Raw genomic sequence first — 115,343 nt, forward strand, 5'->3', positions numbered from 1 at the left:
AAATATATATAATCGTACTACATGTTATAAATAATCCTATTGCAATCCCCATCGGTTCTATGGAATTTCTAAAAACAGATAAAATAGGTATTAAAAAATAGAAAGGAAACATCTTCTTCTGTAAGAAAAACTCCTTCAAAATCAACTGTTGCATATGAATTCCCCTCTCTATAAATCACGTGCTTCATAAATTTTAATTGTAAGAAACATAGAAACGATATAAATACTAACTAATGTAATGAATCCAACTATAAATACACCAATATGCATAGGATTCATAATCCACTCAATGAATGAAGGTGTTGTTTCATTCAGCCCATCACTAATAAACATCCAAAAAATTACACCGACTCCCATTGACGCTGCTGATACTATACTTCTTACTACCTTCGATTTTGTACCGTAATAACTAGGGAAAAGTATCACAACAAAAAATACGGCGTAAACAGCTCCATTTATTACTTCATACCATGGAATTTCAATGTATAGATTAGGATGATAGGCACCGATATCACCAATGACCACAATACCTCTTACAAGAAAAACAACTAACATCGTAGAGAGTATGCCACCAACAATAAATAGTGCACTGGAAACATATCTAGCAATTATGATATCCTTTCGGCTTACCGGTAAACTATTTATAATAATGTCACTGTTATTCCTTTCATCCATAAAAATTAACGTCATAACGGAGGAAAGGGTTATAAATAGACAACTCATCGGAAATAAAAATTCACCACTTGGCTCTAACATAAAAAACAAAAGGGGCATAACAAAATTTACTAACCACATCACCCGAAAAAAGAACAAATCCTTATAAATGAGCTGACGCATAGGCACCTCTCCCTTTCGCAGTGTAAACGATAATATCATCTAATGTAGGCTTTTCTAGTACAACCTCATTTCCAAACCAATCGATAATTGCTTGTTTATCTTTTGCTAAACCTTCGAAACCAAATTTATTTTTTCGTAATCCAACAAATTGTTCTTTTCCTTCTCGATCTAATAAATCATTACTTCCTTTTACGATTACGTAGTTCTCCATTAATTCATCTTTCTCACCAGTAAATATAATTTCTCCATCATTGATGAACGTAATATAATCTGCGATGCGCTCTAAATCTGTTGTAATGTGCGTTGAGAATAATACGGATACTTCATCTTCCATTACAATTTCTTGCAACATATCAAGTAATTCACTTCGAACAACTGGATCTAACCCTGCTGTCGGTTCATCCATAATGATAAACTCTGCGTGATGTGAAAGTGCGATAGCAATCGCAAATTTCATTTTCATCCCTTTTGATAATTCTTTAATTTTTTTATACTTCGGAACTTGCAATCGATGCATATACGATTGATACTGCTCTTCGTCCCACTTTTTATATAGCGGTGCAATAATACGTTTCATTTGTTCACACGTTAAATCTTCGTAGTAATGATTTTCATCATATACAAAACCGATATTTTGTTTTATTTCCTTCTCGGCTTTTTTATTGTCCTTGCCAAAAATTTTTATATCACCGCTATCTTTTCTAATTAAATTCATAATCATTTTGATCGTCGTACTTTTCCCTGCTCCATTCGGTCCGACAAATCCCATAATATATCCGCATGGTAACGTAAAACTTATATTTTTCACTGCAAAATCTTGATAACTTTTACAAACGTTTTTTAGCTCTAACATCTCTTATTCCCCCTCATATAAACACGCAATCATCTGCTGTAAATCTTCAAGTGAAAGCTGCAACGCTTTACTTTCATTTACAACCTCTTCCGCTTTACTTTCCAATAGACGTAGCCGCTGTTCTTTTAGTAGTTCATTATTTTTACGTGAAACATAAGTCCCCTTCCCAGCAACAGTTTCTATATATCCTTCTTTTTCAAGCTCCTCGTACGCACGCTTCGTTGTAATTACACTAACTTGTAATTCCTTCGCTAAGCTACGAATAGACGGTAATTGGTCTCCACCCTTTAAACCACCATTTAAAATAAGCTGGCTTAATTGTTTTCTTATTTGCACATAAATAGGGTCTTGGGAAGAATTCGAAATAATAATATTCATGTTTTCCTCCAGTGTTTGTATATACTGTATATACCTTATATATACAGTATATACACACCATCCTATTTTTGGCAAGAAAAAAAGACCAACATTTTCCTGTTGGTCTTTCGTATATGTATCACTTTTCAAAGCGATCTAACATCTCATCTCTCATTCCAAAACTCACTACCGCAATTCCTACATACATAAACAGAAGGAACGCCGGATGAACTGTATTGTACCAAGTGCTATCAACAATTAAATAAATCGTTAATGCTACAACAAGAACAAACGCTAAGATAAACATATAAAAGTGTCTTGTACTACCCATAATAAACTCCTCTCTTCTCTCGTCACCATTCAACAGTATATTGTATCGAATAATTCGATATGACTCAAGGTTAACTTTCTGTTATGTAATCAAGTTCCACCTTTACAATGTCCTCACATGCTATTGAAATGATTGTTCCTTGCTTATCAATTGCCGTCACTTCTCTATTATCCATTACACGATGTGCTACTCTTTCTAGTACTTTTCCTTGATCTCGATAACAAAATTCTTTTACATCTTTAATCGTTTTTCCGTTTTCTAAATGGTATATCATTCTATAACACCGATATCCCACATTTTCACCCCCAGCTTGCTCGTTTTTTCACATATACATAAAAATGAGTCATTCCTATCTCATTACATCTTCTTAATTTCAATAAAATTCTAACAAAAATAAATACTTTTATCAAACTGACTTTTTCAACAAAATCACCTATAAAACTGCTTCTTTACACCATTATGAAACAAAAAATATAAACTTTTAACATTTTCTTCACTAATTCTGCACAAATTCTCCATACAAAAAAAAGAACCCGCATATAGCGAGTTCTTCCTTTGTTATGCTAATCAAACTTGTACAGGAGCTAACTTTTCATAACGTAAAACTGGTTTACGAGCAGCCAATGTTTCATCCAAACGTTTAATTACCGTTGTATGTGGCGCTTCTTGTACAACTTCTGGATTTTCTTCTACTTCTTTAGCAATTTGAATCATCTTATCAATAAAACCGTCTAATGTTTCTTTTGATTCTGTTTCTGTCGGCTCAATCATAATACATTCTTCCACATTTAATGGGAAGTAAATTGTTGGTGGATGGTAACCGAAATCAAGCAGGCGTTTTGCGATATCTAATGTACGTACACCAAGTTTCTTTTGACGACGACCTGATAATACAAACTCATGCTTACAATGTCTATCGAACGGAAGATCATAGAATGGTGCTAATCTTCTCATCATATAGTTCGCATTTAATACCGCATACTCCGTTACTGTACGTAGTCCATCTGGACCCATAGAACGAATGTATGTGTATGCACGAACGTTAATTCCGAAGTTACCATAGAATGGTTTTACGCGCCCAATTGCTTCTGGACGATCATAGTTAAAGTGATAGCCATTTTCTGTTTTCTCTAAAATTGGTTTTGGTAAGTACGGAATTAAATCTGCTTTCACACCTACTGGACCAGAACCTGGGCCACCGCCGCCGTGAGGCCCTGTAAATGTTTTATGAAGGTTTAAATGCACAACGTCAAATCCCATATCTCCTGGGCGTGCTTGGCTTAATACCGCATTTAAGTTTGCACCATCATAGTATAATTTACCGCCTGCGTTATGGACGATTTCTGCCATTTCTAAAATATTTTCTTCGAATAGACCTAATGTATTAGGATTTGTTAACATAAGTGCTGCTGTTTCTTCGTTTACAACACGTTTTAAATCTTCTAAGTCAACAAGACCATGTTCATTTGATTTTACTGTAATTGTTTCAAAACCAGCTACAGTTGCAGATGCTGGATTCGTGCCGTGAGCAGAGTCAGGAACAATTACTTTCGTACGGTTAAAGTCACCATTTGCTTCATGGTATGCACGAATTAACATTAAGCCTGTCCATTCTCCGTGTGCACCAGCTGCTGGTTGTAATGTAACAGTATCCATACCTGTAATTTCAATTAAATGCTCTTGTAAGTCGTACATTAATTCCATTGCACCTTGTACTGTCTTTTCATCTTGTAATGGATGAATATTTGCAAATCCTGCGAAACGAGCTACATTCTCATTAATTTTCGGATTATATTTCATCGTACAAGATCCAAGTGGATAGAATCCAGAATCTACACCGTGGTTACGGTTTGAAAGTGCTGTATAGTGGCGCATAATGTCAAGTTCAGATACTTCTGGTAGCTCAGCATCTTCTACTCGAATATAATCGCTCTCAAACACATCTTCTAGTTTCACTTCTTCTACATCTAATTTTGGTAGGCTATATCCTATGCGTCCTTCTTTACTCACTTCAAAGATAAGTGCTTGGTCTTGGTTCTTCATTGGATAGCCCCCATTTCGTTTACAAGTGTGTCAATTTCCTCTTTTGTACGAAGCTCAGTTACTGCTACAAGCATATGGTTTTCATGCTCTTTATAATCACGGCCTAGATCGTAACCGCCGATAATATTCTTTTGTAATAATGCATCGTTTACTTCTTTCACTGGACGCTTGCAATCTACAACAAACTCATTGAAGAATGGTCCAGCAAATGTAACTGTGAAGCCTTGCGCTTCAAATTGACGTTTTGCATATTGTGCTTTAGAAATATTTTGACGTGCCATTTCTTTCACACCTTGTTTACCAAGTGCCGTCATTGCAACTGATGCTGCTAATGCATTTAACGCTTGATTTGAACAAATGTTAGACGTCGCTTTGTCACGGCGAATATGCTGTTCACGTGCTTGTAACGTTAATACAAACCCACGTTTACCATCTGAATCTACAGTTTGTCCAACAAGACGTCCTGGAATTTTACGCATAAATGCTTTCGTTGTTGCAAAGTAACCACAGTGTGGTCCACCAAACTGCGTTGGAATACCAAATGGTTGTGCATCACCGATTACAATATCAGCACCAAATTTTCCTGGTGGTGTTAATGCGCCTAATGATAATGGATTTGAAGAAACGATAAATAATGATTTTTGTTGATGAACGATTTTTTCAATATCAGCTAATTTTTCAACTTGTCCGAAGAAGTTTGGATATTGAACGATTACACAAGCAACTGTATCATCTACTTCACTTTGTAATACGTCTAAATCTGTTACACCATCTTTATGATTAATTTCAACAACTTCAAGATGTTGACCTTTTGCATACGTTTCAAGTACTGCTCTTGATTCTGGATGAACTGCGCTAGATACAAGAATTTTCTTTTTACGAGTATGGCCAGCTGCTAGCATTGCCGCTTCAGCTAAAGCTGTACCTCCGTCGTACATAGAAGAGTTTGCTACATCCATTCCTGTTAATTCACAAATCATTGTTTGGAATTCAAAGATTGCTTGTAATTCCCCTTGTGAAATTTCTGGTTGGTATGGCGTGTAAGCTGTATAAAATTCTGAGCGAGAGATAACGTGATCTACAATTACTGGAGCGTAATGATCATATACGCCTGCTCCTAAGAAAGAAGCGTACTCTTTTAAGTTAGCATTTTTACTAGCCATTTGAGTCAACTCTTTTAACAGCTCTGGCTCTGATTTTGCTTCTTTAATTTTTAAATCCCCTTTAAAACGAACACTCTCTGGAATATCAGAGAATAACTCATCGATCGTTTGAACGCCGATCGTTTGTAACATTTCTTTTTTGTCTTCTTCTGTCATTGGAAGATAACGATGCAACATGAAATCTACCCCTCTCCCCGTTACTTTGAACGTTTATAAAATGGTGTTGGAACAACTACTGCTTTGACGCGTTTATTACGAATTTCAATTTCTACTTCTGTATCAACTGCTGCGTATTTTACATCAATTAGTGCTAAACCAATGCTTTTCTTTAACGTTGGAGATTGTGTACCACTCGTTACTTCCCCGATTTTTTCTTCTCCAATAAATACAGGGTAATGTGTACGAGGAATTCCACGTTCGATTACTTCGATGCCGACTAACTTACGAGGCGCACCGTTTTCTTTTTGCTCTTTTAACGTTTCTTTTCCAAAGAAGTCTGCTTCTTTATTTGGTTTTACCGCAAAGCCAATGCCAGCTTCAATCGGTGTAATATCTTTTGATAATTCTTGACCATAAAGTGGTAATGTTGCTTCGAAGCGAAGTGTATCACGAGCACCTAAACCACATGCTTTTAAGCCTTCTTCTGCTCCAACTTCAAGAAGTTTCTCCCAAAGTTTTGCAGCATCTTCACTCTTACAGTAAATTTCAAATCCATCTTCACCTGTGTAACCTGTACGAGATACAAGTGCTGGAATTCCATCTACAAGAATATCGTTTTTAAATTTAAAGAACTTAATTTCTTTCAAATCTTCTGACACAACTTTTTGTAAAATGCCTTCTGCTTTTGGACCTTGAATTGCAAGCTGTGCAACTTCACTAGAAACATTGACTACTGTCGCATCGCCAATTACATGGCTAGCTAACCATTCGTAATCTTTCTCGATATTTGATGCATTGATTACTAATAAATAGTCTTCTTCACCACGTTTGTAGATTAATAAATCATCTACTGTACCACCATTTTCGTAGCACATAGCTGTATATTGTGCGCCTCCTACCTTTAAAGTAGAAACGTCATTTGTAACAACACGTTGTAAAAATGCTAAACTATCTACACCTTTTACCTCAACTTCTCCCATATGAGACACATCGAACAAACCTGCAGCCGTACGTACAGCTTCATGTTCTTCTTTAATGCTTGAAAATTGAACTGGTAATTCCCAACCACCGAAGTCGATTGTTTTTCCACCATACTTCGCGTATACATCAAATAACGGTGTACGTTGTAATGTAATCATGCTCTCTCCCCCTTATGCTTTGACAAATCAATAAAAGTTGCTCGCCATATCTAAACATTTTCACTCTGAAAAGATAGGATATACGGAATCTCATTATATTTTTTTATGAAAGCGTAAATAAAAAATCACTTTCTTGGATAAAATACGAAAGATTCCACACATTTCACACCATTATCCTAACATTATTCGCTATATTTCATCAATATTCTAGCATAAAAAATAATTTAGAATTTTTCATTCTTAATCTTATTAAATACAACTTTCAAAATTCAGCCCTTTATCTTTGCCTATTCTTTAACTTTCAGTATGTGTAATAGCTCCTTATTACAAGGCTTATATAATAAAGATTTTTTTAATAATTACTTTAGTTTATAAAAGGTGGGAGAGTCGTAATGAATGTCGATATTTCCGTAGATCGAACGTGGCAAAACAATTTTTTAAATAGAATTAATGAAGATGGTCCTTGGACAAATTGGGATTTATATCATTTAGCTTATAAAACAGAAAAATCGTTACTTGTTCCTACTTTCGATGGATTACAAGCACCGAAACATTTATCTCATTTCACACCACTTCCTCATCAATTAGAAGTCGCTCAAAATGTCATTGAACAAATGAATGGTAAAGCGATACTAGCAGATGAAGTGGGACTTGGGAAAACGATTGAAGCTGGGCTTATTTTAAAAGAATATATGGTCCGCGGCCTTGTGAAAAAAGTACTTATACTCGTCCCTGCCTCTCTCGTATCACAATGGGCATACGAATTAAATACAAAGTTTTTTATTCCAGCTGTAGCCCAAAAGAAAAGCTACTCGTGGGAACAAGCCGATGTGATTGTATCATCAATTGATACTGCAAAACGTTCACCGCATCGCGATATCGTTTTGAACCTAGAATATGACCTTATTATTATCGATGAAGCACATAAACTTAAAAATAATAAAACAAAAAACTATGAATTTGCACAACGATTAAAAAAGAAATTTTGTTTATTATTAACCGCTACGCCTGTTCAAAATAAGATTGATGAAATTTTCAACCTCGTTTCTTTATTAAAGCCAGGACATTTAGGCAATCAATCCAACTTTGAAGAATATTACGCTTCAAAAAATCGTTCCGCCGAATCTGATGAAGATTTAAAAGCTCTTATTAACAAAGTGATGGTCCGAAATCGACGTCATAATACCGGAATTGATTGGCCAAAGAGACATGTACGTACAATTTTTGTTGAGTTTAATGAAGAAGAGCAAGCTTTGTATAATGGTATTGAAAATTGGCGAGGACAAGATGCCTTCACATCTGCTTTCTCATCGTTAACTTTAAAACGGGAAGCGTGTAGTAGTCGTGAAGCTGTTTACTACTCATTAAAAAAACATGTGGAAAAAAGGCAGAAAGAAAATGAGCATTACATAAAGGACCCACATATTGATGTGCTAATGGACAAAATTAATCATATTCCTTTCAACTCAAAAGCGAATAAAGCTCTTGAGCTTATAAAAGAAATTGACGATAAAGTCATTATCTTCACTGAATATAGAGCTTCACAAATGTATTTACAATGGTTTTTACAACAACACGGTATTTCTTCCGTTCCATTCCGCGGCGGGTTTAAACGCGGGAAGAAAGATTGGATGAAGGAGCTTTTCCAAAACCACGCACAAGTATTAATTGCAACGGAAGCTGGTGGCGAAGGGATTAACTTACAGTTTTGTAGCCATATGATCAATTATGACTTGCCATGGAATCCAATGCGTCTTGAACAAAGAATCGGACGTATTCACCGTCTTGGTCAAAAGAATGATGTTCATATTTATAACTTAGCTACAAAACATACTGTTGAAGAACATATTTTGAAACTGTTATATGAAAAAATCAATTTATTTGAGCGTGTTATCGGCGAGCTTGATGAAATTTTAACGAGAATTAATATGAAAAACATCGACGCGCATATTCAAGAAATCTTTGCGCAGTCAAAAAGCGAAGGAGAAATCCGAATTAAGATGGAAAACTTAACATCTATTATCGACTTCGCGAAACGAAATGAAGCTGAGGTGCAAGGCTATGCAGCAACATGAAATTCATAATTACTTATACAATTTTTTTGAGGCGAATAACTGCGAAATTTTAAAGCGCTCCCCTCATCTATTAGATGTGCAGTTAACAATTGAGATGGATAAATTATTAATGAACCGTCCTTTTTATTGGCACTATCTTGAGAAAACAGGAGGCGTACCGAATCCGATGCGCCTTACTCTTCTTACAAATCCAGAAAGTGAAGAAAACGATGGTGAGCTTATTCACTACGGTTCACCACGTCTTCATCAAATTTTCCAAACGACAAAAGAATTAGGCTCTTACATACGTTTATATGAGGAAGTACGGCATAGCGGGGCAACGCATACACCGCTCCATCCTTGGCTCGGTGTAAATATAAAGGTTTCCTATCAATGTGATCGAAAAAAAGACATCCTTCACTCCATTGGGATTCATCTCATTTCTGGCACAATGATTGCAAACTTTCATGAAACATTAGCTAAAATTAAACTTACACCGAAAATACCTGACTTTTGTTTTACGCTCTCGCCTATCATTAAACCGCAAAGCGGTTTACAACGTATAGAGGATGCTTTAAAGAATATTATTGCAGAAGATGACCATACGTGGGCGAAAGAAGCAAGAGTGCGCTGGAATCACGATTTAGACCTTTTAAATCGTTTTTATGAAGAGAGTGATGAACTTCCCGAAAGCTATGAAATTGAAAAGCAAGCCTTGCAAGAACAATATGAACCCCGCATTACAGTGCAAATTATTAACGGCGGACTCTTTTATGTTACTGCGAATCATTTTCTTTCTTAAAAAGCCCCTTCTGTTTTAGAAGGAGCTTTTTTTGAGTTATCCTCTATCGCCATTACGCTCTTGTTGTTTTTGCTTTGCCATACGTTTTTGATGCGCACGATCTTTTGCGCTCACATGATTAGCATCAGTTGGAAGATTTTCTTTTGAACGACCAATTCCATTGCTCATCTTTATCACTCCTTTTTATATCTTTCAAAATACATCCTTATTTTCAGCTAGAGATACAATCCTTATACAAAAAAATAAGAGCAGCCATTGGCTACTCTTACTCACTCACGTATTTTTGAAACATATCATGGATGCCTTTATTTACTAGGTTCGAGATCTGCTCGTCAGATTTATTCGGATAACGATCACGCAATCTGATAGATGCCTTCACCATTAAATTTTCTAATACAGAACGGCCACCTTCTCCATAAATAATTTCAGCATACTTAACAAGCCTTCCATCCTCTACTGTTGCTGGATTATGATTGAAGAAAAATTTACTCATTGTCTCCACCTCTCTATTTTGATAACGTTTACATTTATATAGATTATTTATGTTATTTATTTCACAATATTGTATGCATGTATATTTAATTAGTTTCATTATAAAGCAACATATCGATAGTAAATATGTGATTTTCCGTCCATTTTGTGAACAAACCAAAAAATGAAAGCGTTTCCTTTATTATATACTAAAAAAACTTACTACGCTAGGGGCAATTTTTTTAATCTACTAATCCCTCAAAAATTAATATATTTTTTCTTTTCCCATTAAACCTTATACAATTTTCAGAAATTATATTATAAAATATATGTATGACTTAAGGAGGATTTATATGAATCAAAATAAAAAAGCTATATTAGATCTTGTCTTTTATCTCGTAATCCCATTCCTCATTTGGAAATTTGCAAAACCTTATATCGATCCTTATTACGCGATGTTACTTTCCTCTGTTCCAGGGATTATTTATACACTGTATACCTTTAAAAAAGAAAAACAGTTTAACGTGACAGGGTTCTTTATTTTAATTACACTCATTTCTAATACAACAGTAGACCTATTATCTGGATCAGCTGAACGAATGTTGTGGAACGATGCGTATTATCACATCGTACTCGGTATTATCGTCATATGTACAATTTTTATAAAAAAACCACTTATGTTATATTTCGCAGCAGATATTGCCGCATTGCAAGGCCATGACCGTGATAAAAGTCGTGAACTGTATCGTGATAGTCGTATCTATCCAGCACTACAATATTTAACGCTATTTTTCGGGCTACAATTTATATTAAAAAGCTTCTTAAAAATTTATTTCATCTCTGTTTTCGGTGTAGATGGCTATGGTGAAATGAGAGCGATTATGACTGCTGTTGGGTGGGGCATTTCCATTTGTATCGGAATTGGATTTGTTTGGGTAAACAATAAAATACATGCTGTTACAGAAGAAAAAGAATCTGTACAGTAAATGAAAATCCCCTAGTAGCATCATACTACTAGGGGATTTTCATTTTGCTACACATATTACGAAATCGTTAACTTGATTTTTTTCTTTTATCTTTTACGTTTCGATAAAACAAAGCAGCACTTAGCGGCATAACACCAAACCACTTATTCATAAATGGCTCTTTTTCAGCACGGCGTTGTTCTTTCTTTTGTTTACGATCTTCCTTTGGAGCATCCATGTACGAGACAAACTGCTGTGTCACAAAGCGAACATAATCATTAGTAGACATATTATCATCACCTCTACTTGATTAGTATGTCCACTTTTTTATTCATTAATCTTTTCTTTTAATTCATTCATAATTTGCTTTACAGACTTATTCGTCGTATCGATATGAATATGAGCCTCTTCATAATAAGCTCGGCGCGATTCAAATTTTGCCACAAATGCCTCTATATCTTTCTTCTGAAATAGTGGACGCGTCGTATCTTCACGGAGTCTTTCTGCAATTACATGTGGATCACAATATAAATACACGACAGTTCCATTTTCCTTCATCCACTTTCGGTTTTCCTCTCGCTCGATGATTCCACCACCAGTTGTAATAATTACATTACAACTGGGTAGTGAACGTAACATTTCACTTTCATATTCCCGAAAAGCGATTTCGCCTTCTTCGGCAAAAATATCACGAATTGCCTTCTCCTGATTCTCTTCAATTTTTTGGTCTGTATCGACAACATCCATATGAAGTTCTTTACTTAACGCTTTTCCAATTGTTGTTTTCCCAGCTCCCATATAACCGGTTATGTATATAGATTTCATGTTCGTTCCTCTCAATCATCCGTTATTATTTTTTATTATAACGAAAGATTTCATTATTTAATAAAAAAACGTTTTGTTCTCCTTATACAATGAAGAACAAAACGTTATATACACGCTTTTACTTATAAGCGCCTCTTCTCACCCACTGTGTTGCAATCCATTTCTCACCTTTCGTTACAGGTGCCCCTCCATGTAACGTAAGCTCATTTAATGATTGGTCTTGATAAAAATACTCAAAGTATACTGCCATTCCCTTTCTAGGGTGCACAGAAAGATTTAATTTCGGAAAGAACGTTTCTCCGCCTTCTTCTACATCATTTAAGTACATGACAAGCGTACTAATACGATTATTAGCAGCTGATCTACTATGTTCCGCAAAATAATCATAGTGCGCTTTATATTGTTGATCCACTTCATAATTTAAAATGTGTAATCCTTCTCCATGCGACACAGGAACATTCATGATAGATGAAATTCGTTTTTCAATCTTCGCAGTAAGTTCATTATCGTCCAAAAATGCACCACTACTCGTTCGAATATCATTTACATCACGTGATGAACCAACTTTAGAACGCTTCATTTTACTTTTAGACAATTCAATCAATTCATCACATTCTTCATCACTTAATACATTTCCTAACACGACAATAAGAGGTTCTTCGAATTTTGAAATAATGTGTATTTCCCTATCTTCCGTCATAATTGCATTTCCTTTATGATCAAAAATAGTTTGTTCCTTATTTTCGCCTATTTGATTGTTATTTGTCATTTCCCTATTCTCCCTAAAAAAATATGTTTGGATAGCATGAATATATCATATTCTTTCTACCTTTCTCTTTTTTGAGAAAATTTAAACTTTAAATTGTTTTATTTATCCATTTTCCACAAAAAAATAACCTATTTTAAAATAAGACATTATGATTTTCATCCGTATATTTTACATACTATCCTTCTATCCAATCGAATATTTTCTCATCCTTTTTTCTATACCGAAAGCTTACTTTATAGAAAACTTCTTGTTTTATTTTGCACTGCAACGAAACGAGAATATCAGCGTTTTCAAAGACGTAATTTCCACTTGCTTCGCCCTTTTCATATTGAAAGAAAAAAGTATCTTCCTTTTCTTTTTGCTGTAAGTCTTTTTTTATATTTGTAATTGATCGATTTAGTAGTTCTTCCAGTACAAACTTTTGCTCTATTTCAATATAAAATTTTTTATCTATAAGCAACATATTCGTTTCGTATACAAAGAACGAAGTTAATAATACAAGAAAAATGATTGTTCCTGGCATCGTAAATCCATCTTGTTTTCTCATATATTTATTTCCATTTCGCTATATCTGACAGCTACACCTTCATATATTTTCCCACTCATATCTTTCACATTTATAAAGAGCAAATGAGGTGTTACTTCATACGAAACCATTTCAACATTTTGTAATATAACTTCTCTTCCGCGCATATTCACTTTTCTTATAAGATGATTATTCAATTTTTCATACGTCACTTCATCTCCAGTGCGAAGACGGAAGCGCAAAAGATTATCTTTATTTTCAGGGACTATTTTTTCTACAAAAGATACTTCACGAAACTCTAACTGTACTTGTCCTATAAACACATCCCATTCCCAATTATTTAATCCTTTTGATTGGTTGTTTTCTATTCCAATAAAATTCAAACGTGGTAAGAGTAAAAAGAACAGTGATAACAGAAAAAAACATACGATCATTTCTATTAATGTAAACCCAACTTCTAATTTATTTTTTCTCCTGCATAAAAGCATTGTTCCATCATTCTTCCTTTCACATCTTTCCACATAGCACAAACTTCATTTCCTCCCCAATATGTGTAATATACATTTCCGTTTACGACTTTTTCTTGCGGTCGTTTCGCCCCATTCTCATACATATATAAAGCTGCTTCCCTTTTTAATAATACAAATGCTTTATAACGAATTTGTATGTTTTTTCGTTCTTGCATAACCAATACTGTTTGCGGAAGTAGTAAAGATACTGTCATCATTACTATACTTAATGCTACAAGCATCTCAGCCATCACTGACCCTTTTTGACATTTCACGATACGTAAATCTTCCTCTCCCAAGCTGAAATACAATCTCATATTTATAACTTCGATACGAAAGTAAAATAGTGCCACCTCTATTAATATTTCCACTCGGATTATATGTCATCGGATTTGGAAAAGTATTCAAATCAATTTGTATATCGCTATCATATTCTCTTTTAATGATAGTAAGATTCTCACTTAGCTCCCCTATATAATACGTATGTCTATCTTTATACCATCGTAATGTATAGTGTTTTTGACGGTTTATCGCTAATTGTTGCATATACAAAATATCGTTTGAAAACTGTCTTAAAAATTGTTCCACTTTTTGTTTTTCATGTAATGAATGTACGTTAAAATACGTGACCATACTTAGTACAGAAATTGCAAATAGAACGAGTAGCATTTCTAAAAGAGTAAAACCTTTTTGTTTCACAGTTTCCCAGTTGTTACTGTGCCATCATTTGAAATATGAATGGATTCACCATTCGGACACTCATCAGCTGTAATATATTTTTCATCCCTTAGCTCTTTTAGCGAAGGAATTTTATTATGTTGTAAATGGTATGCTTGTATTTGAGCTTCTATAGATTTCACATAGGCTTTACATCCTTTTCCTTCGACGGATGAACGCTGTGTAACTACATTCGGAATAATTAATAGTAATAATACAGTTATGACGACCATAACTAATAACATTTCTAAAAGGGTAAACCCTTCTTCATTCTGCATGTAAATACCTCCTAAATAGAATTCATCATTTGAAACATTGGCATAATCATTGCTAAATACATAAGAACGACTATTCCTCCAATACACGTAAATAAAATTGGTTGAATGATCACTAACATACGTTTAACTTTTTGCTCCATTTTTTCCATAATAAGATCGCTATAGTCACCTAATTCAATCGCCAAATTACCGTTTGCTTGTCCATGCGTAATAATATAAGAAAGTTCTTCCTCATAATATCCGCTTTTAGCAATAATAGATTGCAACGGTTCTCCCGCAATTAATTGACGTTCAATTCGGCCCGCTTCATATTGAAAAAACGGATGATAATGTTGCTCCATCATTATTGTTAGAGCCTCAAGTACTGATAGTCCGCCGTGTAATAAACCGCTCAATTGAGTGGCGAAATAATGTGAATGCTTTAAAACAAGAAATTTTTTTACGAGGGGGATACAAAGCTTAATTTTTACCTGCTTCATATGCGGGAGTTTTTGAAAGTAAAATATATATACACTACAGCCAATCATAACGATAAAAATAGTGCTAAAAATAAGATAGGGTAGTAGCTTAATTGCACTTAATATTTGTTCTGTAAATAACGGTGCTGTGGAACCAAACGAACTATATACCATGTCAACCTGTGGTAATAAAATGCGATTAAAAATCAAAATCATGATTAGTAAAAAGAGCGCCAAAAACATAGGATACTGCATTATTTTCATCATATCTTTCCTATACTTATCCTTTTTATAAAGAAGTGCGCTCCCTTGTTGCAATGCAAAAGAAATATCACCATGTTTCTCGGCATAAAATAAATAACTTAACATCTCCTGATGAAACTTTAATTGATGAAAAGAATCGTGTAGACTTTTTCCATCTTTTAATCCATCAATCATGCGCTGCAATTGTACTTTCTTTTCTAAAGGTAATTGAAACCGTAAAAATTCTAATGCCTGCAAAAGGGAGTATCCTTTTTCTAATAGTTCTCCCAATCGTTTCAGCAATACGACTTGATCACTTAAACTCCATATCTCCTTAAACATAAACATCCTCTTCTAAAAATCCTAAAGCGTATCCTTTTCGTATCAAAGATTCTAATGTTTCATGCTTGTATGTGACACATTCCCCGTTTGCTTCTTTAATCGCTTGTTTTAACTCATATCCATATAACAACTCATAAATACTCGCTTGTCTTACCTCCCTCATTGATTTACATAAAATTGAGCACTTTCTTTGGCAAAACGGACACTTCAATTCGACAAGTCGCTGTGCAGCTATAGCCAATAAAGATTGTTCAATCTCTTGCCTCGTTATACCGAAATCCATAAATCGGAGTATCGCCCCTTTCGCATCACTAGTATGCAGTGTCGTCATTACTAAATGTCCAGTCAAACTTGCTCTTATAGCGATTTTCGCTGTTTCTTCATCACGAATTTCACCGACTAAAATAATATCTGGATCATGACGTAAAATGGCCTTTAGTCCCGCCTCATATGTGATACCTGCTTTTTCATTTATTTGAATTTGTAATACATCGTCATTTCTTTTTTCAACTGGATCTTCAAGTGTAACGATGCGACGTGTTTTCTTTTTTTTAATTACCTCTAATAATGCATACATTGTTGTTGTCTTCCCCGAACCAGTCGGTCCAGTAAATACGAGTAATCCATGTGAATAGTGTAAAAAAGAGAGTAGTTTTTTCGCTGTACTTGGAAATAACGAAAGATGAGATAACGGCTGAATAGATGCTTGTAAATGAAGACGAATAACGAGACTTTCTTGGTATACGGTTGGAAGCGTGGAAAGGCGTAAATACACTTCTTGTCCATCCATTTGTAAATACAGTGAACCATTTTGTGGCTTCCGTCTCTCCCCTATATCCATGGATGCTAAAAATTTAAAGTGTGAAACAAGCTTTTCTCCAAATTCCTTTTCGATACAGTGTTTCGTCATTAAATCTTTTCCTATACGCAGTTGAACCGCTACATCCTTCTTCCGGGGCACAATATGTAAATCCGAAGCTTGTACCCTGCACGCCTCTTTCAAAATCGTATTCGCAAAAATTTCAATTCCATTCATCATTTTTTCCCTCCCCACTATGTATATAGCATGAAAAAACAGATAAGAAAAATCGACATTTTTGTATTTTCACCAGAGGAAAAAGGGAAAATATGTTTGTGAAATTATGAACAATTTCCGAATTATTGTCTGAAATTACCTATATGGAAGTTTATCTGTATTATAATGTTATTATCTTGGATAAAGTGATAAAGGTGGAGATCCTCATGGAACAAGCTTTAAAAATTACAGGCGTATTATCTGACCCAACTCGTTATTACATTTATAAATATATTTCTCAAAAACATAGTTACGTAACTGTACAAGAAATTGCAGATGAGTTTGACATTCATCCAAACGTAGCACGTTTACATTTATCTAAATTAGAAGATGTTCATATGCTGAAATCGGAAACGAAAAAAACTGGAAAAGGCGGAAGACCAAGCAGATTATATGTATTATCTGAAGATGTGATTCAATTACAATTTCCATTCCGCGATTATCAATTGTTAGCAAGAATAGCATTTAATTCTTTACTTAGCCTTGGCGCCGCTGGTGAAAAAGCGCTATACGAAACAGGAAAACAATTCGGGGCCGAGTTAATGCAACAACATATGCAGCGTTTACATGTGAATGAAGATGCTTTAACAGTAGAGCAAAAAGTCCAAATTGCAAAAGAAGCTTTCTCAACAGCTGGTTTATCACCTGCATTTGAATTAAGTGCAGATGGAACGAAAATTTTCTACGATGTACACAATTGTCCATTTAAAGAGGTTGCTGTTCATCACCCAACTGAAATTTGTAATATGCACGGAGATATGATGAAAGGGATTTTTGAAATCCTATTCCCTAACACGGAATTAACACGAAATGATAGTCTACTAGATGGATGTAAATCTTGTAATTACAAACTAACAATTTAATTTTCTCATATAAAAAGAAGCCAATTATAATTGGCTTCTTTTTATATGAACGAATATTTACAATAGTAAGAAAAATAAACTATAATGAAGTGAGGTTTACTTTTTTTAGAAAAGGAGGGAGATGGCATGGAGCGCATGTTTCGCGTTCTCGGCTTTTGGACTGGAATTTTCTCGGTTATGTTTTACGTAGGGGATATGCATTCGACCGCACTACTATTTTTAGGACAAACAGGTTTCTTCGTAGTTTTAAGCTATTTAAATTTAACAGAGCGTATGTATATATACGTATTCGGGGCATATTTAACTGTTTTCTTCATAGGATTTACATACTACACGACGTTTTTACTTGTCCCTGGAGCTGGACATTAAAGATGGCATTTTGCCATCTTTTTTTTAATTCCGCAATTTCCTAGTTGACTTATAGGTTTTATTACCTTATATTCTATATAACAGATTGGAATTAGGGGGAATCAACATGAATACACTGCTTGTCGGAATTAACGTTGCAGTCATGCTCATCTTAGTTGGCGTATTATATTATATGCAACGTAAGCATGTATCTTTTAATAAACGTGTATTTACTGCTTTAGGAGTCGGAATTATATTCGGTCTTATATTACAATTTATTTATGAGCCAACTTCTAAAGTAATTATTGAATCAAATACTTGGTTTAGCTTGATCGGTAACGGTTATGTGAAATTACTTCAAATGATCGTTATGCCACTTATTTTAGTATCTATTATTTCCGCATTTACAAAATTACAGTTAACGAAAAACCTTGGTAAAATTAGTGGTCTTATTATCGGAATTTTAATTCTTACTACAGGAATCGCTGCAGCTGTCGGTATTGCTGCAAGTGCAGGATTTGATGTATCAGCAACAGGCTTACAACAAGGTGATGCAGAATCCGCTCGTCTGAAGTTAGTTGAAGAAAGATTTACTTCTATTGAAAAAACAACAATTCCAGATAAATTATTAGAGCTGTTGCCTACAAATCCGTTTCTTGATTTAACAGGTGCTCGTCCAACATCAACAATTTCTGTTGTAATATTTGCAGCCTTTATCGGTATCGCCTTTATAGGGGTAAAACGAAAATATCCAGAACAAGCAGAACTATTTAAGAAAATGCTTGATGCTGTATATGCAATCGTAATGCGTATGGTAACATTAATTTTACGTCTTACTCCATACGGCGTATTAGCTCTTATGGCAAAAACAGTTGCTGGTAGCGACATTAATGCTATTTTAAAACTTGGTAACTTCGTGTTAGCGTCTTACGTGGCACTTATCTTAATGTTCGTTATCCACTTATTATTAATTGCTCTATCTGGTTTAAATCCAATTCAATATTTAAAAAAGGTGTTCCCTGTATTAACATTTGCATTCACATCTCGCTCTAGTGCTGGTGCAATGCCATTAAATATTGAAGCGCAAAAAGAAAAGCTTGGTATTTCCGAAGGGATTGCAAACTTCGCAGCATCATTTGGAGTATCTATCGGACAAAACGGTTGCGCAGGTATTTATCCAGCAATGCTTGCAATGATGGTCGCTCCAACTGTAGGAATCGATCCATTACAACCACAATTTATTTTAACTTTAATCGCTGTCGTTGCTATTAGCTCATTCGGTGTTGCCGGTGTTGGTGGCGGTGCAACATTCGCAGCGTTAATCGTACTATCTACAATGAACTTACCAATCGGTATTGTCGCTCTTGTTATCTCAGTTGAACCATTAATCGATATGGGTCGTACAGCTCTTAACGTAAGTGGTTCTATGACAGCAGGTCTTATTTCTAGTAAATGGCTTGGTGAATTAGATCAAGATACGTACAATCAAGATGATACAAAAACTGGTGAAATTGCTTCATAATGAAAAGGACGCTAATAAAAACTGTTAGCGTCCTTTTTTAGTTCTTTTCATCTTCCTCTTTGTCTTTTTATACATAAGGCATAACATATTGTTCCAAACACTATGTATAAAGCTCTACCAATTACTTCAGCCATGTTAAAACAACACTTATGTATCACTATGTATAGATATAGCGAAATTATACCGTTTTTCATTTTTTTAATAACTATTAATTATAAACTAAAGACTAACTATTATTCCTCATCTGCAAACTGTAAAAACTCTTCCAACCGCTCCTTTAACTCCTCCTCTATCTCACAATAAGTTTCATCAACAAGTTCACCACTTAACTTACTTCCCCAAAACCTTATTTGAAGCGGTACCCCTAAAAAATATAATTACAACATTCCCAGATAGGAACTGTATAAAATTCAGTCATCTCTCCTTCTTCATCTAATACAGCTATCGAAATGGATGAAGAATATCCTGTTTCAAAAGGATCTTCTTTATCTCTGATGAGTTCTATAAATAATTCCATGTTTTTTTCTATGTACAAATGTGAATAATCTTTAAAAAGTTTAAATGATATTCTCTCTGTTTCCTTCTCCATACACTGAATTTTCTCTTTTAACTCCAATGTAAAATCTTGTTCTTTATACTTCATTCTCGCCTCCTAAAACACTGAACAAGAGAATACCAATCTCGTATTCTCTCATTCTTATGCTGCTACAATTATTTTTATTATCTCACAGCCCGTCCTTCTTACAAATAACCATTTTGTTCGCACCATTTATGAAATTGTCCTACGTCTACTCCAACTAATACGATATCCTTTAGCTCTACATCAATGATTTGTTCTCCAATTACAATAGCAAACTGCGATTCTAATTTTGTCTCGCTGTTCTTTACAATTCCAATTCGGTTCCGATGCGGTCCATCTTTTATATATGCTTTTTGTCCTACAATATCAAAGTTCAAGTCTCTCACCTCTTTTATTGCGCTTAAATTTGAAATACGAACTCAAATTCGGAAAATTCCCTTTCCTTGCACTATTTCTCTATATATATGACGAAACAATAAAAGAGTCCTCCCTTCTTTACAATTATTTTTTCTTTGTTTCATTTTTGTGATTGAAACGTAAAGTTTATAATAAAATACACTTGGAAGCGCTTTCTATGTAATTTTTTATGTTATAATATATGAGTAGAACTTCGCAAAGAGGGTTAAAAAAAATGAATACAAAAATGATTAAAAAAGTAATTGACGCATTAAAAGTATATGGCTTTCAGAATGTATCATTCTGTGACAAAACGAAACAATTTTTATTTCATAACGAAATGGATATTATGAGCGGCTATGCAGAAATAACATATAGTAGTCAATTTGAAAAATTCAACGTACAAATTCATCCGATTGAAACACATCACCAAGCAGAGTTACAAGAGGTTGAAAGACATATACAGGCCTGTATAAGAAAAGTGGAATATTTAAACGCACTTCTTAGCGGACAAACAAAACTAGATGACAAAATTATTATAATGTAAAAAAAAGAACGTGAGAATATCACGTTCTTTTTTTTACATTATACGTTCATCTTTTCCTTCAATTGTAATCCTGTAATGGATTCTAACACATCCATTGCTTCTCCAAATGTCATATCAAAAATTGTCTTATCTTCTATGTATGGAAATTGTCTAAAGCGTTTTTCTAACATTTTCACGGCGTCCGACGTAAAGTGTACACTATCAATGCCAAATTCTGTTTCAAGAAGAACAATCCAATCTAACACATGAAAACCTAATCCATTTACGAATGAAATAAGTTTTTCTTCTGGCTGTGAAGATAAGAATACGTGTCGTTCCATCTCATCGAAAAGTTCTTCACCTAAAACTTCTGCTAATTCATCATCATGTTCGCGTTCAATAATCTCTTCATATCCGTAATCATCCACAAGCTCTTCCACTTCTTCACTATCCTCACAAAGCAATTGACTAAGAACGGCCTCTTTCTTAAATTCACTATTTTGTACGACTTCTAAAAAGCTCGTTTCCCATCCATTTTCTAATTTCATATTATATACTCCTTTATATACGTTTCTTATCATCACTGTACCCAAAAGATCACTTTTATAATCTTTTAGGTCATTACTATTATTTCACATGATTCATAACATGAGATGCAAATTCAGTTGCATCTCCTTCAAAAATATTTATTTCTGGCAAATGATAGAACGTTGTTTGAAGCGGGTTTCTTTCATGATATACATATATCTTTTTCTCTAGCGCAATCGCCATTCCAAACTCTGTATGGCTCCCGTTTCCGCCATCTAATATAAGTAAAAAGACATCCGCTTCTTTAATAGCATTCTTTTCTGCCTGACCAATTTCTCTTAATTGATCTTGATTCACTGCTCTTTCGTTTCTTGTCCAATCATATGTATGGTGCCATCCTGCATGTTTCAGTTCATTTGCTATAGAACGTACAAGATGTTTATTTTGGAATCCTGAGGCGACATAAAAATTCATTTATATACACTCCTTCATTATGTACGGGAAACTCCTTTTAGCGTTAATTGCTATAAACATAATAAAGAACGACTTCAAAAAAAAAATCCCCATCTTTAAAACTTATTTGCGTTTAAATGATGGGATTCTTCATGCTCTTCTTTTATTTTCTTCTTTTTATAACTTTCATCAGCTAACATTTCTAGTTCAGCTGTTATTTCTGATTTTTCAAGCTCTCTTTCTTGCGAAAATTTCCTTGAAATATAAACAATAACACTACCAACGTACAACACAAAGCATATAATAAGTGCAGTATTTTCATAGAGACTTAGCTCCAACACAGTCACTCCTAATCCATTCGTATTTTCACGCTTCATTAATTGGAATTTCCCTACTAATCCATTTGTTACCCCGCATTAACGGGCAGTAAAACCCCCACCTCAAAATTCAGCAAAAATAAAGAAGTTAGGTGTGGGATTAACTGCCCGTAAAAGCCCGATTGGTTCAACTAATAATCAGTGGGGGATTAACCCCTCCCCCACTGATTAAAGTTTCACTTTATTGTAACATAAAAATATCAATCCTTGGAATCTTTCATCCTACTAAAAAAGACATGATTGTTTCATCATGCCTCTGAAATATGTTGAATGATTGTTTGAATTGCTTCTTTTCCATTATATTTTTTTAGTGCTGTTTTATACATCTCATTATTTTGATTTAATTCTTCGACATGCTTTATAAGTGATTTCACAGTCACATCTTCTTCATACAATACGGAAGCATATCCTTGTCTTTCAAAAGACTCTGCATTTAGTATTTGATCTCCACGACTTGCAAATTTTGATAGCGGAATTAAAACCATCGGCTTTTGCAATGTTAAAAACTCAAAAATGGCATTAGAGCCCGCACGTGAAATAACAAAATCTGTTATCGCTAATATGTCTGGCAGTTCCCCATGTATATATTCAAATTGTTTATATCCTTCTTTATTTTGTAAGCTTTCATCAAGATTACCTTTTCCACAAAGATGAACAATTTGATATTTTTTCAGAAGTTCTGGTAACGCTTCTCGAACCGTTTCATTAATTTTCTTTGCGCCCAAACTTCCTCCCATAATTGTAATAACTGGCTTTTTACGTGAAAAACCTAAAAACACTAAACCTTTTTCACGATTTCCCTTTAGCACTTCTTCACGTACAGGAGATCCTGTATAGATTACTTTTTCTTTCGGTAAATGTTTCGCAGCTTCTTCAAATGTAACAAATATTTTCGAAGCAAAACGGAGCGCAATTTTGTTTGCTAGTCCTGGCGTCATATCAGATTCATGTAATAAAACAGGGACTCTATTTAGCCAGCCTCCAATTACGACTGGTACAGATACGAAACCACCTTTTGAAAAAATCACATCCGGTTTTAGTTTTCGAATCCTTACATACGCATCCATAACACCCTTCATTACAAGAAAAGGATCTTTTATATTTTTTAAATCAAAATAACGACGTAGCTTGCCGCTTGCAATACTATAATACGGAATGCCTTCCTTTTCTATAATCGTTTTCTCAATTCCTTGATGAGAACCAATATAAGAAATATCCCAATTCTGTTCTTGTAAATGTGGAATGATGGCTAAATTAGGTGTTACATGCCCTGCCGAACCGCCACCTGTAAAGACTATTTTCTTCATACGTCTCCCCCTTCTACACTATAATACACTAAAATATCTTGCCTCAGGGTGAGAAAATACCATAGCCGTTACAGACGCTTCTGGCTCCATCATAAATCCTTCCGTTAATGAAATACCTATTTCTTCTGGATGAATAAGGCGAAATAACTTTTCTTGATCCGCAAGTTCTGGACATGCTGGATAACCGAAAGACACGCGTATCCCTCTATATTTCGTACGGAAGCGTTCTTCCATCGTCAGTTCAGGTGAGTCCGGAATGCCCCAGCGGTCACGGATAAGCATATGTGTTTTTTCAGCAAGTCCTTCTGCTAGTTCAAGCGCTAACGATTGGATCGCATGGCTGCGTAAATAATCACCCTTCGCCTTCCACTCTTCAGCAATGTCCCGAACGCCTTCCCCAACTGTAACAGATAGGAAAGCAACATAGTCCATCTCATCTCCAACTGGTCGTAAATAATCACCTAAAGTACGATATGGTGCTTTTCCTTGTCTTGGGAATGTGAAACGCTCTATAACACGCGTATGATCTTTTGGATCATATATTACAATGTTTTGTCCGTCACTTTGCGCTGGGAAAAATTGATACACCGCTTTCGGTTTTAACCAAGATCGTCCTTCCTGCAATAATTCATCTATTAAATCATTTAATTCGTGTGCTCTCTTATCTCCCTCTCGCAAAAGCTTCTTCACATTTCCTTTTAATCCAAGGTGATGTCCAAGTAGCATTTGTCTATTTAAAAATGGAGCGAGATGTGCAACTGGAATATCTCGTAATACAATTCGCTTTGTTGAATCAGGTATCATAACCTCAGCCTTCGGTAATGGTTCAATTACTGCTGGAATTTCTACTTTCTTCTCCTCTTTTTTTACGATATGAAGATGACGCTCTTTTTTATCTTGTTTCATCTTCTCACGCTCTTCTTCTTTTTGAAGCTTATTAATAATATCAAGCCCCGTCATCGCATCACTCGCATAGCATACGAGCCCTGTATATGATGGGGATATACGGTTATCTGTAAACTTTCTCGTTAACGCTGCCCCGCCTACAACGATTGGAATATCAATATTTGCCGCTTTTAAATCTTCAGCAGTCGTTACCATTTGTTGCGCTGATTTTACTAATAAACCAGAAAGGCCAATAATGTCAGGCTTCTTTTCTTGTACTTCTTGTACAATTCGATCTGAGCGAACATTGATTCCTAAATTAATAATCTCATATCCGTTATTCGATAAAATAATTTCAACGAGGTTTTTCCCAATATCATGTACGTCACCTTTAACAGTTGCTAATAATACTTTCCCTTTTTTCGCACTCTCGCTAGATTCCATATGTGGCTCTAAATAGCTTACGGCAGCTTTCATACTTTCAGCACTTTGCAATACTTCGGCAACGATAAGCTCATTATTATTAAATAATCGTCCCACCTCATCCATTCCTGTCATAAGTGGGCCATTAATAATATCCAAAGGTTTTCTTCCTTCTGTAAGTGCGAGACTTAAATCTTCTTGTAGCCCTTGTTTCGTACCTTCTACAATGTAATTTGCCAGCCTTTCATCAAGAGTTAATGTTTCTTGGATAACGACATCTTTCTTTTTTGCCGCACGATAGAAATTTGTAAATTCTTCTAACGTCTCTTGCGTCGTTTCAAAAAGTAATGCATCTGCAAGACGTTTTTCTTCCTCTGGAATTGACGCATACCGTTCTAATTTTTCCGTATTCACAATCGCGTAATCTAATCCTGCTTTAGTTGCATGATATAAAAAGACGGAATTTAATACTTCGCGGCCAGCTGGTGGTAAACCAAATGATATGTTACTTACACCTAAAATCGTTAAACACTCTGGCAAGGCTTCTTTAATAAGGCGAATTCCTTCTATCGTCGCTGCCGCTGAACCAATATATTCTTCATCACCTGTACCTACAGGAAATACAAGTGCATCAAAAATAATATCTGACGGGCGTATACCATATTTCGTTGTCAATAACTCATAACTTCTTTTCGCGATTTCGAGTTTTCGTTCTGCACTAACCGCCATACCATCTTCATCAATTGTTCCTACAACAATAGCAGCACCATATTTCCGAAGAAGCGGCGTCACTTTTTTAAATCGTTCTTCTCCATCTTCTAAATTAATTGAATTAATAACAGCTTTTCCTTGAATATAAGTAAGAGCTCGCTCCATCACATTTTCATCTGTTGAATCAATCATAATTGGTACTTTTAACACTTTCGTAACTTCTGCCAAGAAGTTTTCCATATCTTCTATTTCATCGCGATCAGGATCTGCCATACAAATATCAATAATATGAGCATTTTTCTTCACTTGCGCTCTTGCGACTTCAGCAGCCTCTTCAAATTTCCCTTCTGCTACTAATCGTTTAAATTTACGTGACCCAATAACATTTGTTCTTTCACCAACAAATAATGGTCTCATAGAGTCATCATATTGAAGTGCCTCTAATCCACTAACCCCGTGTCCATCTCTTTCGTGGTGTTCACGCGGCTTAAGAGAAACTAATGCAGATTTCATTGCTTTTATATGTTCTGGTGTTGTGCCACAACAACCACCGATAATATTAACCCATCCTTCTTCAGCAAATCGCTTCACTTTTTCAGCGAGTGAAGATGGTGATTCATGATAATGTCCATCTTCATCAGGAAGACCTGCATTTGGATAACAAGAAATGTAACACTCCGACAAATCAGATAGTGAACGAATATGGTCTCTCATAAACTCCGGACCAGTCGCACAGTTTAATCCAACAGATAGTGGCTTCATATGTTCTACTGATAAGTAAAAAGCCTCAATTGTTTGCCCGGCCAGAGTCGTTCCCATCGGTTCAATCGTTCCTGAAATCATAATAGGTACAATTTTATTTAGCTCATCAAAAGCTGCTTGAATTCCAATATAAGCAGCCTTCACGTTACGCATATCTTGACTCGTCTCAACGAGTAATACATCTACGTCGCCATTTAATAAGCCTCTTGCCTGCCTTGTATAGGCTTCAATTAATTCTTCAAACGTTACACCACCAGTAACACTAATCGCTTTCGTTGTCGGCCCCATTGCTCCCGCAACATATACTTCTTTTCCGCTTTCGTTGACCGCTTGCTTTGCTAAACGTGCTGCCTTCTCATTTAGTTCCTCGTCTAAATGAGACAACGCATAATCACTTAATACAATGTTTGTCGCCCCAAATGTATTTGTTTCAATAATATCCGCTCCAGCTTCAATATAAGCTTTATGAATCTTTAAAATGACATCAGGTCTTGTTTCTACTAAATATTCATTACACCCTTCGTACTCTTCTCCTCCGAAATCTTCCGCAGTTAAGTCCTCTTGCTGGATCATTGTTCCCATTGCACCATCTAATATTAAGATGTTATTTTGTAATTTTTCTTCTATACATTTCATCAGTTAATACCTTCTTTCACTTCTTGCTTTTCTCTCACATATTTAACAAGATGTTCTGTAATTTCATATTTTAGAAATGGTGTAATAAGATAAATGCCGTTAAAATATTTCATCGCCACATCGATCAATTCTTGTGAAATGCGAATCCCTTCCTCAATTGCTGCCTCTTTCGTTTCATGTCCATCCATTCTCTCCCTTATTTCTTCAGGTAGAGTAATACCCGGCACCTCAAAATGAAGGAAATCTGCATTCCTTTTACTTATTAATGGCATAATCCCAATAAAAATAGGTTGTTCCAAATGCTTTGTCGCTTCATACACTTCTTCAATTAACGCGATATCATAAATTGGCTGAGTTAAGAAATATTCCGCTCCAGCATCTATTTTCCGTTCCATCCGCTTAACCGCTGCTTTTAAATGTCTTACATGCGGATTAAACGCACCTCCCACTGAAAACCTTGTTGCTGGACCTATTGATTTCCCTAAAATCGAGCGTCCGTCGTTCATTTCTTTAATCATTTTAATGAGCTCAATAGAGGACAAATCATATACAGAAGTGGCACCTGGAAAATCACCAACGCGTGCTGGATCACCAGTTAAAGCTAACACTTCTTCCATACCTAACGCCGATAAGCCTAATAAATGAGACTGTAGTCCAATGACGTTATGATCTCTACACGTTAAATGCGTCAATACCGGAATATCGTGCTTCGTTAATAATGCCCCCATTGCCATATTCGAGATGCGAGGCGATGCTAATGAATTATCTGCTAGAGTAATAGCATCTGCACCAGCTCTTTTCAATGCTCTTGCTCCTTCAAAAAATCGCTGCGTATCTAATGTTTTCGGTGGATCTAATTCCACTACTACTGTCGTTTGTTTTTTTGCTTTCTCTGCTAATGTGACATGAGCTTTTGAACGTTTCTCGTGTGTATGAACTACTTTCGGTCTTTGAATCGTATCCTTTTCTATTACAGGTGTAACATTTGCAATTGCACGTTTCATACTTTCAATATGTTCTGGAGTCGTGCCACAACAACCACCTAATAACCGAATACCTTGCTCAATAAATTTCGGTGTCATCGCTTCGAAATAAGCTGGACTTCCCTCATATACGTAACGTCCCTCCACATAATTTGGGAGACCTGCATTCGGATATGCTGACAAGTACCCATTTTGCGGAATCGATATCATTTTAAAAGCTTCCGTCATGTGAAGTGGCCCTAGTTGACAGTTCAATCCAACAACATTTGCACCGTAATCTAAAAGCTGTTTTAATATTTCATTTACATCATTTCCATTTTGAGTTGTACCTGCCTCATGCAATGCTAATTGAGCTACAATTGGAATATTCGTTTGTTTTCGTAACACCTGAACAGCATGAAGTAATTCAAACTCATCATAGAAAGTCTCTAATAGCAGTCCATCAACCTGTTCTTCTAGTAATGCACTTGCCTGCTCAAGTAGCATAAATTCTCGCTCCATATCAGTTGTTGTAACAGCTCCGATATGTTTCATGCCACCAATTGTTCCTAAAATTGCATTTCTCTCTGTCACAGATGCTTTCGCCAATTTTACTGCCGCTCTATTAATTTCAGTAACTTGATTTTCTAAACCATACATACGTAATTTCGCTTCATTTGCTCCGTACGTATTTGTTTGAATTACATCAGCCCCAGCAGCTACATATTGCTTATGAATCGATATAATTAAATCCGGATCAGATATATTTAATTCTTCAAAACTACTTTGCAAGCCATGTGAATGTAATAACGTTCCAACCGCGCCATCACCTATTACAATTCCTTTTGATAATAAATCTAGTAATTTCACAAATCTCCCTCATTTCCATCAATATAAAAACCCCCTCTTCACTTTGAAGAGGGGGACATAATCAATCCTCCTCTTATCATGCAAAACATTCGTTTTGCAGGTATTAGCACCGTTTCAAACATTTTGTTTGAAGGTTGCCGGGTTTCACAGGGCCTTTCCCTCCACCGCTCTCAATAAGAGTTTGTCTTTATTATTTTATTTATGTAGCTAAAAGGAAATACGTTCCCCTTTTAACAATGTTTGTTAATTTTTTAATAAATTTAGCATGCACAAATGCAAAAGTCAATGACACTTGCGGAAAAATAAAAATTATTTAAAATAAAGTTGCAATTCAATTATCTTTTGTTGTAAAGTTAAAAACATAATAAAATTTCATACGAACATTCTTATCTAGAGAGGTAGAGGGACTGGCCCTATGACGCCTCAGCAACCATTAACATTTGTTAATAAGGTGCTAATTCCAGCAAATTGTGAAAGATTTGACAGATGAGAAGAAGACTCTATTCAAACCGAAAGCCTTCTTCTTTAGAAGGCTTTTTTTATTTTACCCCGCATTAACGGGCAGTAAGATTCCCAACTCAAAATTCAGCTAGAACAAAGAAGTTAGGTGGGAATCGACTGCCCGTAAAAGCCCGATTGGTGAGGACTGATAATCAGTGGGGAATGCCCCCCTCACTGATTAAAGTTTCACTTTACATTCACTTAATTGTTAATTTAAAAAGGAGGAATTTTCACATGTCAACTATTGAAACAAAACTAGCACAAATCGGAAACCGGAGCGAAACTACAACAGGAACTGTTAACCCACCTGTTTATTTTTCAACTGCTTATCGTCACGAAGGAATTGGTAACTCTACTGGCTTTGACTATTCACGAACTGGCAATCCAACTCGTGGTCTTTTAGAGCAGGCAATCGCAGACTTAGAATATGGTGAACAAGGTTATGCCTGTAGTTCAGGGATGGCAGCTGTTCTCCTCGTCCTCTCCCTATTCCGTTCTGGAGACGAACTTATTGTATCCGAAGATTTATACGGGGGCACTTATCGATTATTTTCTGAGCATGAAAAAAAGTGGAACGTTCGATGTAGATACGTAAATACACAATCTATTAAACAAATTGAGCAAGCTATCACAACTGAAACGAAGGCTATTTTCATAGAAACTCCAACTAATCCGTTAATGCAAGTTACCGATATTGCCGCTGTCGCAACCGTAGCCAAAAGACACGGACTACTTCTTATTGTAGACAACACATTCTATACGCCTTATATACAGCAGCCATTAACAGAAGGTGCCGACATTGTACTTCATAGCGCAACGAAATATTTAGGGGGACATAACGATGTCCTAAGCGGACTTGTCGTTGCAAGAGGAAAGGAACTTTGTGAGGAAATCGCTCATTATCATAATGCCTCTGGTGCGGTCTTAAGTCCATTTGACTCATGGCTATTAATTCGTGGTATGAAAACGTTAGCGCTTCGCATGAGACAACATGAAGAAAATGCAAAAGCAGTTGTTGCTTATTTAAATGATGAAGACGGGGTGACAGATGTATTTTATCCTGGAAGAGGCGGCATGATCTCATTTCGTCTGAAAGATGAAACATGGATTAATCCATTCTTACAATCTTTATCCTTAATTACATTTGCTGAAAGTCTTGGTGGTGTTGAAAGTTTAATGACGTATCCAGCAACGCAAACACATGCTGATATTCCTGAAGAAATCAGAACAGCAAACGGTGTATGTAATCGTCTTCTGCGATTTTCCGTTGGCATTGAAAATAGTAACGATTTAATTCAAGACTTAAAGCAAGCCATTAAACTTGTAAAAGAAGGTATAAGAATATGAGTTATTCTATAGATACACTCTTACTGCACAACCAATATAAACATGACTCGCAAACAGGAGCTGTTAACGTTCCCATCTATAATACATCAACATTCCACCAGTTTGATGTAGATACGTTCGGAAAATATGACTATAGTCGCTCTGGTAATCCAACTCGTGAAGCTCTTGAAGATATCATTGCTTTATTAGAAGGAGGAACAAAGGGGTTTGCCTTCGCATCAGGAATTGCAGCGATTTCTACTGCATTCCTCCTTCTTTCACAAGGCGATCACGTACTCATTTCAGAGGACGTATACGGAGGCACTTATCGAATTATAACTGAAGTGCTCTCCCGTTACGGTGTGTCACATACATTTGTTGATATGACCAATTTAGAAGAAATAAAGCAAAAAATTAAGCCAAATACAAAACTCTTTTATGTGGAAACACCCTCTAATCCACTTTTAAAAGTGACAGATATTCGTGCTGTTTCTAAACTTGCAAAATCTATTGACGCCCTTACTTTTGTTGATAATACATTTTTGACACCACTATTCCAGAAACCACTTGATCTTGGCGCCGATGTCGTTCTTCATAGTGCCACAAAATTCATTGCCGGTCATAGTGATGTTACTGCCGGATTAGCTGTTGTAAAAGATGCCGAACTCGCTCAAAAACTTGGATTTTTACAAAATGCATTTGGCGCTATTTTAGGTCCTCAAGATTGTTCTCTCGTACTTCGCGGTCTAAAAACATTGCATGTACGTCTTGAGCATTCAGCTGCAAACGCCAATAAAATTGCACATTATTTACAAGAGCACGCTAAAGTTAAAAATGTCTATTATCCTGGCTTACAAACACATCTTGGATTTGATATTCAACAATCTCAAGCTACATCAGCTGGAGCTGTCCTATCTTTCACTTTACAATCAGAAGACGCACTCCGCCAATTTTTATCAAAAGTAAAATTACCTGTCTTTGCAGTTAGTTTAGGAGCTGTCGAATCGATTCTTTCCTACCCAGCTAAAATGTCACATGCAGCACTGTCGCAAGAAGCTCGTGATGAAAGAGGGATTTCTAATTCATTACTTCGGTTATCCGTCGGCCTTGAAAATGTTGACGATTTAATATCCGATTTTGAAAATGCCCTTTCTTATGTAGAAGAACCTGTAAATGCATAGAACGAACAGAAGATATGAAATTAAGTTTTCATATCTTCTTTTTTATGCCGTTACGTATATTTTTTACTTTTCGTATAGTTCATAAAAAAACGAAAGAGCACCATCTATTTCTAAATAATGAATTAATTGATATATTAAGAAGTAAAAAAGGGGCAAAAATAATGGATACTTGTGCAGATGTTTTAATCGTTATCGATTTACAAAATGGAGTATGTTATAGCGAAGAGCATTTATTCGATTTACAAAATTTACTTACAAAAGTAAATAAAAGAATTTCTTCATACAGAAAATCAAATAAACCAATCATTTTTATTCAACATTGTGATGATGATTTAGTACCCGAAAAAGAACTTTGGGCTATTCATGCTGATCTAGATGTTCAGGAACAAGATTTTTTTGTAAGAAAAACACATGCCAATTCATTTTATAAAACAAACTTGAAAGAGATTTTAGAACAATTATCTGTACACCGTATTGAATTTTGTGGTGCCCAAACAGAGTACTGTATGGATGCTACGATTAAATTTTCCCATGGACTAGAATACGAAAACTTCATGGTACAGAAAGCAACCTCTACGTTAAATAATCCGTTTATGTCCGCAAAAGAGACAATTGATTTTTATGAGAACATATGGAACCGCAGATTTTTAAAGCTGATAAAAGATGAACTCTAGAATACATAACTACTTTCTTGGTAATTCTAAAATTTATCAGCTATACTCAAATATTTTGTTATCACCATAAAGAAGCTAACTACATTCAGCTTCTTTTCTTTTAACCTGTTTTATATTCTATATATAGCATTATAATTCCTTTTTCTTATTATTTTAAAAATTTTGTATATTCATTTGAAAGAATAAGAAAATCATGATAAAATTGTGTTACAAATATATCTATATCTTTCAATTTTTAAAACGCATCGAAATTTTCACCCAAAAGTGTCATTTTACAAAACCATGCAAATTTATCTACTTTATTTACATCAGGGTCTCTTTTCTTACAATTTCTTTACTTTAGGAATTTTTTTCTGCAACAACTGTTTTCTTTTCTTTAATTTTTTGGTATGTATAGTATGGTATAACAGCTCACACGGAGGTGGAAAAGAACATGTTAGAAACCTTTCAAAAAGAAATAGAACTATATGAAAGCAATGCAGAATTATTGAAAGTACTTGCTCATCCTGTTCGCTTATGTATTGTAAAAGGATTAATTGAACGTGGTCCAAGCAACGTTTCTACAATGTACACTGGCTTAAACATGCCACAATCTACAATTTCACAGCATTTAGCAAAATTAAAAAGTGCTAAAATCGTTTCAAGTGAAAGAAAAGGATTGGAAATTTATTACAAAGTAGAAAACGAGACAATTATTCAACTCGTTCGCGTATTATTAGGTTAAGAGCTCATAAACAGAGAAAAAGGGCGTATTTTATATTTTTTATCTCATATCTTTAATATAAATATATATCATGAGAGAAAATATATGATGCTACATAATTAAAAAGTCGTATTAAAAAACAAGACACAGAAATATGCTGTGTCTTGTTTTTTTATATTTTCAAATGCTGATCCAAGTGTAACTGTTGCATATGTTTCGTATGTATCACAACATCAAATGCACTCCCTAATCCTCCGCTCAAAATCATAGAACGAACTGCACGATTTTGTTTTTGAGTTTCAGAAAAAGGATTTCGATCTTGGTGACCCGTAAGCTGATCTAATATTCCTGCTGCTAACAAAAACTCCGATTGCTTCTTATGCCATACTATATTCATGCCTTGCAGGCTAAACATCTCTTTCAGTTCGTCCCAATGAATATGAGTAGTAAGATCCATTTCACCTGGATGCTCTAAAGGATTACCGATTAACTTATGCTCGTAATATCCTCTTAAACTTCCTTCTTGATGTGCAGGATGCATCCATTCTTCTTTTGTGTATCCATAATCAACGGTAATACATACACCTCGTTGAAACCATTTCGCAATTTCTACTATATATTCTTCCATCGCAAGTGGCACTTCAAAACGCTGACCTTCAGCAAGATGAATATTATATTTCAATAAGTATCGACCAATATTTTTCTGTAGCGGTCTACATACTTCTGCGAGTTTCCCCTCCTCTGTGTACGTAACACGTACTTCATACAATATTCCATTTCTCTTCTCAATTACTTCAACAGGAAATGCATCAAATAACTCATTCGAAAAAAGAATCCCTTCGAACGATTCTCCCATTTCACTATGCGACGTATAATACGACACATTAGAAAACGAACAAAGATTTTTCTGCTGTAAGTTTTTATGAAAAGGGCTCATTTCAATCATTGAATAGTTTAAATCAATAAAGGTTTCTGGAGATACTTGCTTCCACTCTTGTAAAACATCATAGGCAAACCTTCCTGTTCCCCCACCAATCTCACAAATATTCGGAGCAACTTCACCATTTTCAACAAGACGAATAAAAAACTTAGCAAATGTTTTTGCAAAAACAGAGGATACGTTGCTACTTGTAAAAAAATCCCCTTGTCTTCCAATTTTTTCACGTTCCTTCATATAATAGCCATGTCCCTCTGTGTACAATACGAGGTTCATATACGTACTATATGAAATTGAATAATCCTTCTCTTTCTCCATCCATTCTTTTAAAATGAGCTCCATCTCCATACTAGCTCCTTACTGTAAAAATGGATTATTTTCTTTTTCAAAACCAATGCTTGTTTCTGGACCATGTCCACATAGCACCGCTGTATCATCTGGTAATACAAATAATTTTTCTTCAATACTTCCAATCAATTCAGCAAAACTTCCACCGGGTAAATCTGTTCTTCCGATGCTCATTTGGAACAATACATCACCAGAAAATACAGCATTCGCCTCTTTACAATAATAAGAAATACTGCCTGGAGAATGTCCTGGCGTCTCAAAAATCTCAAAATTAAATGAACCAATTGCTAATGCACCTTCTGCATCAATAATATGATCTGCTTGTTTTGCTGTAATACTGCGATTCATCATAAAAATTTGAGAGCCATTTACAGTTGCATCGCCTAACCAATCTGCTTCTTCTTTATGTACGTACACAGGAATATGAAAAGCGTCTCTTACCGCGTCAACAGCACCAATATGATCAAAGTGAGCATGTGTTAATAAAACAGCAAGTGGCTTTAATTGTTCTTCTTGTAAATATGTAACGAGCTTCTCGCCTTCGTGACCAGGATCAAAGATAATACACTCATTTTGATCATTCGTTAAAATATAAGCATTCGTTTGTAATGGGCCTAACGGCATTTGTATCCATTTCATATGAAAATCTCCTCCAATTATTAAACTTACTTTCAATGATACAACATTTTTTTCTCTTAGGAAAAGAAAGGATGCTATCTCGACAATCATTTTTAAAACATGTACAATATAAAAGAGTTAATATTCTAAAAACTCATATTAAGGAATGGGTAGACAGAGGAGGATATTGTATGGGCCTTGTTATTATTTTTGCGCTAGTCACTCTGTTAGCTGTATTCGCTACGCTTAGAACTCTTCGCGAAAAAAACTTATTCGCGGGCGGCTTTGCAATTGCAACTGTACTCGTTTTCGGATGGTTTACGATTATGACTGTTCTATATAACGGGTACCCACCAGCAGCTTAATTCATTTACATGTTATTCTTCATCAAGATTTCACACAAAAAAGAGGAAGGGTTTCCCCTTCCTCTTTTCATATTTCACAACTTATACCATCTTCGCTTCGTATTTGTGCTTTTTTACAAGCCAAGCTCCTCCGATAACACCTGCATCATTACCAAGTATTGCAATCGCTAACTTTGTGCTCTTTACAGCACGTGAGAAAGCATATTGCTCGAAATAACGTTGAATTGGCTCTAATAGTGCATCTCCAGCTTTAGACACGCCCCCGCCAATAACAATTTTCTCTGGGTTCAACGTACTAGCAAGGTTCGCTACAGCTAATCCTAAATAAGAAGCTACTTTTTCTACTACTTCGCCTGCTAGCTCGTCACCTTGTCCAAGTGCTTCAAACACATCTTTTGATGTAATACGCCCTTCTTCTGCTAACATAGAACGTAGAACACTCTCTTTATTAGTCTCTTGTATTTTTTGCATAGCAACACGCACAATACCCGTTGCAGATGCTACAGTTTCTAAGCAACCAGACTTCCCGCAATTACATGGGAAAGCATTCTCTGTAACTACTGTAATATGTCCAATCTCACCAGCAGCTCCGCTTACGCCGTGTACAATCTCACCATTGGCGATTACACCACCACCAACACCAGTGCCAAGTGTCATACAGATTAAATCTTTTGCTCCTTCACCAGCACCTTTCCACATTTCACCAAGCGCTGCTAAGTTTGCATCATTATCAATAACAACAGGTAATCCTGTTTCTACTTCTAATAAATCTTTTAACGGATAGTTTTTCCATCCTAAATTAACCGCTTCATAAATCATTCCAGACGCCACGTGTACAGGACCAGGAGCTCCCATACCAATACCGATTAACTTGCTTTTCAATTCACCTAACTCTTCTAACTTTTTATCAATAGCTTTCGCTACATCAAGCGTAATATGTTTTCCTTGCTCATTTGTATTCGTAGGGATTTCCCACTTATGTAAAATTTCACCGTACACATTAATAAATGCTAATTTAATCGTTGTACCACCAAGGTCAACCCCAACTAACCATTTCTCTTCCATGTTGCTTACCTACCTTTATCTAATTCTTATTTAGCTCTTTTTGAATTTCTTGCTTCAATAAAAATAAAGCTGTTTGATAGTCTTGTGGATCGATTAACTGTGATTGATTTAATTCACGCAATTCATCTTGCATTAATTGTAAATCTGCAATTCGATCACCTGTATAAATAATCGTACCAAATTTCTTTAGCAATTGTTGAATATCATAAATAGATACCATTTCATCACCCTCTATGCTCACTTACTATAAAAAATTATAATAAGAAAACGTTCACATATTTTATTATAATCAAGAAGAAAAAGTCTCGTCAATTTTTATTTGTCTATACAAGCCCATTTTTAACCATTGTTCCTTTTTCTGTAATAATTTTTTCTACATTTTTATCAAATGGCTCTACTGGAATATGTTCTACCATTTGAAAACTATAAGCTAATGATAGCGTTTTCCCTTTATAATGCACGAGATAACGATCATAATAGCCACCGCCATATCCAATCCGTTCTCCTCGCTCTGTATAAGCTACGCCTGGCACGATTTGAAGATCAATTTCATCTGCATTCACTTCTTCCGTAAGCGCCGGAATTGGTTCACGTAAATTCATATACACTATTTCTAATTGATCCAAATTACTAATTTGCCGGAAAGACATCGTTCGTGTTCCTTTATTACACTTCGGAACAACAACTTTCTTTCCTTCTTCCCAAGCTTTTTCGATAATAGGATATGTATTCACTTCATTTTCCATTGAGAGAGTGATTCCAACTGTTTTAGCTTCAGCCCACTCTTTTTGCGCATACAACGAAAATGCAATTTTCTCTGATAAAGTTGTATATCGTTCTTCTGATAAAGAATTCATGTGCTCTATTATTTGTTTACGTAAACGTACTTTCTCTTCTCTCACACACTTTCCCCCTCACAGTGATACTTTGCTCTACGATGATAGTGTATCACTTTTAACAGAGGAATCGAATAAAAAAAGAAACAGTAGGAAAATATTCCTACTGCTTACTTTGTTTCACGGTGTAACGTAGACTTCTTGTCACGCTTGCAATACTTTTTAAGCTCGATACGCTCAGCGTTGTTACGTTTGTTTTTCTTTGAGATATAGTTACGATCTCCGCATTCTGTACATGCTAGAGTAATATTCACACGCATTCTTATTCCCTCCAGTACTAATAACTTAAATCAGACTATACTATAATACCACTTTTAAAATAAAAATTCTACACCTTTTGATATTGTCTAATTTTTTCTATAAGATTTTTCATGTTTTCCCTTGCTATTACTGGGTTTCTAGCATGCGAATACACTAAAAATTTCGGTTGTTTTGTGTCAGAAACGATATAAGACCACTCTTTTTCTGTATATTTGAACTGTACACCTTCAAATATACCTTCTTCTTTTCTTTCCATATCAGCTAATAATTTCCTCATTACTTTCCCTTTTTCATTCCATGAACATACAACTTCATCACAAAGTAGGTAGAGCGGCGGTGATTGCTCTACTATGCTGAGAAATGTTTTCCCCTGCAATGCTATTAACTCGAATAATTTTCCAATTCGATATAAAATATCTCGCTTCCATCTCGCTTGAAACGACTTTTTTTCATCCTGCGTATAAAATAGAAGGTAACATTCTCCTAATTTCAAAGACATCGGGTAAATATTTCCTGCCGATTCAAGTAATAAATCTGGAATATCTACCTCTTCAAAATCTGTTCCTTGGTAAATATTACTATGATTATCATATAACTCGAAATAATTTCCTTGCTCTGAAAACATAAGTGCCATATTTGCTTTACTTGATTTCATCAAAGCTTTCACATGATCCTTTTGTTCGCCCGCATAAATCCATGTAACTGTGCATCCGAGCCTTTGTAAAAAGAGCATCAGTAAATGTTGTAACATATCATTGCTCTTATTAATAAGAAGATGAAACTTTTGTTTTTGTATTTTCTCAATATCAACGCGCTCTAATACAGCCTCTATATAATCATGTAAAGAAACGTGGACTAGCTTATTTCGCCCCATTTCTTTCTCACATACGTAATAAAATGACTCAGACATATATACTTGTTCTATCGCTTTTTGCTGCTTATACGTTAATTGTACCCCATCCTTACCATATAACTTTATAACAACCTCTTTTTCATTTTCCACTTGAATGAAAACCCCACCAGCACATTGTAAATCCTGTATGCTATACTGAAAAAGCGACTCGTTCATTTCTTTGCATTCCATCGTATGAACCCCGATACCATGAATCGCATGAAGAAAGAGATTTTTATAAGAAGTCGTTTCTATATGTTCTTGACTCCCAATTAATATACTTTCCCCTTTCGCAAAAAGGGACCCGTACGCCATTGCAACCTTTACAATAAATTGAGGAGTGATCTCAACATTACCTCTTCCTACAATGCGGCTTTTTTGCAACCATCCTGCACTCTTTTCACTTTCTTGAACACCAGCCGACCCTACTACCGAATAGCTGTCAATCGCCTTATATGGCCATAGTTTTCCCTTTTGCTTAATTACCGTACTTTTACCTATATGACAATGATCCGCTACAATGCTTTTTTGAAACAGTGTAACGTCATCTTCCACCATTGTATGCTCTCCTATTGTCGTTTCTAATAGCTCGCAATACTGCCCAATGTGCGCATTTGCAAAAACAATACTTTTTTGAAGATGAGAATAACTTGAAACAATACTATTTTTTCCGATAATAGAGTACGGTTCAATTACAGCTCCAGCACCAATCTTTGCTCCTTCTCCAATAAAAGAAGGACCGTGAATTTTCGTTCCTTTTCCTATCGTCACACCTTCTCCCATCCATACCATCGGCAATACTTCCGTATAAGGAATTGGTACTTGCAATTTTTTCGTTAACAAATCAAATTGTGCTTGTCGATATTGATCAAATGTACCGATATCTAACCAATAACCTTCTGATAAATATGCAAATAATGCGTTCTTATTTGCCAATAGCGGAAACACATCTTGACTGAAATCAAAAAACTCTCGGGGCGGTATGTAAGAAAAAATTTCTGGCTCCATAATATATATACCTGTATTCACAATATTAGAGACTACTTCATTCCAGCTCGGCTTTTCTATATATCGTGTAACCTCTTGTTCTTTGTTCATTACAACTAAACCGAATGAGAGTGGGTTTTCTACTTCCTTTACAAACATAGTTACCATTCTTTTCTTTTGTTCATGAAACATAATTCCTTCTGATAATTGAAAATCAGTTAACGCATCCCCGCTTATGACAACAAACGTTTCATCTAAAAATGTTTCCGCTTGTTTAATACTCCCTGCGGTTCCAAGCGGTGGAGAGTCTTCAAAATAGTACAAGTTAACGCCCCATTTGCTACCGTCACCAAAATATTGCTTAATGGCTGTACTCATATACTGAACAGTAATTGCAATTTCACGAATACCATGCTGACGTAATAATTCAATATTGTATTCCAAAACTGGCTTTTCTAATAATGGCAACATCGGCTTTGGAGTATTACATGTTAATGGTCTAAGGCGTCGTCCTTTTCCTCCAGCTAAAATAACCCCCTTCATATACTTCAGCCTCCACTTATATAATGTTCAGTAACTTCATATACGATATGTATATTATCTACCCCGCATTAACTAGCAGTATAAAATGAAACTTTAATTAGTAGGGATTTTGTGCATCCCCCACTGATTATTAGCCTTGATTACTTGACTCGGGCTTTTACAGGCAGTAAAACTCCCTATATACATGTACCTTTTAAACGCCGCGAAAGAAAGCGCTTACCATTAACTTAGTAAAATATTCCTTAAGAAGTGAACAACATATATGTCCTATTTTTTCCATTATATTATGATACATCTTATCATCATAAACTAAAGGAAACAACGAGCTTTTTTTGTCATGTTTTGACTAAAAAAAGCAGGTGATGTTTCACCTGCCTTTTTTCTTTATTCATTTAATAAGTAATGCTTTCCTTTTACTAAATAAAAAACATTTTCAGCAATATTTGTAATATGATCCGCTACACGCTCGATATATCTCGCCACAAAGGATAATTGTGTAATTTGTGTAATTGCTTCTGGTTGTTCTGGAACTGAAGATATAAATTCACGAATCGCTTTCCCATATATTTCATCAACTGAATCATCCATTTCGGCAATTTGTTTCGCAAAAGTTAAATTTTCTTGCTCATATGCTTCTAGCGCTAACTGTAGCATCTTATTTGCAATTGCAAACATTTCATCAAGATTGTGCAAACTAACAACCACTTCTTTTTCCCCAAGACGAATTGTTGATTTCGCAATATTAACAGCATGATCTGCAATACGCTCTAAATCTGTCGCTGTTTTAATTGAAATGAAAATCCTTCTTAAATCACTTGCTACAGGTTGCTGCTTCGTAATAAGCATAAGCGCAAGATCATTTATTTCCTCTTCTAAATTATCCATACGATAATCACCATCTATTACCTCTAACGCTTTCTCTACATCCCTTTTATGAAGACCTTCCATAGCAAGCAATAAAGCTTCCCTCGCTAGCTCTCCAAGCTCAATCACCTTTTGCTGTAACATTTTTAAATCACATTGAAACTGTTCTCTTACCATTGTTTCTTCCCCCTCAATATTATGTGCCATTATATATAGATCTCCTACCTAGCCTACTTGTAATGAGCCTTAAGATAGGAGAAGTATTACTTCTCTAATTAAATGAGGTAAAAATAAGAAATACCCTCTGTTAAGAGGGTATTTACTCTTATCCTTGCAACGATATCAACCGAATCGGCCTGTAATATAATCTTCTGTACGCTTATCTGAAGGTGTCGTAAATAATTTATTTGTATCTGTATATTCCACAACTTCTCCACTTAAGAAGAAAGCAGTTTTGTCTGAAATACGTGCTGCTTGTTGCATGTTATGCGTTACGATCACAATACTAAAGTCTTTCTTTAACTCTTGAATTAATTCTTCTACTTTTAATGTTGAAATTGGATCTAGTGCCGACGTTGGCTCATCCATTAAAATAACGTCTGGTTCAATTGCTAAACAACGTGCGATACATAGACGCTGTTGCTGTCCACCAGATAAACCGTATGCATTATCATGCAAACGATCTTTTAACTCATCCCAAATCGCTGCTCCACGTAAACTTTTTTCAACAATTTCATCCAATGTTTTCTTATCACCAATACCATGAATTTTCGGGCCATATGCTACATTTTCATAAATAGATTTCGGAAATGGATTTGGCTTTTGGAACACCATTCCCACATGAGTTCTTAATTCTTCAACTGGGTATGATTTTTCAAATATATTGCGCTCTCTATATTCAATTACACCTGTAGTTCGCACGATTGGTACTAACTCTACCATACGATTTAATGTTTTTAAGTACGTTGATTTACCACAACCACTTGGCCCAATAATTGCTGTAACTTCATTCTCATGAATGCTTAAGTTAATATCTTTTAAAGCATGGTCTTCTCCGTACCATAAATTTAAGTTTTTCGTATCAAATACTACTTTCTTTGGTGCAGTCTCGATTTTCTCCTCGTTTTTCACCTGTACATTTACTACTGTTGCTACCATTTGAATTCCCCTTTCATCCATTTCCAACTTATTTTCGATTTCGTAACCATAAGACAAACATATTGATAAAGAGTAATAAACCTAACAAAACAATCATCCCAGCAGCTGCTACATACTGAAATTCTTCTTGCGGTCTACTCATCCAATTAAAAATTTGAATTGGTAAAACTGTAAATCTATCAAACATACTAAATGGAACATAATTTGCAAATGCAAGTGCCCCGATAACTAATAGCGGTGCCGCTTCTCCAATTGCCCTTGATATCGCTAACGTACAACCCGTTATAATTCCTGGGAAAGCAGATGGCAATACAATTTGATACATCGTTTGCCACTTCGTAGCACCTAATCCGTAAGAAGCTTCTAATAATGAACTTGGTACAGATCGTATCGCTTCTTGACTCGCTACAACAACTGTCGGTAAAACGAGTAAACTCATCGTCAGTGCCGCCGCAATAATACTCTCCCCTAAATGAAGAGCATATACAAAAATAGTTAAGCCGAGTAATCCAAATACAACGGAAGGTACTCCTGCTAACGTTTGATTATTAATTTCTATTACCTTTTTAAATATAGATTCCTTCGCATATTGCTCCAAATAAAGAGCAGTTCCAACTCCAAATATAAAGGAGACTGGTATAACAATACTCATAAATAATATTGTTCCTGACAAAGCTGCAGCAATCCCAGCTTCTTTCGGATTACGCGAAGCGAAGTTTGTAAAGAAATCTAACGAAAGGTAACTTATACCTTTTTCAAAAATTTGAAAAAGTAAAATAAGCAGTATTACTATTGAAAACAAAATTGCTATATAAAATAACAACTTGTAAACTCGGTCTTTTAAAAAACGTGATGCCATATTTTCTTGTATTTTTTTATGATTCAACATTCGCATATTATGTCACCCTCCTAAAGCGGCGCATAATAGAGTATGAAATGATGTTCATTATAAGAGTAAACAAGAATAACGTTGCGCCTACAGCGTACATGCTGTAATACGTAATTGTTCCATGCGGAGCATCACCTAAGCTCACTTGCACAATATAGGCTGTTAGCGTTTGAATAGAGTGTGTCGGATCGAGCGATACATTTGGTGTAGATCCCGCTGCAATTACAACTATCATCGTTTCACCAATTGCTCTGGAAGCAGCTAATATGATCGCTGCCATAATCCCTGTAAAAGCCGAAGGAAACACGACTTGTTTTACCATCTCAAACCGAGTTGCTCCAAGTGCTAACGAAGCTTCTTTCGTTCCTTTCGCTACAGCTCTCATCGCGTCTTCAGATAGAGATGCAATTGTAGGTATCATCATAAAGCCAATAACAATACCTGGACTAATCGCATTAAAAAACTGTAAATCTGGTATAATCCGTTGTAAAAGTGGTGTGACAACTGTTAATGCAAAAAAACCATATACAATTGTCGGGATACCTGCTAATAGTTCTAACATCGGTTTTAATACTTTCCTTGCACCGTTTGAAGCATATTCGCTTAAAAATACGGCACACGCTAAACCGATAGGAATTGCTACGAACATGGCAATTGCTGTTACAAGGAACGTTCCACATATAAGTGGTAATATACCGAATTTAGGATCTTCAAAAAAAGGTAACCATTCTTTTCCCGTCAAAAAGGAGTGTAATGGTATTGTTTGAAAAAACATCAATGTTTCATTTGCCAATGTGAAAATAATTCCAAGTGTCGTTACAATAGACACGCTAGCAATTATTTTTAGTAATAACGGAACGATTCGATTGATTCGCTGCGTTTTTTTTCTTTGTTTTGTATTTCTTTCAATCAAATGTTGTACAGAAAATGTAATTTGACTTTTGTCATTATGAGCCAAAGATGAAAACCCCTTTCCACCCTGACATTACCTTTTTATTTCTGTTAACATCCGCAGCTGTTCATTGTATTTTTCTTTTGGTAATTTTACATATCCTACCTCTTCAGCGAGATCACCAACATGCTGAATCATAAACTCAATATAATTTGCTACATTCATTTTATTTCGGATAGATGCATTATTCACATAAGCAAATAACGGCCTAGATAATGGCTTATACTTACCTGATTGAATGGTATCTTTCGTCGGAAGTGCACCATTCACTTTTATTGCTCTCACCTTATCTCGATTGGCCATATAATAAGCATATCCTACAAAAGCAATGGCATTTTTATCATTCATTACCCCTTGCATAATAACTTGATCATCTTCAGACAAAGAGACTTTTTTTACAATGCGACTATTTTGTAAGATGACATTTTGAAAATAATCATACGTACCAGAGTCTACACCTGGCGCATAAAACTTCACCTGTTCACGTGGCCATGATGAATGAATTTGTGACCATCGCTTTTCGCTTTCATCTTCACTCCATAATAGACGTAACTCGTCTACCGTCATATTGTCTACCCAAGTATTTTGGCGATTCACAACGATCGTAAGACCATCGTAAGCGACTTCGAACGGTGTAAACTGAATGGAGTTTTTCTTCATTTCATTTTCTTCTACTTGTTTCATTGCTCTCGAAGCATTATTTATATCTACTTCTCCTTTACTGAAACGATTAAATCCTCCTCCTGTTCCAGAAACACTGATGGAAATCTTCACGTTTGGATGCACCTTTGTATATTCCTCCGCTACTGCTTCTATAACAGGAAAAACTGTTGAGGATCCATCAACTCTCACTTCTCCCATTTCATTCACAGCAAATACAGTAGACGTACCAACATAAAGGAAACAAGTCGACAGTATGAAAACTTTAATCGATGCACTTATCCATTTCACGTGTTCTTCCTCCTAGAAGTAACCGGAAATAACAGGATTACAGATATAAGAATACTGCTAAACTATTAATTCGGTTTTAATTGTTTGTAAAAGTTTTGTAAAGTTCCACAAGAATCAACATTAAGTAAAACTTTAATCCGTAGCCATCGTTCATCTTCACTAATGATTGGCTCATAAAATCGTTATCCTCTAGAGGCTTGTGTAAGTATCATTTGTGAGATCTCTTATTTTTTCGATATAATATGCTTGTCCACCTTATTAAAACGTATGCATGAATCATAAAAAAAAGCACACTATCTTTTCAGATAGTGTGCTTTTTTTACAACTTTTTTATTCGTCATCTTGATCTCTATTTTTCTTTTTATTATCTATTTCATCTTTTGAAACTTCGCCATTTTCTACTTTTTTCAAATCAAAGTACGCGTCCATAATGTCACGGCTAATATATCCGTTAATACCTGATTTATCATCTACCCAAGGTACAACAACAGAAAATGCTACTTCAGGATCTTCAAGTGGCGCATAGCCTACTAACGTTAAGTTATATGTTTCTTTACGCTCACCGTTTGCCTTTCTACCAATCTCTTTATCTCCGCCATACACAGTTTGAGCTGTACCTGTTTTACCAGCAGCTTTATAAGGTGCACCTGCAAAGTATTTCGAAGCTGTACCACTAGACTCGTTAAATACTTGTCTAAATCCTTCCTGAACACGTTTAATTTGTGATTCAGGCATATCAATACGGTTTAGTACTTTCGGTTCCATTGAATGAACAACTTTTCCAGTTTCTTCTGGTTTCGCTGCCGGCTGACGAATTTCCTTTACAACTTGCGGCTGCATACGGTAACCACCATTTGCAATTGTTGAAACATATTGTGCTAATTGAAGTGGTGTATACGTATCGTACTGTCCAATTGATAAATCTAATAGGAAACCTGGCTGAGTTCCCTTACCTATTTGACCCGCAGATTCATTCGGTAAATCAATACCTGTTTTCACACCAAGTCCAAACTGTCCGAAATAATAACGCATCGTATCAAATGCTTTTTGTGGTATATCTAACGTACCACCTCTCACATATTGAACACCTGCGAGATTCATCGCTGTTTTGAACATATATACGTTAGAAGACATTTTTAACGCTGTCAGATCATTAATATACCCCATCGTCTTCCAAGAAGATTTTTTCGGCGTTCCTTTCAATACGATTGGTTCATCGAGTTGAACTGAACCTGGTTGAATCGCACCTGTTTGATACCCTGTAAGTACTGTCGCACCTTTTACAGTTGATCCCATCGGATAAGAACTTGTCATCGTTCCTAAGGCGAAATCTTGTACTTTCGTTTCGCCATTTTCATTCACTAACTGTTTCCCTGCCATAGATAAAACTTCACCATTTTTCGGATTCATCATTACAACGAATGCACGATCTAAAAGAGGTTGTCCCCCTTTATATTTCAATAAATTTTTAGTGATAATTTCTTCTACACGTTTTTGTAATTCCATATCGATTGTTAAGTTCAGGTCATTACCTCGTTGTCCTTGTGCGACATTAATCGTTTCTAAAATATTACCGTTTTTATCTGTAATATTTTTCACTTCTGCTTTCGTACCGTGTAGGCTATCTTCATATTGCTGTTCAAGATAACTTTTCCCTACGCGGTCATTTCGATTATAATCACGAACAAGATAGTAATCTAGCCTTTCTCTCGGTAACCCTTCATCAGACGTTGACACCCCGCCAAGTACACTTCGGAATAAATCATCATACGTATATTTTCGATCCCAATCAACATTCGTATCTACACCCGGTAATGCTGCTAGGTTTTCACTAATAATCGCATATTCTTCTGGTGTAGCATCTTTTTTTATAACTTGTGGTGTCATTGCATATCCGCCGTCCATTTTGCTTTTAATCGCTAGTATTTCTAAATCTTTTGCGGATAATTGATTCACTTCTTCTTCTGTCACGCGACTTCGTTGACGCTCATCTAATTCTTTATCGTCAATTTTTTTATCTTTTAACTCTTGACGATCTTTATTCGTAATTTTTTCTTTCGCTTCCTCTTTATGCATAGCAAGCCAATAATCTTTTTTATCACGATCTGTTAATTTATCTGTCGGTACTTCAATCAACTCTGCTAGCCTTTTCGCTGTTTCTAAACGAGCCTCTGCAGTTGATCCTTTCATTTTTGTAAATGTAATCGTACGAACAGCTGCATTATCTACTACAGCTCGCCCATAACGGTCAAATATTTTCCCACGTGGTACAGGATTACTTATCGTCGAGTTTTCTTTCCTCTCCACTTCATTCTTATATTCCTCACCGCGAACAATTTGTACATATCCAAGCCTTACAATAACCGCGGAGAACATTAAAAACACGCAGAAAAACAGCACGTTTAACCGAAAAGGAACGTGAGTCTTTTTCTTTTGTTGTTTCTGCTTCTTGCTCATACAAACCCCCTCTACCAACAGCTATGTAATGTGAAAGGGACACCTTCATACAGGTGTCCTCACTGCTGTCTTACATCTTTTTCTATTCTAGCATAAAACAACCGAGAAGTTAACCTTCTGGTTCTGTTTGATTCTGCGCAGTCGCTTGCGTTACAACACTTGTTTTACTCGCATTTTCCTCATCATATTTGACATTTTTAACTGCAAAATAAATAAGGAAATGTCCTGCACCTAAAATACATAATAAGTAAGGCAAACTTTTTTCAGGCGGAAAGAATAATACAGCACATAAAAAACTTAAAATCGAACAAATTCTTCCTGCATTTAACCATAATTCCCGGACAACTACATACTCTACACGCCACTCTCTCGCATTTTTCGCTCTGCCAATTACATCATATGTCATGGATCCGTACGGAACGAGCAAAATAGGGTATGCAACCGCAATACACGCTGCATAAATAAGTAATTTTGCGTATGTAACATTGAATATAACTAAAAATACGACAGCATATAAAATAATGCCTCCAAGCAAAATTGCTTTTTTCCGCCACTCTTTCTTTAACATACGAGTGACTAAGTAGTAACATACAAATGATACAGCAGAATTTACTAAGCTATATTTTCCTAAGGCGAGTTCGCTATCCGTCGCTAAATACACGTATACGGAAATCACAAAAATAAACGTTCCCTCTCTCAACCCTTGGAAAAAATGAGCACGTGTAATTCTTCCCCAATTTTTATCAATCTGCCGCTCTTTCAATACTTGTACAATTTCATACCGTCCTTCACATTCTCTCTTAGATACAAAAAAGCTTAAAATGACAGCAATTGCAAATAACAGTAACGAAAGAAAGAATATAACCGTATAGCCACTCCATTTTTCCATACGTGAAATTGTGTATCCAGCTGCTATCGGTCCAATCATGCCAGAGAAGGATGTAAGAAGTCCAAGAAACCCATTAAAGAAATCTCTTGTTTCTGGTTCTGTAATCTCAAATGTTAATAAGTTAAACGCGAGCCAGTAAAAACCATATCCGACTCCTAAAAGAGCCCCCATTAATAAAATATAGTGAGAAGCGCTTTTTCCCGCTACTAAAACAACGATAAAAAAAATAGCTAACGTGCCTACGCCTATTCGTAACAAGATTGAGCGATCAATACGCTTCGCTAATTTCCCACCTATAAGAAATGTGAGAGGCTGTAATACAACGCTGGCCAAATTATACAAGCCAAGATTCACATAATTTTGTGTTTGTTTCCATAAATAAATGTTAACAAACGTATTCGATAAAGAAATTGCGAGCGTGTATAAACCTCCAATAAGGAGCAACAACACTAAATCCCGATTCACTTCAACGTCACCAATTATATGTTTCCACTTCATACACAACTCTCCTTTACTTCATGTTCTAGTCTTCCAAAGACAAGCCCAATTATGTAAAAGGAAAGCATAGAAAAAAGCTAGGAGCATTCTCCTAGCTTTTTCTATCGTTATTACAATTATTTTGCTTCTTGGTAACGTTTTTCAGCAGCGTTCCAATCTACAACGTTCCAGAATGCACCGATGTAGTCAGGACGACGGTTTTGGTAATTTAGGTAGTAAGCATGTTCCCAAACATCTAAACCTACAACTGGAGTTTTACCTTCAGTTAGAGGAGAATCTTGGTTTGGCGTGCTTGTTACTTCTAGCTCACCATTGTTTACTACTAACCAAGCCCAACCAGAACCGAAACGAGTTGCGCCAGCTTTTGCGAATTCTTCTTTGAATGCATCGAAGCTACCGAATTTCGCTTCAATTGCAGTTGCAAGTTCGCCTACTGGTTGTCCGCCGCCGTTTGGAGATAAGATTGTCCAGAAGAATGTATGGTTAGCATGTCCGCCACCATTGTTACGTACTGCTGTACGAATTGCTTCTGGTACTTCGTTTAAGTTTGCAACTAATTCTTCTACGCTTTTGTCAGCTAATTCTGCATGACCTTCTAAAGCAGCGTTTAAGTTTGTAATGTACGTGTTATGATGTTTTGTATGATGGATGTTCATTGTTTCTTTGTCAAAGTGAGGCTCTAAAGCATCATACGCATAAGGTAAATTTGGTAATTCGTGTTTTGCCATTGTTATATTCCTCCCAGTTTATGTATTGCCACTTAAGTGACATACAACTTCATTCTACCCTAATTGCCATAGGGTGCAAACAAATAAATCACATTGTCTTGCTATCATTAACGTAGCAAAAATCCCACTTCTTTTCAATTAAAATGCTCATATATTCCGTAAAAAAAGCTCCCTTCTACAAGGAAGCTTCCCACTAACATAATAAACATGTGAAATGGATATGGACCCTGTAGGACTCGAACCTACGACCGGACGGTTATGAGCCGTCTGCTCTAACCAGCTGAGCTAAGGGTCCACAATTATGTATGTAACAACATATCAAATAAAGGAATTCCTATCAGATATATCCTTTAAGAAATGTAAGATAAATTTACCATATGGCAAAGAAAAGTGTCAATTGTATTTTTCTCATATAAAAGAAGAAAATTAATAAAAAGAAATTTAGTTATCTCCACTATATGTAAATATAATATATCTTGAGATTCTCTAGATTCCTACGTTACAATGATTTTATACATACATAAAGGAAGTGAATCTATGTCCATATTTACCCAATTAGCAAAAAGCGTATATTCGCCTAAAGATATGGCGCTATTCCGTTTTCAAAAAATCGGAAAAACCATTTTGTATATTATGCTACTTTGTCTAATCACTACTATTCCAAGAACATTCTTTTACGGTAGCTTTATTCAAGATAGTGTTACCATGGTAAATCAAGCAATCGAAAAAGATTTACCTGATTTTAAAATCGAAAACGGTGAACTAAAAGCAGATATTGAACAACCTATTCTAAAGGAAGAGGGAGATGCTCTTTTCGTATTTGATCCCAATACAACAGATATAGAAACATATCAAAACAAAACTGGTTTATTTATTTTAAAAGATAAAGTAGTTTCTATAGGAAATGGTCAAACACAAACATACTCCTATAATGATTTATTAGGGACATCTCTTGAGAAGAAAGATTTGCAAGATTTCATTTCTGTATTCGATAGTATTTATCCAATTTTACTAGCTGTTATCGGCGTGTTAGTATACCTATTCCAATTGTTTATTACTTTCTTAGGAATTACTTTACTTGCGTTTATTGGTTCTGCTATGAGCGGTCAACGTAAATTATCTTATAAGCAAGTATGGACGTTAACTGCGTACAGCTACACAATTCCAACAATCTTCTTTATGATTATGGATCTATTCAAAATTGTTGTACCTGGTTCAACATTCATTTATATCGCAGTTGTTTTAATTGTTCTTTACTTAACGATTAAAGAAGTTCCAAAACCGAAAGAAAAATAAGAACGAAAAAAAATGCCTAAATAGGCATTTTTTTTTTGGACAAGCATATATTCCTAGCAAAGGAGTGAAGAATATGAAGAGGTTAGGTATATTCTTATTCGTGCTTGTTCTTGGTTATATATTTTATTACGATATAAAAATCGGCACTTTACCGATGTTAAGTTCATATAAAAAAACAAATGCGGCCCAAACGATAAAACAAGAAAGTACAGATACAAAACAAAAGAAAGAGAACAAAGCAGAAAAAGAAACAGATGTAACTTATAAAACAATTGAAGTCAAAACAGGTGAGACAGTTCTTTCTATTACCGAACAAATTAATAAGAAAAAAATCCCTTCCATTGAAAAGGTAATTGATGACTTTAAACAACTAAACAAAAGTACATCTGCTACAAAAATACAAATTGGAAAGTCTTATAAATTCCCGTTATATCAATAAGCAATTACTTAATCCTTGTCAATTACATAAAGGCGCTGATACAATAGTAAAAGTGAAACCGAGCACTTCGGTTTCTATAGCCCTGTATCACGTATACTTTCATTGATATGAGGGACTAAATAAGAAACTTCTTTTATAAGGAGAGCGATCTATTCGTGAATGAAATGACTCATCGTACAAAAACACGTCCAGTTAAAGTCGGTAATTTAACAATTGGCGGTAATAATGAATTAATTATACAAAGTATGACAACAACAAAAACACATGATGTTGAAGCAACAGTTGCTGAAATTAAGCGTTTAGAAGAAGCTGGCTGTCAAGTCGTCCGTGTTGCTGTTCCAGACGAACGCGCAGCAAATGCTATTGCTGATATTAAAAAACAAATCAACATTCCACTTGTTGCTGATATTCATTTTGATTATCGCCTTGCTTTAAAAGCAATTGAAGGTGGCATTGATAAAGTACGTATCAATCCAGGTAACATTGGTCGTCGCCATAAAGTAGAAGCTGTTGTAAATGCAGCAAAAGAACGCGGTATTCCAATCCGTATCGGTGTAAACGCAGGTTCATTAGAACGTCACATTTTAGAAAAGTACGGATACCCAACTGCAGATGGTATGGTCGAGAGCGCCCTACATCACATTAAAATTTTAGAGGACTTAGATTTCCACGATATTATCGTATCTATGAAAGCCTCTGATGTTAACTTAGCAATTGAAGCATACGAAAAAGCTGCTCGTGCTTTTGATTACCCATTACATTTAGGTATTACAGAATCCGGAACATTATTTGCCGGAACTGTAAAAAGTGCCGCTGGTCTTGGCGCAATCTTAAATAAAGGCATCGGAAATACACTACGTATTTCATTAAGTGCTGACCCAGTTGAAGAAGTAAAAGTTGCGCGTGAACTATTAAAGTCATTCGGTCTTGCATCTAATGCAGCAACACTTATTTCTTGTCCAACTTGTGGTCGTATTGAAATTGATTTAATTAGCATCGCTAACGAGGTGGAAGAATACATCTCTACACTAAAAGTACCGATTAAAGTTGCAGTACTTGGTTGCGCTGTAAACGGTCCTGGTGAAGCTCGTGAAGCTGATATCGGTATTGCCGGTGCACGTGGAGAAGGATTATTATTCCGTAAAGGGCAAGTTGTTCGTAAAGTACCAGAAGAAATAATGGTAGAAGAACTGAAAAAAGAAATCGATGTAATTGCTGCTGAAATGGCTGCTGAACGAGAAAAAGAAAAAGAAAAAGAAAAAGAAACACAAGAACAATAAAAAGAAGGTTGCCACAATATTTGTGGGCAACCTTCTTTTTCACGTAAAAAAACTCGTCAGTTACGTAACCGACGAGTTCTTATTTTGCACATTTTGGACAACGGCCGTATATTTCAAACTTATGCCCGGTTACTTCATAACCGTTAAAATCTTTATTCATAAAATCCATCGGGCAGGAAGTAATCTCTTTCGTCCCCCCGCAATCTAAACAAATAAAATGATGATGATGTTCCATAATAGAACATGTAAAACGAAAATGTTTTTCACCATTTAATTCCGTTTGTTCTAAAACACCGATTTCAGCAAACACCGTTAAGTTACGATAAATCGTATCAAAGCTAAGACCTGGATAATCATCCTTCATATGCTCTAAAACGTCTTTCGCCGTTAAATAACGATTGTGAGCTGCAAATAACCTGAGCATTTCTTCCCTTTTCCCAGTATGTTTGTATCCTTTATCTTTCATTAGGCGTAAAGCTTCTGTTAGATTCATATCTATCCCTACTTTATGCAGTTTTTTTCTTTTTCCATAAAATCGCACCAATTAAAATAAGAACTGCTATCATAACAATTGTACCACCTGGTGCTAGATCAAGTTGATATGAAGCAAACATTCCACCAATTACTGCAATTTCACCAAATAAAATGGAAAAGAAAATTGTTTGTTTAAATCCATTCGCAATACGAATACTTGCTGCAACTGGTAACGTCATTAATGATGATACTAGAAGAACCCCTACTACACGCATTGATACTGCAATGACAAGAGCAACCAATATAATGAAAATAAAGTGAATCCACTTTGCACTCAAACCGGTTGATACAGCATATTCCTCATCAAACGATAGTAAAAATAACTCTTTGTATAATAAAGTGATCGTTACAATAACAACAATTGCTACAATGCCGATGATTATTAAATCCGTACTTGTTACAGCACTTACACTCCCAAATAAATAACTAAATAAATCAGTGTTAAATCCATTTGCAAGTGATATAAAAATAACCCCAATCCCCATTCCTGCTGAAAGAATAATCGGAATTGCTAATTCTTGATAATGTTTATATACAGTACGTAATTTTTCAATTAGTAACGCCCCACCAATAGAAAAAATCATTCCCATATATAACGGATTTAAAAATCCTCCTGTGAAAATTGTTTTTTCTAGTAGTAAACTTGCAGCAATACCCGATAATGTCACGTGACTTAATGCATCCGCAATAAGCGACATTCGGCGAATGACAACAAATACACCGATAAGTGGTGCAACAAGTCCTATTAAAACCCCTGCATATAAAGAGTTACGTAAAAAGTCATATTGTAAAAAATCTTGTATCATTATATCCTCCCGTGATGCTCATGCTCGTGTTCTAAACGATGAACATGATGTCCATATAAGACGGACATTTCTGCATCTTCTAACTCTCGGAACTTCTCTACATTTCCATGGAAATGTAGATGTTGGTTTAAGCATGCAACATGTGTTACCTTCTCAGTAACAGCTCCCATATCATGAGTAACGAGAATTAATGTGATTCCTAACCTTTTGTTTAAATCCTCTAATATCTCATAAAAACTTTCTACATTCTTCACATCTATTCCAACAGTGGGCTCGTCCAAAATAAGTAATTCAGGATCACTAACGAGCGCACGAGCAATAAATACACGCTGTTGTTGTCCACCAGAAAGTTCTCCGATATTGCGCCCTTGAAACTCACTCATCCCTACATCAGCAATCGCTTTTTCTACCTTTTCCTTATCGTTTTTCGTGAAAAAGCGAAACAGCCCTTTTTTAGAAACGAGTCCCATTGATACAACTTCAAAAACAGTTGCCGGAAAACCAGAATTAAAGCTATTTGCCTTTTGCGACACATAACCAACTTTGTTCCATTCTTTAAACTTCTTACTATCAACACCAAACAAACGAATACTTCCCTGTTTTGGCTTTAAAACGCCTAATAAACATTTTAGCAAAGTTGATTTCCCAGAACCATTCGGCCCAACTAAACCTAAAAAAGCTCCCTTCGGAACTTGCAAATTAATATCTTCTAACACATTTCGATCTTCATATCGAAATGACAATCCTTCTATTTCTAATATATTATTCATATCATCTCACCTATTTTAATTCAGAATGATTCCGATTTATATCTATTTGAATTATAGTACAGCTTATTATAGTTGTAAACCAATCTGCCTAAAATATATCAATTTTTTCAAGAAACCTTACTATTATAACAAAAAGCAGAGAAAAATTCTCTGCTTTCGAAAAGTATTCCTATAAAGTGAAACTTTAATCAGTGGGGTTTTCTTCATCCCCCACTGATTATTAGTTGAACCAATCGGACTTTTATGGGCAGTTGATCCCCCATCTAACTTCTTTGCTTTCGCTGCATTTTGAGGTGGGGGTCTTACTACTGCCCATTAAAGCGGGATAAAATGAAACCTTAATCAGATGAGGCCATCCCCTACTGATTATTTGCCATCAAATAGCGGGATACATGTTTTTTAGTGAATAGCCGATTTAAACTTTCCACCATTTGTCTCTTGTGTGCTCATAATCGTAACAAACGCATTCGCATCAATTTCATACACAATTGATTTTAACTTCGTCACTTCCAGACGCGTTACAACTGCATAAATAACTTCTTTTTCTTTATCCGTGTAACCGCCTTTCGCTACAAGCTTTGTAGTTCCACGACCAAGACGATGCAAAATCGCATTTGATACTTCCTCATATTGATCTGATACAATTAAAACCGCTTTTGTTTCATCTAAACCTTGAATGACTGTATCAATTGTTTTGAAGGCGATATAGTACGCCATAACAGAATACATAGCTTGTTCAACACCAAATACAAATGCTGCCCATGCAAAAATGAATAAGTTCACAAACATTACAAATTCGCCAACAGAGAAAGGCAATTTCTTCGTTAATAAAATACCCATGATTTCTGTTCCGTCCATTGATCCACCATGGCGAATAACGAGCCCTACACCAATACCTAAAATAAGACCCCCAAACACTGTTGCTAAAATCGGCTCTGTTGTAAATGGCGGAACAGCATGTAACGTTGATTCAATAAACGCTAAAGCTACAATACCGAAAGCCGAAGATAGCATGAATGTTTTTCCGATTTGCTTATAACCTGAATACATAAATGGGATATTGAGAATAACGACTAAAGTAGAGAAACTTAACCACCAAATATTAGGAGTAAGATAATCTAATATAAGAGAAATACCAATAATTCCACCATCAATAATTTTATTTGGCATTAAAAATAGTTCAATCGCTACCGCTGCGCATGCTGCCCCAAAAATAATCATAACTAAACGATAAATAAGATGGATAACACTTTCTTTTCGATGTTGCTTTTGTTCCATAAGTCCTCCTTATACTCTTTTTCTATAGTTTTGTCCTTATATTATAACATACGCTTCTTTTTCTCATGAAAAAAGAAACTCTACGCGAATATGTACAAGCTACGTACTCATATATTTCGATAGAAGAACGTGTGAAGGAGGATAACTCAATGAACCTCATTAAACAACTTGTAAATAAAAAATTAAATCATATTTCTACAAAAGAGTTATTGAAATATAGTAAAGAGTATGAAGTTTCTATTACGACTGCACAAGCGGATCAAATTGTTTTACTTATGAAAGGTAAGAATATTAACATTTACGATAATGACGAACGGCTAGAGCTCTTAAAACAAATAGCAAAAGTAACCTCCCCTGCTACTGCCCAACAAGTAAATACTTTATTTCAGCAACTACTAAAATAAGGAGGGGAAAATCCCCTCCTTATTGCTTATTGCGCTTTAATTTTCTCAAGAATCCCTTCATCAAAAGTACCATTTTTCAGCATTTCGATTTCTAATTTATATGGTGGCTTCTTATCTTTTTTATCTTCACCTACATATGGCGTTTCAAGAATTTTTGGTACGTGCATTAACTGCGGATGATGCACAATATGATGTAACGCTTTATAACCGATATGACCGAAGCCGATATTTTCATGACGGTCCTTTCCTGCGCCGCATACATTTTTACTATCATTAATATGAAGTACTTGCAAACGATCCATACCAACAATCTTATCAAATTCGTTTAATACGCCGTCAAAATCATTTACAATATCATATCCTGCATCGTGCGTATGACACGTATCAAAGCATACTGATAATTTTTCATTATATTTGACACCATCAATAATCTTTGCAATTTCTTCAAAGCTACGACCGCATTCTGTTCCTTTTCCTGCCATCGTTTCTAACGCAATGTTAACCGTCTGCTCTGGCGTTAATACTTCATTAAGCCCTTTAATAATTTGTTGAATACCAGCATCCGCTCCTGCACCAACGTGCGCTCCTGGGTGAAGAACGATTTGTTTCGCTACACCTAATGCCGATGTTCTTTCAATTTCCATGCGAAGGAAGTCTACACCTAATTGGAATGTTTCTGGCTTCGTCGTATTCCCAAGATTAATAATATATGGCGCATGTACGATAATTTCTTCAATACCGTTTAGTTCCATATGTTTTCTTCCTGCTTCTATATTCAATTCTTCAATTGGTTTTCTTCGTGTATTTTGCGGCGCACCTGTATAAATCATAAACGTCGTTGCACCGTATGAAACAGCCTCTTCACTTGCTGCTAATAACATTTTCTTACCACTCATGGAAACATGAGATCCAATCTTTAACATACAATCACCTCTTCAATATACAATAGATATAATGATAGCATAATTTGTAGAAATATGTAGTGAATTGCTTGTTCCTAAAACACTACGCAAATTGTAACTAGCTACACCGAAACTTTAATCAGTGTTTTTTCCATTCCCCACTGATTATTATCCCGCAAATAGCCGGATAAAAAAAGATAAGGGGGCTCCCCTTATCTTTTTTTATTGCTATATTTTTTCTTCACTTTGTCACGTTCTGTTGCAAGTTTACGTTTATAGTTTGGTTTTACTTTTTTCGGCTTTTTAATAACTTTCGTTGCCATAACGTCAAGTTCATCATTTGGTTTTTTACGGCTCTTACGACGACGACGTTCACCTAAATCCGCCCACTCATCTCCGCGTAACTCTACATGCTTGAACTCAATATGACGTTGTTTTTCTAAACTATCTAACGCTTCTTCGTTTGCTGGATCATAAATCGTCACTGCAATACCTGAATGCCCCGCACGTGCTGTTCTTCCAACGCGGTGAACGAAGAAATCTAAATCTGATGGAAGTTCGTAGTTAATAACATGACTAATTCCTTCAATATCAATACCACGTGCTGCTAAATCAGTTGCAACAATATATTGGAATTCAAGATCACGAATTTGTTTCATCATTTTTTTACGATCACGCGGTGATAAATCTCCGTGAATTCGTCCAACTTTTAAGCCACGTTCCATTAATCCGTCAGCAACTTGATCCGCCATCTTCTTCGTATTCGTGAAAACAACTGCTAAATACGGTTTAAATTGTAGCAACATTTTGTTCACTAAATCAATTTTGTTACGATGTTTAGAAGGTACTAAATAATGCTCAATATTCCCAGCCGCAACTTGTTTTGGATTAATATGAATATGCTCTGGATTCTCCATATATTTCTTAAGAAACGGTTTTAGTTTTTGAGGAATTGTTGCAGAGAAAACTAGCATTTGCAAGTTTCTAGGCATGCGTGATGCAATTTTGTCTACATCATGAATGAATCCCATATCAAGCATTAAGTCTGCTTCATCGACAATAATAGTATTTGCTTTATGAACAAATAATGCTTGCGCTTCTACTAAATCTTTAATACGTCCTGGTGTTCCAACTACAATATGAGGTTGTTTTTTCAACTTTTCAATTGATCGTTGTTTATCAGTTCCACCAATTAAACAACGTGCTGTAATCATTTGATCTTCCGCACAAAACTTTGTTAATTTCACGATTTCTTCGTAAATTTGTTGTGCTAACTCACGAGTAGGCGCTGTAATAACAAGTTGTACTTCTTCACGACTTGCATTAATTCTGTTCAATGTAGGAAGTAAGTATGCATGTGTTTTCCCAGAACCTGTTTGGGATTGTCCAATTACACTTACACCTTTTTTCACGACCGGGAAAATTTTCTTTTGAATTCCTGTCGGCTCTGTAAAGCGTAGTTCACGAACTGCATCTATTAAAAATGGTTTAAAATCATACTGTGTAAAAGTTTGTTGTGTCATAAGTTACACCTTCTTTCTAAATTTCTACTGCGCGCACAAATCAGTCAAGTCTACATTATATCGAAATCTACAAGTAAAATCCATCTTTAGTTTAGGTTTTTACTTCAAAAACTAACCTTCTTCCCTCTTATTGCATATTGTATGTGTATATACCTAACTGAAGAAAGGAGGATTTCTCACATGTTTCCAAAATCCCATACTAGGCAAATGTATCCGAATCAAGGACAGCAACCTTATACACCATATCCAATTCCACAACTACCACCGATGGCACAAAAAAAGAAAGGGTTCCTTGCTAAACTCTTTAAAAAACACGATCCAACCGAGCCTTTCATGCAAATGGTTCCACCTTATCGACAAATGGATGGACCGCCGCCAATGATGCACCAGCACCAGCAACCGCCGCCCCAATATCAACAACAATACCAATACCAACAACAATATCCGCAGCAATACTCACAACAATATCAACCATACATGCAGCAACATCCAGAGCAAATGATCCCCCCTCAAATGTATGAATCAAATGAAACGCGCGGCGGTGCAGCAACTACAGCAGCATCAAGTAGCGGCATCGGCAGTTTTTTTGCAAATTTAATTTCGAATCCAACTAATATGATAAACAATATTGAAAAAGTATCCCAAGTCGTTCAATCTGTAAGCCCTGTCGTCGAACAGTACGGTCCTATTATGCGTAACCTACCAAGCATTGTTAAAATCCTCACCTCTGGAAAAAGTACGGAAGAAGATCCCACTGAAAATCCAACTGAAGACATAACAGAAAAGGTTGAGGTAGCAACTCCGCCTCCTCCACAAAAAAAAAGAAAAAGAAAAAAAATAGTGATTGAGCCTGTCATAGAAAAAGAATTACGAGAGGAGCCTGTTCAAAAAATAGCAACAAAACCAAAACTATATGTGTAACAATCCTTTGTTTTCTATCCATTCCTCCTTTATAATGTAAAAGACTATGCACAAAAGTATCCCTTGTTTAGAAGGAGAGGATTACTCATATGAAAATTGTTAAAATTTCCCCTCGTGGTTATTGCTACGGTGTTGTGGACGCGATGGTTATTGCACGTAACGCCGCATTAGATACATCATTACCAAGACCTATTTATATTTTAGGTATGATTGTTCACAACAAACATGTAACAGATGCATTCGAAGAAGATGGCATCATTACATTAGACGGTCCAAGTCGATTAGAAATTTTAGATAAAATCGAATCTGGTACTGTTATTTTCACTGCACACGGTGTTTCTCCAGAAGTTAAACAACGTGCAAAAGAAAAAGGTTTAACGACAATCGATGCCACTTGTCCAGATGTTACAAAAACACATGACCTTATTGAAGCAAAGAAAGCTGAAGGTTACCATGTCATTTATATCGGCAAAAAAAATCATCCAGAACCAGAAGGCGCAGTTGGTATTGCACCTGACATCGTTCACCTTATCGAAAGAGCTGATGATTTAAAAACATTAGAAATTCCAACAGATAAAATTTTAGTTACAAATCAAACAACGATGAGCCAATGGGATGTTCAACATTTAATGGAGGACATTCAGAAAAAATTCCCAACAGCAGAATTCCATAAGGAAATTTGTTTAGCAACTCAAGTTCGCCAAGAAGCTGTCGCTAAACAAGCTGATGTTGCAGACTTAACAATTGTTGTCGGTGATCCGAAAAGTAACAACTCAAACCGTTTAGCACAAGTATCACAAGAAATCGCTGGTACGAAAGCATACCGTGTTGCAGACGTAAGTGAGATTAAATTAGAATGGCTACAAGGTGTAGAAAACGTAGCTGTTACAGCAGGTGCTTCTACTCCAACGCCAATTACGAAAGAAGTTATCGCTTTCTTAGATCAATATGATCCAATGAATCCCGCTACATGGGAGAGAGTTCGAAAAGTACCGTTACAAAAAATATTACCTCGTGTAAAAGTGAAAAAAGAACAATAATAAAAACCGTTGCCTATACGAGCAACGGTTTTTATTTTTCTTATACAAATGTAAATGGATCTGTATGTAATTGCGAAGCATGAATGTGTGCATTGAATTTCTTTGCATCCACTTTTTCTTGTAATTGCTTTTGTACACCTTGCTTCATTACTTTTTCAACGTTATGTCCTGGGTCAACTATATTTAAACCGAGCATCATCGCATCATGAGCAACATGATAATACATGTCACCTGTTACATATACATCCGCTCCTTTAAATTTAGCCTGATTGATGTATTTGTTACCATCGCCACCAAGTACAGCTACTTTACGCACTTTATCATTTAAATCCCCAACAACTCGTGCACCCTTTACATCTAATGATTTCTTTACATGTTCCGCAAACTGTCCAAGTGTCATTTCTTCTTGTAAATATCCTATTTTTCCAAGCCCTAATGTTTCACCTTTGTTATCAAGTGGATACACATCATATGCTACTTCTTCATATGGATGTGCAGTTACCATCGCTTTAATCACTTTTCGTTGTAGTGAAGCTGGAATTATCGTTTCGATTCGCACTTCTTCTACGCGTTCTAACTGCCCAGTTTCCCCGATATAAGGATTTGTTCCCTCTTGAGGTACAAACGTGCCTGTACCCTCACTATTAAACGTACAGTGGCTATAATTGCCGATATGACCAGCACCTGCGTCTCCTAATGCTTTCCGTACTTCTTCTGCATGAGTTACTGGCACAAACACAACAACTTTTTTCATTTCTTCTGCATATGTCGGTGCCAAAACTTCTGTATTTTGCAATCCTAACGCCTCAGCAAGTAAATCATTTACCCCGCCCTTAGCAACATCCACATTTGTATGTGCTGCATAAATGGCAATATCATTTTTAATACACGTTTCAATAATTCTTCCGTACGCTTTATCTGTATGAATCGCTTTTAACGGATTAAAAATTAAAGGGTGATGTGCAATAATGACATTCGCCCCTAATTGAATTGCTTCATCCACAACTTCCTCCGTTACATCTAACGCAATCAATACGTGTTGTACGGGTTTATTAAGCGCTCCAATTTGCAGGCCAATCTTATCCCCTTCCATCGCCAAATGCTTCGGATACATACTTTCAAATAAAGAAATAATTTCATGGCCATTTGGAATTTTACTCATGATAAAACCTCCCGTATCATTTTCATTTTCGCTTCTACTTCCGCACGCTTCGCTTTTGTTTCTTCAGAATCAGCCGCACGTTCTAACTGCTTTAAAATATTTTGGAAGTTTTTCAATTCCCCTTCCCATTTTTCAACGAAAGCTTCACCTTTTTCTTTTATTAAGAATGGTCCCATAAATAATTCCGCTTGTTTATTTTCAGAATAAGGCACCGCAATGTTTCCTCGCTCGCCTACTAAAATCTCGTAAATTTTCCCATCTTCTTTTACGATTTTTTCATGGATAAGCTCCCATCCATTCTCAATAAACCATTCACGAATGTGATGCGCTGCAATATTCGGCTGTAAAATTAAACGAGTTACCCCTTCTAATTTTTCTTTACCACTTTCTAAAATGTCACGAATTAACGCTCCGCCCATTCCAGCAACCGTAATTACATCTACTTCTCCTGGCGCGATAACAGCTAATCCATTCCCTTTACGCACATCTACTTTATCTTGTAAGCCACTTTCAGCTACAGTTGCTTGCGCAGAGCGAAATGGCCCATCTACAACCTCTCCAGCAACTGCTTTTGTAGCAATATTATTTATAATTGTATAACACGGTAAATACGCATGATCCGATCCAATATCAGCAACTGTAGATCCTGCCGGTATTTCACGCACAACTTCTTCTAATCGTTTTGAAAGCTTTACTTCATTCATGTATTTCCATTACTCCTTCTCTTGTCAGTCTGTCTCCATGATAATGAATTTATAGTAGTTGTTGCAAGCCTATAACAACAATTCCATTCTCTATCACTCATCGTATTTTAGAAAATATAGAAAAACAAGCCCTTTGCATAAGCAAAAGGCTTGTCATACGGAACTTTATTTTTTCTTCGATAACCAATCAGCTACTTTAGCGGCTTGATCAGCTGGAACTATATTTGGTGGCATATTTCCTTTTCCTTTCGAAATAACTTCTTGAATCTCTTCTTTCGAAAGTTTCCCACCAATTTTTTGTAAATTAGGCCCTACTGCCCCTTGTAACTGATCACCGTGGCAGCTCGTACAGCTTTGCTTCACAATATCCTCTGGTTTTGATGCTGTTTGTGCTGGCTTCCCGCCATTTTTTGCATCAGCTAACTCTTTAGATTTATTTAGCCCCTGAAATGAAAATACAAACATAACGATAATACCTAATGCTGCAATAAGAGCGAACGGAATCAGCGGATTACGTTTCATATCTCTTCTCCCCCCTCTATACCCCTAAATAGTTAGATGATTCAGTCATTTCCATTGTACTTGAAAACGCTCTATCAGAAAAGAGTAAACTACTAATCGTTAAAAATATTCCATAAATTCAGTTTATTGTTTTTTATTGTTATATCGCTTATTATTTCGATAATTATTAACGTTTCTCATCATATTTTTCACTTTTCTACATATATTTTTGTATAGAATACACAAAATTAATCGAAAAATCGAAAAATGAGCATTTGCAAATCAAAAGACAATTCTGTAAAATAAATTACAAGAAATTGTAATCGTTGCCGATAGCTAAAGTTTAACAAAAGTTAACAAAATAAAAAAGTTTACTTCACAAAGGTGAAGTAAACTTAAAGGTAGCCTATTCTAAGAAATCCTTAAGACGCTTACTACGGCTTGGATGTCTTAATTTACGAAGTGCTTTTGCTTCAATTTGACGGATACGTTCTCTCGTTACGCCGAATACTTTCCCAACTTCTTCAAGCGTACGAGTTCGTCCATCATCTAAACCAAAACGAAGACGTAGAACATTTTCTTCACGATCTGTTAGTGTATCTAACACATCTTCTAATTGTTCTTTTAGCAATTCATACGCTGCATGGTCCGCAGGCGATGTTGCTTCTTGGTCTTCAATAAAATCACCTAAATGGGAGTCATCTTCTTCACCAATCGGTGTTTCAAGAGAAACTGGCTCCTGTGCAATTTTTAAGATTTCGCGTACTTTTTCTGGAGCAAGATCCATTTCTTCACCAATCTCTTCAGGAGATGGTTCGCGTCCTAAATCTTGTAGTAATTGACGTTGTACACGAATCAACTTATTAATCGTTTCAACCATATGAACTGGGATACGAATTGTTCGTGCTTGGTCTGCAATCGCACGTGTAATCGCTTGGCGAATCCACCAAGTTGCATACGTACTAAATTTGAAACCTTTACGATAATCGAACTTTTCAACCGCTTTAATTAGACCCATATTCCCTTCTTGGATTAAGTCTAAGAAAAGCATACCACGGCCCACGTAGCGCTTTGCAATACTTACTACAAGACGTAAGTTTGCTTCTGCAAGACGACGTTTCGCTTCTTCATCGCCTTCTTCAATACGCGTTGCAAGTCGAATTTCTTCTTCTGCAGATAGTAAATCTACACGACCAATTTCTTTTAAATACATACGAACGGGATCATTGATTTTAACCCCAGGTGGTACACTTAAATCATTAAGGTCAAATTCTTCTTCCGCTTTTGTAATTTGGCGATTATTAGGACCTTCGTCGTTGTCATTGTCACCAACTAAGTCAATTCCTTGTTCACCTAAATATTCATAGTATTCATCCATTTGATCGGATTCAATTTCAAATCCATTCATGCGTTCTGCAATCTCTTCATATGTAAGAACGCCACGTTTTTTTCCGAGCTCAGTGAGTTGTTCTTTCACTTGCTCAAGGGTCATTTCAGTTTCAATTTGTTTAGAACGAGCTGGTTTGTCAGCCATCTGTTCCCCTCCTTACGCGAGATACAAACATTCATTATACTAAAAATTTATCAAAAAAGCTATTTTCTCGCTTTTTGATTTTGTAAATATGCTACATAATATTTAGCAGCCTCTACAGGATCTGTTTTTTCCATTTGTTTTACCTTAAAGATGATTTCCATCTTTTCAAGTTTTTCTTGATGACGGCTGAGCGTCTCCAAATGGCCTTGTAACACTTCTTCTGTGTATTCTGGATTAATAAATTCATCCGTCGAAATATCAGTGATAATATTTTTCAACTTCTCATCAGAGAGCCAACTTAAAAATGTTCCGACTGAAGGTTCATTTCCCTTTTCATAATATGCGTATAGTTCATATAAAATCCCTTTATGTTCTTCTGTATGAAAATCTTCTATGTGGGATTCCATACGAACAGCCACTTCTGGACTTTGCAACATATGATAAATAATTTCTCTTTCTGCCCTTTCAAAACCTGTTAACTTCGGTTTTGTTTGAACAATTTGAGACGGCTTAGAAACCTGCTTTACTTGTTTTTGCTGTACCTTTTGTTCTTTGCGATATTGGTGCAATTGATTCAAAAGAGTTTCCATTGAATACGAAAATTCTTGCGATAATGACTTCAAATATGATTCTGCCTGCATCGCATCCTGTAGCAACGATAACTCTTTTAAAACACTTTTCACATATTCTTCTTTGCCAGACTCATCTTGCAAATTTTTCCCTAAACGCAAATAATTTATTTTAAAACCAACAAAACTTATACTTGATTTCACAAGATTTTCAAAAGCAGTTGTCCCATATTGTTGCACATATTCATCAGGATCAAGCTTATCTGGCAAGGATGTAACTTTCACTTGGCAACCAACTTTTAGCAATAATTGCCCTGCTTTCATCGTTGCTTCTCGCCCTGCTTTATCACCATCATAGCAAAGAACAACAGTTTCAACGTTACGTCGCAGAAGTTTTGCTTGTTCTTCAGTTAAAGCTGTTCCCATTGTCGCGACAGCTTCTTCCACACCACTTTTTACCGCAGCCATTACGTCGGCATACCCTTCAAAAAGGACCACTTGCCCACGTTTTCTAATAAACGGCCTCGCTTGGTGGAAGTTATACAACAATTTACTTTTATGAAAAATCGGTGTTTCAGGGCTATTTAAATATTTCGGAGTGTCATCTCCTAATGCCCTTCCACTAAACGCTATCACTTTACCTTGTAACGTATAGATTGGAAACATAACTCTTCCACGGAAGCGATCATAATGACTACCATCCTTCTCGCTTCTTATGAGAAGACCAGCTTGTTCCATACTAGACAGCGATAAACCTCTTTTTTGTAAAATTTTCGTTGCTGCATCCCAAGCAGGTGACGCATAACCAATTTCAAACTTCTCAATCATCTCTTTCGTAATACCACGTTTTAACAAATACGAAAGTGCTTCATTTCCTTCTTCTGTATTTACTAATAAATGATGATAATACTTTTTCAAAAGTTCATGAGCCTGTTGCATGATGACAGTGTCATCAGATATATCTTCTTGTTGTCCTTGCCCTGATGTATACTCTGCAACCGCCATTCCATTTCTTTCACCTAGCTTTTGAACAGCCTCGGTAAAAGCCAATCCTTCCATTTTCATTAGAAAGGAAAATACATTTCCACCTTCTCCACATCCGAAGCAATGAAAAATTTGCTTATCAGATGAAACAGAGAATGAAGGAGAATTCTCACCATGAAATGGACAAAGGCCAAAATAGTTACGCCCCTGTTTTCTAAGTTGAACGTATTCACCAATCACTTCTACAATATCCGATGACGTCCGAATCTGTTCAACAACTTCTTCGGGAATTCTGTTCCCCATAAATCCATCTCCGTGTCGTATTTTGTATTCGATAAAAATTAAAAAATTCCTTTATAATTCGACAATATTTTTTCTAAACTTATTAGAAAGTGTTGTCGATCACGTTATCAAACGATTTTGTAGGCCCTTTTCTGCGTAATTTCGCACATACGTACCTACTATATAAAATTGTATCCATTTGCTCACCTGTTACAAATGTACCTCCTGGAGACAATACATATACACTTTTTTACAAGAAGACTAGCAAGCACCATATCCTATGTGATCACGAGATCTGTTTTTTGCATGTTGATACATATAAAAAATCAACTTTAGCTTATTCAGTATCTACATAGATCCAATTTTCCTTGCTACTTCCTTAAACGATGAGCATACGATGTGACAAACAAAATTTCGACATGAACTTTCGTTCCAACTTGCACAATTTTCAGCATTCACAGGCTATGCATCTGCATCAACTAATACGATATTGATGTTTTGCATATTTCTGTATTCTACATCCCTTCTGCGAATCCTTCCATAATGTGCGTTTTCTTGTATAGATTTTGTCGATTTAACGTAATTACATGTCTTTTCGTAAATCCTATCCCTAGTTTATTCTGAAAAATTAAAGTCTAAACGTAAAATATAGGTTTTTATCACAATTTTTTATTATAATATATTTTCTTCAACTACGCTACATATCCCTTTATTTTTTCATCTTCTATTTCAGGATAACGAAACCCTGCCTTTAGCATAATAAAAAGACAGAAGAATATAAGTATAACCACTCCGCTATAATCTATTACGAAATCAACAGGTATTGTGTTTCTCACGAGCGAAAAAAGCACATTCACCTTTGGTAAATGTGCTAAAACAATTTTTGGTTTTGCACTGCATTCACAATAATGTTGGCTGTTTCTTCAATCGCTTTATTCGATACATCAATTACTTGACAATTTATTTTACCAACTACATTCTCAAAGTGATCAATTTCTTCTTTAATACGATTAATATTGGCATATGTTGCACCATCACTTAGTCCAAGTGATTTCAATCGCTCTTTTCGAATATGATTCAACTTATCTGGCGTAATTTTCAAACCGAAGCATTTTTCTTTAGCCACTTGATATAATTCTTCAGGCGGATCTACTTCTGGTACGAGCGGTACATTGGCAACTTTCAAACGTTTGTTATGAGCTAAATATTGAGAAAGCGGTGTTTTTGATGTGCGCGAAATCCCAATCAACACGATATCTGCTTTTAAAATACCACGTGCGTCTCTACCATCATCATACTTTACAGCAAACTCAATCGCTTCAATCTTTTTAAAGTATTCTTCATCTAATCTACGAACAACACCCGGCTCATATCTTGGTACTTGCCCTGTAATTTCTTCAATTTGATCGATAAGAGGCCCGATAATATCATATGCCTCTACGCCTTCTTTCGCAGCCTCTGTCACTAAATACTGACGCATGTCAGGCTTTACTAACGTAAAACAAATAAGTGCTTGATTGCTCTTAGCAATCGAAATCACTTCTTTTAATGTCCCTGTATCTTCTACATACGGTACACGTCTAATATCAGGAGCAAATGGGAATTGTCCCATCGCTGCTCGAACAACCAAATCAGCCGTTTCTCCAACAGAGTCGGATACGACATATACGATTTTATTATCCATTACATTACCTCACTTTAAACAAATTACACTTATTCGTTATTTACTAAGTTTACAAACGCACGTGTAATATTTGTTTTTGTAATTCGTCCAATCACTTCTAAACCTTGTTTCGTATCTTTTACAACTGGCATCGCATCAATCTGTCTTTCTATTAATTCCATCGCAATATCATATAAAGAATCTTCTCTACGACACATCGCAATGTTTGGCATCCTTGTCATGATAATATTAACCGGAAGAGAGGTTAAATCCTGCTTTCCAAGGCTAGCTCTTAATAAATCTTTACGAGATACAACACCAACTAATAGAATCGCCTGATCTACAACAAATAAGGTACCTACGTCCTCTAAAAACATTGTACAAATCGCATCGTATACTGATACATTTTTATCAATTACAGCTGGTCTAGATTGATAATCTTGTACTTTAATTTTCTTAACAGCCTCAGATAATAGCTGCCCCCCGGTTTTACCCGTATAAAAATAACCTACGCGTGGACGCGCTTCTAAATAACCAGCCATCGTTAAAATTGCTAAGTCTGGTCTTAGTGTTGCACGTGTTAATCCTAATTGCGCAGCAATTGACTCCCCTGTAATAGGACCGTGATCTTTTACAATCTGAATGATATGTTCTTGCCGTTTATTCAGCTCTATGATAATCACCACCTTTAATGCACAACGAAAAAAGTTATACTATCTCTTAAATATTATATACTAAATATGCTATTTGAAAAAGATAGGATGTAAAAAGGACCGTATACGGCCCAAAATTATATTTGAAACTTATCAAGTTGTTCTAAGAAACGTCTTGACTTCAAATAAATCCCACAATATTCATCATAATATGTATTCAATACTAAACGCATTTGTTTTTTTGTGCTATCCTTCACCGATACATTGCCAAGTCTATGTAAATCGAAGTGGTAGAAAAGACGTAATAATTTATGAACAGCTTCCCCCACTGGTATACGATACTGGTCTTGCTCAGCATGACGCGAGCACAGAAAACCGCCTTCCCGGACAGAGAAGGCGACAAAATCTGTTTCTTGATGACAAATCGCACATGTATCAAAGTACGGGCGCATCCCTAATACCGGAAGCATTTTCGTTTGATAAATTAATGATAATACTTCTGAATCAACACCCTCACACATATAATGCAACGTTTGATATAACATTTCAAATAAATATGGATTATGTTTTTTATCTTCTGTTGCTTTATCAGTTAACTCAACAATAAATGATGCATAAGCAGTTAAAAATATATCCTCGCGAATTTCTTTCATAGTTGAAATAATCTCGCCTTGTTGCAAAGTTCCAAGTCCAGATCCCATTTGAATAAGAAAATTACCATGGGTCATAAGTTGCGAAACAGATGCTAACCGGCTTTTCGGTTTTTTCGCTCCTCTTGCCATTGCACTTACCTTACCCAATTCTCTTGAGAATATTGTAACAATCTTGTTCGTTTCTCCGTAATCTGTCGTACGGATAACGATGCCCTCAACTTTTTGAAACATGTTCGTCACCATCCAAGGTTTGAACAAAACGGGTCAAGAAATTGGAGAGTCTAGATGCGCTAGCTCCTCTTCATGTTGATCCATCTCATCGTTTACGTCTTTTTCCATTTCTTTCAAAAGCAAGTACGTTTCAATGCTTCCTGTTTTGGAGAAAAACTTCCAGGTAAAATCTAGCATAAGAATCCACCTTTCTCAATAAGCGTAGCCTATAAACCAATTTCCTTTGTTGTTATTAAATTGACCCATTTTGTCCATTTTCATGTGAGAAAAATTTTTCCTAATTTATCAAAACTCATAAAAACCAATAATCAGCGGATGAACAAAACATCCGCTGATTACAGCTTTACTCTATTTTAGTACTCGTCTTCGCGGAAACCAAGGTCACGAAGCTGAGACATTTTATTACGCCAATCTTTTTGCACTTTTACCCATACTTCTAAAAATACTTTAGAACCAAGTAATGCTTCAATGTCAAAACGAGCTCGCTTACCGACTTCTTTTAACATCTTTCCTTGCTTACCTATAATAATTCCTTTTTGTGATGCACGTTCAACAACAATCGTTGCGTTTATATAAACCGCTCCGCCCTCACGTTTTTGAATTGCATCAATAACAACCGCTACAGAGTGCGGCACTTCTTCACGTGTTAAATGTAATACTTTTTCACGAATAAGCTCTGAAATAATAAATCGCTCTGGATGATCCGTTACTTGATTATCTGGGTAGTATTGCGGTCCTTCTGGTAAATACTTTTTAATTGTTCCAATTAAAGCATCCACATTATTGCCGTCTAATGCAGAAATTGGTACAATCTCTGCAAACTCATATAGTTTACGGTATTGATCAATTAACTCTAATAATTGCTCTGGATGAAGTTGGTCAATTTTATTAATTACTAAAAATACTGGTTGTTTCGTTTCTTTTAATTTCTCAATAATGAATTCCTCACCACGACCAAATCCTTCAACTGCATTGACCATAAACAGAACAATATCAACTTCTTTTAATGTCGTTTGAGCCATCTTCACCATGAAGTCGCCTAATTTATGTTTAGGTTTATGTATTCCTGGTGTATCAATGAAAATTACTTGTGAATCATTTTCTGTATATACGCCTTGAATTTTATTACGAGTTGTTTGTGGCTTGTCACTCATAATGGCAATTTTCTGGCCGATAATACGATTTAAAAATGTAGATTTTCCAACATTCGGTCTGCCAATAATAGAGACAAAACCTGATTTATAACCTTTTCTATTCATGTAAATCCTCCGCTAAAAATGCTCCTGGTAACAATTCTCCAACTGTAGTCTCTTGAACGTCACCATGTAAATTTGATAGGTATACTTTCGTATCCTGTTTACATAATTCTACCATAACTTGTCGGCATGCTCCACAAGGAGGTACCGGACGCTTTGTATCCGCTACAACTGCAATAGCTACAAACTCTTTATCTCCTTCAGAAATCGCCTTAAATAAAGCTGTTCTTTCTGCACAGTTACATAAACCATATGATGCATTTTCAACATTACATCCACGATATACTTTTCCATCCTGTGTTAATAATGCTGCACCTACTTGAAATTTAGAATATGGTACGTACGCTTGTTTACGCGCTTCGATTGCTTCTTGAATTAATTGTTTACTATTCATATTCCCGCATCCTTCCTGTCCACAGCTGTGAATAGATACACTCTCTTATTAAAGGCCTTTACAGCACTTTCAAAGCTTCATAAAAGCTTTGGAATGCAACTATACCACATACGGCAAAAAGATAATAGCACCAATTATAACGGCTATTATCGCAAACAATAAAACCGATCCGGCTGCGACATCCTTTGCAATTTTCGCAAACGGATGTATATCGGTAGTCGCTAAATCTACTGTTTTTTCCACAGCCGTATTTACCATCTCTAAACTCATTACAATTCCTATTACAATAAGTAATACCATCCACTCTACCTTCGTAATATGGAAATAAAAGCCGCAGCATATAACAATGACTGCGGCTAAATAATGAATTTTCATATTTCGTTCATGACGAAGACAAAAGAATATACCTGCTATAGCATATCCAAAACTATTTATAAGTTTTCCTTTTTTCATCGACCTAATCCAAATGCCTCTAAAATTTCTTTTTGTCTTCCAAACATTTCTTTTTCATCCTCTTCTGTCATGTGGTCATAACCAAGTAAATGTAAAAAGCCATGTAACGCTAAAAAGCCAAGTTCACGATCAAAAGAATGTCCATACTCTTCAGCTTGTTCTTTCGCTCTCGGAATAGAAATAATAAGGTCACCTAACATACGAGGCATCTCTGCACCTACAATTTCCATTTCTCCTTCTCCCATTTCTTCCATAGCAAAGGAAATGACATCAGTAGGCTGATCCTTATCTCGGTAATCACGATTAATCTCGCGAATGCGTTCGTTATCTACAAATGTCACTGATAACTCCGCACCATCCTCTATTTTTTCCATTTGAGCTGCTTTTTCTAATATCTCACGAATTAAATTCACATATTCTTCTTTCACTTCTTCTGTTTCATCAATGAAATCAATTAATAAACTCATTCTTTCTCCTTCTCTTCCGGTGGTTCCGGATATGTAATACGCGAATGGAAAATACCATTTAACGTTTCACATAACGTTTTTCCAACGATTTGTAGTTCCTTAAACGTCAAATCACATTCACTAAATTGCCCATCTTGCAGGCGATCTTTAATAATACTTTGTACTAAATTATTAATTTGATCTGGCGTTGGGTGATTCATAGAACGTACCGCCGCCTCAACACTATCAGCAATACCAACAATTGCCGACTCTTTAGAAGTTGCTTTTGATCTCGGATAGCGAAACATCTCTTCTGTATATTTTTCTTTATCTTCTTTAATCGCCTTATAATAAAAATATTTAAGTAATGTTGTACCATGGTGTTGTCCAGCAATATCGATAATTTCTTGCGGAATATGGTGTTCTTCGAGCATTCTGACTCCATCTGTTACATGAGCAATGATAATATCTTTACTCGTCACAGGATCTAATTTATCATGTGGATTTTCAATTCCCATCTGGTTTTCAATAAAGAATTGCGGTTGTACCGTTTTTCCTACATCATGATAATACGCCCCTACACGTGCTAATACACCATTTGCTCCAACCGCTTCACACGCTGCCTCAGAAAGATTCGCTACCATTACACTGTGGTGATACGTTCCTGGCGCTTCTAACAAAATTCTACGCAAAAGCGGATGATTCGGACTTGATAGTTCCATAAGCTTCATGCTTGATACAATTCCAAGTCCACTCTCTAAATATGGTAATATCCCCATAGCCAAAACGGATGAGATAATTCCCGAAACGGAAGCCATCAATAATTGCGTTCCAATTTCAAGAGGTGAAAAATTCCCATTACGTAATAATAATAACGCCGCTAAGACGACCACATTTAAGATAGAAACGAGTATACCAGCTTGCAAAATCATCGTACGACGATTTTTTTCCCTTAAGAAAATGCTTACTGATAATGAACTTAACAACACATAAATACCAACACTATAATTCAGTGTACTTGTTACCCCTTCATTAAACATAATACTTCCGCACACAGAAAAAATCATACTTGTTAAAAATACAAATCGATCGCCAATCATTAGTTTTACAAGTATTGTTCCCATCGCAACCGGGACAACATACGCAATTCCTGCATATTCAAGCTTTTGAAACAAACTAATCGTTTTCATTAAAACAATCGTGATAGATAAAATTGTAATATACGCTAAAATATACGGTCTATCTTCTCTTTTACGCTGTAAAAATACTTCAAACTGCTTATGCATAAAGTACAGTAACACACCAATGAGCACTGCTAATCCAACATAAGGCTGAAAACTATTACCTTTCTCTAATAAACCGACTAATTTCAACTGATTATACATATCACTTGAAATTGTTTCACCTTCTCTAACAATAACTTGTCCTTGAAGAATATAAACAGGTGGAATTAAATCTTCTTCCGCTTTCTTCTTCTCTTTCGTTACAGTCGGATCATAAAAATAATTTGCTGTAATCGCATATGATCCTAGCGCGTTCACAGCTTCCTTCAATCCGCTATTCACATTGAGGCTTTTCATTTCATTAACAAATCGCTCTTTTGCTGCTATTTCTTCGGACATTTTAATATTTCCACCCATAATAACACTAATAGACGTTAGAGCCGCGTTCTTTGCTAATTCTAATTGATCCGGTTCTGCATTAATAAAATATAATAAATTCTCATCAGATAATTCCTTTGTTAAATTAGATGGCAACTTCTTCTTCAATTTTTCTAATTTATTTGCATCGGTCATCTTTTTTTGCTCTTCAGGTCCAGCAGCTTTCATCTCTTGAATTGCTTCATTTACCTTAGCAAAAACATCATTTACAATATCTACTCTATTTTGTTTATATTCACTTCTATATGTATATTGATCCCCAACTTTTTGAGCGGCCTCTTGTTTTTTTCTGTCCGTTATAACCTTATCTTCAATTTTAATAGGAGAATGAATTGTTTTTTTCGCAATAGAATACATATCAACATCTAATTGCTCTGGTTTTACATTATTCATAAGTGCAAAAAACAGCACTGCTCCTAATAAAACGTAAGAAATCCAACTTAGTTTTTTCGAATGTTGTAAATTACGAAACCACTTAGAAATTTCTTCAGATCTTAACATGATTTCAATACCTTCTCCTCTCCAGAAATAAAGTGAAACTATTTATAGCTTTCATTTCTTCTAGCCAACGATACTTTTAAGTAACATTTTGATACACCAGTACCTTTAGTTTATTTCTCTTATCTTTTATGATAGTAAAAAATATGCCGTTCGCCAACCTTAATACAAAAAGAAATGATCCTGACAAATAGGATCATTCCATTTTATCATATGCCTCAATAATACGTTGCACCAGCGGATGCCTCACAACGTCCGTTTGTTCTAATGTAATGAATGAAAGACCTGATACACCAGATAAAATGTTAGAAGCTAGCGAAAGCCCTGATTTTACCCCTTTTGGTAAGTCTACTTGTGAAGGGTCCCCCGTAATAACCATTTTAGAGCTAAAACCTAATCTAGTTAAAAACATTTTTATTTGTGCACCCGTTGTATTTTGCGCTTCATCTAAAATAACAAATGAATCATCGAGCGTACGCCCCCTCATATAAGCAAGAGGTGCAATTTCAATTACCCCTCGCTCCATCATACGTTGCGTATATTCTTGTCCAAGAATATCGTGCAAAGCATCATACAATGGACGTAAATACGGATCTACCTTCTCTTTCAAATCTCCTGGTAAAAAACCTAAACTTTCTCCAGCTTCTACAGCCGGTCTCGTTAAAATAATTTTCTTTACATACCCTTGCTTTAAAGCTCTCACAGCCATTACTACAGCTAAGTATGTTTTCCCAGTCCCAGCAGGTCCCATTCCAAATACAATATCATTCTTCTTCATTGCATGAATATATCTTCTTTGCCCCATTGTTTTTACACGAATGGATTTACCTTTTGCCGTTTTAAAGATTTCTTCTTCATATAACTCTTCAAATTGAGCAATTTTCCCTTGTTGTGCGAGCTGAATTGCATACGCAACATCTCTTTCTGTAATTGATATACCTTTTCGAATAACAACAAGTAATTGCTGTAAGATTTTTTCTACGAGTGTCACAGTTTCAACTGCTCCAGATGCATGAACAGTTTCACCTCTAGTTACAATCGATACATTCAGTTCCCGTTCAATTACTTTCAAATGAGCATCATTGACTCCAAAAAGAGCGATTGCTTCGTTAGCATTTTCCAATTGTTGGTTCATTTCTACTAATTGTTCTGCCATTACTCAGTCTCCTTGAATATCGGATTCGGATATTGGTTGTGGCTCTACAATATTTTCGATCACAGTATAATGCAATGTGACTTTTAGTTGATCCGCCTCAACCTCTTTACTCAAAATCTTATCACTTACAATCATAGCATGTTCATCCAATTTTTTCTTTAGTTCTTTTTCAGCCATCTCTTTCGCTACTTTCATTGCCTGTTTTTCTGTATATTCCCGATTCGCTTCTTCCTCTTCTCGTACAATATCTTTTTCATACGCGATCGGCAGTGTAAAACCAAATAGTTTCACATCGTGTTTTACACTTTCAGTACGAGAGCGTTTATACTTATCATGTTGAAATCCCCATATTTTTATTTTCACACTCCCAAATGTAAGGTAATGCTCATTATATGCATTGCCAGTATATACTTGAAATTGCGTCTTTAGTGGCACACTCACCTCAGATGTGTACCACGTTTCTCCATATACAATACCTTTCGCCGAAACAATCGTCGGACTCTCCTCATTACCGTATATCCCTGATACGAGAAGCTGTCCTTTTTCAACATGGTCATTTTTCAAGACGACTGGTTTTCCTACTTCAACAAATGTTTTTGTCACAATCGCTTCTTTTTTTGCAACTAAATTTTGCGGCCTTTGTTCCTTTTCTTTTTTCGGCTCGTTTTTTTCAACAATTTTAAAATGGTACGTCGTTCCTCTTATTTCTAATCCCGCCCAAGTAATCGCATTAATATTGTCTGTCAAATGACGTTGTACATCTTCTACATTAGGCATTTGGAATTGTAATTTCCCTTTTTTAATACCCATTTTGTCCAATTCTTTCATCAATATATATTCTGTTTCAGGTTTCGCTCCTGTAATTTCAATTTTCCAAACCATATTGGATAATGCAATCATGCCAAAAAAGAAAATTAAAAAACCAATTAAGAATCCACTATTTTTAATTAAACGCTTATTCAAAAAAGGAAAACCGTAACGCCCAATAAAATATAGTTTACATTCATTTTTTCTATAAATTGGTTTTATTTTCTTCACATCTCGTAATAACATACAAAAAACTAACGTTTCATCAGCAATCTTCTTAACATCCCAAACTAATAATTTTCTACGTACACATTCGTTAACGAACCGTTCCGCACCTCTACCTTCAATTCGTACTTTTACATATCCAAGCCACTTTATAAACCATTTATTTTTCATCTACTATCTCCACTACCTTTCCAAAAGTATACACACTACTTTTTTCACTTTAATTAGCAAAATAGCTCGTACGAAAATGAAATAAAGAGTTCTACCACCCATAAATAGCGAGATAAACTGAATAGTAAGGTCGAATTACGAAAATAACGAAGAAAAACTTCACATATGGAAGTTTCCCTCACTCCTCTTTTTTTTCGTTTTCTAAAAACGTCACTTGCTCAATTATTCCTTCAAGCAAAAGTTCTTCTGGAAGGATTGTTTTAATAATAAAGGATTGCCCTTTAATTAATAATTGACCGTGCTTTAATAACAATCTTACTTCTTTATCTGAAAACACTAATAAACCCCGATGATTCTCTATATAGATATGCACTTGCCCAACAAGCGTGATCCGAGGTAGATCCATTAGCACATCCACTGGCAGGTCTATTTGCTTTGTTAACCAATTCTTCATTTGTTCTAATTTTTTCATCTCAAAAGACCCCCTCTCATCCCATATGTATGAAAAAAGAGCTTGTAATATCACGTCCAAACTGAAAAAAAGCATAAAAAAACGTCTCATACGAAATGAGACGTTTTTTTATGCTAATAGCTGGATAACCAGCTTATTCACAAGTGATCCGTCTGTTTTACCTTTTACTTTCGGCATAACAGCAGTCATCACCTTACCCATATCTGCTTTAGAAGTCGCACCAACTTCAGAAATAACTTGCTTAATTACATTCGCTAGTTCTTCTTCTGTTAATTGCTCCGGCAAATATGCGCTTAAAATCTGAATTTCACTTTGCAGTTTATTAACAAGGTCTTCACGACCAGCTTTTTTAAATTCAAGGAGGGAGTCCTTATACTGTTTTACTTCACGAGCTAAAACTGTTAATTCCTCTTCTTCAGTAAGAGTATGTTGCAGTTTAATACCTTCATTTTGTAAAGCAGCCTTAACCATACGAATAACGGTTAATTTTTCTTTTTGTTTATTCTTCATCGCTTGTTTCATATCATCGTTTAAACGACCGAGAAGACTCATAACTTACACCCTCTCTTAGAATTTACGCTTTCTTGCCGCTTCAGATTTCTTCTTACGTTTTACACTTGGTTTTTCATAAAACTCGCGCTTTCTTGCTTCAGCAAGTGTACCAGTTTTAGAAACCGATCTTTTAAAACGGCGAAGTGCATCCTCCAAAGACTCGTTTTTACGAACGACTGTTTTTGACATTCTCTTTCCCTCCCTCCGAAACATCACACTTACATACTAATTTCAGCATGCAAAAAGAAACCCTTCTTCAGCATGTCTTTTACGATTATAATACATTTTATCACTTCAGGTCAACTATTTGGCAGAATAAAAGAAGAATAGATGCCTTTCCCTGTTCAAAAGCTATGTAGATAGCTATTATCCTTTTCCCCTGAAGACAACTATATTTTTATCATTACATCTTTTTTAATACAAGAAAATATTAAATAACTACTCATTCGACGTACCTGCCTTTTCAGTACTTAACTTCTCCACGAAAAAAAAGCATGCAAATCGTTTCCGTTTGCATGCTTTTTTTATCCCGCTATTTGCCGGGCAGTAAGACCCCAATCTCAAAATTCAGCAAAAGCAAAGAACTTAGGTGGGAGTCCGGCTGATAATTAGTGGGGAGGAACAAAATCCCCACTGATTAAAGTTTCATTTTATGCGCTTGCTGATTCTTTTTTTACATCATCTTCAAGAACACGAACAAATTGTGCTTCGTTATATGGATAACCAGCTTTCGTAATTTTCACTTTCACTAGCTTACCAATTAATTCTTCTGATCCTTCAAATACAATTTTTAAGTAGTTATCCGTATAGCCTACATATAACCCTTCACGGTCGCCCTCTTTAAATTGCTCTTCCGGAATGATTTCAAGCACTTCCCCTTCAAACTGTGACGCATACTCTTTCGCTAATTGGTTAGATAATTCAATTAAGCGATGAACACGATCATTCTTCACATCTTCAGGAACTTGATCTTCCATACGTGCTGCAGGTGTTCCTGTACGCTTTGAGTAAGGGAATACGTGTAACTCAGAGAAGCGATTCTCTTTAATGAAATTGTATGTTTCCATGAATTCTTCTTCTGTTTCACCTGGGAAACCAACAATTACATCCGATGTAATTGCAAGGCCTGGTAACGCTTCTTTCAATCGATCTAAACGCTCTTGGAAAAATTCCATCGTATATTTACGACGCATACGCTTTAATACAGTATTAGATCCAGATTGCAATGGAATGTGCAAGTGACGTACAACTACTTCAGACTTATCTAACACTTCAATTACTTCATCTGAAATTTGACTCGCTTCAATAGAAGAAATACGAAGACGTTTTAATCCGCCTACTTCCGCTTCCATGTCACGAAGTAATCCAGCTAAGTTATAATCTTTAATATCTTCACCGTACCCACCTGTATGAATACCTGTTAATACGATTTCTTTATAACCTGCATCTACTAATTGCTGCGCTTGTTTAATAACTTCTTTCCCATCACGAGAACGCATTAAACCACGTGCCCAAGGAATAATACAGAATGTACAGAAATTATTACAACCTTCTTGTATTTTTAAAGATGCACGTGTACGATCCGTGAAATAAGGTACATCCAGTTCTTCGTATACACGTGTTTTCATAATGTTGCGGACAGCATTAATTGGTTGACGCTCTTTGCGGAATTCTTCGATGTATCCTAACATCTTTTCACGATCCTGTGTACCAACTACAATATCTACACCTGGAATCGCCATAATTTCCGCTGGAGATGTTTGTGCATAACATCCCGTTACACAAATAACCGCATCCGGATTTTGACGAACAGCACGTCTAATAACTTGACGGCTTTTCTTATCTCCCGTATTCGTTACTGTACACGTATTAATAACATATACATCAGCTTTCTTTTCATATTCAGTTCTTTCATATCCACCTTGTTTAAACAATTGCCAAATGGCTTCTGTTTCATAGTGGTTTACTTTACAACCTAACGTATGGAACGCAACAGTTGACATTGATCATCACCCCATCAATTCAAAATGATACGAAGCAGCACTTAACGCGTATAACGGCGCCGTTTCTGTTCTTAAAATTCTTGGTCCTAAACTACATGGTACAAATTTATGTTCACGAAGCGCAGTAATCTCTTCCTCCGCTAAACCACCTTCTGGTCCAAATACAATCAATAGTTTTTGGCCTGGTTTCATCGTCGTTAAAGCTTTAGCAAAATTGGATTTCTCACCTTGTTTTGCTTCCTCTTCGTACGCAACAAGACATACATCATACTCATTACTCATTGAAAGCAATTGCTTAAATGATGCCGGAGCATGCACTTCTGGAATTTCGCTTCTATGCGATTGTTCCGCAGCTTCTTTCACAATTTTTCTTAAACGCTCAACTTTTTTATCAGCTTTTTTCGCATCCCATTTTACAATAGAGCGAGATGCTTGAAATGGTAAAAATGCGGCCGCCCCAAGCTCAGTTCCTTTTTGGAAAATTAACTCTAGCTTGTCTCCTTTCGGCAGTCCACTTGCAATCGTCACGAAAACAGGAAGTTCACTTGACGCCTCTACCCATTCTACAATAGCCGTATTAATAAATTCACTGGTAATTTCATCAATTGAACATACTGCTGTTTTTCCGTTTACACAGCAATAAATGTGATCACCAGCTGACATACGCATCACTCTTGCGATATGATGTACGTCATCACCTACAATGCGAATACTTGTCTCATTTACATATTTCTCTTCTACAAAATAACGTTGCATATAATCACCTTAGTAGAGTTTCGTTCCTTTCGTAAGTCAACACTTACGAAAAGAACGAAACGTTATCATTTTTTCATATAACAAACGGCAAGTCCCTCACCTTATAGTGAGAGACTCCCCTTTTCATTATAAACTAAAATCTATATTACGCATTTCGTGCAATAATTGCTACCCAATCTTCCATTCGTAATACTTCTTCAATTGTAAATCCAGCTTTTTCTAGCGCTTCAGAAATTATCTTTTCCTTCGCTGCAATAATGCCCGATGTAATAAATAATCCGTCCGACTTCACAACTCTTGCTGCATCTTCAGGGAATAAAAGAATAATTTCCGCTAATAAATTAGCTACGATTAAATCAACAGGACCTTCAATACCTTCTAAAAGACTATTTTGTCCCACAGACACGATATCATCTGTTTTATTTAAACGTACATTCATTTCTGCACTTTCCACTGCAACCGGATCTAAATCATACGCTTGAACAGAAGACGCACCTAATTTTGCCGCTGCAATACTAAGTACACCAGAACCTGTTCCTACATCAATGACAGTATCACCTGGCTGAACTGTTTTTTCTAAAGCACGAATACACATCGTTGTTGTCGGATGAGTTCCTGTCCCAAACGCCATACCTGGATCTAATTCAATAATTTTTTCTTCCGGAGAAGCTGGTGTATATTCTTCCCACGTCGGCACAATTGTGAATGTATCAGAAATTTGTACTGGATGGTAATATTTTTTCCAAGCAGTAGCCCAATCTTCTTCATTGACTTCGTTAACGGTAATATTTCCAGTACCAATTTCGATGTCGTAAGATGGAAGCATATCAATAGATGATTTTACACCCGCAATCGTTTCCTGTAAAGAATCCGTTTGTGGGAAATATGCTTTTATTAATACACCTTCCACCGGATATTCATCTGGGTTCAATGCATAAATTTCACCATATTGTTGCTCGCGCTCTTTCGTCAACTCCGCTGGATCCTCAATCGCAACTCCACTAGCACCAGCTTCATGTAAAATATGAGAGACAGCTTCTACTGCTTCTTCTGTTGTATGAATACTAACTTCTGACCATTTCACAATTTACCAACTCCATTTTTCATTTCCATTATTCCCCTTTGAAAGCACGTTTAAGCTTTCCAAATAAACTATCATCCTGCTCTTCTTGTCCCGCAAATTCACGTAATAAATCTTTTTGATGTGAAGTTAATTTCGTCGGTACAACAACACGAACGACTACATATTGATCTCCTTGACCGTATCCACGTACGTTCGGAGCACCTTTTCCTTTTAAGCGGAATTCTGTTCCTGTTTGTGTTCCTGCTGGAATTTTCAGCTTCACTTTCCCATGTACAGTAGGAACTTCCACTTCAGCACCAAGTGCCATTTGCGCAAATGTTAATGGCATTTCACAAATAATGTGATCTCCTTCACGCTCAAAGAATTCATGATTTCTCACATGAACAACAACATATAAATCTCCTGCCGGTCCGCCATTTACGCCCGCTTCGCCTTTTCCAGATACACGAATTTGTTGACCATTATCGATACCTGCCGGAATCTTAACGTTGATTTTTTTACGTTTACGTACTTTACCAGAACCGTGACATGTCGTACATTTTTCTTTAATCATTTGACCAGTTCCTGAACAATGACCACAAGCTTGACGGTTTACGATACGACCAAATGGTGTATTTTGTTCTACACTTACTTGCCCTGATCCTGAACAATGTTTACATGTTTCTTTTGAAGTTCCTGGTTTCGCTCCGCTACCTTTACAATTATCACATGGATCTTCTACTGGAATCTCAACATTTAATTCTTTACCAAAAATAGCTTCCTCAAACTCTAAAGTAACTTGATATTGTAAGTCAGCACCTTGACGTGGAGCATTTGGATCACGACGTCTACCACCGCCGCCGCCAAAGAACGAACTAAAGATATCTTCGAAACCGAAGCCACCGCCGAAGTCTCCTCCGCCGCCAAAGCCACCGAAACCTTGATTTGCACCAGCATGACCAAATTGATCATATTGCGCGCGCTTTTGATCGTCGCTTAATACTTCGTATGCTTCTTGTACTTCTTTAAACTTTTCAATTGCATTTTCTTCTTTACTTACGTCTGGATGATATTTTTTAGCCAAACGACGATACGCTTTTTTTATTTCATCTTTTGAAGCACCCTGGCTAAGTCCAAGGACCTCATAATAGTCTCGTTTACTCATAAATTTACAACCCCCGAATCTTTCACATAAACGTAATTTTAACACCGAAAGAAAGTGCTTTGCAACAAAGTTTCCTCACTTACAGTATGCAAAGTAAAAAACTTAAGAACCTCACACTTTTCTTTTCATTCGTGAAAAAAGCCAAAGTCAAGGCACGCTTGACTTTGACTTTTTGTCATCTTACTTATTTATATTACTTATCTTCTTTTACTTCTTCAAACTCAGCGTCTACTACATTGTCTTTCTTCGCGCCAGCATCTTGTGCTCCTTGTGCACCTTCCGCTTGCCCTGCAGCTGCTTGAGCTTGCTCGTATAATTTAACAGTTAATTGTTGTACGATTTCTTGTAAAGCGTCTTTTTTCGCACGGATTTCCTCAAGCTCGTTCTTCTCGATCGCAGCTTGTAATGCTTCTTTCGCTTCTGTTGCTTTTGCAACTTCAGCCGCATCCACTTTACCTTCTAAATCTTTTACAACTTTATCCGTTTGGAATACAAGTTGGTCAGCTTCGTTACGAAGTTCAACTTCTTCCTTACGTTTTTGGTCAGCGTCAGCATTTGCTTCTGCTTCTTGTACCATACGATCTACTTCTTCATCAGAAAGACCTGAAGAAGATTGGATTGTAATAGTTTGCTCTTTGCTTGTTCCTAAGTCTTTTGCACGTACGTTAACGATACCGTTCGCATCAATATCGAATGTTACTTCGATTTGTGGAATACCACGTGGTGCTGGTGGAAGGTCTGTTAATTGGAAACGACCTAATGTTTTGTTGTCAGCTGACATTGGACGCTCACCTTGTAATACGTGAATGTCTACTGCCGGTTGGTTATCAGCAGCTGTTGAGAATACTTGTGACTTACTTGTTGGAATTGTAGTGTTACGCTCGATTAATTTCGTGAACACACCACCCATAGTTTCAATACCTAAAGAAAGTGGAGTTACGTCTAATAATAGTACGCCTTCTACATCACCAGTAAGTACGCCACCTTGAACTGCAGCACCTAATGCTACAACTTCATCAGGGTTTACACCTTTATATGGTTCTTTACCAGTTTCACGTTTAATAGCTTCTTGTACAGCTGGGATACGAGTAGATCCACCAACAAGGATAACTTTATCTAATTCGCTTGGAGCAAAACCAGCGTCTTTTAATGCACGACGAGTTGGCTCTAACGTTCTTTCAACAAGACCTGCTGAAATCTCTTCGAATTTCGCTCTTGTTAACGTTAATTCTAAGTGTAATGGACCAGCAGCTCCAGCACTAATGAATGGTAATGAAATTTGTGTTTGTGTTACGCCAGAAAGATCTTTTTTCGCTTTTTCAGCTGCATCTTTCAAACGTTGAAGTGCCATTTTATCTTGGCTTAAATCAATGTTATTTTCTTTTTTGAACTCAGCTACTAAGTGGTCAATAATAACTTGGTCAAAGTCATCTCCACCAAGACGGTTGTCACCAGCAGTTGAAATAACTTCAAATGTTCCATCTGCTAACTCAAGGATAGATACGTCAAATGTACCGCCACCTAAGTCATATACTAAGATTTTTTGCTCTTCATCTTGTTTTTCTAAACCGTAAGCAAGCGCTGCTGCTGTTGGTTCGTTAATGATACGCTCAACTTCTAAACCAGCGATACGACCAGCATCTTTTGTTGCTTGACGTTCTGCATCGTTGAAGTATGCAGGTACTGTAATAACAGCTTTCGTTACTGTTTCACCTAAGTATGCTTCAGCAGAAGCTTTTAAGTTTTGTAAAATGATTGCAGAAATTTCTTGAGGTGTATAATCTTTACCTTCAACTTCTACTTTGTAGTCTGTACCCATATGACGTTTAACAGACATGATTGTATTTGGGTTTGTAATTGCTTGACGCTTTGCAACTTCCCCAACTTGACGCTCTTCATTTTTGAAAGCTACAACAGAAGGTGTTGTACGGTTTCCTTCTGGATTTGGGATAACCTTCGGTTCTCCACCTTCCATAACAGCTACACAAGAGTTTGTTGTACCTAAGTCAATACCGATAATTTTACTCATGGCGAATCCTCCTACTTTTATGTAAATTATTGATTTACTTTTACCATTGATGGGCGAATCACGCGGTCTTTTAGTTTATAACCTTTTTGGAATTCTTCAACTACCGCGTTCGATTCAAATTCACTATCTTCCACTTGCATAATAGCTTGGTGTTCATTAGGATCAAACTGTTTACCAACAGCTTCAATCGCTTCAACACCTTCTTTAGTCAACGCTTCTAGCAATTGACGATGCACCATTTCCATACCTTGTAACAAGGATTTCGTTTGCTCATCAGTCGCTTCCACTTGCATCGCTCTTTCAAAATTATCAAGAGCTGGCAAAATATCTGAAACTAGACTTTGTGCTCTATATTTTTCAGCAGCCTGTTTATCCATTTGGACACGACGCTTATAATTTTCAAAATCAGCTTGTAGACGTAATGTGCGACCTTCCGTTTCCGTTAGCTTCGCTTGTAACTCATCTACTTTTTCTTGTAAAAGAGCAGCCTCACTTTTTTCTTCTACAGTTTTTTCACTGTTTTCTGTCGTGACAGCTTCTTCAACTTGCGCTTCTTTTACTTCTTCTACCACTTGTTCGTTACGCTCTTCCACAATATTCACCTCCTTAAAAGGTATTAGGTATTATGCTGAACACAATTACCTAAGCATTATATATTACACACAGCAATGAAAATTTCATTACTTGAGCGAATGTATTACTCTCATTTACTTTTTAAGTCCATCAGTAAATTGTCTCGTAAATAACTGTAACAAACTAATTACCCGAGAGTATTGCATTCTTGTCGGACCTAAAATAGCAATTGTTCCAAGCTGTTCTTCTCCAATCGAATATGTTGCAGAAATTAAACTACAATCTTCCATGGCCGTCGCAGAGTTTTCCCTACCAATGTTCACTTGAATACCTACTTGTTTATGACGCAAAATGTCATAAAACTCGGCTTCATTATCAATCATCGTCAGCAAGGATCTTACTTTGTGAATGTCATGGAACTCTGGTTGCGAAAGCATATTTGCTTTGCCTCCAAAGTATATCTTTTCCGATAAAGGAACTTGAAATGTACCATCTAACATTTTTATTGCACTATCGTAATTATGAACATATCCACGTAAAACTGTAACAATCTCTTTAAAGATTTTGTTATGCAGTTCTGCCATCGGTACACCCGACAGCTTTTCATTTAAAATATTAACCATTTTTTCTAAATCTGATAAATCAACAGATTCCGGAACGGTAATCGTTTTGCTTTGTACATGCCCTGTATCCGTTACAATAATAGCGACTGCAGTTTGACGATCAAGCGGTACAATTTGTACGTTTTTAAGTTTATTTGTGCTTAACTTCGGTCCAAGAACAATGGCCGTATAATTCGTAAGCTCTGATAAAATTTGAGCCGATTGCTGTGCAATCTTTTCCGCTTCAAAAATTCTTTCAGCAAATAAATCTTTAATTTGTACAATTTCATCGTTCGGTAAGTTTTGCGGCGCTAAAAGATGGTCTACATAAAAACGATATCCTTTTTCAGAAGGAACACGTCCTGAAGAACTATGCGTTTTCTCAATAAATCCTAGTTCCTCTAAATCAGCCATTTCATTTCGAATAGTAGCTGAACTAAACGTAATTTCATCTTTCTTAGCCAACGTCCTCGACCCAACAGGTTGCGCTGATCCAATAAAGTCATCAATAATTGTTTGTAAAATTAAGAGCTGACGTTCCGTAAGCATCTCATCATCACCTCTGTTAGCACTCTTTGTCTTCGAGTGCTAAATCTATTAATAACTTACCAAAATTGACATTCAATTGTCAACGGAAACGTCACGAAATAATGAAACTTTTTCACGTTTATGGAACATTTAATTAGTCAATCAAAAATGATTGGAATACTTCATTCCCTAATAATTTTCCTTTTCGCGTTAAACGAACATATCCATCTTTCTCTTCAAGCAATCCTTGTTCTTGATTTTTTTGCAACTGCTTCGCGAAAACTTGATTCATCTCCATATTAAATTTCTTTTGAAACAATATTTTAGATACACCTTGTGTTTTTCGAAGTCCTAAGAACAACTCTTCTTCCATTCTTTCTTTCTCCGTCACCGCGTGAACATCTAAATATGGAAATCCAGTTTCATCAATTTTATTGAAATATTGCTTGAGCGGCCCTACATTTTGGATACGTTCTCCATTTACATAACTGTGCGCTCCAGCTCCAAATCCATAATACTCTTCATTATTCCAGTATGTGAGATTGTGTCTACTTTCATTATCACCTTTTGAGAAATTGCTAATTTCATACTGAGTATAGCCGTGTTTCTCCATTTCATCCATTACCATTTCATACATTTTCGCTTCATGATCTTCACCTGGAAGTCTTAATTTCCCTTTATTCATTAAGTTATAAAACACAGTTTTCGGTTCCACAATTAATGAATATGCCGAGAAATGTTGTACACCAAGCGTAAAAGCAATGTCTAATGTTTCTTTTACATCTTCTATCGTCTGCCCTGGCAGAGCATAAATAATATCTACATTTATATTTTTAAAGCCCACTTCCTGCGCTTCTCTAATTGCTACAAACGCATCTTCCCTCGTATGCTTACGCCCAATTTTCTCAAGCAACTCATCCCGAAATGTTTGCACACCAAAACTAATTCGGTTCACTCCACCTTCTAGCAATACATTTAACTTCTCTTTCGGTAAATCACCTGGATTCGCTTCAAATGTTAATTCACAATTTGGAGCAAACGGACGTAAGCGACGGTTTATAATATCTAGTAACTTTTTTGTCTGTTCCATATTTAAAGCTGTCGGAGTTCCTCCACCAACAAAAATCGTTTTCATACTATCAAACGGTACTTTTTGAACTGTATTTATTATTTCTTTCTCTAAATACTCTAAATATTGATCGACCGGTTGGCGTTCAATAAACACTTTATTAAAATCACAATAGTGACAAATATGCTGACAAAATGGAATATGAATATATGCAGCTTGCACCAAATATAACTCCTACCTTTCTAAAAAGAAAACCTCCGCACTCCGGAGGAATCTTCACTTCTCTAACGTATTACGAATTTGTTCCATTCGCATTTTTCCCCAATCATACATCATTTCAACGATCGGTAAAAGCGACATGCCTAATTCCGTCATATAATACTCTACTCGCGGAGGAATTTCTGGGTATACTGTTCGGTCAACAATCCCATCTTCCATTAACTCTTTTAATTGGTTCGACAAAACTTTATGAGAAATGCTTGGGAATAATCGTTGTAATTCACTAAAACGATGAGGCCCTTCCACACCAAGATGCCACAGTATCACAACTTTCCACTTCCCGCTAATAATAGAAAGCGTCAATTCCTTTTCACAATTAAAATTGCCATTTTGTATTTTCTCGTGAATATCTTTTCGAATATTTTCGGACATTAATAGTCTCCTAACTCTATATCAATCATTCATAAATATAGCCACCTCACTATTGTAAATGAGAGAAGCTACGTTGTCTAAAAAGTAATTATACATAAAAAAGAAGCCGTATAAACGACTTCTTTTTTTATCTCAATTCGTACGAAATAACAATCAATTATTAGTTGTCATCCATTTTCAGTACAGCCATGAATGCTTCTTGCGGTACTTCTACAGAACCAACAGACTTCATACGTTTTTTACCTTCTTTTTGCTTATCAAGAAGTTTACGCTTACGAGAAATGTCACCACCATAACATTTCGCAAGTACGTTTTTACGCATCGCCTTAATTGTAGAACGTGCTACAACCTTGTTTCCGATAGTCGCCTGAATTGGTACTTCGAACTGTTGTCTTGGAATTAATTCTTTTAATTTCTCTACGATTACTTTACCACGGTCATATGCTGAATCACGGTGTACGATAAATGATAGAGCATCGACTTGTTCGTTATTTAAAAGAATATCCATTTTCACAAGTTTCGATGGTTTGTAACCAATTAACTCGTAGTCAAACGATGCATATCCTTTCGTATTTGATTTCAACTGATCGAAGAAGTCATATACGATTTCTGATAACGGAATTTCGTATGTTAGTGTAACACGTGTTTCATCTAAATATTGCATATCAATAAACGTTCCACGTTTACCTTGGCAAATTTCCATTACAGCTCCCACATAGTCATTCGGAACCATAATTGAAGCCTTCACAAACGGCTCCTCTACACGATCGATAGACTGTGGATCTGGCATATTAGATGGATTATCAACAATAACATCTTCACCGTTTGTTAAATAAACTTTATAAATAACGCTTGGTGCTGTTGTAATTAAATCGATTTTAAATTCACGTTCAATACGTTCTTGAATGATTTCCATGTGAAGAAGTCCTAAGAAGCCACAACGGAAACCAAATCCTAGCGCTTGAGATGTTTCTGGTTCAAACTCAAGAGCAGAATCATTTAACTCTAATTTTTCTAACGCATCACGTAAGTCGTTGTAACGGGCAGAATCAATTGGATATAAACCACAGAATACCATCGGGTTTAACTTACGATACCCTGCTAACGCCTCTGCAGCCGGACGTTTCGCATGTGTAATCGTATCACCTACGCGTGTATCACCTACGTTTTTAATAGATGCCGCTAAGAAACCTACATCACCTACTGTTAACTCGTCACGTTGCGTTGTTTTCGGTGTAAACACACCTACTTCTGTTACTTCAAATTCTTTTCCAGTTGCCATCATACGTACTTTATCGCCAACTTTTACCGTTCCATTTACAACACGGATATATGCAATTACACCGCGGTACGGGTCATATAAAGAATCGAAAATCATACATTGTAAAGGCTCTTCTGAATCCCCCGTTGGAGCCGGTACCTTTTCAACGATTTGTTCTAAAATATCTTCAATACCAATACCAGCTTTCGCTGAAGCAAGTACAGCTTCCGATGCATCTAAACCAATTACATCTTCTACCTCTTGACGTACACGCTCTGGGTCCGCACTTGGTAAGTCGATTTTATTAATAACTGGTAATATTTCCAAATTATTATCAAGCGCTAAATATACGTTCGCTAATGTTTGCGCCTCAATCCCTTGTGCTGCATCCACAACAAGAATTGCACCTTCACAAGCCGCTAAACTACGAGATACTTCGTACGTAAAGTCGACATGTCCTGGTGTATCAATTAAGTGAAGAATATATTCTTCGCCGTCTTTCGCTTTATACGTTAGTTGTACTGCATTTAATTTAATTGTAATACCGCGCTCACGCTCTAAATCCATAGAGTCAAGCAATTGAGCTTTCATTTCACGTTGTGTTAACGCGTTTGTTTTCTCTAAAATACGGTCTGCTAACGTTGATTTTCCGTGGTCAATATGAGCAATGATAGAGAAATTACGGATTTTGGACTGTCTTTTTGCTCTTTCTTCTTTGTTCATCTATGTTCTCAACTCCTAATAGTCTCGCCAATATACACTAGCACTGATTATATCAATAGAGCAGCAAAGATTCAATGAAAACTCGTGCTGCTTACAATACAAATCATTCTATCTATATCTTATGCGAACAAACCATAAGAGACAAACCTTTTTCAAATTTAAAAACGGCTGTCGTACAAAATGGTAAGACAACCGTTCTTCCTGCTACCCTTAACTAAAAATATCTCTCACTTTCCCAACAACTATATCCGTTCCAAACTTTGTTACTTCATAAGTAGCACTTGCTATTGCCATACCAATTCCTTCTACAACATTAAAGCTTTTTAAGCTTTCTAATTGTTTTTGTTTTTCAGTAACGGAAAACGAACTTCCCAAAATTTCTGATTCAGCACCCGCACCCTCTGTTCCTGTCATATGAGCTATTTGTTCATACGACATTTGCTGATAACCTTTCATACTTTTCAAACCATGATTAGCAAGTGCCACCCCTGCTATTATCATAAGTAAACATAAGGCCGCACTACATATACATAAAAGCGAAAAACGGCTTAAACGATTATCGTCTCTTCCCATCAATGTGTATATGCTCCTGTATTATCTTGGTCAATTTGATGATGCAAGGCTGCATTTAAACCACTCGCTATTACATTTGCCATATCTTCTATGAAAGCATCCACTTCTTTCGGAGTCACCATTAAATTATGGCCAAGAGGAGATAACACTTCATAAATTAATTTTCTCTTCTCTTCATCTTCCAGTGTACCTACAGCACCTAAAAACATATTCCGACTCTTGTCATCCGGCATATCTTCTTCTGTTAATTTTTTCTTTTCTCCAAATGTAAAACCGGCTGGCAACAAAGAACGGGAAGGTTTGTTTCCTTCTTTCATCTCCCGTCCAAAATGTTTCAAAATAAAATCAATTGTATCGCTTGTAATCGAAACTGCATCAACCACAGTCGGGACACCAATCGCGATAACAGGAATACCCAATGTTTCTTTACTGAGTTCCTTACGCTTATTCCCAACACCCGATCCAGGATGAATTCCCGTATCAGAAATTTGTATCGTACTATTTACTCGTTCAATAGAGCGGGCAGCTAATGCATCAATTGCAATGACAAAGTCTGGCTTCGTCTTCTCAATGATTCCATAAATGACATCGCTCGTTTCGATTCCTGTAATTCCCATTACTCCCGGCCGAATTGCACTAACAGGCCTAAACCCTTCTTCTACACTTTCAGACTGCAATTGAAACAAATGTCTCGTTACCAATACATTTTCTACAACGATCGGTCCAAGCGCATCTGGCGTTACATTCCAATTCCCAAGACCAACAATTAAACAACTCGCTTCTTTCGTAACGCCAACCTCTTCTAAGAAATAAGAAAATTCTTTTGCAAAAATGCGCTCTACTTTTTGTTGCAGTTCCGTATCTTGTTGACGTATGCCTTGTACTTCAAGCGTTAAATAACTTCCAGGTTTTTTACCCATCGATTCAGAGGCAATTTCATCAATCGTTACTTTTGTAATGGTAATACCTTCTTCTTCCCTCTCTTTTACAATAACTCCTTGTATCCCTTTTTGCTCTTCTTGACTCTCTTGCAGCATTTCATGTGCCTCTACAGCAAGGTCCGTTCTAACACTATATTTACTTAAATCTAATGGTTCTTTCATCGTATCTCCTCCGTAATTCATAGTAAATATCGTTAGATTTCCCAAAGTTATATAAGGTCATTCTTTCCTTTACGTGAAATTTCATTGATATACTATTGCAATTCTCTTCACCGTTTGATAGAATATCACTTGTTCTATGTTAAGAATCGAGTCATTCGATTGCACCAGGGAGGTGAAAAGTATGGCAAACATCAAATCTGCTATCAAACGCGCTAAACTTAGCGAAGAGCGTCGTTCACATAACGCTTCTATCAAGTCTGACATGCGTTCTGCTGTTAAAACTGTAGAAGCTTTAGTTACTAATAACGATCTTGAAAATGCTAAAGAAGCTTTCAAAACTGCTTCTAAAAAACTTGACAAAGCAGCTCGTAAAGGTCTTATCCACCAAAACGCTGCAGCTCGTCAAAAATCTCGCTTAGCGAAACAAGTAAACGCGTAAGGCGTTTAAAAAACGATCCATTTGGATCGTTTTTTTATATACAAAAAGTTCACGTGCTAAGCACGTGAACTTTTTGTTTCATCACATATGATTTAACCGCATTAAGAAAAACTCAAGTACAAGTTTCTTATCCATTTTTCCAGTCTTCATACTATAATCAGCTTCCGCTAATTCTATAATCACTTTTTTTAATTCTTCAAAAGAGAAAAACTTCGTTTGATTCATCGCTAACTTTACACGATATGGATGCACACCAATATGAGACGCAATTTGATTTTGTCCATAACCACGCTGCTGTAACTCTTTCACTTGATAGAGCAAGCGGAATTGACTTACTAATAACGCAAGCAGTTTAATGGGTTCCTCTTGCTGCGTAAATAATCCATCCAAAATTTGCATCGCACCCGCGATATCTTTTTTTACCACTTTTTCTGTCAAAGCAAACACATTTTGTTCAACCGATTTTGGCACAAGCTCCGCAACAAGTTTCGGTGTAATCTCTCCGCCCATACCGACGTATAACGTTAACTTGTCCATTTCCTTCGCCAACATCGTTACATTACTTCCCACAAGCTCTAACAACAAACTAACAGCTGCATTATCTATATGCACATGCACTTCATCTGCACGAGCAACAATCCACTTCTGAACATCCTGCACTTGCATCGCATTCGCTTCTACTAAGTCCGCTGTTTTCTTTAATAGTTTTGTAATTTTTTTTCGTTCATCAAGTTTTTCGTAAGGCGCAACAAAAACAAGAATAGAAAATGGAGAAGGCTCCCCAATATATTCTTCTAAAATTTTTATATTTTGCTCTAATTTTTCTTTTTGTGAAGTTAAAAATAGTGGTGATTTTATTACTATCACTTTACGTTCCCCGAAAAAAGGAAGTGTACGTGCATCCTCAACCACATCTTCTAAATACGCTTCTTCTAAATCATATGTCACAACATTAAACTCGCGATCTTCCTCTTCAAGCGCTTCTGTTGTAATAAGCTTTATCGTTTCATTTATAAAAAACGCTTCCGTTCCATACAGTAAATACAACGGCGCAAACTGCTTCTTTTTAATCTTTTTATGTATATCACTCATACTTTTTCCTACTCCCTAACTTGGCAATATATATTTATACTAATGCCCTAGCTTTCGTTTTACAAGTACAAAGGAACAGGCTTTATGACCCGTTCCTTTATTTATATTAAACGCCACGCAATAAGCCCCGGGTTTCTTATTGGTGTGCGGTAATCACCTTCCCTTTATTATTCACAATAAAAATTCAAGTATAAGTGCCAACTGTTAACATGCTTGGAAACAAAAAACTCACGTTCCTTAACGATTTAAAAGTAGTAAAAACGCTCGATTTCTCTTCATATGGAAATTGTAGATTTTTTTCTGACAATATTTTATACTAAAGTGGAATGTTGGGGAGGGATTCTAAATGAATGATTTTGAACAAAACGTTCAAAGTAAACGCAATGACGCTATTGATTCAGGGGTAGGATTTATCGTCTCATTTGGTTTTTTCGCAACACTTTTCATCATTGCAACTGTTATTAAATTTATCGGTTCTTAAAGACTGCTGCTTACTGGCAGTCTTCTTTTTTATCTATTATGTGTTTCATCATATGTGATTTTGCTACGAAAGGTTCCGTGTTCCACTTTAAAAACATAGGAAATAGCGCCTTGCTTATCCGTACGCCATATTTCAATCCCCATCTTCTCTAAACGCTCTATCACCTCCTTATGAGGATGCCCATACCTATTACGCTCACCGACAGAAATAACCGCTACATCAGGCTGTACAGCGCTCAAAAAAGGCACTATAGATGACGTATTACTCCCATGATGAGCAACCTTTAAAACATCCGCCCGTAAATCTGGATACGTAGCTATTAAAAATTTCTCTCCTTCTTCTTCTAAATCACCTGTAAACAGCCACGTTACCCCTCCTAAATTTGCCCATATTACAATTGAAGCGTTATTTTCACTCCTCGCTTTTCCTGTTGGAGCTAACACAAAAAATTCCGCTTCATTTACGCTCCAACTCTCTCCTTCTCCCACTTCACTTATTTTCACTTCCTTTTCTAATGCCTGTTTCTTTAATACTTTTTCTAATACCGCATCTTGTTCTTTTCGGCCAAATACAACTTCTTTTACGGTTATATTTGATAATAACTCTTGCGCAGCACCTATATGATCCGCATCTCCATGCGTTACGATTAATTTATCGATTGTTTTAATCCCTTCCTTTTGTAAATAAGGGATTAAAATATCATTTCCAACAGAAAATTCATGCTTTTTCCGTTGCCATTCTTCCTTATTTGCACGCATTGTTCCACCAGTATCAATGAGGTAAATCTCTTTATCGTACGGGAGGCGAATTAAAATTGCGTCTCCCTGTCCAACATCAAGAAATGTAACACTCCCACTTTCTCTAAAATACGGATATACATAATGACATGTACAAACAAAAAGAAATATACCCGAAGCTACGAACATAATTTTCTTCGACACCCGCCTTTCCCAAACCATCAATATACTAACAATACTCGCGTAATATAGAGCTACAAGAAATATAGGTGTTTGCCCGAAAACAAGGCGGATAAACGGTAAATTTTCACAATAACTTAGAAAATCATTAGAAAGATTCAAACCTATTGATAGTACATTCGCAAGTCCTTTTGCAAGAAACGGGACGATCGGTATACATACCAAAACGATAATACTACCCGGCAATACAATAAGAGATAAAAACGGAACGTATAGGATATTAAGAAAAATACTATATGGAGAAAAATAACCGAAGTGATATAACAAAATCGGAGTACTAACGAGTTGTGAAATAAAAGAAATATAAATGGAATTTCGGATTACTCCATTACTACTATCTAGTAAAAGCGGGGCTGACAAAAGCAAGGCGAAACTACCAACGAACGAAAACTGAAAGCCAATATTAAAAACAAGATACGGATCAAATATAAGCATGCATATAGCTGTAACGCTTAAAGCATCTAAGCTAGATAAACGAATAGAACATATGAAAGCAATCAACATCAAAACTCCTGTTATAGAAGCTCTTATAACAGACGGTGATGCTCCTGCTAAAATCATATATAGAGGAATACAAAAGATAAGACATACTGTCGCTACCTCCCTCGTTACACCACTTCTTAGCAAAACAAAATACACAATCACCATTAACAATACGATATGCGATCCTGAAATCGCCAACAAATGTACAAGACCAAATTGCTGATATTGCTCTTCAACTTCAAATGTCATTTGTTGTCTATCACCGAATACTAATGCATTCATAAAAGCACCTGATTGCGCTGGAAACATTTCTGTAACGCCCGAGATTGCTTGCTGTCTCAAAAGAAGAATCCATTGCACGAGTGACAACGAAGTTTTTTGGCATTCAGAAATATATGTAGCCTCCAATATGAAATGAATATTTTGCTTATGCAAATAATCACGATAATTAAAACCATGAAAATTCCGAGCTATTGGTGGTTCTTTCCTCTCACCTTCGAATACACATGATACTCCTGCATGTAATTGTCGCAGTTGTTTCTTTTCCAAGGCCGATTTAATTTTGTAACTTAACTGCACTATATTTTTATTCTGATCTTCAACTTGAAATGTTAGGCGATCCCCGTTAATAAGAGGTGTATTTTGTATTAATCCCCTTGTAACTTCGTAAGATTCTCCTAGAGGCTTGTTTTGCCCTTGAATATACGTAATGTACATAGCGCCACTAAAACACGCTAACATACAAAAAAAGAAGGTTTTACGCGAAGCACGGTATAAACAATAGAAAACATACAAAACGAGACAACAAGTCAGCAATAAAACTGAAGTGGAAAAGGCAATTGCAATCCCTATGATAAACGAGATTGCAACATAGCCCCATTGTCCATACAACTCATACTCACTCCTTATAGCATCATTTTTGCTTTCGTGAATACATGCTGTAATTCTTCCATTGATAAGTTTTCTTTTTCTAAAGATGCAAATAGTTCTTTTAACTCCATATGACGCTTTTGATCCTCTAATGCTGCAATATTATATTCTAGCGGAACGTGTTTCACTGTTACATTCGCTTTTTCAAATAACTCTACGGCATATGGATGATTTTTATAATCCTGCGCATAATAAACTGCTGTAATACCACTTTGAATAATCGCCTTACAGCATTGTAAACAAGGGAAATGCGTAACATAAATTTCCGCTTCCTCCGTTTTCACACCGAATTTTGCACACTGTAATAAAGCATTCATTTCTGCGTGAATTGTACGAACACAATGATTATCAATAACGTAGCATCCATCATCTATACAATGTACGCCACCTTTAATTGAACCATTATATCCACCAGCAATAATTCGTTTATCACGAACGATTGTCGCTCCTACTGCAAGCCTTGTACATGTACTACGTAAAGATAGCAGATGGCTTTGCGTCATAAAATATTGATCCCATGAAATTCGTTCCATATTTTTCACCTACTTTTTTGTCTACTTGTAGTGTAGCGAATGAAGAAAAACTTCGTCAATCTTTTACGGAATAATAATTTGATCTTTTATTTTTTCCAATGACTTCACACCGATCCCATCAATCTCTAACAAATCTTCTATTTTCTGAAAAGGACCATGTTCTTCTCGATATTTCAAAATACTTTCTGCTTTCCGAGAACCAATGCCTGTAATTTTTTCAAGTTGTTCTTTAGAAGCTGCATTTATTTGAACTTTCCCCTCCCCCTTTGCAATAGCAGCTACCTCTTGCACTTGTTCGTTTTCATTCGGTACATAAAGGATCATTTGGTCTTGTACCATTTGTGCTAAATTTACCTTCTTCCTATCTGCCTCGGGTAAAAAACCACCTGCCTTTTCAATAGCATCCTTGACCCGGTCCCCTTCTTTCATTTCATACACCCCCTCTTTAACAACAGCACCTTTCATATCAATTACAATTATTTTTTTCTGCTGCTTTGTATCCGATATTTTCGGTTTACTTTTCTTCTCTAGCTCTTTCGCTTGAACATCCGTTGCAATGACCGTTCGCTCTGTATGCTGGTTCGTTTTCCAAAAAAGAAGAAAAAATACAGTTCCAATAATAGCTACTAATCCTAACCATTTCTTTGGAAAATCCCACATCATTTTACACCTCTAATCATAAATTTATAACATCATTCATATTGTTTAGGAGAAAGCTGTTACGAAGGAGGGATGAAACATTGAACATAGGAATTATAGGGACAGGGAACATGGGGAATATACTAATCGACGCATTTTTAGAAACCCGTGCTGTCAAACCTTCGTGCCTTACAATCATTAATCGAACGCCCGCCAAAGCATATCATATAAAGGAAAAATACCCTTCTGTTCATATAGCCAAAACTATCGATGAGGTAATCGAACGATCACATCTTATTTTTATTTGCGTAAAGCCGATAGATATATACCCGATCCTACAAAAATACGCTGAACATTTTTCTGATGAAAAGTGCTTAGTTTCTATCACAAGTCCAATATCTCCGTCACAATTAGAGACGCTTGTACCTTGCCACATTGCACGTATCATTCCGAGCATTACAAACCGCGCCCTGTCTGGCGCATCACTATTTACATTTGGAAGTAAATGCTCTGAAGAGTGGCAACAAAAGCTATTTCGCCTATTCAAAAACATTTCTACTCCTCTTATGATAGAAGAAGATATAACGCGCGTTTCATCTGATATAGCAAGCTGCGGCCCTGCATTCTTTAGTTATTTATTACAATGTTTCATTAACGCTGCTGTAGATAAAACAAATATTACACATGAAGAAGCCACTACTTTAGTAAGTGAAATGGTCGTTGGAATGGGGAAACTACTTGAAAAAGAGATTTTCACATTGCCTACTTTACAAGAAAAAGTATGTGTTAAAGGCGGCGTTACAGGAGAAGGCATTCGTGTTTTAGAAGAACATGTTGGGGATATGTTTCATAAATTAATTGAGCGGACACATGAGAAATTTGATGAAGATTTAAAATGCGTCGATCAACAATTCAATAAACACACATAATAAATACGTCATCGTCATTCCAAATCCTTTTTATAAATACTTACTTTTTTACATTACATTTTCACTTAAACTAGCATTTTCACACTTCACGTATATCATCTTCCTATTATGCTAGAACTAAAATTACAACTTCTTTATAAAACAAAAGCAACCTTCTCGGTTGCTTTTGTTTTATGCGTTTTTCTTCGCCATGAAGAAAATACGCTCTGTTTGTTCTGTAACTTCAAGTCGCTCAAAGTCACCAGTCACACGAAGCACTGTAAAACCAGCTTCTTCAAGCCATTTCGTTAACTCTTCAACCTGATATGCACGTTGCACGTGACATTCGTCAAAACGATGGTACACATCTTCTTCTGGGTCTTGAACAAAGAATGTTAAATCATGTTCTACACTATTTGATTCTTCACCAGGGAAGCAATTCCAAATAAGAGATATTTCTTCTCCATTCACTGTGTATGTTTCATTTTGAAATACATGATGTATTTTATATAAAGAATGTACATCAAATAAAAACAAACCATCTTGACGTAAATGGTGAAACACTCTTCGAAATGTTTCTTGCACTCCATCTTCTTGCAATACATAATTTAATGAATCACAAAAGATCGTTACACAGTCAAACTCACCTGGAACATCAAGCTCTCGCATGTCTTGTTGGTAAAAAGGAATAAAGTATCCTTCTCCGCCTAGTTTTTGCTGAGCGACCGTTAACATCTCTTCTGAAAGATCGACACCGATTAAATCGTAACCCTTTTGTACAAGCGGAAGTGTTACATTACCAGTACCGCATGCTACATCAAGAATCTTCGCCTCTTTCATATCCGCTTGCTGTAAACTTTCCTCTGTGAATTCCACCCATTTATCATAAGGAACATCATTCATTAGTTCGTCGTACAACAATGCAAATTGTTCGTATTTCATTGGTCTAGCTCGTCTGTAATATCCTCACGTGGCACATCGCCCCAAAGACGCTCTAAATTATAGTGATTACGCTCATCTTTATGGAATACATGAGCAACTACATCTCCAAGGTCAACTAGTACCCAGCGTGCTTCGTCAAAACCTTCCATACGTTGTACGTCGATTTCAAACTCATGTGCTTTTGATTTAATTTCACGCGCAATTGCTTGCACTTGCTTATCTGAGTTACCGTGACAAATAATGAAATAATCTGCAATTGGTGAAATACCTTGCATATTTAGGACAACCATATCTTCTGCTCTCTTATCATCAGCCGCTTTTGCTGCTAATACTAATAAATCTTTATCTTTCATTTACTAATTTCCTCCTTGATAACTGCGTTGTATGTTTGGAATGTTAATGGATAAATCGTTTGATTTTTTTCCATTAAAAATTGAATTGTTCGCTTTAACGCAAATAATAAAGCTTGATTTATATCCGTATATGCGAGTTTACGAGCTTCCTCCACCCCTGGAAACTTTCGCCCAGGCTCAATGTAATCAGCTACATAAATTACTTTATCTAACATCGTCATTTTCTCATGACCACTTGTATGATATGTAATAGCTTGCAGGATTTCAGGATCCGTAATGCCTACTTCTTTTTCTACTAAGTATGCCCCAACAGGTGCATGCCATAACTCTTTGTTATAACAAAGTAAATCTTTCGGCAAATCTTCACTTTTAATAATCTCTTCCATCTCAGAAATCGCTCTACACTTCGCATAATCATGGAATATAGCTGCAACTTCAGCCTTTTTTTCATCCACACCGTATAACTTAGCAAGTTCAATTGCTGTCTCCATTACACCTATTGTGTGTATATAACGTTTTTCATGCATTTGTTGTTTGACAATATGAAGTGCTTTCTCACGATTCATACAACCCATTCCTCTCGATATACACCTGTACTTTTTCAGGAAGTAAATATTTACATGTTCTCTTCTCTTTATATCTCTCACGCAATAAAGATGAAGAAACTGCAAACTCCGGAATTTCCACAGTGGTGATAGGATAAGGCGTACGCAATGTATAACCAGGTCTTGCAACCCCAACAAACGTCACAAGATCGAGTAACGCTTCAATGTTATACCACTTCGGTAAATACTCAACCATATCTCCACCAATAATAAAGTGAAACTGCACATCCGGATACTTCTTCGTCAATTGTAACATAGTGTCATACGTATAAGATGGGCCCTTCCTGCTTAGCTCTTCTAAACAAATAGAAAAATGTTCCTCTGCCTCAGTCGCAAGCTCTAACATTTGTAAGCGATTTTCTACACTTGTAATATTACGCCCTTGTTTATGCGGCGGAATTTGGTTCGGTAAGAACCATACTTCTTCTAAATTCAAAGCGTGATATACTTCATTTGCAATTAGCAAATGCCCATAATGCGGCGGATCAAATGTACCGCCAATGATGCCAATTTTTCTCAAAAGAAACGCCCCTTCCTTTTACCTACAGTAACTCTCTTCATTCCTATCCGAAGAGAGTTACCGTTAATAAAAGTTCAATTGGTTTCGCTCTCTACATCATTACGCACTAACGATAAAAAATAGCATATGCTATTCTTTTGATCGCGGAAGTTTAATTTGTTTATTTTCTCTAGATTCTTTGTATAAAACGATTGTACTTCCAATTACTTGAACGATTTCAGCACGTGCGCCTTTTGCAAGTTCTTCTGCAACTTCACGACGATCGAATTCACAGTTTTGTAGCACACTTACTTTAAATAGTTCACGAACTTCTAAAGTATCTGCGATTTGTTTAATCATATTTTCATTTACTCCGCCTTTTCCTACTTGAAAAATTGGTGTTAAATGATGTGCTTGTGCACGTAAAAATCTTTTTTGTTTTCCTGTTAACATATATGTTAGCCTCCAAGCTTTCTTATAACTAATTGTTTCATTCTATCGATATTTGGTACACGCCCTGTCCACATTTCAAATGCAAGCGCACCTTGATAAACAAACATATCAATACCATTTTGAATCATTGCACCTTGCTCTTTTGCCTCACATAAAATTTTCGTTTCAAATGGATTATAAATTATATCTGATACAATCGTCCCTTTTTTTAACGAAGAAATTTGTAATGGCGTATGTTCAACGCGTGGATGCATACCTATTGTTGTCGTCTGAATGATAATATCATAATTCCCTTGTTCTTCCGTTGCTTTTTCTAGCGATAAAGCAACAGAATTAACAGTAGCCGTACATGCAGCAATAAGTTCTTTCGCCTTATCTACTGTACGATTAGCTACATCAATCTCTTTCACACCTACATCAGCAAGAGAAAAATAAATAGCTCGACTAGCACCACCTGCGCCAAGCAATAAAATACGTTTCTCCTGAAGTGGTTCACTACTAATTGACTGCAGCGCTCGGACAAAACCAATTCCATCTGTATTGTAGCCAATCAATTTCCCATCATTATGAACCACTGTATTTACTGCACCAATTTTTTTTGCTAGTGGGTCAATCTCATCCAAATAATCCATAATAGCAACTTTGTGCGGAGTTGTTACATTAAATCCTGAAATACCTAATGCTTTTAAACCTCTTACTGCTTCCCCTAGCACTTCCTCTTTAACAAGAAATGCATGATAATGGGCATCCATATTCAAGTGTTCAAATGCATCGTTATGCATAACGGGTGATAATGAATGTCCAATTGGATTTCCGATTACACCATATAATTGTTTCATAAATCCCTCTCCATATTAAATTAAAGATTTACGTAGCGAAACACTTACTCCTTTTGGTACGTGTGCAACAATTTTTGCTCCCGGTTCGTTTACCGTAACCCATCCTAATCCAGAGAATACAACATCCGTTTTTGGTTCACGAATATTAAATTCGTATTTCACTAACTCTGGCATATTTTCTAATTCTTCTCGTGTTGGCGGGCTTAGTAAATCCCCAGCATGATTTTTATACAATTCATCTGCTTTCTCAAGCTTTGTACGATGGATTGTTAAACGATTCGAGAAGTGACAAGTAAATGCACGACGACCACCACTTACATAATCAAAACGTGCCAATCCACTGAAGAATAATGTTTGTTCTTCATTTAATTGGAACACCATTGGCTTAATTTCTTTTGTTGGTGTAATAAGCTTTAAGCTTTCTTTTCCAACATAATGAGCCATTTGATGGTGGTTAATAATACCTGGCGTATCATATAAAGAGGATTCTTCGTCTAACGGAATATCAATTAAATCCAGTGTTGTTCCTGGGAAATGAGATGTTGTAATTACATTTTCAGTCTCATCACTAAATTCTTTAATCATACGATTAATAAATGTTGATTTTCCTACATTCGTACATCCAACAACGTAAACATCTTTTCCGCCGCGGTAATACTCAATAGCATCCGCCAGCTCAGCAATCCCTTGTCCCTTTGCTGCACTAATTAAAAAGACATCTTCTGGCTTTAATCCTAGCTGCTTTGCACTATAGCGCATCCAATGCTTTACTTTATCATGTTTTACTGACTTAGGAATTAAATCAGCTTTATTTCCAACAAGTAATACTTTATTATTTCCCACGAAACGATGTAAGCCAGGTAACCAGCTACCATTAAAATCAAAAATATCTACAATCTTAACTACTAATGCATCTGATTTTCCAATTCCGTTTAGAATACGTAGGAAGTCATCATCTGTTAATGATACATCTTGAATTTCGTTGTAATGCTTCAAGCGAAAACAGCGTTGACAAATTACTTGTTCTTTCTCTAAAGATGAGGCAGGAGCATATCCTACTTCATTTTTATCTTCTGTTTGAATTTCTACACCGCAACCAATACATTTAATTGTTTCAGTCAAACTTTATTCCTCCCAGTTAATTAAACCTTTTTTCTTCATATTTCTCATAATTCTTCGTTCAATTTTTCGATTAAAGCGCGTTACTAATCCGTCCGTTTGTGCTACCGGTACAACTAAAATCGTATGAAGTCCCACTCGGTTTCCACCTAACACATCCGTTAGTAACTGATCCCCAATTACTACAACTTCATCTGGCTGCAGGTGCATTTCTTGTATCGCACGCTTAAACGCGCGAACAAATGGCTTACGCGCACTATGAATAAATGGAATACCTAATGGATCAGCAAAGTCTTTCACACGTTGCTCATTATTATTTGAAACGACCGTTACTTGAATGCCTTGCTCTTTCATTTTCAAAAACCATTCTTCAAGTTGTGGCGTTGCATTTGGACGATCCCATTCAATTAACGTGTTATCTAAATCAGTAATGACACCTTTAATTCCACGTTTTTTCAAATCTTCTGGTTGAACATGATATACATTTTTCACATATTCATTTGGTAAAAATAGCTTCAATTTCTTTCACCTCTTTGAGGAGTTTTCATAAAAATTTTTCGACAACATATTTCGATATATGACCTGTGGATAAAATTGTACACATTTTCCACATTAATTTTTCAGCCAATTTGGAATTTACTAACAATCTATACACATTTTATCCACCTAGGTATGTGGATAACCACTCGTTTGTGACTGTCATATTTTTTTGGTACATTAAATGCAACAACGAATCAATCCTTAAATTATTAGGAGGTGACTCACCTTGAAAACAAAATATATGGAACAGTTATCTACTGAGTTACTCACTGAGTCTTATTATAAAGCAAAAGAACTAAAATTAAATCCCGACTTCATTTTACTTATAAAACAAGAAATGATTAGACGCTCATTAGAGGACAAGCTTGTCAAATCGTCTTGATTACATATAAAGTGAAATTTTAATGAGCTACCTTGTAAAAAGAGCCATCCTGCGATGGCTCTCGAATAAACAAGTACTCCCATCTAGGGAATTTCATCATTAAGCATCTTTGTCCATAACTCTTGCTTACAGTTATAAAATGTTTTCTTTACTTATGAGCCGAACGAGTAGCAATTTTTTCACCAAGACGAAGCTCTTGTCCACTCTTCAAATTCTGCACTACTTCTATCATATCTTTTTCAAACAATAACACAACTGTTGAGCCAAATGTAAAGTATGCCATTTCTTCACCTTTTTGAACAGTACTTCTTTCATGCAACAGCTCAATACTATTGACAAACATAGCTCCTACTTTTACAAGTGCCATATGTTCACCGTCACTATTTACTTCTGTAACAGAGCGATAATTTTTTGATAATGGCTCTTTCCCGTATTCCATACCAGCTGCATTTACCGGATATGATTTTCTACCAAGTACAAACCTTTCAGTCACAGAACCAGAAAGCGGACTATGAATACGATGATAATGACTTGGGCTTAAATAAATAACTATGTATGTACCACCTGCATATCGCTTTGCACGTTCTTCATTACCTAGCATATCCACGATTGAATAACGCTTACCTTTAATATCAAATGTTTTTGTGTCCTCAATAGGACCGTGATCAGCAAAAACACCATCAACAGGACTAACGATACTCGATGCATCTGTATCAACACTACGCTTTCCTTCTTTTAGCTTACGCGTAAATAATTCATGCAATGTTCTATATTCCTTCAAACCCTTTTCCATCTCATCTTGGTTAATTTGAAAAACTTTCGCATACGATGGAATAATGATAGAACTCAAACGAGATTGTGCAAATTTACGTAATATATAAGAAGTAAAACGACCATTTGTAAGTTCGATCATAAGTCGATATAATGTACGTCGCAAATTGCGAAACCTCCTAATCAGTCTATAACTTTAGCTTCCCCTTCTTTTCCTTCTATATCATATGTAAAATTGGTTCTTATTCCCACATATCATATAGAACTGTTTCATTATACATGCGGAAAACTAAGTATGGTATTATTCTTAAATTGTTTAGCACCCTCTAATATTACAGATAGAATCCGTCATTTTCAACAGTGAACATAGATTTATTCTGAACACAACTCTTTTTCTTTCCTTATTTACAAAAAGAAAAGCAGCCCATTTTAAAATATGGCTGCTTGCAATGTACATTATTCTTTCGCTTTTTTCTCTTTCTCAGCTCTTACAAATTCATGGAACATTTTCATTAAAGCGCGCTTTTCAATTCTTGATACGTAGCTTCTGGAAATACCAAGTGCCTTCGCAATCTCTCGTTGCGTTTTCTCCTTATCAAGCCCCAGTCCAAAACGCTTCACGATTACTTCTTTCTCTCGTTCGTCTAAAATATCGATATACTCTTTAATCTTTTCTAACTCCATACTAAGCTGAATCATATCAATTACATCTTCAGACTCTGATTTTAATATATCAATAAGCGATATTTCATTCCCCTCTTTATCTTGCCCGATTGGATCATGAAGTGAAACGTCTTTTTTCGTTTTTTTCAGTACACGTAAATGCATCAAAATTTCATTTTCAATACAGCGTGCTGCATACGTCGCAAGTTTTGTTCCTTTTCCAGCCGAATAGCTCTCGATGGCTTTGATGAGCCCAATTGTACCAATTGAAATTAAATCTTCTGCATCTTCCCCTGTGTTTTCAAATTTTTTAACGATATGAGCTACAAGCCGTAAATTATGTTCAATTAACAGATTTCTCGCTTGAGCATCACCTTGCTCCATTAACTCTAAGTACTTTCTCTCATCGTCTGATGATAACGGCTGCGGAAACGCATTATTCTTCACATAAGAAACAAAGACAAACACTTCTCGAACCATATATCCAATTGCGGCGAATAGACTCAAACCTTTCACCTCCGCCAAAATAGTGGTCTTTATTATGTGTATGTGGGCGTGAGGTTGTTTGTGTCTGTACGATATAAATATGGAATCCTTAGCTTTTTGTCGAACGAAATAAGTCTTTCATACCTTGAATATTTTTTCCAATGTATTACAATATGTAAGATTCCAAAATTTTGAAAGAGGTGTTTTCATGCGATACGCTACATCAAAAATCAGAAACCTTGTAATACTCACATCATCATTTTTCTTACTTTCAGCTTGTGGACAACAAACGTCTCCTACAAAAACCGAGGCTACTAAACAAGATACTGCCGTATCAAAAGACAGTACAAAAACGGAAGATACCCAAAAAACTGAAGACAGTGCAAAAGCTGAGAACAACGCAAAAACCGAGAACAACGTAAAAACTGAGAGTAACACAAAAACTGAGAACAACACAAAAGCTGAAAACAACGCAAAAGCTGAGAACAACACAACAACTAAAAACAACGCAAAAGCTGAGAACAACGCAAAAGCTGAGAACAGCACAACAACTAAAAACAATGCAAAAACTGAGAACAACACAAAAACTGAGAACAGCACAACAACTAAAAACAATGCAAAAACTGAGAATAACACAAAAACTGAAAATAATACGAAACCTGAAGCAGAATCTAAAAACACACAAAAAGAGCAACAACCAGCTAAGCAACCAAATAAACAAACTGATACTATTACATTCACAAGTGAAGATGCTATAAAAGTTCTAGAAAAAAGAATGGGAGCTCGCTCAAATGAAATTCGTTACGGCTCCAGCGAAGACAAACTAATTGGCACAATAAATGGTATTAAGCTATACGACGTATTATACGGACGCGAATCTCCTGAAAACTCTCGTGCGCTAAATTTTGCAGTGGGATCTGATGGAAACCTATATGATTGGTCAAAAGCTCAAGATGGTATTCTTCAACCACTTAACGGCAATTAATAAATGATTCTAAGAACATAGTAAAAGCCAATCGATACGTATCGATTGGCTTTTACTAATACTCACTCCAAATTTTCTCCCCAGTATGCGCATCAATATAACGAATTTCTCGACTACACTCGAAAGGTTCTTTATAATTTTCATCTGTCGTTTGTTTATACAATAATTTATATACCGTTTCTTCTGCATCATTATCTATGTCCCATTCTAAATTAACTCGGATGGCCTCTTTGTATATTTGTAACGCTTTTTCTTTTGTAACTTTTGGTGTTGTTTCATATGTAAGCAATTCTTTTATAAAATTGCTAGATTCTCCAGAGTAGTGCATCACAGCACCATTTTCTGTATTAATGTTGAGCATGATATATTTTCCCGCTACACAAAAGCCATTTACATATATCGAAAAGGAAAATCTCTCTACCCCCTCTTCCGATTCATAATCATAATCATCCCAAAGCTGAACATACTTTGTTGCGTTTGGAATAATTACCTCTAAAAATTGAAGTGCTTTTTCTAAACATTGCTCTCTTGATAATATTGATTTCCTGTCCTTCTCGTCCGTCCACATTAAACAGGAGATCAATTGATTTGTTTTTTTATCTACAGTAATTACAACGAATTTATCATGCTGCAACATAGGAAAATTCTTTTTATAGAACTCATTCATTGAATATGGATCCTTCACTTCTATTTCTTTTTGCACTGCTTCTTTCAATACAAATTTCATTTGGACTTCATACTCATCTTCTTTTTCATCTACTTTTATAAACTTTTCTACGTCCCAATCTAATAAATCGAAAACATCTTTTTTCTGCCTACTTTTTACCGTTTTTTCAACAGGTACTGTAGGAGCTAATTTATAGTGTTCCGGTTCAAATAAATCTTCTCCCGTACTGGCATCAATAAACGCATGGCTAGGTTCTGGCTCATATACAAGATGGTACCCGGTTCCTTCTTCTCCACTTTCATATTTACATGAAGAGAATGTCAAATCTACAAATACAAGTCTCATATCTTGTCTAGCTTTTAAATTCTCTAAAACGATGTTCTTCTCAACAATTTTATTTGGCCATAGCGGTTTTTCTTGTATAGCTTTTTTTCCATTATAATAAAAGTGGACAACTTCCCCTGAGGAATGAACGTGCACAATACAGCCTGTATTCGGCAATGGATAACCATTCACTTCTTGCATATAATTTACTTCTTTCCGACCACGCCTGTCGTCCTTAACCATTACATATGTATAAAATTCATATCCTTCTTTTGTATATTTTTTAAGAATGCATTTGCAATCTCTCTTGCTTTATTCTCTCCTATCGCTTCCTTACCACTCGAAAAATATTTTTTATCATCTATACTAAATTCGATTAAATTACCAGTATGTCTATTCAGCGTAATTTGTATCGTTCTCTCCTCATCCTCTTTATGTTCCCACCATAATAGATGATATGGGTCATCCACACCTTCTTGATCATCTACGACAAGCCTATAATCATCTGGAATATCAATCATATGAGCCACTTACTCTTTTCTTTCTTTATCTTTTTGATTCATCATACCTCTCCTTTATTACAATTTAAGGTAATTATAACAAATAAAACTAAATGGCTATAAACAAAAAAGACTAGAGATATCTCTAGTCTTCTACTTCGTCTCACGATGTAGCGTTACTCGCTTTAATCGTGGACAATATTTTTTTAGTTCGATGCGCTCTGGATTGTTTCGTTTATTTTTTTTAGAAATATAATTACGATCACCGCACTCTGTACAAGCCAATGTAATATTTACACGCATATGTAATTCTCCTTTCTTTCAAAGACTGCAAACTAAAACGTAATGATTACGATTTATATGTTATATAACTTTATTCTATTTGTCAATTACAAAACAAAAGGGATCTAAATAGAACCCTTTTGTTTAAGTAATCTATACCTTTTTTAAAATGTTTCATATGTAACAAACTCACTAATCGGCTTTCGATATCCTCGTGGGCGAATTTTAGTAGTATCGCTTTTTCCTATCGTAATCATTAAAACAGGTACTACATGCCCCGGCATATTTAATTCACTTTGCACTGCTTTTTCATCGAAACCGATCATTGGGCACGTATCATAGCCGTAATATTTAGCTGCATACATAAAAGTCATCGCACTTAACGATGCATTTCTAATCGCTTCCTCTTCCATGAAGCGTTCTCCTTTTCCTTCATATAGCCCTTTCGTTTGCTTAATTGTATCTTCATATTCACATTCATCAATCATCTTTAAAACCTTCATACCAAAATAAATATTTTCGACATTTTGGTATGCTCTCTTATCACCACAAACAAGTATTACCGCAGATGCACTTGAAACTTTATATTGTCTGAAAGCTAACTCTTTTAATCTTTCTTTTCGCTCTTGATCACGAATTACAACATAATGTGTATGTTGCAAATTGTAACAAGATGGCGAAAGCTTTGTTAGCTCAAATATTTTTTTAAAATCCTCATCAGGGATTTCTATTCCTTGTACAAATTTCATTGCGGAACGTCTGGCAATTGCTAATTCTTCAAAGTTCACCGTATAGCCTCCTTAATAACCGTAAATTCAAATATACATTAATTTATACAATTAAATAAATCAAATGAAAACACTTTAAATTATGGATAATAATGATGCTTTACAAGAAAAAGACAAAAATCTGAAACAATTAGTTCATACGAAATTCACACGAATCTATTACTATAAGAATTGTACATAGTGAATTTATTAACAATCACGTTTATTCATATAGAATCTTACTCGAAAGGAGTTGAAAGTATGAAAACTAAATATCGTTTTATGATCTCATCATTTGCTGCTTGCGCTTATATGCTTTGGTATTTAGTATAACAACAACCTCACTTGTAAATAGGAAAAGGTGTGTATATAAATGGAATATAATCAATCAACAGTTAACTACTGGAAAGCTTTTGTACTACCGTATACATTTGCTTTAGAAGAGTTAAAAACTAAATTTGAAATTATGAACCGGGAAGCTCAATTTTTAGAGGATTACAACCCGTTTGAACATATAAAAACAAGATTAAAACAACCTGAAAGTATTATTAAAAAGCTTGAGCGTAAAAATTTATTACCGACAGTTGAGAATGCGCAAACGCATTTACAAGATATCATCGGCATTCGTATTACATGTTGCTTCGTAGAAGATATTTATCATTTAAAAGAAGTCATTCAAAAGCGTGAGGATATGGAAATCATAGAAGTAAAAGATTATATCGCTAATCCAAAGGGCAACGGATATAAAAGTTTACACATGATCATTAAGTATCCTTTATCACTGAATTCTGGTACAAAAGATGTCTTTGCAGAAATCCAGTTACGTACACTTGCAATGGACTTTTGGGCAAGTTTAGAACATAAACTTTACTATAAATATGAAGGGAAAATACCTGAATATTTAAAAGATGAACTTCATGATGCGGCAATGAAGGCTGAAGATCTTGATAATAAAATGGCAACAATTCGCCAAGATATTGATGATATCGAAGCATGTTCAAATCAAATTATGTTACCACTATAAAAAAGGTTCTCGCCAACGAGAACCTTTTTTATTTCGCTATTTACAGGTAGGAAGACTCCCTGATTAAAGTTTCACTTTATTTCTTTCCTATCGTGCGAACTTCTTCAATTTTCCAGCCATCTTCTTCTTTTCCAAGCGCATACTGTACATTTTTCTGAAGAGTGACCTCCCCATCTCTTTCCTTTTCCTTTGTTTCAACTACAACATACCCTGCTTTACTAACTTTCATGTCTATATGTTCCAATTCAATTTTCTTATTTCCCTTTTGAAAAGCGGCTTCTTTTTGTGTTTTTAAATCTTCAGCACTAGGCATCTTCTTTGAGAATAACTCCATATGTTCAGCAAGATTTTTTTCATTTGTCGTCCATACAAATTTCTCCATAACATCTTGAATCGATTTCTCTTCTTCTTTCGTTATTTGTACCTTTTCCTCAGTTTTTGTAGTAGTAGATTTTTGTTCTATATGATTCTCCTTGGATTGACACCCCACTAGCAATACTACACCTATTAGAAGGGATCCTATCCCCATGAAAAAAGCCTTCATCTTTCCCATCTCCTAAAAAGAAAAGTGAGGCATTTCGCCTCACTTTCATTTATAATTAGCGTCTTCCTTTATTCGGATCGCCACCGCCAACAATATCAAAGACACGTTTAGCGATATTTGTATTCTCTTGAACGCCAGAGAACAAGTATTTACCTGGGCCAAATGCATATACGTTTACATCTTCCCCTGTATGTCCACCTGTCGTCCATCCTGTAACCGAACGCTTATTGAAAATATCCTCAATCGTATTATCAATCTTTGTTACATCTTTTGAAGGAGCTATATCATTTACCGCTTTAATTTCTTCTGGTGTTAATTGTAAATCAATATATTTTTTCAATGTTTCTTCTACATTTGCACCTTTTGCAATCTCATTTGCCATGAAGTCTGGTGTGCGTTTTGCAGCTTTAATTGGATCTACTTTAAAGTTATACTCACCATTTGCACCTAAAGATAATCCGCCAGTAGCGTGGTCCGCCGTTGCAACAACTAACGTATTTTTATCTTTTTTCGCAAACTCAATCGCTGCTTTAAATGCTTTTTCAAAGTCTTCCATTTCACTCATTGCACCTACGATATCATTATCGTGTCCAGCCCAGTCAATTTGGCTTCCTTCAACCATTAAGAAGAAACCATTTTTATTTTTGTTCAAACGCTCAATTGCTGCATTTGTCATTTCTTCTAATGAAGGTGTCTTCTCATTACGATCAATCATTTTATCTAATCCACCTGGTGCAAATAAACCAAGAATTTGATCATTTTTATCATTTAACAATTGATCTCGATCTGTTACGTAGCTATAACCAGATTTCTTAAACTCTTCTGTAAGATTACGATCTTTTCTAACAAAGTTTTTTACGCCGCCGCCAAGCATAACATCTACTTTATGCTTCCCTTTAATTTTCTCATCAAAATAATCATTTGCAATTGCATCCATATTTTTACGACTAATGTCATGCGCACCGAAAGCAGCTGGTGTTGCATGTGTAATTTCAGAAGTAGCAACGAGTCCCGTTGATTTCCCTTTTTCTTTCGCTTGTTCAAGTACAGTTTTCACTTCTGCTTTATCATTATCAACTGCAATTGCTGCATTATATGTTTTAATTCCTGCTGACATAGCTGTTGCTGCAGATGCAGAGTCTGTAATATTTTCATGTTCATCTTCCGGATATGTCTTTTGCGTTCCTACAAGATGCTTATCAAATTCTGTAGATTCCATCTCAAAAGTTTTTGGATTATCTTTCATATAACGGTGAGCCGTCATATATGAAGGTCCCATACCATCCCCAATTAATACGATGACATTTTTAATCTTTGCATTGCTTCCGTTCTCATCTGCATTAACCTCACTAGAACGAGTAAAATTCCATGTTGCTACCGAAGTAACTGCTAACGACGCCACAACTGCAAATGGCCATGCTTTTTTTACAAACTTTTTCACTATATTGTCCCCCTAATTAGGTTATTCATTTCCCACTATCAAATTTAATAGAAGACTATTAAGAGAAAATTAGTTATATGTAAATTTTTTGTTAACTTATGTAAATATCAGTTATAATTTGTATAACTTTGTCCTTTCATAGCAACCTCCTTCCCCTTTACAATCAAAATATAAATAAGTTGGATTTCATTTAAAGTAAATCTCTTATTTAACATTTTCAATCTACTTTTATGAAAATTAATAGAAAAGTGGTGAGCATTTATGAAAACAATAAAGCTAGATGAAACTTTTATTTTTGATTTACTCGACCTTTGCAAATCTATTGGATGGTTACAAGATAAAGCATTTATGAAAAAACAATTTGAAATGTATCTCTCTCTCGGCACACTTATCGGTTATATGCATGAAAATAAACTGATTGCAGCTGGAGGAGTATTTCCTTTTAAAGATAGTTTTTCTACTATTGGCATGTTAATCGTTCATCCTAATTTTCAAGGCCGAGGCATCGGGCGTATTTTGCTAAATCGTTGCTTAGAACACACTCTCCCAAAACAACCAATTGCACTTATTGCAACAAAAGCTGGCGAGCCTCTTTATACATCATGCGAATTTCAAACAGTAACGACGATTCATCGTTTTGAAAAACAAACTACTAAGACACATATTTCTCATACACAACAAGTGACAGAACCCGATCTTGTATCACTTATTTCTCTCGATCAAATTACAACTGGTGCGAATCGTTCTTTACTTTATTCATTACTATTACCAAGAACGAGCCACTCTTTTAAAATTGAGAGAAATAACTGTGTAGAAGCTTTTTCCTTATGTATACAAAAAGGTAATATATTATGCGTCAATCCGCTTATCGCAAAACAAGAGAAGGATGCTATTCAATTAATCAAGAAGATCTGTGAATATTGGAATGGCACAGTAAGGATTGATGTCCCACATTCACAATTTTCATTTCGCAAATTTCTTCAAACAGAAAATTTCCAAGAAACGCTCCTTTCACCTCTTATGATGAAAAATGGTAGCCAACTTCCTGGAAATCGTAATATGCTATTTGCTATGATAGACACAGCGTTATGTTAGAAAGGGGACACCTAATTGAAGCGATTTAGCTATTTTATGGTAGGTTGTCTTACTCTTACACTATTAGTAGGATGTAGTGCAGCAGAAAAGCCAGTAGAACAAGTAAAACAAGTAAAAAATACACTTACAGCGAAGCTAGCTACCGAGGAAAAAATGGTAGAAATAGATGGTCAAACCATTTACTTTAAAAAGATTGGTAATGAAAAACCACCTTTACTTATGATCCATGGATTTGGAGGATCGTCAGATGGTTTTCAAAAAATTTACTCAGACTTAGCAAAAGATCATACAATTATTTCTGTAGATGCTTTAGGATTCGGGCGCTCATCTAAGCCAATGGATTTTTACTATTCTTTCCCAACCCATGCAAATTTGTATTATAAACTAATGAAAAAACTAGGTTATGATTCGTTTGCAATACTGGGACACTCAATGGGCGGAGAAATTTCTCTTAATTTAACGTATTTATATCCTGAAGCCGTTACCCACCTTATTTTAACCGACGCTACAGGCGGCCCTCATACATTCGTTAATAAACAAGGTTCATCAAAACCACAGTTATCGACTGATTTAAATACCGTTTCTACTATTGCAGATTATGATGAGAGCAAAGTGAAATCCAAGCGTAATGATGAAGAGCATTACAATAAAATGAAATTATGGCCTAGACGTCTTCAAATCAATGCAAATGAAATTAAACAACCAACCTTAATTATATGGGGAAGAAATGATAGTAGCGTTTCTTGGAAAGAAGGAGAAACGTATCATCAATTCTTAAAAAATAGTACTTTCCATATTATCGAAAAAGGTTATCATGCACCATTTCGTCAAGAGCCACAAGAATTTGTAGGGTATGTAAAAGACTTCTTTAAGAACAATAAAGTTGAAAAATAAAATAAGCGGGTATCTCATTTTGAGATACCCGTTTTCATATATTAAGCAGCTTGCTTTTGGCGTTTTTGAGTTTTTGATCCTAATACTTTCGGAATAACGAAACCATCTATTCCAAATTTACCAGCGTTCATACCAGAGACTAGAACAAACATTGATAGGATAACCATTTCAGGGTTTACACCAATTGACCCACTAAACATATAGGAAAAGTTCATTAAAAGACCGAAAAAGACCGCTGTTTTTGTTAAACAGCCTACAATTAAACCAATCCCGACTAAAATCTCTCCCCACATTACAAGTGTATTAAATAGATCAACGTTTGGAATTGCGAAGTCTTGTAAAAATGATGCCCACCAAGATTGAACAGCCGGTTGTGCTCCTTTAGATTTTTCAATTGCACCTTGTAAATAACCAGTTGCATCGAATCCTTTTCCTTGTAGTTTACCGATTCCAGCCATTAACCATGTGTAACCAAGATACACTCGAATTATTGCCAACACAAAAGAAACTGCTTTGTTTTCTCTTAAAAATTGAATAACCATATCTTCCTCCTAAAGTTGTAATTAAGTTAGTTACAGATAATATAATAACATTAGTTACTTATTTTTAAAACGTTAAT

Annotated in this window: 126 protein-coding genes, 1 tRNA gene, 3 pseudogenes and 2 riboswitches (1 of these 132 running past the window's edge); of the genes and pseudogenes, 27 read left to right on the forward strand and 103 right to left on the reverse strand. The window is 35.8% G+C overall.

What is annotated here, in order from left to right; genetic code table 11:
* The 9 genes from AC3WTA_RS08760 to gcvT all read right to left on the reverse strand — a co-directional run.
* A protein-coding gene (locus tag AC3WTA_RS08760) for an ABC-2 transporter permease (RefSeq protein WP_001186567.1) crosses the window boundary here: on the reverse strand, window positions 1–154 show its start. The gene continues 479 nt to the left of window position 1, outside the view; only the first 154 of its 633 coding nucleotides appear in the window; the start codon lies at window positions 152–154; its stop codon lies off the left edge, out of view.
* A 14-nt stretch (window positions 155–168) separates the two neighbouring features.
* Window positions 169–837, reverse strand: a complete 669-nt coding sequence (locus AC3WTA_RS08765; RefSeq protein ID WP_001249422.1) for an ABC-2 transporter permease — start codon at window positions 835–837, stop codon at window positions 169–171.
* Window positions 818–1,690, reverse strand: a complete 873-nt coding sequence (locus AC3WTA_RS08770) for an ABC transporter ATP-binding protein (protein WP_000891313.1) — start codon at window positions 1,688–1,690, stop codon at window positions 818–820. The genes AC3WTA_RS08765 and AC3WTA_RS08770 overlap by 20 nt, the downstream gene beginning before the upstream one ends.
* A gap of 3 nt (window positions 1,691–1,693) precedes the next feature.
* Window positions 1,694–2,068: a GntR family transcriptional regulator gene (locus tag AC3WTA_RS08775; RefSeq protein WP_001021362.1), complete on the reverse strand. Its 375-nt coding sequence runs from the start codon at window positions 2,066–2,068 to the stop codon at window positions 1,694–1,696.
* Window positions 2,069–2,186: 118 nt separating this feature from the next.
* The gene (locus AC3WTA_RS08780; RefSeq protein WP_000535935.1) at window positions 2,187–2,378 is read right to left on the reverse strand and encodes a hypothetical protein; all 192 of its coding nucleotides are present in this window, start codon (window positions 2,376–2,378) and stop codon (window positions 2,187–2,189) included.
* Window positions 2,379–2,448: 70 nt separating this feature from the next.
* Complete coding sequence (locus AC3WTA_RS08785) at window positions 2,449–2,652, reverse strand: DUF3929 family protein (protein ID WP_000639160.1); 204 nt, start codon at window positions 2,650–2,652, stop codon at window positions 2,449–2,451.
* Between the two features lie 293 nt (window positions 2,653–2,945).
* Complete coding sequence (gcvPB, locus tag AC3WTA_RS08790) at window positions 2,946–4,421, reverse strand: aminomethyl-transferring glycine dehydrogenase subunit 2 (RefSeq protein ID WP_000795692.1); 1,476 nt, start codon at window positions 4,419–4,421, stop codon at window positions 2,946–2,948.
* Entirely contained in the window at window positions 4,418–5,761 is a 1,344-nt protein-coding gene (gene gcvPA / locus AC3WTA_RS08795; protein WP_000903245.1) for an aminomethyl-transferring glycine dehydrogenase subunit 1, read from the reverse strand. The genes gcvPB and gcvPA overlap by 4 nt, the downstream gene beginning before the upstream one ends.
* Before the next feature lie 20 nt (window positions 5,762–5,781).
* Window positions 5,782–6,882 (reverse strand): glycine cleavage system aminomethyltransferase GcvT, encoded by a 1,101-nt coding sequence (gene gcvT, locus AC3WTA_RS08800; RefSeq protein WP_000631766.1) that lies wholly within the window; start codon window positions 6,880–6,882, stop codon window positions 5,782–5,784.
* A gap of 392 nt (window positions 6,883–7,274) precedes the next feature.
* Here gcvT and AC3WTA_RS08805 point away from each other — a divergent pair, with 392 nt between their 5' ends.
* A complete protein-coding gene (locus AC3WTA_RS08805; RefSeq protein ID WP_001100048.1) occupies window positions 7,275–8,957 on the forward strand; it encodes a DEAD/DEAH box helicase in 1,683 nt (560 codons plus the stop codon).
* Complete coding sequence (locus AC3WTA_RS08810; RefSeq protein WP_001183977.1) at window positions 8,944–9,738, forward strand: YqhG family protein; 795 nt, start codon at window positions 8,944–8,946, stop codon at window positions 9,736–9,738. The genes AC3WTA_RS08805 and AC3WTA_RS08810 overlap by 14 nt, the downstream gene beginning before the upstream one ends.
* Window positions 9,739–9,774: 36 nt before the next feature.
* On the opposite strand, the gene AC3WTA_RS08815 is transcribed toward AC3WTA_RS08810, so the two are convergent.
* Both AC3WTA_RS08815 and AC3WTA_RS08820 read right to left on the reverse strand, forming a co-directional pair.
* Window positions 9,775–9,906 (reverse strand): hypothetical protein, encoded by a 132-nt coding sequence (locus AC3WTA_RS08815; protein WP_000064661.1) that lies wholly within the window; start codon window positions 9,904–9,906, stop codon window positions 9,775–9,777.
* 97 nt (window positions 9,907–10,003) lie between these two features.
* Entirely contained in the window at window positions 10,004–10,231 is a 228-nt protein-coding gene (locus AC3WTA_RS08820; RefSeq protein ID WP_000032702.1) for a hypothetical protein, read from the reverse strand.
* Window positions 10,232–10,304: 73 nt separating this feature from the next.
* On the opposite strand from AC3WTA_RS08820, the pseudogene AC3WTA_RS08825 reads away from it, so the two are divergent.
* A pseudogene (locus tag AC3WTA_RS08825) lies at window positions 10,305–10,422 on the forward strand (GTP pyrophosphokinase).
* Between the two features lie 140 nt (window positions 10,423–10,562).
* On the forward strand, window positions 10,563–11,195 hold the full coding sequence (locus AC3WTA_RS08830) for a VC0807 family protein (RefSeq protein ID WP_001073110.1): 633 nt from the start codon (window positions 10,563–10,565) through the stop codon (window positions 11,193–11,195).
* Between the two features lie 67 nt (window positions 11,196–11,262).
* Here the strand turns inward: AC3WTA_RS08830 and AC3WTA_RS08835 are convergent, their stop codons facing one another.
* From AC3WTA_RS08835 to comGA, 10 genes are all read right to left on the reverse strand, one after another.
* Window positions 11,263–11,463, reverse strand: a complete 201-nt coding sequence (locus tag AC3WTA_RS08835; RefSeq protein WP_000106080.1) for a YqzE family protein — start codon at window positions 11,461–11,463, stop codon at window positions 11,263–11,265.
* A 38-nt stretch (window positions 11,464–11,501) separates the two neighbouring features.
* Window positions 11,502–11,999 (reverse strand): shikimate kinase, encoded by a 498-nt coding sequence (locus AC3WTA_RS08840; protein ID WP_000836644.1) that lies wholly within the window; start codon window positions 11,997–11,999, stop codon window positions 11,502–11,504.
* A gap of 118 nt (window positions 12,000–12,117) precedes the next feature.
* Window positions 12,118–12,768, reverse strand: coding sequence for a 2OG-Fe(II) oxygenase (locus AC3WTA_RS08845; RefSeq protein ID WP_000183842.1), 651 nt, complete (start codon window positions 12,766–12,768; stop codon window positions 12,118–12,120).
* Between the two features lie 175 nt (window positions 12,769–12,943).
* Window positions 12,944–13,315 (reverse strand): competence type IV pilus minor pilin ComGG, encoded by a 372-nt coding sequence (comGG, locus tag AC3WTA_RS08850; protein ID WP_001231189.1) that lies wholly within the window; start codon window positions 13,313–13,315, stop codon window positions 12,944–12,946.
* A complete protein-coding gene (gene comGF, locus AC3WTA_RS08855; protein ID WP_000923108.1) occupies window positions 13,312–13,782 on the reverse strand; it encodes a competence type IV pilus minor pilin ComGF in 471 nt (156 codons plus the stop codon). Before comGF ends, comGG begins: the two co-directional genes overlap by 4 nt.
* Window positions 13,752–14,054, reverse strand: a complete 303-nt coding sequence (locus AC3WTA_RS08860) for a hypothetical protein (RefSeq protein ID WP_000829519.1) — start codon at window positions 14,052–14,054, stop codon at window positions 13,752–13,754. The genes comGF and AC3WTA_RS08860 overlap by 31 nt, the downstream gene beginning before the upstream one ends.
* Window positions 14,047–14,502: a comG operon protein ComGD gene (gene comGD / locus AC3WTA_RS08865; protein ID WP_000810391.1), complete on the reverse strand. Its 456-nt coding sequence runs from the start codon at window positions 14,500–14,502 to the stop codon at window positions 14,047–14,049. The genes AC3WTA_RS08860 and comGD overlap by 8 nt, the downstream gene beginning before the upstream one ends.
* A complete protein-coding gene (gene comGC, locus AC3WTA_RS08870) occupies window positions 14,499–14,798 on the reverse strand; it encodes a competence type IV pilus major pilin ComGC (RefSeq protein ID WP_001178693.1) in 300 nt (99 codons plus the stop codon). The genes comGD and comGC overlap by 4 nt, the downstream gene beginning before the upstream one ends.
* An 11-nt stretch (window positions 14,799–14,809) precedes the next feature.
* Entirely contained in the window at window positions 14,810–15,841 is a 1,032-nt protein-coding gene (gene comGB, locus AC3WTA_RS08875) for a competence type IV pilus assembly protein ComGB (protein WP_492332863.1), read from the reverse strand.
* Complete coding sequence (gene comGA / locus AC3WTA_RS08880; protein ID WP_033657726.1) at window positions 15,834–16,877, reverse strand: competence protein ComGA; 1,044 nt, start codon at window positions 16,875–16,877, stop codon at window positions 15,834–15,836. The genes comGB and comGA overlap by 8 nt, the downstream gene beginning before the upstream one ends.
* A gap of 206 nt (window positions 16,878–17,083) precedes the next feature.
* Here comGA and AC3WTA_RS08885 point away from each other — a divergent pair, with 206 nt between their 5' ends.
* The 3 genes from AC3WTA_RS08885 (at window position 17,084) to AC3WTA_RS08895 (ending at window position 19,649) form a co-directional block, all read left to right on the forward strand.
* A complete protein-coding gene (locus AC3WTA_RS08885) occupies window positions 17,084–17,779 on the forward strand; it encodes a helix-turn-helix transcriptional regulator (RefSeq protein WP_000434122.1) in 696 nt (231 codons plus the stop codon).
* A gap of 126 nt (window positions 17,780–17,905) precedes the next feature.
* Window positions 17,906–18,148, forward strand: a complete 243-nt coding sequence (locus tag AC3WTA_RS08890; protein ID WP_000440715.1) for a DUF2626 domain-containing protein — start codon at window positions 17,906–17,908, stop codon at window positions 18,146–18,148.
* 106 nt (window positions 18,149–18,254) lie between these two features.
* A complete protein-coding gene (locus tag AC3WTA_RS08895; protein WP_001094342.1) occupies window positions 18,255–19,649 on the forward strand; it encodes an L-cystine transporter in 1,395 nt (464 codons plus the stop codon).
* 233 nt (window positions 19,650–19,882) lie between these two features.
* Here the strand turns inward: AC3WTA_RS08895 and AC3WTA_RS08900 are convergent.
* Together AC3WTA_RS08900 and AC3WTA_RS08905 are read right to left on the reverse strand one after the other, a co-directional pair.
* Window positions 19,883–20,292 (reverse strand): annotated as a pseudogene (locus AC3WTA_RS08900) (hypothetical protein).
* Between the two features lie 98 nt (window positions 20,293–20,390).
* Complete coding sequence (locus AC3WTA_RS08905) at window positions 20,391–20,606, reverse strand: DUF3912 family protein (protein ID WP_001008334.1); 216 nt, start codon at window positions 20,604–20,606, stop codon at window positions 20,391–20,393.
* Between the two features lie 254 nt (window positions 20,607–20,860).
* Between AC3WTA_RS08905 and AC3WTA_RS08910 the strand changes: the two genes are divergently transcribed.
* Entirely contained in the window at window positions 20,861–21,172 is a 312-nt protein-coding gene (locus AC3WTA_RS08910) for a hypothetical protein (RefSeq protein WP_001093232.1), read from the forward strand.
* Between the two features lie 38 nt (window positions 21,173–21,210).
* On the opposite strand, the gene AC3WTA_RS08915 is transcribed toward AC3WTA_RS08910, so the two are convergent.
* The 6 genes from AC3WTA_RS08915 to AC3WTA_RS08940 all read right to left on the reverse strand — a co-directional run bounded on the left by AC3WTA_RS08915 (window position 21,211) and on the right by AC3WTA_RS08940 (window position 29,065).
* Window positions 21,211–21,699 carry a hypothetical protein gene (locus AC3WTA_RS08915; protein ID WP_000764275.1) on the reverse strand — a complete coding sequence of 163 codons (489 nt, stop codon included), beginning with the start codon at window positions 21,697–21,699 and terminating at the stop codon, window positions 21,211–21,213.
* 79 nt (window positions 21,700–21,778) lie between these two features.
* Window positions 21,779–22,153, reverse strand: coding sequence for a nucleoside 2-deoxyribosyltransferase (locus AC3WTA_RS08920; protein WP_001012498.1), 375 nt, complete (start codon window positions 22,151–22,153; stop codon window positions 21,779–21,781).
* A gap of 95 nt (window positions 22,154–22,248) precedes the next feature.
* On the reverse strand, window positions 22,249–22,509 hold the full coding sequence (locus AC3WTA_RS08925; protein ID WP_000817963.1) for a DUF3966 domain-containing protein: 261 nt from the start codon (window positions 22,507–22,509) through the stop codon (window positions 22,249–22,251).
* Window positions 22,510–22,757: 248 nt separating this feature from the next.
* On the reverse strand, window positions 22,758–23,816 hold the full coding sequence (gene murG / locus AC3WTA_RS08930; RefSeq protein ID WP_000724751.1) for an undecaprenyldiphospho-muramoylpentapeptide beta-N-acetylglucosaminyltransferase: 1,059 nt from the start codon (window positions 23,814–23,816) through the stop codon (window positions 22,758–22,760).
* 18 nt (window positions 23,817–23,834) lie between these two features.
* Window positions 23,835–27,233, reverse strand: coding sequence for a methionine synthase (metH, locus tag AC3WTA_RS08935; protein ID WP_000649692.1), 3,399 nt, complete (start codon window positions 27,231–27,233; stop codon window positions 23,835–23,837).
* A complete protein-coding gene (locus tag AC3WTA_RS08940) occupies window positions 27,233–29,065 on the reverse strand; it encodes a bifunctional homocysteine S-methyltransferase/methylenetetrahydrofolate reductase (RefSeq protein ID WP_000770340.1) in 1,833 nt (610 codons plus the stop codon). Before AC3WTA_RS08940 ends, metH begins: the two co-directional genes overlap by 1 nt.
* A gap of 70 nt (window positions 29,066–29,135) precedes the next feature.
* Window positions 29,136–29,245, reverse strand: a riboswitch (SAM riboswitch).
* Between the two features lie 203 nt (window positions 29,246–29,448).
* Window positions 29,449–29,558: riboswitch (SAM riboswitch) on the forward strand.
* Window positions 29,559–29,800: 242 nt separating this feature from the next.
* Here AC3WTA_RS08940 and metI point away from each other — a divergent pair.
* The 4 genes from metI (at window position 29,801) to AC3WTA_RS08960 (ending at window position 33,471) form a co-directional block, all read left to right on the forward strand.
* The gene (gene metI, locus AC3WTA_RS08945; protein WP_000103902.1) at window positions 29,801–30,913 is read left to right on the forward strand and encodes a cystathionine gamma-synthase/O-acetylhomoserine thiolyase; all 1,113 of its coding nucleotides are present in this window, start codon (window positions 29,801–29,803) and stop codon (window positions 30,911–30,913) included.
* On the forward strand, window positions 30,910–32,073 hold the full coding sequence (metC, locus tag AC3WTA_RS08950) for a cystathionine beta-lyase (RefSeq protein WP_000122282.1): 1,164 nt from the start codon (window positions 30,910–30,912) through the stop codon (window positions 32,071–32,073). The genes metI and metC overlap by 4 nt, the downstream gene beginning before the upstream one ends.
* A gap of 161 nt (window positions 32,074–32,234) precedes the next feature.
* Entirely contained in the window at window positions 32,235–32,747 is a 513-nt protein-coding gene (locus AC3WTA_RS08955) for a cysteine hydrolase family protein (RefSeq protein ID WP_000379163.1), read from the forward strand.
* 433 nt (window positions 32,748–33,180) lie between these two features.
* Window positions 33,181–33,471, forward strand: coding sequence for an ArsR/SmtB family transcription factor (locus AC3WTA_RS08960; protein WP_000894375.1), 291 nt, complete (start codon window positions 33,181–33,183; stop codon window positions 33,469–33,471).
* A 151-nt stretch (window positions 33,472–33,622) separates the two neighbouring features.
* Here the strand turns inward: AC3WTA_RS08960 and AC3WTA_RS08965 are convergent, their stop codons facing one another.
* Together AC3WTA_RS08965 and AC3WTA_RS08970 are read right to left on the reverse strand one after the other, a co-directional pair.
* Window positions 33,623–34,735 carry a class I SAM-dependent methyltransferase gene (locus tag AC3WTA_RS08965; RefSeq protein ID WP_000425116.1) on the reverse strand — a complete coding sequence of 371 codons (1,113 nt, stop codon included), beginning with the start codon at window positions 34,733–34,735 and terminating at the stop codon, window positions 33,623–33,625.
* A gap of 9 nt (window positions 34,736–34,744) precedes the next feature.
* Window positions 34,745–35,374: an MBL fold metallo-hydrolase gene (locus AC3WTA_RS08970; protein ID WP_000871246.1), complete on the reverse strand. Its 630-nt coding sequence runs from the start codon at window positions 35,372–35,374 to the stop codon at window positions 34,745–34,747.
* A 170-nt stretch (window positions 35,375–35,544) separates the two neighbouring features.
* Between AC3WTA_RS08970 and AC3WTA_RS08975 the strand changes: the two genes are divergently transcribed.
* On the forward strand, window positions 35,545–35,718 hold the full coding sequence (locus tag AC3WTA_RS08975; protein ID WP_000524847.1) for a DUF2759 domain-containing protein: 174 nt from the start codon (window positions 35,545–35,547) through the stop codon (window positions 35,716–35,718).
* An 81-nt stretch (window positions 35,719–35,799) separates the two neighbouring features.
* Here AC3WTA_RS08975 and glcK read toward each other — a convergent pair whose 3' ends face one another.
* The 14 genes from glcK to AC3WTA_RS09045 form a co-directional block, all read right to left on the reverse strand.
* Window positions 35,800–36,783 carry a glucokinase gene (glcK, locus tag AC3WTA_RS08980; RefSeq protein WP_000391711.1) on the reverse strand — a complete coding sequence of 328 codons (984 nt, stop codon included), beginning with the start codon at window positions 36,781–36,783 and terminating at the stop codon, window positions 35,800–35,802.
* Between the two features lie 19 nt (window positions 36,784–36,802).
* Entirely contained in the window at window positions 36,803–37,003 is a 201-nt protein-coding gene (locus AC3WTA_RS08985) for a YqgQ family protein (RefSeq protein WP_000253699.1), read from the reverse strand.
* A 103-nt stretch (window positions 37,004–37,106) separates the two neighbouring features.
* The gene (locus AC3WTA_RS08990; protein WP_001206434.1) at window positions 37,107–37,685 is read right to left on the reverse strand and encodes a 5-formyltetrahydrofolate cyclo-ligase; all 579 of its coding nucleotides are present in this window, start codon (window positions 37,683–37,685) and stop codon (window positions 37,107–37,109) included.
* Window positions 37,686–37,789: 104 nt separating this feature from the next.
* Complete coding sequence (gene rpmG / locus AC3WTA_RS08995; RefSeq protein ID WP_001265616.1) at window positions 37,790–37,939, reverse strand: 50S ribosomal protein L33; 150 nt, start codon at window positions 37,937–37,939, stop codon at window positions 37,790–37,792.
* Window positions 37,940–38,007: 68 nt separating this feature from the next.
* Window positions 38,008–40,362, reverse strand: coding sequence for a sugar phosphate nucleotidyltransferase (locus AC3WTA_RS09000; RefSeq protein WP_000679319.1), 2,355 nt, complete (start codon window positions 40,360–40,362; stop codon window positions 38,008–38,010).
* A gap of 384 nt (window positions 40,363–40,746) precedes the next feature.
* Window positions 40,747–41,403, reverse strand: coding sequence for a phosphate signaling complex protein PhoU (phoU, locus tag AC3WTA_RS09005; RefSeq protein ID WP_033657724.1), 657 nt, complete (start codon window positions 41,401–41,403; stop codon window positions 40,747–40,749).
* Window positions 41,404–41,568: 165 nt separating this feature from the next.
* A complete protein-coding gene (pstB, locus tag AC3WTA_RS09010; protein ID WP_000226688.1) occupies window positions 41,569–42,384 on the reverse strand; it encodes a phosphate ABC transporter ATP-binding protein in 816 nt (271 codons plus the stop codon).
* Between the two features lie 28 nt (window positions 42,385–42,412).
* On the reverse strand, window positions 42,413–43,279 hold the full coding sequence (gene pstA / locus AC3WTA_RS09015) for a phosphate ABC transporter permease PstA (RefSeq protein WP_001242550.1): 867 nt from the start codon (window positions 43,277–43,279) through the stop codon (window positions 42,413–42,415).
* Window position 43,280: 1 nt separating this feature from the next.
* Window positions 43,281–44,231: a phosphate ABC transporter permease subunit PstC gene (pstC, locus tag AC3WTA_RS09020; RefSeq protein ID WP_000940910.1), complete on the reverse strand. Its 951-nt coding sequence runs from the start codon at window positions 44,229–44,231 to the stop codon at window positions 43,281–43,283.
* A gap of 27 nt (window positions 44,232–44,258) precedes the next feature.
* On the reverse strand, window positions 44,259–45,176 hold the full coding sequence (gene phoX, locus AC3WTA_RS09025) for a phosphate ABC transporter substrate-binding protein PhoX (protein ID WP_000871268.1): 918 nt from the start codon (window positions 45,174–45,176) through the stop codon (window positions 44,259–44,261).
* Between the two features lie 330 nt (window positions 45,177–45,506).
* Entirely contained in the window at window positions 45,507–47,633 is a 2,127-nt protein-coding gene (locus AC3WTA_RS09030) for a peptidoglycan D,D-transpeptidase FtsI family protein (RefSeq protein WP_000039014.1), read from the reverse strand.
* 109 nt (window positions 47,634–47,742) lie between these two features.
* On the reverse strand, window positions 47,743–49,020 hold the full coding sequence (locus AC3WTA_RS09035; protein ID WP_000871366.1) for an MFS transporter: 1,278 nt from the start codon (window positions 49,018–49,020) through the stop codon (window positions 47,743–47,745).
* 116 nt (window positions 49,021–49,136) lie between these two features.
* Window positions 49,137–49,748, reverse strand: a complete 612-nt coding sequence (gene sodA / locus AC3WTA_RS09040) for a superoxide dismutase [Mn] (protein ID WP_001052034.1) — start codon at window positions 49,746–49,748, stop codon at window positions 49,137–49,139.
* 221 nt (window positions 49,749–49,969) lie between these two features.
* Window positions 49,970–50,043: transfer RNA gene (locus tag AC3WTA_RS09045), tRNA-Ile, on the reverse strand.
* 242 nt (window positions 50,044–50,285) lie between these two features.
* Here AC3WTA_RS09045 and AC3WTA_RS09050 point away from each other — a divergent pair.
* The 3 genes from AC3WTA_RS09050 to ispG all read left to right on the forward strand — a co-directional run bounded on the left by AC3WTA_RS09050 (window position 50,286) and on the right by ispG (window position 52,763).
* Window positions 50,286–51,044, forward strand: a complete 759-nt coding sequence (locus tag AC3WTA_RS09050) for a DUF1189 domain-containing protein (protein WP_000021902.1) — start codon at window positions 50,286–50,288, stop codon at window positions 51,042–51,044.
* 73 nt (window positions 51,045–51,117) lie between these two features.
* Entirely contained in the window at window positions 51,118–51,483 is a 366-nt protein-coding gene (locus AC3WTA_RS09055) for a hypothetical protein (protein ID WP_000825407.1), read from the forward strand.
* Window positions 51,484–51,647: 164 nt separating this feature from the next.
* Window positions 51,648–52,763 (forward strand): flavodoxin-dependent (E)-4-hydroxy-3-methylbut-2-enyl-diphosphate synthase, encoded by a 1,116-nt coding sequence (gene ispG / locus AC3WTA_RS09060; RefSeq protein WP_131934101.1) that lies wholly within the window; start codon window positions 51,648–51,650, stop codon window positions 52,761–52,763.
* Between the two features lie 79 nt (window positions 52,764–52,842).
* Here the strand turns inward: ispG and AC3WTA_RS09065 are convergent, their stop codons facing one another.
* The 4 genes from AC3WTA_RS09065 to AC3WTA_RS09080 form a co-directional block, all read right to left on the reverse strand.
* Window positions 52,843–53,256: a Fur family transcriptional regulator gene (locus AC3WTA_RS09065; protein WP_001054512.1), complete on the reverse strand. Its 414-nt coding sequence runs from the start codon at window positions 53,254–53,256 to the stop codon at window positions 52,843–52,845.
* A 13-nt stretch (window positions 53,257–53,269) separates the two neighbouring features.
* Window positions 53,270–54,103 (reverse strand): metal ABC transporter permease, encoded by an 834-nt coding sequence (locus AC3WTA_RS09070; protein WP_000613831.1) that lies wholly within the window; start codon window positions 54,101–54,103, stop codon window positions 53,270–53,272.
* The gene (locus AC3WTA_RS09075) at window positions 54,103–54,873 is read right to left on the reverse strand and encodes a metal ABC transporter ATP-binding protein (RefSeq protein WP_001059649.1); all 771 of its coding nucleotides are present in this window, start codon (window positions 54,871–54,873) and stop codon (window positions 54,103–54,105) included. Before AC3WTA_RS09075 ends, AC3WTA_RS09070 begins: the two co-directional genes overlap by 1 nt.
* A 399-nt stretch (window positions 54,874–55,272) precedes the next feature.
* Window positions 55,273–56,151 carry a YitT family protein gene (locus tag AC3WTA_RS09080; protein ID WP_000435954.1) on the reverse strand — a complete coding sequence of 293 codons (879 nt, stop codon included), beginning with the start codon at window positions 56,149–56,151 and terminating at the stop codon, window positions 55,273–55,275.
* 149 nt (window positions 56,152–56,300) lie between these two features.
* Between AC3WTA_RS09080 and AC3WTA_RS09085 the strand changes: the two genes are divergently transcribed.
* Window positions 56,301–56,555, forward strand: a complete 255-nt coding sequence (locus AC3WTA_RS09085; RefSeq protein WP_001048965.1) for a DUF2624 domain-containing protein — start codon at window positions 56,301–56,303, stop codon at window positions 56,553–56,555.
* 26 nt (window positions 56,556–56,581) lie between these two features.
* On the opposite strand, the gene AC3WTA_RS09090 is transcribed toward AC3WTA_RS09085, so the two are convergent.
* Together AC3WTA_RS09090 and AC3WTA_RS09095 are read right to left on the reverse strand one after the other, a co-directional pair.
* A complete protein-coding gene (locus AC3WTA_RS09090) occupies window positions 56,582–57,478 on the reverse strand; it encodes a deoxyribonuclease IV (RefSeq protein ID WP_000912444.1) in 897 nt (298 codons plus the stop codon).
* Between the two features lie 191 nt (window positions 57,479–57,669).
* Window positions 57,670–58,980, reverse strand: a complete 1,311-nt coding sequence (locus AC3WTA_RS09095) for a DEAD/DEAH box helicase (RefSeq protein WP_000194012.1) — start codon at window positions 58,978–58,980, stop codon at window positions 57,670–57,672.
* 180 nt (window positions 58,981–59,160) lie between these two features.
* On the opposite strand from AC3WTA_RS09095, the gene vrrA reads away from it, so the two are divergent.
* Together vrrA and AC3WTA_RS09105 are read left to right on the forward strand one after the other, a co-directional pair.
* Window positions 59,161–59,901, forward strand: a complete 741-nt coding sequence (vrrA, locus tag AC3WTA_RS09100; RefSeq protein ID WP_000484131.1) for a VrrA/YqfQ family protein — start codon at window positions 59,161–59,163, stop codon at window positions 59,899–59,901.
* An 89-nt stretch (window positions 59,902–59,990) separates the two neighbouring features.
* The gene (locus tag AC3WTA_RS09105; RefSeq protein WP_000706674.1) at window positions 59,991–60,941 is read left to right on the forward strand and encodes a 4-hydroxy-3-methylbut-2-enyl diphosphate reductase; all 951 of its coding nucleotides are present in this window, start codon (window positions 59,991–59,993) and stop codon (window positions 60,939–60,941) included.
* A 40-nt stretch (window positions 60,942–60,981) separates the two neighbouring features.
* Here the strand turns inward: AC3WTA_RS09105 and AC3WTA_RS09110 are convergent, their stop codons facing one another.
* The 31 genes from AC3WTA_RS09110 to gpr form a co-directional block, all read right to left on the reverse strand.
* Complete coding sequence (locus AC3WTA_RS09110) at window positions 60,982–62,103, reverse strand: Nif3-like dinuclear metal center hexameric protein (protein ID WP_048562285.1); 1,122 nt, start codon at window positions 62,101–62,103, stop codon at window positions 60,982–60,984.
* The gene (locus AC3WTA_RS09115) at window positions 62,100–62,807 is read right to left on the reverse strand and encodes a tRNA (adenine(22)-N(1))-methyltransferase (RefSeq protein WP_001006530.1); all 708 of its coding nucleotides are present in this window, start codon (window positions 62,805–62,807) and stop codon (window positions 62,100–62,102) included. Before AC3WTA_RS09115 ends, AC3WTA_RS09110 begins: the two co-directional genes overlap by 4 nt.
* Window positions 62,808–62,972: 165 nt before the next feature.
* A complete protein-coding gene (gene cccA, locus AC3WTA_RS09120) occupies window positions 62,973–63,329 on the reverse strand; it encodes a cytochrome c550 (RefSeq protein ID WP_000828147.1) in 357 nt (118 codons plus the stop codon).
* 385 nt (window positions 63,330–63,714) lie between these two features.
* Window positions 63,715–64,842 (reverse strand): RNA polymerase sigma factor RpoD, encoded by a 1,128-nt coding sequence (gene rpoD, locus AC3WTA_RS09125; RefSeq protein ID WP_000764061.1) that lies wholly within the window; start codon window positions 64,840–64,842, stop codon window positions 63,715–63,717.
* 59 nt (window positions 64,843–64,901) lie between these two features.
* Entirely contained in the window at window positions 64,902–66,698 is a 1,797-nt protein-coding gene (dnaG, locus tag AC3WTA_RS09130; protein WP_000528234.1) for a DNA primase, read from the reverse strand.
* A gap of 850 nt (window positions 66,699–67,548) precedes the next feature.
* Complete coding sequence (locus AC3WTA_RS09135; RefSeq protein ID WP_000368940.1) at window positions 67,549–68,361, reverse strand: pyruvate, water dikinase regulatory protein; 813 nt, start codon at window positions 68,359–68,361, stop codon at window positions 67,549–67,551.
* A gap of 29 nt (window positions 68,362–68,390) precedes the next feature.
* The gene (ccpN, locus tag AC3WTA_RS09140) at window positions 68,391–69,023 is read right to left on the reverse strand and encodes a transcriptional regulator CcpN (protein WP_002077328.1); all 633 of its coding nucleotides are present in this window, start codon (window positions 69,021–69,023) and stop codon (window positions 68,391–68,393) included.
* 107 nt (window positions 69,024–69,130) lie between these two features.
* Window positions 69,131–69,877, reverse strand: coding sequence for a DNA repair protein RecO (gene recO, locus AC3WTA_RS09145; protein ID WP_000487012.1), 747 nt, complete (start codon window positions 69,875–69,877; stop codon window positions 69,131–69,133).
* Window positions 69,878–69,910: 33 nt separating this feature from the next.
* A complete protein-coding gene (locus AC3WTA_RS09150; protein WP_000883924.1) occupies window positions 69,911–70,054 on the reverse strand; it encodes a YqzL family protein in 144 nt (47 codons plus the stop codon).
* A 176-nt stretch (window positions 70,055–70,230) separates the two neighbouring features.
* Window positions 70,231–71,136: a GTPase Era gene (era, locus tag AC3WTA_RS09155; protein ID WP_001080239.1), complete on the reverse strand. Its 906-nt coding sequence runs from the start codon at window positions 71,134–71,136 to the stop codon at window positions 70,231–70,233.
* Window positions 71,129–71,527: a cytidine deaminase gene (locus AC3WTA_RS09160; protein WP_001086293.1), complete on the reverse strand. Its 399-nt coding sequence runs from the start codon at window positions 71,525–71,527 to the stop codon at window positions 71,129–71,131. The genes era and AC3WTA_RS09160 overlap by 8 nt, the downstream gene beginning before the upstream one ends.
* 99 nt (window positions 71,528–71,626) lie before the next feature.
* Window positions 71,627–71,980, reverse strand: coding sequence for a diacylglycerol kinase family protein (locus AC3WTA_RS09165; protein ID WP_000715484.1), 354 nt, complete (start codon window positions 71,978–71,980; stop codon window positions 71,627–71,629).
* Window positions 71,977–72,447, reverse strand: a complete 471-nt coding sequence (gene ybeY, locus AC3WTA_RS09170) for an rRNA maturation RNase YbeY (RefSeq protein ID WP_000054689.1) — start codon at window positions 72,445–72,447, stop codon at window positions 71,977–71,979. The genes AC3WTA_RS09165 and ybeY overlap by 4 nt, the downstream gene beginning before the upstream one ends.
* Window positions 72,444–74,588, reverse strand: a complete 2,145-nt coding sequence (locus AC3WTA_RS09175) for an HD family phosphohydrolase (protein ID WP_000946270.1) — start codon at window positions 74,586–74,588, stop codon at window positions 72,444–72,446. The genes ybeY and AC3WTA_RS09175 overlap by 4 nt, the downstream gene beginning before the upstream one ends.
* Window positions 74,589–74,781: 193 nt before the next feature.
* A complete protein-coding gene (locus AC3WTA_RS09180) occupies window positions 74,782–75,741 on the reverse strand; it encodes a PhoH family protein (protein ID WP_000840500.1) in 960 nt (319 codons plus the stop codon).
* Window positions 75,742–75,744: 3 nt separating this feature from the next.
* Window positions 75,745–76,944, reverse strand: a complete 1,200-nt coding sequence (yqfD, locus tag AC3WTA_RS09185) for a sporulation protein YqfD (protein ID WP_492332864.1) — start codon at window positions 76,942–76,944, stop codon at window positions 75,745–75,747.
* 178 nt (window positions 76,945–77,122) lie between these two features.
* Window positions 77,123–77,416: a sporulation protein YqfC gene (gene yqfC / locus AC3WTA_RS09190; RefSeq protein ID WP_000732264.1), complete on the reverse strand. Its 294-nt coding sequence runs from the start codon at window positions 77,414–77,416 to the stop codon at window positions 77,123–77,125.
* A gap of 108 nt (window positions 77,417–77,524) precedes the next feature.
* Window positions 77,525–77,968: a GatB/YqeY domain-containing protein gene (locus AC3WTA_RS09195; protein ID WP_000054579.1), complete on the reverse strand. Its 444-nt coding sequence runs from the start codon at window positions 77,966–77,968 to the stop codon at window positions 77,525–77,527.
* Window positions 77,969–77,983: 15 nt separating this feature from the next.
* Entirely contained in the window at window positions 77,984–78,157 is a 174-nt protein-coding gene (gene rpsU / locus AC3WTA_RS09200; protein ID WP_000048061.1) for a 30S ribosomal protein S21, read from the reverse strand.
* Window positions 78,158–78,618: 461 nt separating this feature from the next.
* Window positions 78,619–79,971: a tRNA (N(6)-L-threonylcarbamoyladenosine(37)-C(2))-methylthiotransferase MtaB gene (gene mtaB, locus AC3WTA_RS09205; protein WP_000108686.1), complete on the reverse strand. Its 1,353-nt coding sequence runs from the start codon at window positions 79,969–79,971 to the stop codon at window positions 78,619–78,621.
* A gap of 6 nt (window positions 79,972–79,977) precedes the next feature.
* Window positions 79,978–80,727, reverse strand: coding sequence for a 16S rRNA (uracil(1498)-N(3))-methyltransferase (locus tag AC3WTA_RS09210; RefSeq protein WP_001190160.1), 750 nt, complete (start codon window positions 80,725–80,727; stop codon window positions 79,978–79,980).
* Window positions 80,728–80,872: 145 nt separating this feature from the next.
* Entirely contained in the window at window positions 80,873–81,811 is a 939-nt protein-coding gene (prmA, locus tag AC3WTA_RS09215; RefSeq protein ID WP_000872125.1) for a 50S ribosomal protein L11 methyltransferase, read from the reverse strand.
* A 28-nt stretch (window positions 81,812–81,839) separates the two neighbouring features.
* Window positions 81,840–82,955, reverse strand: a complete 1,116-nt coding sequence (gene dnaJ / locus AC3WTA_RS09220; protein WP_492332865.1) for a molecular chaperone DnaJ — start codon at window positions 82,953–82,955, stop codon at window positions 81,840–81,842.
* A 193-nt stretch (window positions 82,956–83,148) separates the two neighbouring features.
* Window positions 83,149–84,984: a chaperone protein DnaK gene (gene dnaK / locus AC3WTA_RS09225; protein ID WP_000034697.1), complete on the reverse strand. Its 1,836-nt coding sequence runs from the start codon at window positions 84,982–84,984 to the stop codon at window positions 83,149–83,151.
* A 26-nt stretch (window positions 84,985–85,010) separates the two neighbouring features.
* Window positions 85,011–85,577: a nucleotide exchange factor GrpE gene (gene grpE, locus AC3WTA_RS09230; protein WP_000392716.1), complete on the reverse strand. Its 567-nt coding sequence runs from the start codon at window positions 85,575–85,577 to the stop codon at window positions 85,011–85,013.
* 114 nt (window positions 85,578–85,691) lie between these two features.
* Window positions 85,692–86,708, reverse strand: coding sequence for a heat-inducible transcriptional repressor HrcA (hrcA, locus tag AC3WTA_RS09235; RefSeq protein WP_000954947.1), 1,017 nt, complete (start codon window positions 86,706–86,708; stop codon window positions 85,692–85,694).
* 133 nt (window positions 86,709–86,841) lie between these two features.
* Window positions 86,842–87,981, reverse strand: a complete 1,140-nt coding sequence (hemW, locus tag AC3WTA_RS09240; RefSeq protein WP_033657623.1) for a radical SAM family heme chaperone HemW — start codon at window positions 87,979–87,981, stop codon at window positions 86,842–86,844.
* Between the two features lie 51 nt (window positions 87,982–88,032).
* Window positions 88,033–88,407, reverse strand: coding sequence for a winged helix-turn-helix transcriptional regulator (locus AC3WTA_RS09245; RefSeq protein ID WP_001293536.1), 375 nt, complete (start codon window positions 88,405–88,407; stop codon window positions 88,033–88,035).
* A gap of 160 nt (window positions 88,408–88,567) precedes the next feature.
* Complete coding sequence (gene lepA / locus AC3WTA_RS09250) at window positions 88,568–90,391, reverse strand: elongation factor 4 (RefSeq protein ID WP_001030960.1); 1,824 nt, start codon at window positions 90,389–90,391, stop codon at window positions 88,568–88,570.
* Between the two features lie 210 nt (window positions 90,392–90,601).
* Window positions 90,602–90,967: a YqxA family protein gene (locus AC3WTA_RS09255; protein ID WP_002096303.1), complete on the reverse strand. Its 366-nt coding sequence runs from the start codon at window positions 90,965–90,967 to the stop codon at window positions 90,602–90,604.
* Window positions 90,964–92,067 (reverse strand): GPR endopeptidase, encoded by a 1,104-nt coding sequence (gene gpr / locus AC3WTA_RS09260; protein ID WP_492332866.1) that lies wholly within the window; start codon window positions 92,065–92,067, stop codon window positions 90,964–90,966. Before gpr ends, AC3WTA_RS09255 begins: the two co-directional genes overlap by 4 nt.
* 181 nt (window positions 92,068–92,248) lie before the next feature.
* Here gpr and rpsT point away from each other — a divergent pair, with 181 nt between their 5' ends.
* Window positions 92,249–92,506 (forward strand): 30S ribosomal protein S20, encoded by a 258-nt coding sequence (gene rpsT, locus AC3WTA_RS09265; protein ID WP_001274014.1) that lies wholly within the window; start codon window positions 92,249–92,251, stop codon window positions 92,504–92,506.
* An 81-nt stretch (window positions 92,507–92,587) separates the two neighbouring features.
* Here the strand turns inward: rpsT and holA are convergent, their stop codons facing one another.
* On the reverse strand, window positions 92,588–93,598 hold the full coding sequence (gene holA, locus AC3WTA_RS09270) for a DNA polymerase III subunit delta (RefSeq protein ID WP_001279911.1): 1,011 nt from the start codon (window positions 93,596–93,598) through the stop codon (window positions 92,588–92,590).
* A gap of 346 nt (window positions 93,599–93,944) precedes the next feature.
* On the opposite strand from holA, the gene AC3WTA_RS09275 reads away from it, so the two are divergent.
* Window positions 93,945–94,079, forward strand: coding sequence for a YqzM family protein (locus AC3WTA_RS09275; RefSeq protein WP_000997609.1), 135 nt, complete (start codon window positions 93,945–93,947; stop codon window positions 94,077–94,079).
* Between the two features lie 29 nt (window positions 94,080–94,108).
* On the opposite strand, the gene AC3WTA_RS09280 is transcribed toward AC3WTA_RS09275, so the two are convergent.
* From AC3WTA_RS09280 to AC3WTA_RS09290, 3 genes are all read right to left on the reverse strand, one after another.
* Window positions 94,109–96,430, reverse strand: a complete 2,322-nt coding sequence (locus tag AC3WTA_RS09280; RefSeq protein WP_492332867.1) for a DNA internalization-related competence protein ComEC/Rec2 — start codon at window positions 96,428–96,430, stop codon at window positions 94,109–94,111.
* A gap of 14 nt (window positions 96,431–96,444) precedes the next feature.
* Complete coding sequence (locus AC3WTA_RS09285; protein ID WP_000439786.1) at window positions 96,445–97,002, reverse strand: ComE operon protein 2; 558 nt, start codon at window positions 97,000–97,002, stop codon at window positions 96,445–96,447.
* A gap of 63 nt (window positions 97,003–97,065) precedes the next feature.
* Window positions 97,066–97,665 carry a helix-hairpin-helix domain-containing protein gene (locus tag AC3WTA_RS09290; protein ID WP_000989938.1) on the reverse strand — a complete coding sequence of 200 codons (600 nt, stop codon included), beginning with the start codon at window positions 97,663–97,665 and terminating at the stop codon, window positions 97,066–97,068.
* A 77-nt stretch (window positions 97,666–97,742) separates the two neighbouring features.
* On the opposite strand from AC3WTA_RS09290, the gene comER reads away from it, so the two are divergent.
* Window positions 97,743–98,570: a late competence protein ComER gene (gene comER, locus AC3WTA_RS09295; RefSeq protein ID WP_001020548.1), complete on the forward strand. Its 828-nt coding sequence runs from the start codon at window positions 97,743–97,745 to the stop codon at window positions 98,568–98,570.
* A gap of 171 nt (window positions 98,571–98,741) precedes the next feature.
* On the opposite strand, the gene AC3WTA_RS09300 is transcribed toward comER, so the two are convergent.
* The 8 genes from AC3WTA_RS09300 to AC3WTA_RS09335 form a co-directional block, all read right to left on the reverse strand.
* Complete coding sequence (locus AC3WTA_RS09300) at window positions 98,742–99,491, reverse strand: class I SAM-dependent methyltransferase (protein WP_000873068.1); 750 nt, start codon at window positions 99,489–99,491, stop codon at window positions 98,742–98,744.
* A complete protein-coding gene (gene rsfS / locus AC3WTA_RS09305; protein ID WP_000653202.1) occupies window positions 99,488–99,844 on the reverse strand; it encodes a ribosome silencing factor in 357 nt (118 codons plus the stop codon). The genes AC3WTA_RS09300 and rsfS overlap by 4 nt, the downstream gene beginning before the upstream one ends.
* Window positions 99,841–100,410, reverse strand: a complete 570-nt coding sequence (gene yqeK, locus AC3WTA_RS09310; RefSeq protein WP_001078363.1) for a bis(5'-nucleosyl)-tetraphosphatase (symmetrical) YqeK — start codon at window positions 100,408–100,410, stop codon at window positions 99,841–99,843. The genes rsfS and yqeK overlap by 4 nt, the downstream gene beginning before the upstream one ends.
* The gene (gene nadD, locus AC3WTA_RS09315; RefSeq protein WP_001226041.1) at window positions 100,400–100,969 is read right to left on the reverse strand and encodes a nicotinate-nucleotide adenylyltransferase; all 570 of its coding nucleotides are present in this window, start codon (window positions 100,967–100,969) and stop codon (window positions 100,400–100,402) included. Before nadD ends, yqeK begins: the two co-directional genes overlap by 11 nt.
* Window positions 100,970–101,098: 129 nt before the next feature.
* A complete protein-coding gene (yhbY, locus tag AC3WTA_RS09320; RefSeq protein ID WP_000955225.1) occupies window positions 101,099–101,401 on the reverse strand; it encodes a ribosome assembly RNA-binding protein YhbY in 303 nt (100 codons plus the stop codon).
* A gap of 5 nt (window positions 101,402–101,406) precedes the next feature.
* Entirely contained in the window at window positions 101,407–102,240 is an 834-nt protein-coding gene (aroE, locus tag AC3WTA_RS09325; protein WP_000812085.1) for a shikimate dehydrogenase, read from the reverse strand.
* 15 nt (window positions 102,241–102,255) lie between these two features.
* Window positions 102,256–103,362 (reverse strand): ribosome biogenesis GTPase YqeH, encoded by a 1,107-nt coding sequence (gene yqeH, locus AC3WTA_RS09330; protein WP_492332868.1) that lies wholly within the window; start codon window positions 103,360–103,362, stop codon window positions 102,256–102,258.
* Between the two features lie 3 nt (window positions 103,363–103,365).
* A complete protein-coding gene (locus AC3WTA_RS09335; protein ID WP_000765308.1) occupies window positions 103,366–103,878 on the reverse strand; it encodes a YqeG family HAD IIIA-type phosphatase in 513 nt (170 codons plus the stop codon).
* 247 nt (window positions 103,879–104,125) lie between these two features.
* On the opposite strand from AC3WTA_RS09335, the gene AC3WTA_RS09340 reads away from it, so the two are divergent.
* On the forward strand, window positions 104,126–104,281 hold the full coding sequence (locus AC3WTA_RS09340; RefSeq protein WP_000853283.1) for a sporulation histidine kinase inhibitor Sda: 156 nt from the start codon (window positions 104,126–104,128) through the stop codon (window positions 104,279–104,281).
* Between the two features lie 148 nt (window positions 104,282–104,429).
* On the opposite strand, the gene AC3WTA_RS09345 is transcribed toward AC3WTA_RS09340, so the two are convergent.
* Both AC3WTA_RS09345 and sigK read right to left on the reverse strand, forming a co-directional pair.
* Window positions 104,430–105,218, reverse strand: a complete 789-nt coding sequence (locus tag AC3WTA_RS09345) for a phosphatidylserine decarboxylase (protein ID WP_001255006.1) — start codon at window positions 105,216–105,218, stop codon at window positions 104,430–104,432.
* 290 nt (window positions 105,219–105,508) lie between these two features.
* Window positions 105,509–106,222 (reverse strand): RNA polymerase sporulation sigma factor SigK, encoded by a 714-nt coding sequence (sigK, locus tag AC3WTA_RS09350; RefSeq protein ID WP_000051382.1) that lies wholly within the window; start codon window positions 106,220–106,222, stop codon window positions 105,509–105,511.
* Between the two features lie 187 nt (window positions 106,223–106,409).
* Here sigK and AC3WTA_RS09355 point away from each other — a divergent pair, with 187 nt between their 5' ends.
* Window positions 106,410–107,186, forward strand: a complete 777-nt coding sequence (locus tag AC3WTA_RS09355) for a hypothetical protein (protein ID WP_001268042.1) — start codon at window positions 106,410–106,412, stop codon at window positions 107,184–107,186.
* A gap of 55 nt (window positions 107,187–107,241) precedes the next feature.
* Here the strand turns inward: AC3WTA_RS09355 and AC3WTA_RS09360 are convergent, their stop codons facing one another.
* The 4 genes and pseudogenes from AC3WTA_RS09360 to AC3WTA_RS09375 all read right to left on the reverse strand — a co-directional run bounded on the left by AC3WTA_RS09360 (window position 107,242) and on the right by AC3WTA_RS09375 (window position 109,747).
* A complete protein-coding gene (locus AC3WTA_RS09360) occupies window positions 107,242–108,198 on the reverse strand; it encodes a YcdB/YcdC domain-containing protein (RefSeq protein WP_368656295.1) in 957 nt (318 codons plus the stop codon).
* Between the two features lie 147 nt (window positions 108,199–108,345).
* Window positions 108,346–108,698, reverse strand: a pseudogene (locus AC3WTA_RS09365) (YcdB/YcdC domain-containing protein); the annotation flags it as partial.
* A gap of 132 nt (window positions 108,699–108,830) precedes the next feature.
* The gene (rpmG, locus tag AC3WTA_RS09370; RefSeq protein ID WP_001265617.1) at window positions 108,831–108,980 is read right to left on the reverse strand and encodes a 50S ribosomal protein L33; all 150 of its coding nucleotides are present in this window, start codon (window positions 108,978–108,980) and stop codon (window positions 108,831–108,833) included.
* A gap of 143 nt (window positions 108,981–109,123) precedes the next feature.
* Window positions 109,124–109,747, reverse strand: coding sequence for a nitroreductase family protein (locus tag AC3WTA_RS09375; protein ID WP_001008509.1), 624 nt, complete (start codon window positions 109,745–109,747; stop codon window positions 109,124–109,126).
* Between the two features lie 352 nt (window positions 109,748–110,099).
* Between AC3WTA_RS09375 and AC3WTA_RS09380 the strand changes: the two genes are divergently transcribed.
* The gene (locus tag AC3WTA_RS09380) at window positions 110,100–110,750 is read left to right on the forward strand and encodes a GTP pyrophosphokinase (RefSeq protein ID WP_000456213.1); all 651 of its coding nucleotides are present in this window, start codon (window positions 110,100–110,102) and stop codon (window positions 110,748–110,750) included.
* 76 nt (window positions 110,751–110,826) lie between these two features.
* Here the strand turns inward: AC3WTA_RS09380 and AC3WTA_RS09385 are convergent, their stop codons facing one another.
* Entirely contained in the window at window positions 110,827–111,294 is a 468-nt protein-coding gene (locus AC3WTA_RS09385; protein WP_000642899.1) for a hypothetical protein, read from the reverse strand.
* A gap of 55 nt (window positions 111,295–111,349) precedes the next feature.
* Window positions 111,350–112,735, reverse strand: a complete 1,386-nt coding sequence (locus AC3WTA_RS09390; RefSeq protein WP_000714910.1) for an alkaline phosphatase — start codon at window positions 112,733–112,735, stop codon at window positions 111,350–111,352.
* 261 nt (window positions 112,736–112,996) lie between these two features.
* Between AC3WTA_RS09390 and AC3WTA_RS09395 the strand changes: the two genes are divergently transcribed.
* Window positions 112,997–113,830 (forward strand): GNAT family N-acetyltransferase, encoded by an 834-nt coding sequence (locus AC3WTA_RS09395; RefSeq protein ID WP_000848980.1) that lies wholly within the window; start codon window positions 112,997–112,999, stop codon window positions 113,828–113,830.
* 15 nt (window positions 113,831–113,845) lie between these two features.
* Window positions 113,846–114,724 (forward strand): alpha/beta fold hydrolase, encoded by an 879-nt coding sequence (locus AC3WTA_RS09400; protein WP_000819825.1) that lies wholly within the window; start codon window positions 113,846–113,848, stop codon window positions 114,722–114,724.
* A gap of 41 nt (window positions 114,725–114,765) precedes the next feature.
* Here AC3WTA_RS09400 and AC3WTA_RS09405 read toward each other — a convergent pair whose 3' ends face one another.
* Window positions 114,766–115,266, reverse strand: a complete 501-nt coding sequence (locus tag AC3WTA_RS09405; protein ID WP_000236594.1) for a DoxX family protein — start codon at window positions 115,264–115,266, stop codon at window positions 114,766–114,768.
* Window positions 115,267–115,343: the final 77 nt, after the last annotated feature.

It is taken from the genome of Bacillus sp. EB106-07-01-XG149 (assembly GCF_058791555.1).

Bases quoted from the DNA above. Each gene is read 5' to 3' on its own strand.
- AC3WTA_RS08765 (WP_001249422.1), bottom strand. From the start codon at position 837: ATGCGTCAGCTCATTTATAAGGATTTGTTCTTTTTTCGGGTGATGTGG.
- AC3WTA_RS08770 (WP_000891313.1), bottom strand. From the start codon at position 1,690: ATGTTAGAGCTAAAAAACGTTTGTAAAAGTTATCAAGATTTTGCAGTG.
- AC3WTA_RS08775 (WP_001021362.1), bottom strand. From the start codon at position 2,068: ATGAATATTATTATTTCGAATTCTTCCCAAGACCCTATTTATGTGCAA.
- AC3WTA_RS08780 (WP_000535935.1), bottom strand. From the start codon at position 2,378: ATGGGTAGTACAAGACACTTTTATATGTTTATCTTAGCGTTTGTTCTT.
- AC3WTA_RS08785 (WP_000639160.1), bottom strand. From the start codon at position 2,652: ATGATATACCATTTAGAAAACGGAAAAACGATTAAAGATGTAAAAGAA.
- gcvPB (WP_000795692.1), bottom strand. From the start codon at position 4,421: ATGAAGAACCAAGACCAAGCACTTATCTTTGAAGTGAGTAAAGAAGGA.
- gcvPA (WP_000903245.1), bottom strand. From the start codon at position 5,761: ATGTTGCATCGTTATCTTCCAATGACAGAAGAAGACAAAAAAGAAATG.
- gcvT (WP_000631766.1), bottom strand. From the start codon at position 6,882: ATGATTACATTACAACGTACACCGTTATTTGATGTATACGCGAAGTAT.
- AC3WTA_RS08805 (WP_001100048.1), top strand. From the start codon at position 7,275: ATGAATGTCGATATTTCCGTAGATCGAACGTGGCAAAACAATTTTTTA.
- AC3WTA_RS08810 (WP_001183977.1), top strand. From the start codon at position 8,944: ATGCAGCAACATGAAATTCATAATTACTTATACAATTTTTTTGAGGCG.
- AC3WTA_RS08815 (WP_000064661.1), bottom strand. From the start codon at position 9,906: ATGAGCAATGGAATTGGTCGTTCAAAAGAAAATCTTCCAACTGATGCT.
- AC3WTA_RS08820 (WP_000032702.1), bottom strand. From the start codon at position 10,231: ATGAGTAAATTTTTCTTCAATCATAATCCAGCAACAGTAGAGGATGGA.
- AC3WTA_RS08830 (WP_001073110.1), top strand. From the start codon at position 10,563: ATGAATCAAAATAAAAAAGCTATATTAGATCTTGTCTTTTATCTCGTA.
- AC3WTA_RS08835 (WP_000106080.1), bottom strand. From the start codon at position 11,463: ATGTCTACTAATGATTATGTTCGCTTTGTGACACAGCAGTTTGTCTCG.
- AC3WTA_RS08840 (WP_000836644.1), bottom strand. From the start codon at position 11,999: ATGAAATCTATATACATAACCGGTTATATGGGAGCTGGGAAAACAACA.
- AC3WTA_RS08845 (WP_000183842.1), bottom strand. From the start codon at position 12,768: ATGACAAATAACAATCAAATAGGCGAAAATAAGGAACAAACTATTTTT.
- comGG (WP_001231189.1), bottom strand. From the start codon at position 13,315: ATGAGAAAACAAGATGGATTTACGATGCCAGGAACAATCATTTTTCTT.
- comGF (WP_000923108.1), bottom strand. From the start codon at position 13,782: ATGCTTTTATGCAGGAGAAAAAATAAATTAGAAGTTGGGTTTACATTA.
- AC3WTA_RS08860 (WP_000829519.1), bottom strand. From the start codon at position 14,054: ATGGCTGAGATGCTTGTAGCATTAAGTATAGTAATGATGACAGTATCT.
- comGC (WP_001178693.1), bottom strand. From the start codon at position 14,798: ATGCAGAATGAAGAAGGGTTTACCCTTTTAGAAATGTTATTAGTTATG.
- comGB (WP_492332863.1), bottom strand. From the start codon at position 15,841: ATGTTTAAGGAGATATGGAGTTTAAGTGATCAAGTCGTATTGCTGAAA.
- comGA (WP_033657726.1), bottom strand. From the start codon at position 16,877: ATGAATGGAATTGAAATTTTTGCGAATACGATTTTGAAAGAGGCGTGC.
- AC3WTA_RS08885 (WP_000434122.1), top strand. From the start codon at position 17,084: ATGGAACAAGCTTTAAAAATTACAGGCGTATTATCTGACCCAACTCGT.
- AC3WTA_RS08890 (WP_000440715.1), top strand. From the start codon at position 17,906: ATGGAGCGCATGTTTCGCGTTCTCGGCTTTTGGACTGGAATTTTCTCG.
- AC3WTA_RS08895 (WP_001094342.1), top strand. From the start codon at position 18,255: ATGAATACACTGCTTGTCGGAATTAACGTTGCAGTCATGCTCATCTTA.
- AC3WTA_RS08910 (WP_001093232.1), top strand. From the start codon at position 20,861: ATGAATACAAAAATGATTAAAAAAGTAATTGACGCATTAAAAGTATAT.
- AC3WTA_RS08915 (WP_000764275.1), bottom strand. From the start codon at position 21,699: ATGAAATTAGAAAATGGATGGGAAACGAGCTTTTTAGAAGTCGTACAA.
- AC3WTA_RS08920 (WP_001012498.1), bottom strand. From the start codon at position 22,153: ATGAATTTTTATGTCGCCTCAGGATTCCAAAATAAACATCTTGTACGT.
- AC3WTA_RS08925 (WP_000817963.1), bottom strand. From the start codon at position 22,509: ATGAAGCGTGAAAATACGAATGGATTAGGAGTGACTGTGTTGGAGCTA.
- murG (WP_000724751.1), bottom strand. From the start codon at position 23,816: ATGAAGAAAATAGTCTTTACAGGTGGCGGTTCGGCAGGGCATGTAACA.
- metH (WP_000649692.1), bottom strand. From the start codon at position 27,233: ATGAAATGTATAGAAGAAAAATTACAAAATAACATCTTAATATTAGAT.
- metI (WP_000103902.1), top strand. From the start codon at position 29,801: ATGTCAACTATTGAAACAAAACTAGCACAAATCGGAAACCGGAGCGAA.
- metC (WP_000122282.1), top strand. From the start codon at position 30,910: ATGAGTTATTCTATAGATACACTCTTACTGCACAACCAATATAAACAT.
- AC3WTA_RS08955 (WP_000379163.1), top strand. From the start codon at position 32,235: ATGGATACTTGTGCAGATGTTTTAATCGTTATCGATTTACAAAATGGA.
- AC3WTA_RS08960 (WP_000894375.1), top strand. From the start codon at position 33,181: ATGTTAGAAACCTTTCAAAAAGAAATAGAACTATATGAAAGCAATGCA.
- AC3WTA_RS08965 (WP_000425116.1), bottom strand. From the start codon at position 34,735: ATGGAGATGGAGCTCATTTTAAAAGAATGGATGGAGAAAGAGAAGGAT.
- AC3WTA_RS08970 (WP_000871246.1), bottom strand. From the start codon at position 35,374: ATGAAATGGATACAAATGCCGTTAGGCCCATTACAAACGAATGCTTAT.
- AC3WTA_RS08975 (WP_000524847.1), top strand. From the start codon at position 35,545: ATGGGCCTTGTTATTATTTTTGCGCTAGTCACTCTGTTAGCTGTATTC.
- glcK (WP_000391711.1), bottom strand. From the start codon at position 36,783: ATGGAAGAGAAATGGTTAGTTGGGGTTGACCTTGGTGGTACAACGATT.
- AC3WTA_RS08985 (WP_000253699.1), bottom strand. From the start codon at position 37,003: ATGGTATCTATTTATGATATTCAACAATTGCTAAAGAAATTTGGTACG.
- rpmG (WP_001265616.1), bottom strand. From the start codon at position 37,939: ATGCGTGTGAATATTACTCTAGCATGTACAGAATGCGGAGATCGTAAC.
- AC3WTA_RS09000 (WP_000679319.1), bottom strand. From the start codon at position 40,362: ATGAAGGGGGTTATTTTAGCTGGAGGAAAAGGACGACGCCTTAGACCA.
- phoU (WP_033657724.1), bottom strand. From the start codon at position 41,403: ATGGTAAGAGAACAGTTTCAATGTGATTTAAAAATGTTACAGCAAAAG.
- pstB (WP_000226688.1), bottom strand. From the start codon at position 42,384: ATGGTAGCAACAGTAGTAAATGTACAGGTGAAAAACGAGGAGAAAATC.
- pstA (WP_001242550.1), bottom strand. From the start codon at position 43,279: ATGCGAATGTTGAATCATAAAAAAATACAAGAAAATATGGCATCACGT.
- AC3WTA_RS09030 (WP_000039014.1), bottom strand. From the start codon at position 47,633: ATGAGCAAGAAGCAGAAACAACAAAAGAAAAAGACTCACGTTCCTTTT.
- AC3WTA_RS09035 (WP_000871366.1), bottom strand. From the start codon at position 49,020: ATGAAGTGGAAACATATAATTGGTGACGTTGAAGTGAATCGGGATTTA.
- sodA (WP_001052034.1), bottom strand. From the start codon at position 49,748: ATGGCAAAACACGAATTACCAAATTTACCTTATGCGTATGATGCTTTA.
- AC3WTA_RS09050 (WP_000021902.1), top strand. From the start codon at position 50,286: ATGTCCATATTTACCCAATTAGCAAAAAGCGTATATTCGCCTAAAGAT.
- AC3WTA_RS09055 (WP_000825407.1), top strand. From the start codon at position 51,118: ATGAAGAGGTTAGGTATATTCTTATTCGTGCTTGTTCTTGGTTATATA.
- ispG (WP_131934101.1), top strand. From the start codon at position 51,648: ATGACTCATCGTACAAAAACACGTCCAGTTAAAGTCGGTAATTTAACA.
- AC3WTA_RS09065 (WP_001054512.1), bottom strand. From the start codon at position 53,256: ATGAATCTAACAGAAGCTTTACGCCTAATGAAAGATAAAGGATACAAA.
- AC3WTA_RS09070 (WP_000613831.1), bottom strand. From the start codon at position 54,103: ATGATACAAGATTTTTTACAATATGACTTTTTACGTAACTCTTTATAT.
- AC3WTA_RS09075 (WP_001059649.1), bottom strand. From the start codon at position 54,873: ATGAATAATATATTAGAAATAGAAGGATTGTCATTTCGATATGAAGAT.
- AC3WTA_RS09080 (WP_000435954.1), bottom strand. From the start codon at position 56,151: ATGGAACAAAAGCAACATCGAAAAGAAAGTGTTATCCATCTTATTTAT.
- AC3WTA_RS09085 (WP_001048965.1), top strand. From the start codon at position 56,301: ATGAACCTCATTAAACAACTTGTAAATAAAAAATTAAATCATATTTCT.
- AC3WTA_RS09090 (WP_000912444.1), bottom strand. From the start codon at position 57,478: ATGTTAAAGATTGGATCTCATGTTTCCATGAGTGGTAAGAAAATGTTA.
- AC3WTA_RS09095 (WP_000194012.1), bottom strand. From the start codon at position 58,980: ATGACACAACAAACTTTTACACAGTATGATTTTAAACCATTTTTAATA.
- vrrA (WP_000484131.1), top strand. From the start codon at position 59,161: ATGTTTCCAAAATCCCATACTAGGCAAATGTATCCGAATCAAGGACAG.
- AC3WTA_RS09105 (WP_000706674.1), top strand. From the start codon at position 59,991: ATGAAAATTGTTAAAATTTCCCCTCGTGGTTATTGCTACGGTGTTGTG.
- AC3WTA_RS09110 (WP_048562285.1), bottom strand. From the start codon at position 62,103: ATGAGTAAAATTCCAAATGGCCATGAAATTATTTCTTTATTTGAAAGT.
- AC3WTA_RS09115 (WP_001006530.1), bottom strand. From the start codon at position 62,807: ATGAATGAAGTAAAGCTTTCAAAACGATTAGAAGAAGTTGTGCGTGAA.
- cccA (WP_000828147.1), bottom strand. From the start codon at position 63,329: ATGAAACGTAATCCGCTGATTCCGTTCGCTCTTATTGCAGCATTAGGT.
- rpoD (WP_000764061.1), bottom strand. From the start codon at position 64,842: ATGGCTGACAAACCAGCTCGTTCTAAACAAATTGAAACTGAAATGACC.
- dnaG (WP_000528234.1), bottom strand. From the start codon at position 66,698: ATGGGGAACAGAATTCCCGAAGAAGTTGTTGAACAGATTCGGACGTCA.
- AC3WTA_RS09135 (WP_000368940.1), bottom strand. From the start codon at position 68,361: ATGGATAATAAAATCGTATATGTCGTATCCGACTCTGTTGGAGAAACG.
- recO (WP_000487012.1), bottom strand. From the start codon at position 69,877: ATGTTTCAAAAAGTTGAGGGCATCGTTATCCGTACGACAGATTACGGA.
- AC3WTA_RS09150 (WP_000883924.1), bottom strand. From the start codon at position 70,054: ATGCTAGATTTTACCTGGAAGTTTTTCTCCAAAACAGGAAGCATTGAA.
- era (WP_001080239.1), bottom strand. From the start codon at position 71,136: ATGAATAGAAAAGGTTATAAATCAGGTTTTGTCTCTATTATTGGCAGA.
- AC3WTA_RS09160 (WP_001086293.1), bottom strand. From the start codon at position 71,527: ATGAATAGTAAACAATTAATTCAAGAAGCAATCGAAGCGCGTAAACAA.
- AC3WTA_RS09165 (WP_000715484.1), bottom strand. From the start codon at position 71,980: ATGAAAAAAGGAAAACTTATAAATAGTTTTGGATATGCTATAGCAGGT.
- ybeY (WP_000054689.1), bottom strand. From the start codon at position 72,447: ATGAGTTTATTAATTGATTTCATTGATGAAACAGAAGAAGTGAAAGAA.
- AC3WTA_RS09175 (WP_000946270.1), bottom strand. From the start codon at position 74,588: ATGTTAAGATCTGAAGAAATTTCTAAGTGGTTTCGTAATTTACAACAT.
- AC3WTA_RS09180 (WP_000840500.1), bottom strand. From the start codon at position 75,741: ATGGCAGAACAATTAGTAGAAATGAACCAACAATTGGAAAATGCTAAC.
- yqfD (WP_492332864.1), bottom strand. From the start codon at position 76,944: ATGAAAAATAAATGGTTTATAAAGTGGCTTGGATATGTAAAAGTACGA.
- yqfC (WP_000732264.1), bottom strand. From the start codon at position 77,416: ATGAAAAAATTAGAACAAATGAAGAATTGGTTAACAAAGCAAATAGAC.
- AC3WTA_RS09195 (WP_000054579.1), bottom strand. From the start codon at position 77,968: ATGAGTCTTCTCGGTCGTTTAAACGATGATATGAAACAAGCGATGAAG.
- rpsU (WP_000048061.1), bottom strand. From the start codon at position 78,157: ATGTCAAAAACAGTCGTTCGTAAAAACGAGTCTTTGGAGGATGCACTT.
- mtaB (WP_000108686.1), bottom strand. From the start codon at position 79,971: ATGTCAACTGTTGCGTTCCATACGTTAGGTTGTAAAGTAAACCACTAT.
- AC3WTA_RS09210 (WP_001190160.1), bottom strand. From the start codon at position 80,727: ATGCAACGTTATTTTGTAGAAGAGAAATATGTAAATGAGACAAGTATT.
- dnaJ (WP_492332865.1), bottom strand. From the start codon at position 82,955: ATGAGTAAACGAGACTATTATGAGGTCCTTGGACTTAGCCAGGGTGCT.
- dnaK (WP_000034697.1), bottom strand. From the start codon at position 84,984: ATGAGTAAAATTATCGGTATTGACTTAGGTACAACAAACTCTTGTGTA.
- hrcA (WP_000954947.1), bottom strand. From the start codon at position 86,708: ATGCTTACGGAACGTCAGCTCTTAATTTTACAAACAATTATTGATGAC.
- AC3WTA_RS09245 (WP_001293536.1), bottom strand. From the start codon at position 88,407: ATGTCCGAAAATATTCGAAAAGATATTCACGAGAAAATACAAAATGGC.
- lepA (WP_001030960.1), bottom strand. From the start codon at position 90,391: ATGAACAAAGAAGAAAGAGCAAAAAGACAGTCCAAAATCCGTAATTTC.
- gpr (WP_492332866.1), bottom strand. From the start codon at position 92,067: ATGAAAGAACCATTAGATTTAAGTAAATATAGTGTTAGAACGGACCTT.
- rpsT (WP_001274014.1), top strand. From the start codon at position 92,249: ATGGCAAACATCAAATCTGCTATCAAACGCGCTAAACTTAGCGAAGAG.
- holA (WP_001279911.1), bottom strand. From the start codon at position 93,598: ATGAGTGATATACATAAAAAGATTAAAAAGAAGCAGTTTGCGCCGTTG.
- AC3WTA_RS09275 (WP_000997609.1), top strand. From the start codon at position 93,945: ATGAATGATTTTGAACAAAACGTTCAAAGTAAACGCAATGACGCTATT.
- AC3WTA_RS09285 (WP_000439786.1), bottom strand. From the start codon at position 97,002: ATGGAACGAATTTCATGGGATCAATATTTTATGACGCAAAGCCATCTG.
- AC3WTA_RS09290 (WP_000989938.1), bottom strand. From the start codon at position 97,665: ATGATGTGGGATTTTCCAAAGAAATGGTTAGGATTAGTAGCTATTATT.
- AC3WTA_RS09300 (WP_000873068.1), bottom strand. From the start codon at position 99,491: ATGAAATACGAACAATTTGCATTGTTGTACGACGAACTAATGAATGAT.
- rsfS (WP_000653202.1), bottom strand. From the start codon at position 99,844: ATGAAAGATAAAGATTTATTAGTATTAGCAGCAAAAGCGGCTGATGAT.
- yqeK (WP_001078363.1), bottom strand. From the start codon at position 100,410: ATGAATCGTGAGAAAGCACTTCATATTGTCAAACAACAAATGCATGAA.
- yhbY (WP_000955225.1), bottom strand. From the start codon at position 101,401: ATGTTAACAGGAAAACAAAAAAGATTTTTACGTGCACAAGCACATCAT.
- aroE (WP_000812085.1), bottom strand. From the start codon at position 102,240: ATGAAACAATTATATGGTGTAATCGGAAATCCAATTGGACATTCATTA.
- AC3WTA_RS09355 (WP_001268042.1), top strand. From the start codon at position 106,410: ATGCGATACGCTACATCAAAAATCAGAAACCTTGTAATACTCACATCA.
- AC3WTA_RS09360 (WP_368656295.1), bottom strand. From the start codon at position 108,198: ATGAGACTTGTATTTGTAGATTTGACATTCTCTTCATGTAAATATGAA.
- rpmG (WP_001265617.1), bottom strand. From the start codon at position 108,980: ATGCGTGTAAATATTACATTGGCTTGTACAGAGTGCGGTGATCGTAAT.
- AC3WTA_RS09380 (WP_000456213.1), top strand. From the start codon at position 110,100: ATGGAATATAATCAATCAACAGTTAACTACTGGAAAGCTTTTGTACTA.
- AC3WTA_RS09385 (WP_000642899.1), bottom strand. From the start codon at position 111,294: ATGAAGGCTTTTTTCATGGGGATAGGATCCCTTCTAATAGGTGTAGTA.
- AC3WTA_RS09395 (WP_000848980.1), top strand. From the start codon at position 112,997: ATGAAAACAATAAAGCTAGATGAAACTTTTATTTTTGATTTACTCGAC.
- AC3WTA_RS09405 (WP_000236594.1), bottom strand. From the start codon at position 115,266: ATGGTTATTCAATTTTTAAGAGAAAACAAAGCAGTTTCTTTTGTGTTG.